Origin of the sequence: Roseibium aestuarii, assembly GCF_008477545.1 — a bacterium.
GTDB lineage: Bacteria > Pseudomonadota > Alphaproteobacteria > Rhizobiales > Stappiaceae > Roseibium > Roseibium aestuarii.
In genome coordinates this window covers 1-115343 of record NZ_VORA01000005.1, presented here as the reverse complement: position 1 = coordinate 115343, position 115343 = coordinate 1, and the positions used below count along the sequence as shown (strand labels likewise).

Below are 115343 nucleotides of genomic sequence, written 5' to 3'. Positions count from 1 at the left end.
CCATCCGTGCCGTCGTGACCCGCCGCCTGCTGCAGGGTCTGGAAATCTGCGAAGCGCTCGGGGCCACCCAGATGGTCATCCACAGCCCCTTCACCACCTGGGGCGCCCACAATGCCCCCTTCTTCGATCCGGGCAACGCCCGGGCGATCGCCCTTTGCCATGAGACCCTTGCCGATCCCGTGCGCCGCGCCAGCGACATCGGCTGCGAACTGGTGATCGAGAACATCGAGGACCGCAACCCGGGTGACCGGGTGGCACTCGCCGCAAGCTTCGACACCCCGGTGGTCGGCGTCTCCCTCGACACGGGTCACGCCCACTATGCCCATGGCGCCACGGGCGCTCCGCCGGTCGACGCCCATGTGCTGGCCGCCGGCAACCTGCTGCGCCACGTGCATCTTCAGGACGCCGACGGCTATGCGGACCGGCACTGGTCCCTCGGTCTGGGCACGGTCAATTTCCCGGCGATCTTCGCCGCCCTCACCCGCCTGACGAGCCAGCCGCGCCTGATCCTCGAACTGCGCGACCAGAACGACGTCCCCCGCTCCATCCGCCACCTCGAGAACCTCGGCCTCGCCCAGTAACGCTCAAGGCCCGGAACGTCGCGCGCCACCACGCCCCCTTCTCCCCGGCCCCTCCGGCGCCCCCTCTCGATCGTCGTCCTCGGGCTCGTCCCGAGGATCCAGAACCCGGGCCCGACAACACCCTCTCCTCCGTCATCCCCATACCCCTCTCCTCCGTCATCCCCGCGAAGGCGGGGATCCAGTACTCACCACCCTCAGAGACCGGAAAAGACCATCAGCGCAGCCGGTTACCGGATCCCTGCCTGCGCAGGGATGACAAGAGAAGGGCCCTGGAACACGTCAAGGAACGGAGCGACGCGAGCCCCTCTCCTCAGTTCAGAAAATCGGTGATCACCGCCGTGCCGGGAGGGGTGGGGCCGTTCATCGCCTTGAGTTCGGCACTGGCGCCGGAAAGTCCGATCTCCCGCGAGACCATGGGCGACAGGTCCACCTCGCCGCGCTCGATCAGCTCCAGCAGCGAGGGATATTTCCAGCTCGGCATGCCGCGCGAGCCGAAGAGCGCCAGGTTCTTCATGTAGACCGCGTTCATGTTGAGTTCCATGCGCGCCGTCTTGCCCACCGGCATGCCCACCTGAATGTGCCGCCCGAGCTGGCCCAGACATTCGATCGAGGCATTGGCGGTGGCCGTGACCCCGAGCGCTTCCATGGACACCTGCGCCCCGCCGCCGGTGATCTCGCGGATCGCTTCGGCCGCGTTGACCTCTGACGCGTTGACGGCAGCCTCCGCCCCGAGCTTCAGGGCCAGTTCCAGCTTCTCGGCCACGATGTCGACGGCGATGACCCGCGCGCCCAAAGCCTTGCCCAGCACCACGGCGGCCAGACCGATGCCGCCGGTGCCATGCACCGCCAGCCACTCGCCCGGGCGCAGCGCCGCCCGGTCGGTCAGCGCATGCCAGGAGGTGGTCACCCGGCACCCGAGCCCGGCGGCGAGCCGGGGCGACAGGCTGTCGGGCAGGCGCACCAGATTGTGATCAAAGGGCACGGCCACATATTCCGCGTAGGCGCCCTGACAGGTGAAGCCCGGCGCCACCTGGTCCGGGCAGGTCTGGGAGACGCCCATCTTGCAGGCCTGGCAGCGGCCGCAGGCAAGAATGAAGGGCGCGATCAGCTTGTCGCCCACCTTGTAGCTGGCCAGCCGTCCGGCCTCGACCACCTCGCCGCAATATTCATGACCGAGGATCGCCCCCGGCTTCACCCGGGGATGTTCCCCCGACCAGCCGTGATGGTCCGACCGGCAGACCCCGCAGGCCGAAACTTTCAGCACCACGCCCGTATCCGGGCAGGCCGGATCGGCAACGGTTTCCAGAGACAGATCTTCGTTGAAAGCGCGAATGACCGCAGCACGCATGTGGTTCCTCCCTTGCACCCTTCTCCTCAAAAGGGCTTTGGAAACAACATGAAGGCTGAAGAGCGCGCTGCATAGGGGGCCAACGCGCAAACTGTCTCAACGTCAGGCACCGGCAAGGGCCGCTCACACCTTGGGAAACACCGTCGAGCGCTTCACCGTGCCATAGGCAAAGCTGGTGTCGATGGCCGCCACCCCTTCGATATTGTGCAGCTGGTTGCGCACGAACTGCTCGTAGTCCTTCAGGCTCTTCACCAGAACCCGCAGCAGATAGTCCGCCTCGCCGGTCATCACGTAGCAGTCCTGAATCGCATCCAGGGTTCGCACCTTCTGCTCGAAGGCCGAGACGCTAGCCTTGGAATGCCGCTCCAGCCGGATGCGCACGAAGGCGGTGATCGGCAGACCATAGGCTTCCTCGTCGACGATGGCCGTATAGCCCCGGATCACCCCGCTGTCTTCCAGCAGCCGCACCCGCCGCAAGCAGGGCGAGGGCGACAGGGACACCCGCTCGGAAAGATCCTGATTGGAGAGCCGCCCCTCTTCCTGCAGGGCCCAGATGATCTGCCGGTCCTTCGCATCCATGTCGCGCACTCCCTTTGACGAGCCCCGGAACGGACTTCGCAAACCTGCCCCAAAAATCCGAAAAATTGGCAGAACCTGCCAATATGTCATTCAATTGTGGCAGAGATAGCAAGAACTGGCTTGAAGGAGAAGGATAATCTGCCGCCTCGCCCGCCCCTTGCATGGCGGCGTTTCAGGAAGGCAGAACCATGTCCCACGCGACCCTCGACACCCCGCTCGTCACCTCCCTGGCCACCAGCCTGGACACCGGCCTGGACAGCTCGGCACACCGTGTCCGGTGGCACGAGACCCCGGCGGCGGGCTATGCGGTTCTCAGCGTGGTCGTGCTCATCTGGGCTGCCTTCGCCCTCACCATGCGCGCCATCGGCGCCTCGGCGCTCACCACCGCCGATGTGGCCCTGATCCGCTTTGCCGTGCCGGTCATCTGCCTGGCGCCGCTGCTGCCGCGTGCGGTCACGGCCTTCCGCCGCATCCGCCTGCGCGACGCAGCCATGGTGCTGCTGGGCGGCGTGCCCTTCTTCTTCGTCGCCTCGGCGGGCGCCGCCGCCACCTCGGCTGCCCATGTGGGCGCGCTGGTGGCCGGCACCTCGCCCCTGTCGGTCGCCCTCATCGGCCTGCTGGTGGAACGGCGCGCCATCACCCGGGCGCAAGCCCGCGGACTGGCGCTGATCGCCCTCGGCGTGCTGGGTCTCGTGCTTGGTCAGGGCCTCACCCTGTCGGGCGCAAGCCTCGGTGGCATGGGCCTGCTGCTCGCCGCCAGCCTGATCTGGGGCGTCTACACCACCGGCCTGCGCCGCACCGGCTTGGACCCGGTGTCCAATGGCCTGCTGGTGGCCGTGGGGTCGCTTCTGGTCCAGATCCCGCTGATGCTGAGCGGCCTTGTCGACAGCCACCTCTCCACCATCACCTTCCACAGCGCCCTGCCCTTCCTGCTGATCCAGGGCCTCGGCGTCGGCGTCATCTCCACCATCGGCTATGCCTTCGCGATCTCCCGCCTGGGTGCCGCCCGCAGCGCCACGGTGGGCTCGCTCGCCCCGGCCCTGGCCGCCCTCCTCGCGGTGCCCCTGCTGGGCGAAAGCCTGGGCCTCGCCACCTTCGTCGCCATCCTCGTCATGTCCGCCGGCGTGGTTCTGGCCAACCGGAGCTGACGCCGCCAAGGCACCGCCCCGAACGGATCCGCCTGTCCGGGGCTGCGGCAGACACTTAGCTGACCATCAAAGTTTTTCTTGCGCCAGGAGCAGACCCGGTCAATACTTAGCAACATGTCTAAGCATGATCCCGATCTCTCCCTGCTCTTCCATGCCCTGGCCGACCCGACCCGGCGCGCCATGCTGTCCCGGCTGGCCGAGCGCCCGTGCCCGGTCACCGAACTGGCAGCACCCACGGGGCTCAGCCTGCCGACGGTCATGCGCCATCTCGGCGTGCTGGAAGACGCCGGCCTGATCACATCCGCCAAGGACGGACGGGTGCGCACCTGCGCCCTCGTGCCGGAGGCCCTGACCCCAGCGAGAACCTGGCTCGACGAGCAGCGCGCCCTGTGGAGCGCCCGACTTGACCGGTTCGAGGCACTGGTGAACCAGACCATGAAGGAGCAAGAGGAATGACGCAGCAGTCCGCCGCCGTGGAGGCTCTCTCCTCCGAACGCTTCGCTACCCTGACCCTCGAACGGGACTTCGCCGCCCCGGCCTCCGTGGTCTGGCAGATCTGGACCTCCCCGGCTGCCCGGCTGCTCTGGGCGCCACCCTATCCTGCTGTCACCGTGGACTTTCTGGAGGCCGACACCCGTGTTGGCGGGCGCGAAGTGTCGCGCTGCTCGGCCGAGGGCCATCCGGACATGCTCTGCGACGTCCGCTGGCTCGATCTCGCCCCGGAGCTCCGCAGCATCAGCTCCGAAGTCATGACCTGCGACGGGGTGATCCAGTCTGCGGCCCTGATTACAGCGGATCTCCAGGCCCGGGATACGGGCACCCGTCTGACCCTGACCATCCAGATCTCCGCCCTCGACAGCGAGATGACCGGCGGCTACCGGGCCGGCTATGGTGCTTGCCTCGGCAACATGGCAAGCATGGCCGATCGCACCATGATCCTCCAGCGGCGGATCCCGGCACCACGGGACATCGTCTGGGGCACCTGGGTCAATCCGGACACCCTGCCCCAATGGTGGGGCCCGGACGGGTTTTCCTGCCGCACCACCCGGATCGACCTGAGCACCGGCGGAGAATGGCTCTTCGACATGATCGGCCCGGACGGCACGGTCTACCCCAATCATCATCTCTACACGCTTGTCAGCGCCCCGGACCTGCTGAGCTACACGCTGCTCTGGGGGGAAAACGGCCCGAAACACGCCGACGCCTGGGCATCCTTCGAGGCCCAGCCCGACGGCTCGACACGCGTCACCCTGGGCATGATCTTCACCACCGAGGCCGAGTATCAGACGGCCAGGGGCTTCGGCGCGGTCGAACTGGGGCACCAGACCCTCGCCAAGCTGGAAGCATTCATTGCTGCCACTTGAGCCTCGGCGCCGAAGCCGGGCGACCGCCGGGGCCGCTCCACCGTCACGCCGAACGAGAGCACGTTTCGTTTCAACCCCATGATGAGCCACCACACAGCAAAAAAGGCCGGGCGATGCCCGGCCTTTCGCGTGGTCGACGACCGATGATGCGGATCAGACCGTGTTCATCGCCCAGGGGCCGTGGTAGCCCTTGCCGTCCTTGTCCGTCCGCTCGAAGCCATGGGCGCCGAAGAAGTCGCGCTGGCCCTGCAACATGTTGGCGGTGGAGCGTTCGGTGCGCATGATGTCGAAATAGGACAGCGCGGCGGAGAGGGCCGGAACGGCCAGGCCGTTGAGCGCGCCCAGCGCCACCACCTTGCGCAGCGCGCCGTGGGTTTCCTTCAGCTTCTCCGCGAAGAACGGCGCCAGCATCAGGTTGCGCTCCGGGTCTTCGCCCAGCGCTTCCGACATGTCGTTCAGCATGGCCGAGCGGATGATGCAGCCCTGACGCCAGATCCTTGCGATCTCCGGCAGGGGCATGGACCAGCCATACTGCCTGGCGGCTTCCAGGATCAGGCCGAAGCCCTGCGCGTAGCAGATGATCTTGCCCGCCACCAGCGCGGCTTCCAGATCCTTCGCCGAGACCGCATCGCCCAGCACCTTGCCCGGTGCCGCGCCGAAGGCCGCCTGGCCTGCCTTGCGCTCGCCCAGACGCGCCGACATGTTGCGCGCCGCCACTGCAGCCTCGATGGCCGACGCCGGTGTGCCCAGCATCAGCGCCTCGATGGCGGTCCAGCGGCCCGTGCCCTTCTGGCCGGCCGTATCGAGAATGATGTCGAGCATCGGCTTGCCGGTGTCCGGGTCTGCCGTGCCGGCTACCTTGTGGGAGATCTCGATCAGATAGGACTGGAGGATGCCCTCGTTCCACGCGCCAAAGACCTTGGAAATCTCGGAAGCATCGAGGCCCAGCCCGTCACGCATCACGCCATAGACTTCGGCGATCATCTGCATGTCGGCATATTCGATGCCATTGTGGACGGTCTTGACCAGATGGCCCGCACCGGCCTCGCCCAGGTGGGCAGCACAGGGCGTGCCCTCGTGCTTGGCGGAGATGGCTTCAAGAATGTGACCGACCTGCTCCCAGGCGCTCTTCGGGCCGCCGGCCATGATGGAGGGGCCGAATCGTGCCCCTTCCTCGCCACCGGACACGCCGATCCCCATGAAGCGCGGGCTGTCGGCGGTTACTGCCGCATCGCGCCGGTTGGTCTCGTGGTAATTGGCGTTGCCCGCGTCAATGATCAGGTCATCCGCGTCGAGCAGGGGCTTCAGCGCCTCGATCTGCGCATCGACCGCCTCGCCCGCCGGAACCATCAGGATGATCGCACGGGGCTTGGCGATGGCCTGGACGAACTCTTCCAGGGTCTTGGTCGGCACCAGATTGGCGGCCAGATCACCGGCCTTGGCGTGGAAGGTCTCGGTCTTTTCGACGGTGCGGTTCCAGACCGCGATGCGGAAGCCGTTCTCGGCAATGTTGAGAGCCAGATTGCCCCCCATGGTGCCAAGTCCGATCAAGCCGATCTCGGCCGTCTTCGTCACTGCCTCGGACACGTGCTGCCTCCTGTTCGGGAATTTCAATGGATTTGATGGGGTCTGATAGCCCAAAGCCCCGGCGTCGGCCAGTGCAAAATCGACCCGTCACCTGCCGTCCGCCCGCGTGCTGGCAAAGCTTGCAAGCGGCCTTCGCGCCCGGCTTGCAAAAACTGTCATGAAAGCCTGCTAGGTCCACCCACAGCCGCACGTCCCCGGCGGCGCAAGGATCACAAGGACCTTACGAGATGAAGAAGCTTCTGATTGCGGCCACGCTCCTCGCCGCCACCGCAGGCCAGACCCTCGCCGCCGATGGCAAGCTGGTGCTCTATACCTCCCAGCCCAACGCCGACGCCCAGGCAACCGTTGATGCCTTCAAGGCCGCCAACCCGGGCGTGGACGTGGAATGGGTGCGCGACGGCACCACCAAGATCATGGCCAAGCTGCGCGCCGAATTCGAAGCCGGCAGCCCCCAGCCGGACGTGCTTCTCATCGCCGACACGGTCACCATGGAAAGCCTGAAGGCCGAAGGCCGTCTGATGGCGCACGAGGCAGCCGACGTCTCCGCCTATGATCCGGCGCTGATGGACAAGGACAAGACCTACTTCTCCACCAAGCTGATCACGACCGGCATCATGTACAACACCAGCGCGCCCATGAAGCCGACCTCCTACAAGGATCTGCTCAAGCCGGAAGCAAAGGACAAGATCGTGATGGCCTCGCCGCTCACCTCCGGCGCCGCCACCATCCACATGACCGCCCTCACCGGCCGCGATGATCTGGGCTGGGCCTATTATGAAGGCCTCGCCGATCAGGGGGCCATTGCCCAGGGCGGCAATGGCGGCGTCTACAAGGCGATTGCCGGTGGCGAGAAGCTCTATGGCTTCGTCGTCGACTTCCTGCCCATCCGCGAGAAGCTGAACGGTGCACCGGTCGAGTTCGTCTTCCCCGAGGAAGGCGTCTCCGCCGTCAGCGAGCCGGTCGCGATCCTCTCCACCGCGAAGAACCCGGACGCGGCCAAGGCCTTCGTCGACTTCCTGATCTCCACCGAAGGCCAGAAGCTCGCCGCCACCATGGGTTACCTGCCCGCCGACCCGAGCGTTCCGGCGCCGGACGGCTTCCCCGCCCGCGACAAGATCAAGCTGCTCGACTTCGACCCGAAGGCCGCCCTTGAAAACGACGCGGCCGACAAGATGAAGTTCACCGAGATCTTCGGCGGCTGAGACCGGTCCTGATCCCGATCGACGGCACGGGCACGCCCCGTGCCGTCGGTCTTTCTGCGCCGTTCCGGAGATCTCCCTCTCCCGCGTCATCCGGGGCTCCTCCTCACTCGTCATCCCGCGCCCCTTATCGTTCGTCATCCCGCGCCCCTCCTCCCTCGTCATCCCGGCCTTGAGCCGGGAACGGAGAGCCCGAGTGGTCAGCCGGATCGAAAAGCACAACGCTCCCTTGTCCAGACATTGGCTCCGCTCATGCTCGCCGTCCTCCGCAACGCCATCTTTCGTGCCGACCGCCTGACCCTGGTCTTGCTCGTGCTGGCCCTGACGGCGCTCTGCGGTCTGCCGCTGGCGCTGCTCTTCCGGCTGGGGATCGCGCCTGATGGCGTTCCGGACATCACGCCCCTGATCGAGGCCCTGGGCAGCCGCTCGGTGCAAAAGGCCCTGTGGAACTCGCTGGAAACCAGCGCCCTTGCCAGTCTTCTGGCGGTGCTGACAGGCACGGCCCTGGCGCTGGTCATCGGCCTGACGGATGTGCGCGCCAAGGGCGTGCTTGTCTTCCTCGTGCTGCTGCCCATGATGATCCCGCCCCATGTGACGGCGATTGCCTGGATCCAGGCTCTGGGCCCCGCAAGCCCGGTGCTGCGCGCGCTCGGTCTGGCGCCGGAGATCGGTGCCACCCATCCGCTCTATTCCCGCGCCGGCCTCGTCCTGCTGCTCGGCCTTCAGGCCGCCCCGCTGGTCTTTCTTCTGGTGCGCGCCGCCTTGCGGGCCTTCCCGCGCGAGCTCTCCGACGCGGCGCGGGTCTCCGGCGCCAGCGCCACCCGCATGCTCCTGCGCATCACCCTGCCGCTTCTCGCCCCCGCCCTGCTCGGCAGCCTTGCGCTCGCCTTCGTCGCCTCGCTCGGCAACTTCGGCATCAATGCCCTCATCGGCGTTCCGGCCCGCATCCCCACCCTGCCGCTGCTCATCTGGCAGCGTCTGGCGAGCTTCGGCCCGGATGTCCTGCCCAATGTGGCGGTTCTGTCGGTGATCCTCGGCCTCGTCACCCTGGTCGCCCTCTGGGCGCAAAGCCTCCTGCAGGGCCGCATGCGCAGCCAGCTGATCGGCCTGCCCCAGGCCCCGCTGGCCATTGCGCTGGGGCGCCGCCGCCTCGCCGTGGAAGGGCTGCTCTGGGCCTTCATCGCCTGCATTCTGGTGCTCCCCGCCGCCTCGCTTCTGGCCACGGCGCTGGTGCGCACCTACGGCGTGGCGCTTGGACCGAGCAGCCTCACCTGGGACAATTTCGCCGAGGTGCTGTGGCGCCAGTCCGTCACCCTGCGCGCCTTCGGCAATTCCACCCTGCTTGGGGCGCTGGCTGCGGCGGGCATCGCGGCGCTCTCGCTGCCGCTCGCCTATTTCCTCACCGCCCGCAGCGCCTTCGCCCGGCGGCTTGCGGCCCTTGGCGCCTGGCAGGCAGAAATCGCCTATGCGGTGCCGGGCCTCGTCATGTCGGTTGCCTTCATCCTCGCCCTGATTCGTCCTCTTCCCGTGTTGAACGTCTCGCTCTACGGCACGCTCTGGATCATCCTGCTGGCCTATGTCGCCTGTTTCATGGCGGTGGGGCTGAAGCCGGTCATCGCCGCCTTCCTGCAGATGGATCGCTCGCTGGAAGATGCCGCCCGCGTCTCGGGCGCGGGTTTCGGACGCCGGCTGCGCAAGGTCTTCGCGCCCCTCGTGGCGCCGTCTGCCGCCTCGGGCGCCATTCTGGTCTTCCTCACCGCCTATAACGAGGTGACCGTCTCCGCCCTGCTCTGGTCCACCGGCACGGAAACCATCGGCACCACCATCTTCAACTACGAGGATGGCGGCTACACCACGCTCGCCGCTGCCATGTCGGTCGTCGTCGTGCTGGCCACGGTGGTGATCATGATCGCCATGAACGGTCTGGCCCGAAAGGTCCCCGCCGGAACCATCCCCTGGCGGGATTGAAGCGCGGCGTCGTTGGACGACCTCACCGCGGCAGAAGCCAGCCGCCAGTGACCTTAAGGGCCAGCGTGTCTCCGATCCGGGCCCGTTGCGGCAGGTTGACGAGCAGCGGCGCATCAAGCCCCTCCACACGGACCAGCGCTTCGAAGACACCGCCGCGATAGGTGACACGGGCCACGCGCCCCGCGAGATCCGACGCCTCGCCCGCCACGGCCAGATGCTCCGGCCGCAGCATCAGTCGCGCCGGACCGGCCGCAACCTCCGCCCCGCAGGCCACCTCGACCTGACGCTTGCCCAGCAGCACCAGCGCCCTTGGCCCGCGAACCGCCTGCACGGTCACGTTCAACCGGCTGCTGCGGCCGATGAAGCCGGCCACCCGCTCGTCGCAGGGGCGGTCATAAAGCTCCTCCGGCGTGCCCGCCTGCAGCACCCGCCCCGCCCACATCACCGCCATCCGGTCGGCAAGCGCCATGGCCTCGCGCTGGTCATGAGTGATGAACAGGGTCGTCGCCCCGCTGCGCTGGTGGAAGGCGGCAAGTTCCTCTTCCATCGCGGCCCGCAGATGCGGATCGAGATTGGCGAGCGGCTCGTCCATCAGCACCGTCCGCGCCCCCTGCGCCAGACAGCGCGCAAGCGCCACCCGCTGGCGCTGCCCGCCCGACAGATCCGCCGGCTTGCGCCCGGCATGGGCGGAAAGCTCCACCGTCTCCAGACAGGTCGCGACCCGTCCCTCGACCATAGACCGCGACGCACCGGCGCTTTCCAGCGGAAAGGCGACGTTCTGCGCCACGCTCATGTGCGGCCACAGGGCATAGGACTGGAAGACCACGCCCACGTTGCGCCGCTCCGGCGGCACATGCAGGCCGGGCCCCGCCACCTGCTCGCCGCCCAGCGAAATCGCCCCCTCATCCAGCGGCTCCAGCCCCGCGATGGCGCGCAGCAAGGTCGACTTGCCGCAGCCAGAGGGGCCAAGCACCACGAAGAATTCCCCCTCCGCGACGGAGAGACTGACATCGTCAAGGGCGGGATGAGACCCGAAGAGCTTTCGGGCGGCAGAGACCAGAATGGACATGCCGCTCCCTTACCCGGCTTCTGTGACAGGCACATGATGGATCAGGGCGCAACGGCAAGGCGTGCAGGATCGCCAGGAGGGGAAGCAAGCACAGATCAGGAAAGCGTGGCACTCTCAGCCTGGCGCTGGCGAAGCATCTCGATCCCGCGCATGACCCGTGCGAGTACGAAGTCGTAGGATCTTTTCGTGGCATAGGCGAGCACGATGGACCCGAGCGCCACGCAAATGAAAGCCACGCCATCTGAGACAGGTGGCAACTTCCGAACGACAAGCGAGATCGCAATCGGGTGACAGAGATAGATGTACAGCGCGAGGCTTCCGATCCAGGTCAGAACCTGAAACAGGGCTCGTGGAACCGGCATCCGCACGCGCCAGAGCACCGCCTGAAGACCGAGCATGCAGAACATCACGGGCCCCACCGGCAGGTCGCGCCACTCCAAGATCCAGATCAGGATCATGAGACCGGTGACCAGAAGCCTTTGTGCCCATGTCCTCGCAAACCAGGCACACCAACCGAACGTCACCAACTCGAATGCGCCGGCCGGATGCCTGAAGCGATCCGTGAAACTCGCCTGATCCAACCCGAGAAGAAAGACAACCGATGCGGCAACTCCGATTGCAACCACGCCTGCTAAAAACGGCCTTGCGAAGATGAAATTTCTCGCTGGCCGAACTGAAAAGATGATCGCGACAAGCAATATGACCTGCACATACGCGCTGACGAACCAGTATGGCTCCGGATCCGCCAGATCATGTCCGAAATTCGCGGTCAGCAGGAACATCTCAGGAGGCAAGGGACGGCGCAGAAGCGCAGTTCCTGTAATGAGTATATAATAGATGGTGAGGATCGGAAGCAGCATCGTCACCAGCATTCGCATGATCTTGCCTCGCGACAGGGGCGCAAACTGAAACCGTGCCAGAGAATATCCGATGAGCACCGTCAGGAGATAGGCACCACCGCCAGAAGGCCACTCGGTCGCGTGGAGCGCGATCACGGCCAACGCGGCAAAGACGCGCATGAGGACATCTGCATTGAGCTGGACGAGTACAAGATGCCACGCAAGCCCCCTGGCTTGCGACGGTGCAGACATTTCGAGCGCAACGATGTCGGAAAGAGGAACGTCTTCCCAGCCGTCAGGCAACTGAACACCGGACTCGGAAAAATGCAGTTGAACGGTCAGGAATCCCAGACTGTCTCCCCCGCTCTCGCGGAAGCTGAGTGACAGGTCCGGGTAGCGATCCCTGAGGATCTGCCGCAAGAGGGAAAGGGTATCCTGCTGCACGGGCCGCGGCGCCTTGCTCGCCCGTTTTGCAAGCGCCTGATAATCGACCTTCCCGGACGCAAGCACCGGCACCGTCTCAAGCGCCAGTCCGTTGACGAGCATCTGAGGAAGCCCATACCGCTGCGACACCTCCCGTGCCAGCGCCTCGGCAGCTCCTTGTGACCGGTCAAGCAGAAAAAGCGTCAAACCGGACTGGTCAGTGCCAACGGCATACGCCTTGTGACCGGCATCTCGAAGGCTCGCTTCAACCTCATCCAGGCCGATACGCAGCCCATGCAGTTTGAGAAAACGGGCGGAACGCCCGAGAATGCGGAAATACCCACTTTCCAGACGTTCGGCGATATCCCCGGTCATGAGCTGGGGTGGGCCGGCAGGCTCGCGCAGCTCATCCCGTGACCTGGCATAGCCCAGCATTACGCCGGGGCCTTCGAAAACCAGCTCACCAGCGCAGCCTATCTCCTCGATGTCCCGACCGTCCTGATCGATCAGCTTGAACTGCCCTCCAGGGATCGCCCGGCCAATGCACCCAGCATGATCGAGGGCGTCCTCCGGTGGCAGATAAGCCATACGTGGCCCAGCCTCCGTCTGGCCATACATGATGAAAAGCCGCCACCCCTCCTGCTTCGCCTGAGCCGCAAACTTGCGCACAAGTTGAAGATCCAGCCGTCCACCGGCCTGGGTCACATATCGGAGGCCGGGAACCGCCGAAGCGGACCACTTTGCAGCATCGAGCATTTCAAACTGGGTTGGAACCATCGCAACGGAGGTCGCCCGGGCCTCGGCGGCCAGGCTCCAGAAAACCGGCTCGGTCACAGAAGCCTCTGTCAGCACGAGCGAACCGCCGCACAAGGCCTGTACGTTCAGAACCGACATTCCATAGGAATAATGAAAGGGCAATGCGGTGATCGCGCGGTCGTCACCTTTCACGCCCAGATACTCGGCGATCGCAGTCGCATTGCTCCGCAAATTCTCACGCGACAGCCGCACAAGCTTGGCCGCACCCGTGGTTCCGGAGGTCGACAGCATCACCGCCAGATCCGGATGCATCTCCACGGGTTCGGGATCACTGGCTCGGAGGCACCAGCGCCCCGAAGTCACCGTGACGATAAGATTCGGTCGATAGGTTCTGACAATATCGCCGTCTACATCAGCTTGCCCGCGAGCCACCAGTATGATTGGCCAACCGGCCCTGAGTGCAGCAAGATAGGCAACAACGGCGCCAACCTCATTGCTCGCCTCCAGGAGAATCAGCGGCCGGAAGGAGAAAAGCTCATCCACTTCGGCGCTGAAGCGGTCCATTTCCCCAATCACATCGCCCCAAGAAAACTCGTGACCCTGGGTCACGAGAGCCGGAGCGCGAAGCGGCTCCACCGATGGTGCTTGAAAAACTGGAAACATGAGGACCGGTCAAAGCTCACGAAATGAACGAGCGAAACGAAAGCAACGAAATTGGTTCAGGCTCAAAACGCGCTCAGAACCATGTAAAATCGAATATTTGATAGTTTTATCAAGGCGGACTGCTCTTGTATAGAAGAACGACGGTGCCCTTTGCGGATTGGTTAAGTCCACAGAGGGCACTATGCCAGGTCAAATGGTTGGCCTTCGCACTTGATACCGAAAGGCCATTCCGTGTCCTCCATGCCCTCGTCTGCAAAAGCCTCTCTCGCCCTTTATCTCCTCGGATTTGCCGCGCTTGCCACGGTGCTTGTCGCGGCGGTGGATTATTTCCAGATCCAGAGCAACGCGGGGCTGAGCATCGCCCAGCTCTTTCTGGAAGGCGGTTTCTGCATGATGGCCCTGACGCTGCTCGGCGATCGCAAGGCCGTGCTGAAGAGCGATCCGAAGAGCGGCCAGCGCATCATCATGCGCTACGTCTTCCTGATCGGGTTTCCGGCCGTCATCGCTCCGGTGATCGTTCTGGTCCTGCTGCTTGTGCTGGGAGCGGGCCATCTGCTGCAATTGCAGATCTCGGCCCTGGCGCTGAGCGTGCTCGCCGGGCTCGTCTATTTCGCCATGATGGTGCTGGCGGGCCTCTGCCTGCCCGGCGCCCTGCAGCAGCCGGCGGACAGCCTGCGCACCGGCTTCGCCCGCAGCCGTCGCCAGATCGGCGCGACCCTGCCGCGCCTGCTCTTCTTCATGGCCCCCTTCGCGGTTGCCGCCTTCGCGCTCTCCGTGCTGCTGGTGGTCACCGGCGTGATCGGCTCGGCCCCGGCCGGCGATCTCTACCGCGCTGCGGGCGAACTGGGCGGCATCTTCGTGGTCAAGTTGCTCTCCGGCCTCTCCATCCTCGGCTTCTGCGCCACGGTGCTCGCCGCCCACGACAAGGATCTCGAGGAGGGCCACCCGGCCTGAACGGCGCAGCCGCCTCCATTGCGGCGGGTCACCGGCGTCACCTTCGAGAGGCTGTCCCCCTCCTGCACTGTCCCTCCACCGTCATTCCGGACGAAGGCTGCAAGCCGGAGATCCGGGATCGGTGAGCCCAAGGCCTCTCTGTGGCTCACCGGTCCCGGCTCAAGGCCGGGATGACGGTGGTGAGGGTACTATCGCGAGCTTCCCCCCGCGCTCCGCGCCGTCCCGGACTGATCCGGGACCAACCCTTCTCGCGAAGATTCATGTGCGCGTTGCTTGCGAGGTCCCGGATCTCCGCTCCCGCTGCGTCCGGGACGGCGGAGCGGTCGCTGCGGAAGCGTTCATTGGCTCTTCCGCGTCCTCAACTCTGTTTTTGGGCCTTCACCCGGAGACGCTGTCCTCTCTGGCAATGTCCCTCCACCGTCATCCCCGGCTCGACCGGGGAGCCTGTGTCCCCATCGGCACGGCGAGACCTAGGGGAATGGGGTGAGGCGGGCGCCTGATCAGGCACCTGAGGCTCCGCAAGCGAGTAGATCCCCGGCTCGACCGGGGATGACGGGTGGTGTGTCTGGCGCTGGCGCGACACCCTGCGGCCGGCAGGGGCCGGGAGAGCCCCCCAATCATAACAGCAACCAGAACGAACACCCCGGACGAGAGCAAGGCCCGAAGATCAGGGGCCAATGAGCTCGCTCGCGCGGGATGACCCGCGCAAGGCTTTATGCTTCCATCACAATCAAGAAAGGCCGGGCATCCGTGATGCCCGGCCTTCGTGTTGTGTCGGTTCGAAGAGGTTTACTTCTTGCCCCGGTTCATGGCTGCGGCGAGGGCAGCCGCCATGGCGCTGTTGCCGCCGCCCGAGCTGTCGCCACCGGACCGGTTGCCGCCATCGCGCCCGCCTCCATCGCGCCCGCCCCCACGCGGACCATTGCCGCCAGGGCCCCGGCCATTGCCGGGACCACGTCCTCCCGGGCCGCGATCATCGCGGCGGGTCTCGGCGGCGCGTTCCCGCTGGCCCTGATAGTCGACGGCCGATTTCATGGTCATGGAGATGCGCTTGCGCTTCACGTCCACTTCCAGAACCGTCACCTTCACGATGTCGCCGGCCTTCACCACCTTGTGCGGATCGTCGACGAACTTGTCGGACAGCTGCGACACGTGCACCAGCCCGTCCTGATGCACGCCCACATCCACGAAGGCGCCGAAATTGGTCACGTTGGTGACCGTGCCTTCCAGCTTCATACCGGGCTTCAGGTCGGAAATCTCTTCCACCCCGTCCTGCAGGGCGGCGGTCTTGAACTCGGGGCGCGGATCCCGGCCGGGCTTTTCCAGCTCCTTGAAGATGTCCTTCACCGTCGGCAGGCCGAAGGTCTCGTCGGTGAATTCCTTCGGGTCCAGCGCATTGAGCACGGAGGCCTCACCCATGATCTGGCGCAGGTCGCGGCCACAGGCCTTCACGATGCGCTTGGCCACCGGATAGGCCTCCGGGTGCACGGAGGAGGCATCGAGCGGCTCGTCCCCGTCGGCGATGCGCAGGAAGCCGGCGCAGAGCTCGAAGGCCTTGGCGCCCAGACGCGGCACGTCCTTGAGCTGACGGCGGTTGGTGAAGCGGCCGATGCTTTCCCGGTGTTCCACCACGGCGCGCGCCAGACTGTCCGACAAGCCGGAGATCCGCGACAGCAGCGCCTGGGACGCCGTGTTGAGATCGACGCCCACCGCGTTCACCGCATCTTCCACGACCGCATCCAGAGCACGGGCCAGCTTCGTCTGGTTGACGTCATGCTGATACTGGCCGACGCCGATGGACTTGGGCTCGATCTTCACCAGCTCCGCCAGCGGATCCTGCAGGCGCCGGGCGATGGAGGCCGCCCCGCGTAAGGAAACGTCCACATCCGGCATTTCCTTGGCCGCCAGTTCAGACGCCGAATAGACCGAGGCCCCGGCCTCGTTGACGATCACCTTGATCGGGCGGCTGGCCGGCGGGATCTCGGCCAGCACGTCGGCGGCCAGACGGTCCGTCTCGCGGCTCGCCGTGCCGTTGCCGATGGCGATCAGCCCCACCTTGTGCCGGGCGATCAGCGCCAGCAGCGCCATGCGCGCCCCGGCCACGTCATTGCGCGGCTGGAAGGGATAGACGGTCGCCGTGTCGATCAGCTTGCCCGTCTCGTCCACCACCGCCACCTTGACCCCGGTGCGGATGCCCGGGTCGAGGCCCAGCGTCGCCTTGGAGCCGGCGGGCGCTGCCAGAAGCAGGTCCTTCAGGTTCCTGGCGAACACGTCGATGGCGGCCTCTTCCGCCTTGTCGCGCAAGCCGCCCATCAGGTCCAGTTCCAGATGCAGCGCCAGCTTCACCTTCCAGGCCCAGCGCGCCACATCCATCAGCCACTTGTCGCCCGGCCGCCCCTTGTCGGCGATGCCATAGGTGTCGGCGACCATCTTTTCCGCAGGCTTCACCGGCGAGACGTCATCCGCATCCACGGTCAGGTCGACGGAAATGACCCCTTCGTTGCGGCCGCGGAACAGGGCCAGCGCCCGGTGACTGGGGATCTTCGACAGGGGTTCAGAATAGTCGAAATAATCGGCGAATTTCGCGCCCTTCTCGGCCTGCCCGTCGATGAGCTTCGCCTGAACGACGCCCTTCTCGGCCACATGGGACCGCAGGCGCCCCACAAGCGCGGCGTTTTCCGCAAAGCGTTCCATCAGGATCTGCCGCGCCCCATCGAGGGCTGCCTTCGTGTCCTCGACGCCCTTGTCGGCGGCGATGAAGGCGCCCGCCTCCGCTTCCGGATCCTTCATCGGATCGGACAGAAGCAGATCGGCCAGCGGCTCCAGCCCGGCTTCGCGGGCAATCTGCGCCTTGGTGCGGCGCTTCTTCTTGTAAGGGAGATAGAGATCTTCCAGCACCGCCTTGGTGTCGGCCAGCGCGATGGCCTTGGCCAGCTCGTCCGTCAGCTTGCCCTGTTCATCGATGGACTTGACGATTGCGCCGCGCCGGTCCTCCAGCTCGCGCAGATAGATCAGCCGCTCTTCCAGCTTGCGCAGCTGGGTGTCATCCAGTCCGCCGGTCGCTTCCTTGCGGTAGCGGGCGATGAAGGGAACGGTCGAGCCCTCGTCCAGCAGGGCGACGGTGGCACTCACCTGCGCGGGCTGGCACCCGATCTCGTCGGCAATGCGCCGGGCGATGCGGATGGCCACATCCGTCGGCAAGGCGGAGGCTTTCGTGGCGGAAGAGGTTCCGGAGGCGGCAGACAGGATCTCGGACATGGGGCTGTTTCCATCGGACTATATCGGGTCGCGACGATAGTGCCGCAAGACGAGGCGATAAAGCGTCAAACCTCCGAGATCCACGGGGAAAGCCGAGACACCTCTCCTGAAATTGCCGTTTCGTGCCACGTCGCTCAGAGATAGAGGGTGACGCCCTGATAGACAGCAAGGCCGATGATCAGGCATCCGACAAGCCCGCCAAGCAGACGCCGCGGGACGATGCGAACGATATAGCCGGCGAAGGGCGCGGCCAGAACACCGCCGAGCACAAGCCCGGCAACAGCGGACCCAAGGTGAGCCAGACCCGAGATTTCATCGGTCGCGCCCAAGACCACGCTCAAGATGAAGGTGGCAGAGATCGCCACTGTCACGAAGAACTCGGCCAGGTTCACGGTCCCGACCACGTAGCGCGGCTCGCCGCCTGCCCCGAGCAGGCTGCTGGACACAACCGGCCCCCAGCCGCCACCCCCAACCGCATCGACGAAGCCACCGGTGAGCCCAACGGGCGCGACCAGTCGGCCCGGCAGCGGCCTGGGTTCGGGAAAGCGGAAGACACGTGACAACACCACCAGCCCCATGACACCCAGATAGGCGATCACATAGGGCCGGATCGCTTCACCATCGACCGACACCAGCAGAAACGCGCCCAGCACACCGCCCAGCAGGCCCGCAGGCACCAGCGTCAGCAGCGCCGTGGTCGAAGTCAGCCCATAGGCCATGCCCAGCGCTCCGTCGACCATTTGGGCGAGAAAGCCAATGCCGGTGAAGATCAGAAATTCCCAGATGTCGACCATGACAGAGCTCCAGAGAGGGTGGCTGGAGTCTATGCCTTTTCCCGCAGGTCCCGCAGGGACGTTTCATCTCCGCCATGCAAGGCCGGAGAAATAGATTTTCGAAGATTGTCGATTGCCTGCTCGAATTTGGCGAGTGTCTGAAAGCCGCGTTCCCGGATCCCCCCGGCGCCTCTCGCCGCCCGGGGCGTTCCCTTCCGGAAACGCCCCGAACCAATGCCAGGTCTTCAAGCCTTGAACGGCTCGTCAGGCTGGCAGATAGGCCTGACCGACGGCCTGAGCCGTCGCGGAGGGATCCGCCTGAAACTGGCCATGGAGCTGCGAAGAGGCCACGTCCGGAAAGACCGAGTCCTCTCCCTGTTCGAGGGCGTCGAGGATCGCCTTCACCACCGCCTCCGGCGAGGTCTTGTCCGTATCAAAACCCGCAGCCATGTCCGTGTCCACCGGTCCGGGGTAGACGCCGAGCACCTGCGTCGCCTGACCTGCCAATTGCGCCCGCAGGCCCTGGGTCAGCGAATGAACCGCCGCCTTGGAAGCGCTGTAGGTTCCGAGCACGGGAAAATTCACGTAGGACGCGATCGACCCGAGATTGATGATAGCCCCGCCCCCGTTGGCCTTGAGAACCGGGGCAAAGGCACGCGACAGGCGCAGCGGGCCGATATAGTTCGTCTCCATTTCCTCCCGTGCGCTTTCCACGGCGTCCTCTGCGGTGAAGCTGGAGAACGCAGCGGTTCCCGCATTGTTGATCAGAAGGGAGATATCGCCGGCGCGTGCCACCGCATCGGCCACATCCTGCTCGCGTGTCACATCCAGCGTCAGGGGAACCACCCGGTCGCCGTGGTCGGCCACCAGAGGGGCCAGGCTATGTGTATTGCGGGCCGCCGCATAGACCTTGACCGCACCCCGCGCCAGCAGCCCAGTCACGAAGGCCTTGCCGATCCCCCGGTTAGCGCCAGTGACCAGTGCCGTACTTCCTTTAATTACACCCATGTTCTTGCTCCTCTGGGATGAGTGAAACTATTTAAGTACCGATTGGTATTTTAATAGCGAGCTTGAAACCATCCTTCAAGCGAATAAAATACCGGTAAGTACGAAAACCATCACATTCCCGTCAGGAGACCCCATGCCCAGAGGGCGACCGCGCAAGATCGAACCGGAAGACGCCCTGAAAGCGGCCATGCGCTGCTTCTGGTCCAAGGGCTATGAAGCCACATCCATGTCCGATCTCGTTGCGGCCACCGGCATGGCAAAACCCGGGATCTACGCGAATTTCGGCGACAAGGAGCAGCTCTATCAAAGAGCCCTCGGCCATTATGTGGAGGAGCTGTACCATCCGATTGTAGAAGAGCTCGCCACACCCGGCACGTCCCTGCGCCAGGATCTCAGGCAGGCGCTCGAAAAGATCCTCCACTCCATCAAGGGCAGCGGACTGCCGATGGGCTGCTTTGTGCTGAACAGTACCTTTGAATGCCGGGAGGGAGCACCCGCGATCGGTCAGCGGCTGCAAGAGCTGAACATGGAGCGCAGGGATGCCTTTCTCAGGCGGTTACTGCGGGCGCGGGATGAAGGAGACCTTCCTGCGAGCGCCGATCCGGAGCCTCTGGCGAATTATTTCGCCGGGCAGTCCGCAGCGCTCAGCGTCATGGCCCAGTCCGGCCTTCCGCTGAAAGATCTCGAAGCCATGATCGAGGTCTCGCTTACCGTCCTTCCCGCAGGATCCGGAGAGACAGGCAACCCCTGAGCGCGCCAGCCAGAGACCAGGCGGCCTTTTTCAGCCACGGCTGATCGGGTCACGCCACCCGGCTGGCGGCCAGAAGCTGATAGAAATTATGCGCCGGAACCGGCCGGTGCCAGAGATAGCCCTGACCGTAGTCGCAGTCGAGCTCGCTCAAAAGGGCAGCGGCGGCCGCATCCTCCACGCCCTCGGCCACCGTCTTCAGCCCAAGCCCCTGGGCCATGGCGAGGATGGCCCGCACCAGAATCTGCTTTTCCGGATCCTGCGCCATGTCGCGCACGAAGGACTGGTCGATCTTCAGGCACTTGATCGGGAAGCGAGACAGATAGCTCATGGCGGAATAACCCGTGCCGAAGTCGTCGATGGTGATCATCAGCCCCATCTCCGCCAGGGCCTCCAGCAGCTCGACCGTTTCCTCCAGATCCGCAAGCAGCAGGCTTTCGGTGATCTCCAGTTCCAACCATTGCGCCCGGCAGCCGCTGTCTTCCAACACACGTCGCACGTCGCACAGGAAGCCACCATGCAGCAGCTGCTTGGGCGAGACGTTGACGGCGACGACAAAGCGCGGCCGGCCGGGACCATTGCAACGCACCGCCATGTCGCAGGCCTGCGCCAGCATCTGGTTGCCGATCTGCAGGATCAGCCCCGTTTCCTCCGCCACGGGAATGAAGTCGGCAGGGCTGATCATCCCCTTGTCCGGGTGCATCCAGCGGCACAGGGCTTCCGCCCCCGCAATGCGTCCTGTCTTCAGGTCCCGCTTGGCCTGAAAATACGCATGGAACTGGCCTTCCGCGAGCCCCATCTTCATCATCGCTTCCATGGCAAAGCGATTGTCCACCCGTTCGCTCAGTTCCGGCTTGTAGACGTGAAGCGCGCCGCCGCCCGATGTCTTGGCCTCGTAGAGCGCCATGTCGGCAAAGCGGTAGAGTGCCGCCTCGGACTCCGTGTCCCCGGGGCCATAGGCCATGCCGCAGCTGGCCAGCAGCTGGAACGTCCGCCCCTCGATGGTCATCGGCGTACTCACGTTACGCAAGCAGGCCCGCACGAAAGCCTCCGTCTCCGCTCCGCCCGGCTGATCGGTCAGGATGACGAAGAACTCGTCGCCACTCAGGCGACCGACGGAATGGCTGTCACCCACGGCGCTCTCCAGCCGTCTGGCGAATTCCATCAGAACCATGTCGCCCGCCAGATGCCCGAGGCTGTCGTTGACGGTCTTGAACCGGTCCAGATCGAAGATCAGCAGGGCACATTGCCGGCCATCATCCAGCGCCCTGTCGATGGCCGCCCGCAGCAGCTCCACAAAGCGCGCCCGGTTGGCCAGCCCCGTCAGGCTGTCCGTGTAGGCCAGCATGCTCAGCTGGGCGCGCAGCTCGTGGCGCTGGCGCTCATGTTCCTGGAAGGTCTGCATGGCCTGGGCCATGCGGCCGAGCTCGTCCCGCCGGGTCTGGCCCTGAATGGTGAACTCCACATTGCCGCGGGCGAGCTGGCGCATGTTGGCAGTCAGCTGGCTGAGCGGCCGGGTCATGTTCTGGATGATCGCATGGGCGACCAGCATCACCACGGAGCCACTGAGGGTCAGGTAGAAGACGAACTTGATCAGGCTGTTCCAGTAGGCCGCCTCCACGTCGTCCAGATAGACAGCCGAGCCGATCACCCATCCCCAGGGGGCATAATGCTGCGACCAGGACGCCTTGGGAACGCCCCGGGTGACGACCCCGTTCAGCTCGCGCGCGCCCTTGTAGTAAGTGACCCCGCCACCGGCCAGCGCCAGACGGATCATGGACTTGGTCTGGGCAGACTCCCAGGCGCTCGATCCTTCGGCAAAGAGCTGGCTGCTGACGACGCGAATGCCCTGCTCGGTAAAGACGAAGACCCGCGCCCCATTGTCGAAGACCATGGAACGGATCGCATCCCGGGCGCGGATCTGGGCCTCTTCAAGCGTGAGGCTTCCCTCCTCCGCCTTCATCCGGTTGACTTCGGCAATCGACCAGGCACTCTCCACCTGGGCCCGCACCTTGTCCAGATGGCCCTGTTTCAGGGTGTCATTGAGAACGTTGACCCCATAGATCCCCACTCCCAGCAGGAACGTCAGGACGATCCAGATCGGCAGATAGATCTTCAGTTTGACCGGCAGGTCATCGAGCATGGATCAGTCGTTTTGGTCTTGGGTCATGCGGGCACGTTCCTCATCGGCACATTGCCGGAGGGGACTTAACGTAAGGTTGCACGACTCATCAGGGAAACTGCGTAGGGGGCGTAATAGCCTCTGCAAAATTTTTATGCCCCCGCTGAAACTTTCCCCGAACCCCTCCCGTAACTGCCCGTGATTGCCCCGGACCGCACCGGACGGCGGCATCTGTCCACCGGCCCTTATGGCCCGGGCATCATCGAACCCAAGAGGAGAAGACCATGACCATTTCCGTGAAGTCCATCGTTCGCGCCACCGTCGCCGCCTCCGCGCTGACCCTGGCCGCCGCTGCCTATGCCGAAACGACCAAGGAAGTGGGCGGCGCGCCCATGTATCCCTCCAAGAACATCGTCGAGAACGCCGTGAACTCGGCCGACCACACCACCCTGGTCGCCGCCGTGAAGGCCGCAGGCCTTGTCGACACCCTCGCCGGCGAAGGCCCCTTCACCGTCTTCGCGCCGACCAATGACGCCTTCGCCGCCCTGCCCGCCGGCACGGTCGAAACCCTGCTGAAGCCGGAAAACAAGGACCAGCTCACCGAGATCCTGACCTGCCACGTGGTGGCGGCCGACGTGATGTCCGAAGCCCTGGTGAAGATGATTGCCGATGACGGCGGCGCCCACCCGGTCAAGACCGTCGGCGGCTGCACCTTCACCGCCAAGCTGATGGATGGCAAGGTCGTGATCGAGGACGGCAAGGGCCAGACCGCGACCGTCACCATCGCCGACGTGGACCAGTCCAACGGCGTCATTCATGTCATCGACACGGTTCTTCTCCCGGCGTCCTGAGGCCGCTGACCCGCTCCCGCCGGCCTCCCGCTGAGGCCGGCCTCGGGCGCGCGGCTCTCCGCCCCCCAACCGCGCGCCCGCCCCACACCCCGACATGACAATAGCCCCGCCGGATCGCTCCGGCGGGGCTTTCTTGTGAGAATGGACTGTCGTCTCGGCCCTTACGCCAACGGCCCCAATTCCAAAGACCCTCACTCCACCGGAATGAGCTTGCCGGAATAGACCAGCGGTCCCGTGGGACCTGGCACCGGCGACCCGCCGAGGGGCTCGAGGGTGATGGCGATCAGCGGATTGGCGCCGGTCAGAACCTCGCCGGACCGGGCCACCAGCCGGGTCACGTCCAGACCCGCCTCGACGATGCCGAGCGACAGGGGCTGCGGCTGGCCATCCTCGATGTACCAGACCTCCAGGCTCTTGTCGGGCGGGGTCTCGGCCGCAACGCTGCGCACCTCCACCACCCCGGCCACCGGATCCACATTCACCAGCAGGGCCGGCAGGTCGCCGTCCCGGTTGACGACGGCCACATAGCGCTGTGGTGCTGGCGCGGAAATTCCGAGCCGTTCCAGCAGGAACGGCGGCGGTGCGCTGGCCACGAGCGCGGCAAGACAGGCCGCCAGCGCCCCGGCGGACACGGTGGCCCGCCGCCAGAACCGGGCGCGCCGCTGCCAGGCTTCGAGGGAAATCAGTCTTGCGGTCTCGCCCATCCCGGCACCGTCCCCGGAGCTGCGCCCGGAGCTCCGGTTTGAAACCCCTTGCGGCCCCAGGGCGTCCAGCGTGTTCACATGGGCCTCGATCCGGCGCCAGATCTCGTCGGGCACAGGCTCGGGCGGCACCGCCTCGTCCAGCGGCAGAAACCGTTCGCGCCAGTCATTGACCTGCTTGCGGAAGGCGGCGTCGGTGAGCATCAGGCGCTCGGCCCGGGCCTGCTCCTCCGCCGTCAGGGTTCCCAGAACATATTCTCCGGCCAGAGCCTCGCGGTCCTGGCCGCGGATTTCTGCATCGCTCATGCGCGCTGTCCATTCGTCATCCGTCCGGGGAGCCTCGCCCTGTGGAAGGGTCGGGGCCTCTCCCCTCGCCGCCCCTAGAGGCCGCGTTCCATGCAGGCCTTCAGCCGCTGCAAGCCGCGCCGCAGCCAGGTCTTCACCGTCGCCTCCGGACGCCCGGTCGCCTGCCCCAGCTCCGCCCGGGAATATCCGTCGCAATAGGCCAGGATGACACAGCGGCGCTGCACGTCATCCAGTTCCTTCAGGCAGCCGCGCAGGGTCTGCCGGTCCGCCGGGTCCAGCCGCGAGACCAGAGGATCGGCGATCTGTTCCAGCGCGTCTTCATCCTCCACCACCAGACGGGACGGCGCCCGGCGGCGCAGCGCGTCGATGGCGGTGTTGCGGGCGACAGCCACCAGCCAGGTCACCGGCCGGCTCTGGCCCGCGTCATAGGTCCCCGCATTCTGCCAGACCTTGATGTAGGTCTCCTGCAAGGCGTCGCTCGCCAGATCCCTGTCCTTGAGGATACGCAGGATGATGCCGAAAAGTTTCGCGCTCGTCGCGCTGTAGAGAGACTTGAACGCATGCCGGTCCTGCGCCGCCACCTGGCGCAGCAATCCGCCGAGATCGGCAAGTTCCATCGTGTGGGACAAGGGCCTATCCTCCCGCTGCCGCCGCCGTCCCGGAAGGGTCTTCCGGTCGCGGCGATCACAAGTACGGGTTGATACGCACCGTCTCCCCAGGCGGATCAGCGCACCACGGTGATGCGCTCCGCCGCGCGGGTCACGGCGGTATAGAGCCAGCGCTCGCGATGTTCGCGGAAGGCATAGCTCTCGTCGAAGAGCACGATGTCGTTCCACTGCGAGCCCTGGGACTTGTGCACGGTCAGCGCATAGCCATAGTCGAACTCGTCCGCCTTGCGCCGGATGGCATAGGGGATCTGTTCCGCCCCGTCCTCGAACATGGCCGGCAGCACCTTCACCTTCACCAGCGTCTTGGCGCCCAGATCCTCTTCCGGCACCACGTCGAAGCGCAGGGTGTTGCCGCGCGGCTGGCGCAGGCGCTTCACCGACCACAGCCCGCCGTTCAGCAGGCCCTTGGTCTTGTCGTTGCGCAGGCAGACCAGCTTGTCGCCCACCGCCGGCATGGGCGTGGTGAAGCCCTTCAGCTCGCGGATCCGGCCGTTGTAGAGCCGCCGCGTGCGGTTGGTGCCCACCAGCACCTGATCGCTCGACAGGATCTGGTCCTTGTCGATCTCGTTGCGGCGGATCACCTTGCTCTCGCCATAGGTGCCATAGGTCAGGCTGCCGCCCTCGCGAATGTCCATGGAAAGCCGGACGATCGGATTGTCCTGGGCCTGGCGGTGCACTTCCGTCAGCATCACGTCGGGCTCGGCTTCGGTGAAATAGCCGCCGCCCTTCACCGGCGGCAGCTGTGCCGGATCGCCCAGCACCAGCACCGGCGTGCCGAAGGACAGGAGATCGCGCCCCAGCTCTTCATCCACCATGGAACATTCGTCGATGATGATGAGCTTGGCCGTCGCCGCATCGCTGTCGCGCTTGATGGCGAACTGCGGGCCGCTGTCATCCTCGTCGTCGTCCAGATCTTCCTCTTCCTTGGCCGAGCGCGGACGATAGATCAGGGAATGGATGGTGCCGGCATTCTCGCAGCCCTTCTGCCGCAGCACATGGGCCGCCTTGCCGGTAAACGCGCCGAAACACACGTCCCCGTCGATGCCTTCGGCCAGATGGCGGGCGAGCGTCGTCTTGCCCGTGCCCGCATAACCGAACAGCCGGAAGACCTGCTTGTCCCCCCGCTTGAACCAGGCGGAAACGTCCGAAAGCGCCTTGTCCTGTTCCGGCGACCAGCTCATGCAATGATTCCCGTTTCGTTCTATTCCCCGGCTTCATACCGGGTTTTGCCGCCCGAGGCTACGCCTGCGGGCAAGAGCTTGCACCGCCCCTTGCAGCATTTCCCATCTGATCGCGCAAAATGTCTGGCAGGCGCGCACCGTGACGCTAAGATCCGGCAACGACGCGGAGACATGGTCATGGCCCTGAAGATCCTGCCCGGCACGGCTGCGGGCGACATCCTTGCCTGCGAGCAGGGCCTGAGCTTCTGGGGCGGGGTGGATCCCGGCACCGGGCGGGTGATCGATGCGCATCACCCCCTGCACGGCCAGTGCCTGACCGGGCGGATCCTCATGCTGCCCACCTCGCGCGGATCCTGCACCGGCTCCGGCGTTCTGCTGCAGCTCCTGCGCGCCGGGCTCGGCCCCGCCGCCCTGATTTTCCGCGAGCCGGAAGACGTGCTCACCCTCGGCGCGCTGGTCGGGCGGCATGTCTTCGGCCTCACCCTGCCCGTCCTGCGCCTCGACGCATCCAGCTTTGATCGTCTGGCCCGCGCCACCCGCGCCGAAATCGGCGAGACCATGCTCCGGGCCGATGGCCATGAAACCACGGCTCTCGACCTCCCGCTTGTTCCGCTCGACGCAACGCGGCTCCAGCTTTCCCCCGCGGACGAGGCGCGGCTAGCCGGAGAGAGCGGGGAGGCCGCCGCCCTCGCCCAGCGCATCCTGCGCGACATGGCCCTCATCCAGGGCGCCGAGACGCTTCTGGACATCACCCGCGTCCACATCGACGGCTGCCTTCTGGCCAGCGAAGCCCTGCTCGACGTGGCCGAGGTCTTCGCTGGTCTGGGCGCCAGGGTCACCGTGCCCACCACCATGAATTCCATTTCCGTCGATCACGACAACTGGCGCAGTCAGGGCACGCCGGAAGACTTCGGCCGCAAGGCCGCCCGCCTTGCCGATGCCTATCTGCGCATGGGCGCAGCCGGCAGCTTCACCTGCGCCCCCTATCTGCTCGAAAGCGTGCCGGAGTTCGGCGAGCCGATCGCCTGGGCGGAATCCAACGCGGTCATCTATGCCAACAGCGTGCTCGGCGCCCGCACGCCCAAGCACCCGGACTTTCTCGATCTCAGCATGGCGCTGACCGGCCGGGCGCCGGCCGCCGGGGTCTATCTGGACGGCAACCGCGCCGCCCGCCGCCTCCTGCGGGTGGAGCTGCCCGCCACGGGTGCAGCCGGGGTGCCCGTGGTCGATGATGCCTTCTGGCCTCTGCTCGGCTATGTGACCGGCCTCAAGGCCCCGGACCGCATCCCCCTGCTCACCGGGCTCGAGCGGCTCGCCCCCTCCGCCGACGACCTCAAGGCGTTGTGTGCGGCCTTCGGCACCACCTCCGCCGCCCCCATGCTGCATGTGGCAGGTCACACGCCCGAGTCCGATCAGATCGATCCGCAAGCCGATAGCGAGGAGATCACCCTCGCGGATCTTCTGGCCGCATGGACCGGCTTCAATCCCGCCGGAGCGCCGGTTCCGGTCGATCTGGTCGCCTTCGGCAGCCCGCATTTCTCGCTGGAAGAATGCCGCAATCTGGCCCGTCTCATGGACGGCCGCACATGTCATCCCGGCATCACCGCGCTTGTCACCCTCGGCCGTGGCACCCTGGCGCAGGCGCAGGCCGAAGGGCTGGTGGAGCGCCTGAGCGCGGCCGGTGTCACCCTGGTGCAGGACCTGTGCTGGTGCTCGATTTCCGAGCCGGTCTTCCCGCCCGCCGCGCGCACCGTCATGACCAATTCCGGCAAATATGCCCATTACGGCCCCGGCCTCTCCGGCCGCGACCTGCGCTTCGGATCCCTTTCCGCCTGCGCCGACGCCGCCGTGACCGGCCAGACCCCGGGCGCCCCGCCCTTCTGGCTTGACCCCGCCCGCTGATCCGCAGATCCGGCGTCAGGTCAAGGACAGGAAGGCGATGCGCCCGAGATCCGTTGACCGGAGGCCGGTCAGTGCTCCAGCATTTCCGACACGATCTCCGCGCCGCTCAGCGCGGAGGGGTAATAGGTCGGCCAGTTGGTGACTTCCTCCAGCAGCGCGGCCCGGTCATCGCCCCAGTAGAGGTGATAATGATCCGCCGCACTCGGCGAGATCTTGTGATCGCTGAACTGGACGAAGCCCGGTGCCCCGGCATCGCCCTCCACCTTGCGGAAGATGTAGCGCACGCCCCGATTGCCCTTCTTGTAGGTCAGCACCTCGAACCCGTCCGCCGCATAGGTCGCGCTCAGCGCCATGGCCTTGCTGTGGAAGGTGAAGCGGTCTCCGTCGATCACGATCCGGTCCACGTCGGTGGCATAGCCCGTGTCGTAATAGGCCCGGTACTCGTCAGCACTCATGCTGCCGTGCTCGGCCTTGTGCGCCATCACCGGATCCAGCGTTCCGTCGAGCAGATAGGGATGGACGGACTGCCAGTCGCCCTGCCAGTCGGCAAGCGTGCGCGGCTGGATCTGGCTGTCCTCGAAATAACCCTTGTAGATCTGGCGTTCGCTGTCGCTCTGGCCGTGGCTGTGGCCCTGATGAGTGCCATGGGTGTGGGCGGCGTCCTTCGCCCCATCCGCAAGGGCGGGCGCGGTGAGGCCGGCAGCGAGGACAAGGGCGAGAAGGGAAGGAAGGGGGGAACGGTTCATGCGGTGCAATCCTGTACGAAGACCGTGAGGTCGGAGCGAATCGTAACGTTATTACATTACATTCTCTCCGTAACGCCTTCCCGCCCCTTTTGGGAAGCCCCTCCCGTAAACTTATCCCCGTCCGTCCGCTCTGCCTTACACTGGCGCCGTTCCTGCCATCACGGGGCCGAGACCGGACCGACCGTTCGCGGTGGCAGAAACCGGAAGCCGGATGCGCGTCCCCGCCTAACGGACCGGGAACACGCATCGGCGCAGATCGCGGATCGGCAGAGGTCGGGGACCATCTCCGGCAGCTTGCAGGGTCGCATGTCGGGAAGAGGTGACGGGGCAACGGGCTCCGTCCGCAAGGGTCCGCCCGCAGGCCACGGTTGCGCATGGCTCATGCCTGTCGCGTTCCCTGGCCGCCCTAGGGCCGTGCTGTGGCAGACCTTGCTCTCGTCCCGGACGATCGCGCGCCTGGGGAACGGCTTTCGGGCAGGCGCTCGCTCTTGCCACGCCTCCCCTCCTCCTGCTCACTCCCGGCAAGGTCCGGGCGCCTGCCATCCCGTGGCATGCTGCAAACCGAAAACGAAAAAACGCCGGAGGTTTCCCTCGCGGCGCTTGTCGTGCTGGCAGGTGGCCTTGCAGATGCTCTGGCCCCGCTCCGGCCTGTGCCCGGACTATTTTCCGGCTTCGCCCTTCACCCAATAGCCCGAAGGCTTGATCCAGGCCGGGTTGATGCCGCGCTCGTCCAGAACATGGGCCTTGAGCGCCTGGGCCACGGCGGCCTCCGCCGCAATCCAGATGAAGGTGCGCGGGCCGATCTCCAGCGCCCGCACCGCCTGGAGGAAGGGGGCAATCTCCGCCGCCTGATCTTCCGGGCGGTGGAGCCACTGGCACGTGACCTCCGCCGCGCTGTCGAACTGCTGCTCGTCTTCCGCGCCGGGCACACCGGCAATCACGGTGATGCGCGTGCCCGCCGGAGCTTCTTCCACCTTGCGACCGATGGCCGGCAGGGCGGTTTCGTCACCGATCAGCAGCCACTCGGAGATGTCGCCATGCACCACGCGCGAGCCGCGCGGACCGCCGACCACCAGCGTGTCGCCGACCTGCGCCTCCAGCGCCCAGGCCGTCGCCGGGCCCGCATCATGCAGGGCAAAGTCGAGCACCAGCTCGCGCGCCGCCACATCGAAACGCCGGGGCGTGTAGCTGCGCCGTTCCAGCACATCCTCTCCGTCCGGTCCCGGCACAGTGAGGAACAGCTTCACGTTGTCATCGAACCCGGGGCTCTGGAAGTCGCTGAGATCCTCGCCCGTCAGGGTGATCCGCAGCATGTGAGGCGTGAAGAGCTCGTGGGCGGAAACGGTCAGCTCCCGCCGCTTCAGCTCGATGGAAATCCGCTCGCTGCGCGGGAGAGACAGATCAACGTCAGGCGAAATTTCCGAGGCAGAGTGGGGCATGTCACGTCCTTGTTGAGCATCTGCATCAAATATGATGAAAAAACTCATGTTTCAAGGAAGGACTTGTAATCAGACGTCACAGACGAAAAGCGGAACCAAGGATTGGTCCCGCCTTCCAGTCATGCAGTGCAGATATCTGGCCTTGAACGACACACTGTCGACAGGCCTATTTGCAGGTCTTTGTTACTCGTGCAAGCTCAGACTTTGACTTGCTCAAGACATAGGGAATCTTGCCTTTGGAAAGGCGAAAGGGGTCGCCCTTGCAACTGCTGACGGTCATTTCCATGAAACCGGACATCGGCCGGCATTTCCAGGATCCCATCTTCTTACCAGTGGTCGGATCCGTCACCTTATCGGAGTACCAAAAACAGATCTTGTTACTACTCATCTTCCAGCTCCCAGTAACCGGCCGCCTGTTACCCGGGTACCAAAGATAAGACCGCCCGTCGGGGGCATAGTATTCAACCTGGGGCCCATGCGCCTTGTTGTAGACAACAATCGTCCTTCTGGACATGCTACCCGCAGCAGAGGCCTGCCCGGCAAAAAGAACCAGAATGGAAAGAATGAAGGGAGTAAGGATACGACTGAAATTCACCACAATCTCCGACAATATGAAAACCACAATTAATTTAAGTGCATTAGAATTAATTGCAATCAGAGATTAAGGCCGTGCGGTTGTGCAGAAACGCCCCGCCCCCCGCTCGCCACAGGGGCCTCGGCAGCATCATGCGCCATCCAGTCTCGCAGATCGTCATTGGCACAGCCGTGGAACTGGTCCGCTCTGATCCGCCGCTCAAGGCCGCGGATAGCGCTTCACGCCCGTGCCGGTCACCGAGAAGCCGGTCATGTAGGGATCGCGCTCATCCAGGGTGATGATGCTGGTTCCCGTCTTCACCGCCCAGCCCTTGATGGTGGGGATGATGCCGCGCTTCGTGCCCACCAGCACCTCTTCCTTCACCCCGCCCTCGAACAGCGATCCGATAACGCTTTCATGGGTGAAGCTGTCGCCCACCTTCAACAGGCCCTTGCCATGCAGCTGCGCCATGCGGGCCGAGGTGCCGGTGCCGCAGGGGCTGCGATCGATGGCCTTGTCGCCATAAAAGACCGCATTGCGTGCATCGGCTTCCGGCTGGGTCGCCGGTCCGGTCCACTGCAGATGGGTGATGCCCCGGATGCCCGGATTGACCGGATGCACCATCTCGTAGGCTTCGTTGAGCAGGGTCCTGAGCTTCGGGCTCACCTGCACCAGCGTGTCCACGTCCACGGTGCCAACCCCGGCGAAATTCTCCTGCGGCTCGAAGATCGCGTAGAAATTGCCGCCATAGGCCACGTCGAAGGTCAGCCGTCCGAAATGCGGGCAGTCGATCTCCAGACCCTCGGCCGCCAGGAAGGACGGCACGTTGGTCAGCTTGACGGAGGCGACATACTCCCCGTCCATCTCGTATTCGGCAAGCACCAGTCCTGCCGGTGTTTCCAGCCGCGCCACACCCGGCGTCTGCGGGGTCAGGAGCCCCTCCTCGATCGCCATGGTCACCGTGCCGATGGTGCCATGCCCGCACATGGGCAGGCAGCCGGAGGTCTCGATGTAGAGCACGCCCACATCATAGTCGTCCGACGACGGCGGATAGAGGATCGAGCCCGACATCATGTCGTGGCCGCGCGGCTCGAACATCAGCCCGGTGCGGATCCAGTCATAGGCGGCGATGAACTTCTGCCGCCGCTCGAACATGGAAGTCGCCTCGATGCGCGGTCCGCCCCCGGCCACCAGACGCACCGGATTGCCGCAAGTGTGACCATCGACGCAGAAGAACGTGTGGCGGGCCATGACAGGTAAACTCCGGGCTCTAGAAGCGGGTCGCGCTGAAGGGAGAAGGATCGACGGCGGGCGTCTCGTTGAAGATCATCGCGGTCAGCATTTCCGCGGTGGTGGCGGCTTCCGTCAGGCCGTGATGGGCATGGCCGAAACCATAGAGGATATGCGGGCTTGCCGAAGACGGCCCGATCACAGGCAGGCTGTCGGGCATGGAGGGGCGGAAGCCCATCCAGCGCTTGCCGGTGGACGCATCGAGCTTCGGATAGATGGTCTTCGCCTTGGCGATCATCGCATCCACCCGGCCCCAGTTGGGCGGCAGGTCCAGCCCGCCGAATTCCACCGCGCCGCCGATGCGCAGGCCGGTCTCCAGCGGCGACAGCACGAAGCCATGGCCCGGCAGCATGATGAAGTTGGTCACGCTCACCCCAGGCTGCGGCACGGTGATGTTGTAGCCCCGCTCCGTGTCGAGCGGCACCGCATCCCCCAGCTGCGCGGTCAGCTTCTTGGACCAGGCCCCGCAGGCAATGACGAGCTTCTCGACACCGCGCACGGTTCCATCGACCAGGCGAAGCTCCGCGCCGTTGGCCGTGGCCGAGACACCGGACACGCTGGCCACCTCGAAGGTCACCCCTTGCGCCGCCAGCCAGTCGGCCAGCGACAGGCACAGCTTCTTCGGGTCGTCCATCTGCGCCCAGCCGGGCAGGAAACCGCCGCCGACGATATTCGCCGTCAGGTCAGGCTCCATGTCGCGGATCTGATCGCCGGTCAGCTCGCGCACCTCGATGCCGTGGTCGCGCTGCTGGGCCCAGGTCGCCCGATAGGCCTCGAACTTGGCCCGGTTGTCGAAGATTTCCAGGCAGCCGTTGCGGCGCACCTGATTGTGGGTGCCGGTCAGCTTCCACACCCGCTCCCAGGCGGGCAGCGCGGAGCCGTTCAGCGCCGCCAGCGCCACGGTGCTGCGCGCCACCTGATCCTTGCCGGACGCCGCCAGGAAGCGGATCATCCAGGGCAGGATCTTCAGCGCATAGGCCGGGCGCACGGTCAGCGGCCCGAGCGGATCCATCAGCCACTTCAGCGCATCCTTCCAGATGCCCGGCGAGGCGAGAGGCGACACATCGGTCCAGGCGATGCCGCCCGCGTTGCCCTGACTGGCACCCGCGGCCGGACCTTCCCGATCGATGATCGTAACGCTTGCACCGCGGCTGACCAGAACGGAGGCGGTGGCGAGGCCGACAATGCCGGCCCCGACGATGGTGACGTTGGGCTTGCTCATGATCCTCAGAAGGACGGCAGTTCGGGCCGCTTGGCAAGAGCAGAGGTGATCACGGCCTCGACGCGGGCGCGCTCGGCACCCGACAGCGGCTGGCGTGGCGCACGGCAGCGGTCATTGGAACCGATGGCGTGGACTTCGGCCAGCTTGATGTTCTGCACCAGGTTGGTGGAGACATCGAGGTCGAGCAGCGGACGGAACCAGCGATAGATGTCCAGCGCCTCGGCCATGCGGCCCTGCTGCACCAGCTCATAGATCGCGACCGTTTCCCGCGGGAAGGCGACCACGAGACCGGCCACCCAGCCGATGGCACCCATGGCCAGGCTTTCCAGCGCCAGGTTGTCGACGCCGGTGAAGATGTCGAACCGGTCACCGAAGCGGTTGATCACATCGGTCACCCGGCGGATGTCGTCGGTGGATTCCTTCATGGCCACCACATGCTTCTCGCCGGCCAGCTCCTCGAACATGTCGAGAGAGATATCCACACCGTAGGCAACCGGGTTATTGTAGATCATCGACGGCAGACCAGCGGCATTCACCACGGTCTTCAGATGAGCGATGGTCTCGTGCGGCGCGGACTTGTAGGGCACGCCCGGCAGCACCATCAGGCCGGCGGCACCGGCAGCAGCCGCTGCTTCAGCGGCCTTGGCGGCGCGCCTGGTAGAGCTTTCGCAAACGGTCATCAGCACCGGCTTGTCGCCGGCCACGCTCTTGGCGAGCTTCAGCAGCTCGAGCTTCTCTTCCGGCTCCAGCGCCATGGCTTCGCCCAGCGAACCGCAGAGGATCATGCCGTGGCAGCCGGCCTCGAACTGCAGCGCGAAGCAGCGTTCGTTTTCGGCCAGATCCAGCGTGTCGGCTTCGGTGAACTTGGTGGTGACTGCGGGGAATACGCCCTTCCACATGACGGGAGACCTTCTTCTGACTGGTTTTGCAAGTGTCTGTCGCGGAGCCCGCACCGGAAACAGACCGGCCGCACCCCTTCAGGTGAGGCTCACGATGCGCTTCCGCCCATCACTTGTCAACACGTGATATATCAGACATATTCAAATGCGGATTTGCCCTGCGGCACGTCGCGGGCTATCGCTTGCGCGCCATCACCGGAGACCGCCCATGAGCGAAGATCAGAGTCTGGCGGAAAGCGCCTATCGCCGTCTGGAAGAGGACATCGTCACCCTGCGCCTGCAGCCCGGCGAGGCCCTGACAGAAGCGCGCCTGACGAAGGAACTCGACATGGGCCGCACCCCGATCCGCGAGGCGATCCAGCGCCTGAGCTGGGAGGGTCTGGTCACCATCCGCCCGCGCCTGGGCATCGTCATCTCCGAGCTCAACCCCGGCGACTACACCCGCGTGATGGACGCGCGCCATCCGCTGGAGGTGCTGCTGACCACCAGTGCGGCCCGGCTCGCCAGCCGGGAAGAGCGCCAGAAACTGCATGATTGTGCCGCCGCCATGCGCGATGCGGCCTCGGCCAACGATACCATCGGCTTCCTGCGTCTCGACAAGATCTTCGACGAGATCGTGGCGGTGGCCGCCTGCAATCCCTTCGCGGCCAAGGCGGTCGCGCCGCTGCAGACCCTCAGCCGCAGGTTCTGGTACCGCTACTGGGGCGAGAGCAACCTGATCGCCGCCGCCACCGGCCATCTGGAACTGATGCAGGCGATCGAGAGCGGAGACGAGACGGTCGCCCGCACCATGGCGGACGACCTCATGCGCTACATGCGCCGTCAGGCGGCGTCTCTTGTGGCCGAAGTGACCCCGCCGCGGCCTGTGTAGGATCGTCTCGGCCGGATCAGGCGAAGCGGTGCCGGGTACGGTTGGCGAAGGCCACGAGTGACAGCATCACCGGCACTTCCACCAGCACGCCGACGACGGTCGCCAGCGCCGCCCCCGAATTGAGGCCGAAGAGACTGATGGCCACGGCCACGGCCAGTTCGAAGAAATTCGAGGTGCCGATGAGGGCGGCCGGCGCGGCGGTTGCAAACGGCACCCGCCACACATAGCCCCACAGATAGGCGACGGCGAAAATGCCGTAGCTCTGCACCAGCAGGGGCACCGCGATCAGGCCGATCACCGCCGGATCCTCGACGATGGTCCCCGCCTGGAAGCCGAAGAGCAGCACGACGGTCGCCAGCAGCCCCATCACGGAGAAGGGCTTCACCTTGCCGGTGAAGGCGGCGATCCGCTCGTGATCCCCGTTCCGGTCCAGGGACTTGCGGGTGAAATAGCCGGCCGCCAGCGGAATGATGACATAAAGCAGCACCGAGAAGAGCAGCGTTTCCCAGGGCACGACGATATCCGTCACCCCCAGCAGGAAGGCCGCGATCGGCGCGAAGGCAAAGACCATGATGATGTCGTTGATGGAGACCTGCACCAGCGTGTAGTTCGCATCCCCGCGCACCAGCTGGCTCCAGACGAAGACCATCGCCGTGCAGGGCGCGACCCCGAGCAGGATCATGCCCGCGATATATTCCTTGGCGTCTTCCGGCGAGACAAGCCCGGCAAAGACATGCTCGAAGAACAGGATGCCGAGTGCGGCCATGGTGAAGGGCTTGATCAGCCAATTGATCACCAGCGTGATGCACAGGCCCTTCGGCTTGCGCCCCACATCCTTCAGGGAGGCGAAGTCCACATTGACCATCATCGGGTAGATCATCACCCAGATGAACACCGCCACCACCAGATTGACGTTGGCATATTCCATCGCGGCAATGGCGGAGAAGGCCCCCGGCACGAGGAGCCCCAGACCGACGCCAGCGCCGATGCACAGGGCAACCCAGACGGAAAGATAACGCTCGAACAGTCCGAGCGGGGAGGTATCAGCTGCGGTCACGGTCGGTCTCCGGCAGGCCTCCGCGCGGGAGGCATCAGGTCTTGAAACGGGTGATGGGCGGACGAGCGAAGGGAGCGAAAACGGATCAGCCGGCCTTGCTGCCGCAGGCGAACAGGTTGAGCAGCGGCCCGCACTGGTCCGGTCGGCCGCCACAGCAATCCTGCAGCAGATAGGCGACAAGCTCCTGCATGGTCGTCAGATCCGCGCGATAGATGATGGAGCGCCCGTCCCGTTCCGCCCGGATCAGGCCGGAGCGGGTGAGCACCCCCAGATGGGTCGACAGGGTATTGGCCCTGACACCCAGCCCCTCCGACACGGCTCCGGCGGTCAAGCCCTCCGGGCCCGCCTCCACCAGCAGGCGGAACACATCCAGCCGCGTTTCCTGCCCCAGCGCCGCCAGGGCCTCAAGTGCGTTTTCCTTTTGCATAATTCGAGAATAGTCGAATTATCGAAACAGGCAAGAGAAAACTGCCCCCGTCTCCACCCCCACCCTCGGACCCTCTTTCGTCCTCGTCCTCACCACCGTTATGTTCGCCCTCTCCTTCGCCCCCTCTCCTCCGTCCTCCTCCCCTCTCGGTCGTCATCCTCGGCCCTGTGCCGAGGATCCGGCAACCAGCGACGCGGGTTGCCGAAAAAGGAAGCAGCCTCAGCCGGTTACTGGATTCCTGCCTGCGCAGGGATGACGGCAGGAAAGGCAGCCCGAATGCCGAGGGCAGCATTCGACGGCGGCACCGCGCCTTACTCGCCACCGCCCGACCTGCGTTCCCGTGCCCCTCCCCTGAAACGAAAAAAGGCGGAGCCTTGCGGCTCCGCCTTCTCGTGATCTCGTTAAAGCCGGGCGCCTCAGGCGACCTTTTTCGCGAGCCGTGCCTTGATGCTGTCCACATCGGCGTTCGGCGTCGCGGCAAACAGCGTGCGCGTATACTCGTGCTTCGGATCGCCGAAGACCTCGTCGCGGGTGCCGTATTCCACCACTTCGCCGAAATACATCACCATCACCTTGTCCGCGAGATAGCGCACCACGGACAGATCGTGCGAGATGAAGATGTAGGTCAGGCCCATCTCGTCCTGCAGGTCCTTGAGCAGATTGAGGATCTGCGCCTGCACGGAAAGGTCGAGCGCCGAGACCGGCTCGTCGAGAACCAGCAGCTTCGGCTTCATCATGATGGCCCGGGCGATGGCGATGCGCTGTCGCTGACCACCGGAGAACATGTGCGGATAGCGGCCGTAATGCTCCGGCTGGAGACCTACCTTCGTGAGCATTTCCAGCGCCAGATCCCGCCGCTCGGCAGCCGGCATGCTGGTGTTGAGCAGCAGCGGCTCTTCCAGCACGTGGCCGATCTTCTGGCGCGGGTTCAGCGAGCCATAGGGGTTCTGGAAGACGATCTGCACCTTCTGGCGCATGTCCTTCGAGATCCCGGTCTTGGCGATGTCGATCGGCAAGCCGTCGATCTCGATGGAGCCGGAGGTCTGGGCATCGATCATCGTCAGCATGCGGGCAAGGGTGGACTTGCCGCAACCGGATTCCCCGACGATCGCCAGGGTCGAGCCCCGCTCCACGTCGAAGCTCACGCCCTTCACGGCGGTGAACTTGCCGGGCTTCTTGAACAGTCCGCCCTTGATGTCATAGGTGCGATAGAGATCGCGCACCTTCAGAATGGTGTCGCTCATCAGAAGCCTCCTGCGCCGACAAAGTCGCTGACCGTCGGCAGACGGTCGCCCGTGGCATTTTCCGGCAGGGCGGAAAGCAGCGCGCGGGTATAGGCGTGCTGCGGGTTTTCGAACAGGGAGAGGACATCCGCCTCTTCCATCTTGTTGCCCTTGTACTGCACGATCACCCGGTCGGCGGTCTCGGCCACGACACCCATGTCATGGGTGATCATGATGAGGCCCATGCCGCTGTCCTGCTGCAGCTTCACCAGCAGATCCAGGATCTGCTTCTGGATCGTCACGTCGAGCGCGGTGGTCGGCTCGTCGGCGATCAGCAGCTTCGGCGCACAGGCAATCGCCATGGCGATCATCACGCGCTGGCACTGGCCGCCCGACATCTGGTGCGGGAAGGCGCTGACGCGCTCTTCGGGCTTGGGCAGGCCCACGGCCTTCATCAGCTCGATGACCCGCGCCTTGCGCTCGCGGCGGCCCAGCGTGGTGTGGGCTTTCAGGGTTTCTTCCAGCTGGTGCCCGACCGTGAAGCACGGGTTCAGGCTGGCGATCGGCTCCTGGAAGATCATCGAGATGTCTTTGCCGATGACCTTGCGACGTTCCTTGGCCGACAGGGTTCGAAGGTCGCGACCCTCAAATTCCATCTTGTCGGCAGTGATCGTCGCCGTGTCCGGCAGAAGACCCATCACGGCGAGCATGGCCACGGACTTGCCCGAACCGGACTCGCCCACGATGGCCAGCACTTCGCCGGCTTCCACGGTATAGTCGACGCCATCGAGAGCCTTGAACGGACCCTTGGCGGTGGCAAACTCGACCTTCAGGTTGCGAATTTCAAGAAGCGGCATGGGCTTAGCTCCTCTTCAGCTTCGGATCGAGGGCATCGCGCAGACCGTCGCCCACCAAGTTGATCGCCAGCACGGTGATCAGGATGGCCAGGCCCGGGAAGGTCACGACCCACCAGGCGCGCAGGATGAACTCGCGGGCTTCCGCAAGCATCGTGCCCCATTCCGGAGTGGGCGGCTGGGCACCCATGCCCAGGAAGCCGAGGGCTGCCGCATCGAGAATGGCGTTGGAGAAGGACAGGGTTGCCTGAACGATCAGGGGCGCCAGACAGTTCGGCAGGATGGTCTTGAACATCAGGCGCAGGTGGCCGGCACCGGCCACGCGGGCGGCGACCACATAGTCCCGGTTCACTTCCGCCAGCACCGCCGCACGGGTCAGACGCACGAAATGCGGCTGCAGCACGATGGCAATGGCGATCATCGCATTCACCAGGCCCGGGCCGAGGATGGCGACGAGCACCAGCGCCAGCAGCAGGGACGGGAAGGCCAGGATGATGTCCATCACGCGCATGATCAGCGTGTCGACCCACCCGCGGGCGTAACCGGCCACCAGACCGATGACAATGCCGCCGACCAGAGCAATGGTCACGACAACCACGCCGATGAAGAGCGAGAAACGCGAACCGAAGATCAGGCGCGAAAGGATGTCGCGGCCGACCGCATCCGTTCCCAGCGGGAAGGCGAAGCTGCCGCCGTCCTGCCAGAAGGGCGGCTGCAGAAGGGCGTCGCGGTACTGGACGTCCGGGTCATGGGGCGCAACCAGCGGCGCGAGGAGCGCCACGGCGACGAGCACGGCAAAGACGACAAGGCCGATCACGGCCCCCTTGTTCTGGGAGAAGTAGTACCAGAACTCGGTCAGCATGGCCTTGGTGGCGTTGCGGCTCTCGCGCTCGAGCACGGTTTCCGTCGCCAGCTCCGTAGAAGTTGATTTTGTCATTCTTGTTCTTCCCCGCGTCAGTTGTGACGGATGCGCGGATTGATCAGACCATAGAGCAGGTCCACGATCAGGTTCACGACCATGATGATGCCGGCGATCAGCAGAAGTCCGCCCTGCACCACGAAATAGTCACGGCGCGAAATGCTGTCGACCAGCCACTTGCCGATGCCCGGCCAGGAGAAGATGGTCTCCGTGAGGATGGCCCCCGCCAGCAGCACCCCGACCTGCAGGCCGATGGTGGTGATGACCGGAATGAGCGCATTGCGCAGGGCATGCAGGCCGATGACGCGGGCCGGCGACAGGCCCTTGGCCCGCGCGGTGCGCACATAGTCTTCACCAAGCACCTCGAGCATGGCCGACCGGGTCTGGCGGGCAATCACCGCCAGCGGAATGGTCGCCAGAACGATCGAGGGCAGGATCAGGTGGCTGAGCGCCGAGGCGAAGGCACCCTTTTCCCCAGACAGCAGGCTGTCGATCAGCATGAAGCCGGTCACCTGCGGGAAGAAATACATCAGCGAGATGCGGCCCGAGACGGGCGTCCACTGCAGGATGCCGGAGAAGAGGATGATGAGCAGCAGGCCCCACCAGAAGATCGGCATGGAATACCCGACGAGCGCGGTGCCCATGATGGCCTGGTCGGCGGCCGAGCCACGCTTCACGGCGGCGAAGATGCCGGCCGGAATGCCCAGGCAGATGGCGATGATGATGGCGCAGAGCGACAGTTCGACCGTGGCCGGGAACAGCGTCAGGAACTCCACGAGCACCGGCTTCTTCGAAGCGAAGGACACCCCGAGGTCACCGTGGAAGATGTTGATGACATAGTCGAAGTACTGCTGCCACCAGGGTTTGTCGAAGCCCATCTGGGCCATGAGCTGAGCCTTGCGCTCGGGGTCCATGCCCCGTTCGCCGGCGAGAAGATCGAGCGGGTCGCCCGGCAGCAGCCGGATGAACCAGAACGCGACGAGCGTCACCCCAAAGAAGGTCGGGATCAGCAGGCCGAGACGGCCGATGAGAAAGCGAAACATTTTTGGGTTCCGGATACGAAGAACCAGCGAGACTCGTCAGATTTACCTAGAGTCTCAGCCGGCCGCAAAAGGAAGAACGCCGGCGAGGAAGCCTCGCCGGCGTCTGAGGTGGGAGCGCTTTTACTCCGCGATGTCCACGCCGTCAAACCAGTGGCCACCCAGCGGGTCCATGACATAGCCGGACACCTTGGAGGACATGGGCATGAAGACGGTGGAGTGAGCGATGGTCGCCCACGGAGCTTCCCGCTTGAAGACAACCTGAGCTTCTTCATAAAGCTTGGTGCGCTCTTCCTTGCTGGAAACGACCTTGGCCTTCTGGATCAGGGCTTCGAACTCGTCGTTGCACCACTGTGCACGGTTGGAACCGCCCACACCGTCGCAGCCGAGCAGAACGGCCAGGAAGTTGTCCGGGTCGCCGTTGTCACCGGTCCAGCCGAGCAGGACGGCGCCGTCGCGGTCTTCGGCCTTGGAACGGGACAGGTATTCACCCCATTCGTAGGACACGATTTCCACGTTCACGCCGATCTTGCCGAAATCGGCCTGCATGACTTCAGCCATACGACGGGCGTTCGGGTTGTACGGACGCTGAACCGGCATGGCCCAGATCTTCATGGACAGGTCGGTGACGCCGGCGTCGGCGAGCATCTTCTTGGCCAGTTCCGGATCGAAGGCATCGTCTTCGACAGCGTCGTTATAGGACCACATGGTGGGCGGGATCGGGTTCTTGGCGGCAACGCCCGAACCCTGGAACACGGCGTCCAGAATGGCCTGCTTGTTGATGGCGTGGTTCAGCGCCTTGCGGACTTCCGGCTTGTCGAACGGAGCCTGCTTGGTGTTGTAGGCCAGGTAGCCAACGTTCAGACCCTGCTGTTCCATCATGGTCAGCGAGCTGTCAGCCTGGATGTCGGCGATGTCGGCCGGTGCCGGGTACGGCATCACGTGGCATTCGCCAGCCTTCAGCTTCTGCAGGCGAACGGCTGCATCCGGGGTGATCGCGAAGATCAGGTTGTCGACCGGCTGCTTGCCACCCCAGTAGTCAGCGAAGGCTGCGTAGCGGATGACGGCGTCCTTCTGGTAGCCGACGAAGGAGAACGGACCGGTGCCGACCGGCTCCTGGTTCAGCATTTCCATCTTGCCGGCGGAAGCCAGGGCATCGGCATATTCGGCGGACATGATGGACGCGAAGTCCATGGCCAGGTTCGCCAGCATCGGAGCTTCCGGACGCTTCAGCACGAACTTGACGGTGTAATCGTCAACCTTGACCATGTCCTGGATGAGGTCCGGCATGGACATGCCGTTGAAGTATTCCCAGGAAGCGCCTGCGGTGTACTCGTACCAGGGGCTCGTTGCGTCCTGCTGACGCTTGAACGAGAAGATCACGTCATCGGCGTTGAAGTCGCGCGACGGCGTGAAGAAGCTGGTGGTGTGGAACTTGACGCCCTTGCGCAGGTTGAAGGTGTATTCCAGCCCGTCTTCGGAAACTTCCCAGCTCTCGGCGAGGCCCGGCTGCACTTCGGTGGTGCCGCGCTTGAATTCGACGAGACGGTTGTAGATCGGCTTGGAAGAAGCGTCGAAAGTGGTGCCGGCGGTGTAGAGCGCGGCATCAAAGCCTTCCGGAGACCCTTCGGAGCAATAGACCAGGGTCTTGGCGGATGCGCCGGAGGCGGCGATCACGGCAAGGCTGGCACCGAGAAGGGTGGCCTTCAGCGACTTAGTGATATTCATCAAACTGTTCTCCCCTTGATGAAGCTCCCCGGAGGCCGAATTCGGAAAAACGGCAGTTCTCTGCCCGGGGCATGCCAAACTAAGTCCGTTTTTTCGCCTAAATCAATAGGCGAAACATTCCTAAATTTACGGATTCAGGGAATTTTTATTATCAGGGAGAGCGTGATCGGGAAATTCGCTAAGGGGTTAATTTTGCGATTACGCAAAACCATTTCCAAGTTGAAGATATTTCAGAGACTGAAAAATACTTCACAGACCTTTCAGTCCGCCAATCTTGTCCAGGTTCCGGACAGGTCTTCCGGAACCTGGACCAAGTTGTTTCAACGATGTGGCCAGTCCGGTCAGACCAGCGCTCCACGGGTCCGGCGCACCGCATCCTGCCAGCCACCGAGAAGCCTTGTTCTCACATCTGTGCTCATCTCCGGAAGGAATCGGCGATCCAGACGCCAGTGGGCGGAGAATTCTTCCATGCCGGGCCAGACCCCGACATGCTGGCCCGCCAGCCAGGCGGCCCCCAGGGCGGTGGTCTCCAGAACCTTCGGCCGGTCGACCGGGGCATCCAGGATGTCGGCGAGGAACTGCATGGTCCAGTCGGACGCGGTCATGCCGCCGTCGACCCGCAGCACGGTTTCCCCGCTCGACGCCCAGTCCGACTGCATCGCCGAGATCAGGTCGCGGGTCTGATAGCCCACGCTTTCCAGCGCCGCCCTTGCGAAATCCGCCGGCCCGCTGTCACGGGTCAGGCCGAAGACCGCACCGCGCGCTTCCGGATCCCAGTAGGGCGCCCCCAGGCCGACGAAGGCCGGCACCAGATAGAGCCGGTCCCGCCCGGCGGCCTGTTCGGCCAGCGCCTGGGTCTCGCCGGCCTTGGAAATGATCCCGAGCCCGTCGCGCAGCCACTGCACCGCAGCGCCAGCCACGAAGATCGAGCCCTCGAGCGCATAGGTCGACTGGCCGTTGAGCCGGTAGGCCACGGTGGTGAGCAGGCGGTTCTGCGAGGCCACCGGCTGGGTGCCCGTATTGATCAGCGCAAAGCAGCCCGTACCATAGGTCGACTTGACCATGCCCGGCTTGAAGCAGGCCTGACCCACAGTCGCCGCCTGCTGGTCGCCGGCAACCCCTCGGATCGGAATTTCCGCGCCGAAGAGATCCGCCCGCGCCATGCCGAAGTCATCGGCGCTGTCCAGCACCTCGGGCAGCATCGCGACCGGAACATCGAGAAGACCGCAGAGCTCCGCGTCCCAGCGGTTCTCATGGATGTTGAAGAGCAGGGTGCGCGACGCATTCGTCGCATCGGTGACATGGCGCGCCCCGTCGGTGAGGTTCCAGATCAGCCAGCTGTCCACCGTGCCGAAGGCCAGTTCGCCGGCCTCGGCCCGGGCGCGGGCACCCTCCACATTGTCGAGGACCCAGGCGAGCTTCGTGCCGGAAAAATAGGGGTCAAGCAGCAGGCCGGTGCGGCTCGTGAACAGGGCCTCGTGACCAGCGGCCCGCAGGCTTTCGCACAGGGCCGCACTGCGCCGATCCTGCCAGACGATCGCCCGGTAGACGGGCTTGCCGGTCTTGCGGTCCCAGACGACCACCGTCTCGCGCTGATTGGTGATGCCGATCGCGGAAATGTCGGCCGCGCTCAGGCCGGCCTTGTCGAGCGCTGCGCGGCAGACCCGGACCGTGCTCTGCCACAGATCATCCGGCTCGTGTTCAACCCAGCCCGACTTCGGAAAATGCTGGGTGAACTCCTCCTGTCCGACCCCGCACACATCCATGTCCCGATCGAAGACGATCGCGCGGCTGGAGGTCGTGCCCTGGTCGATTGCCAGAATGTGCCCCGCCATGAATTCCTCCCCTGTCATGCACCGGATACCGGGCCCTTCCCGGCCCGGCTCCGCTCTTGTTGCTGGTTCAAGTTATGCGGCGTCCACCCGCGTGGCGGCAAGCCGCTCCTCCACATATTCCTGTAGCGCGCCGGCCTCCTCCACCGTGAGACGCAGGCCGAGCTTGGTCCGTCGCCACAGGATGTCCTCGGCGCTGCGCGCCCATTCCCGGTCCATCAGCCAGTGCACTTCGCGGGCATGCAGCGTCGCCCCGAAGTCCCGGCCCAGATCCGCCACGGCCCGCGCATCGCCCAGCACCCGCCAGGCGTCGAGCCCGTAGAGCCGGACCAGCCGCTCCGCATGGGCCTCGCCCAGGAACGGATAGGCCGCACGAAGGCCGTCTCCCAGATCGCCACGCGCGTCGACGGAGAAATCGCCTCCCGGCAGCGGCACGTCCCCGGTCCAGCTGCAATCCTCGACTGGGATCGCGGAGCCGAGACGCGCCATCGCCTCCTCGGCCAGCTTGCGATAGGTCGTGATCTTGCCGCCATAGACCGAGAGCAGCGGTGTCCGCCCCTTGTCGGTCTCCAGATCGAGCACGTAGTCGCGCGTCGCGGCCTTGGCGTCCTCGGCGCCATCATCCACCAGCGGGCGCACACCGGAGAAGCTGTGCACCACATCCTCCGGGCGCACCGGCCGGCGCAGATACTCGCTGACCGCCCGGCAGAGGTAATCGGTCTCGTCCTGCGAGATCCGCACCTGGCTCAGGTCTCCGCCGTGATCCACGTCGGTGGTGCCGACGAGGGTGAAGTCCTGCTCGTAGGGAATGGCAAAGACGATCCGGCCATCGCCATTCTGGAAGATGAAGCAACGGTCATGCGCAAACAGGCGCGGCACCACGATATGGCTCCCGCGCACCAGGCGAATGCCCTTGCCCGCACCGGTCGATGACATCTCGCCTGCCATGCGGTCGACCCAGGGTCCCGCCGCGTTGACCAGGGCCCGCGCCAGCACCTCGCGACGCTCTCCGGTCACGGCGTCTTCCAGGACGATCCGCCAGCGTTCCCCGTCCCGTTTCGCGCTCACGCAACGCGTCCGGGTGAGAATGCGCGCCCCGCGATCGGCCGCGTCCCGGGCGTTGAGCACCACAAGGCGCGCGTCATCGACCCAGCAGTCGGAATATTCGAACCCGAAACGAAACCCCGGCTTCAGTCCCCCCGCGAGCGTCCCCTTGTCGAGGCGCACCCTGCGGGTGGCCGGCAGCCGCTCGCGGCCGCCCAGATGGTCATAGAGGAAGAGCCCGAGACGCAGGAACCAGGCCGGCCGCAGGCCCTTGTGATGGGGAAGGACGAAACGCAGGGGCCATGCGATATGCGGCGCGATCTGCCAGAGAACCTCGCGTTCCTTCAGGGCTTTCCGCACCAGAGAGAACTCGTGATACTCGAGATAGCGCAGGCCGCCGTGGATCAGTTTGGTCGAGGCAGACGAGGTGGCGCCCGCCAGGTCGCCCATCTCCACGAGAAGGGTAGAAAGGCCACGGCCCGCCGCGTCGCGCGCAATCCCGGTTCCGTTGATGCCCCCGCCGATCACCACGAGATCGTATTCGGCTGTCATGACGTCTGAGCTCCTGAGCAAGGTGTGACCGGGGTCTTCCCGGCTCCTCCACCGGTCCGTTACCGGACCTGTCCCCCCTCGGGCCGGAGCCTATTACGAAAATATCCGAAATTCAAATCATGCGCAGCGAACAAAAACGAAAGGCGGCCACGGGGCCGCCTTTCCTGGGTTTTCGGATCTGATCAGAAGCGGATCAATCCTCGTCCTGATCCGGAATGTCGATGTCCGGCTTGTCCTGGGCCCCGGTCGGGCCCTCCGCGCCGTCATCGTCATCGGGCGTGGACGCCATCCGCGAGCCGCTCTGATCCACCACGGTGGACGGCGCCGAATGGTACATCACCTGCGGGAAAGGGATCTCAATGCCGCGCTCGTCAAAGACCTCCTTCACGAACTCGTTGTAAGCGCGACCGGTGGACCACTGGTCCCCCGGCAAGGTCTTGATCCGCACGCGCAGATTGACGGAACTGTCGGCAAAGGCTGTCACCCCGTGCATCTCCAGATCATCGAGGATCTTCGGCGCGAAGTCCGCCTCCGCACGCAGCCGGTCGAAGGCTTCCTGAAGCGCGGCCTTCGCCTTCTTGATGTCCGTGTCATAGGACACGCCGATCACCGCCACATGGTAGGCGAAGTCGCGCATGAAGTTGGACACCGTGTCGACCGAGGAGAACGGCACGATATGGGTCGTGCCATCGATGTCGCGCAGGCGCACCGACCGCACGGTCAGCCGCTCCACCACACCGGTGGTGCCGCCGACGGTGACCACATCGCCTTCGTTGATCGCATTCTCGATCTGGATGAAGGCCCCTGTGATGATGTCCTTCACCAGCGTCTGGGCACCGAAGGAGATGGCCAGACCGACGACCCCGGCACCGGCGATGAGCGGGCCGATGTCGACGCCGATCTCCGCCAGCGCCAGCAGGCTGGCCATCACCAGGATGACCACCGTGAAGGCATTGCGGAACAACTGGAACAGGGTGCGCACCCGCGCCGTGACCACATAGCCCGCGTGTTCGCGCAGGCGCAGGTCGATCCAGGCCATCACCGCCAGCCAGATGCAGAAGGAGACCACCACCACGAGGAAGGCGGAGAAATAGCGGCCGATGAAGAGCTGACCCGCGTCGCTGCTCACCCAGCTGACGAAGGGCACCGCACCCCAGACATCAAGCAGCAGCAGCACCGCCGTCACGAAGACGAGGAAGCGGAAGATCTTCAGGATCCGCGGCACGAAGGCATTGACCCGCCCCTGCAGGGCCGGAAGCTTGGTGCGCACCTCTTCCGGCAGGCGGATGCCGCCGGTGATCGCCCGGGTGACGATGGCGGAGAACAGGAAGCCCGCCCCGACGATCAGCACCGAAAGGAGCGTGGAGCGCATGGTGATGGTGAAGGCATCCAGCGGCCGGGACAGCCAGATGAAGAACACCACCAGCACATAGACCGAGGCCAGAAGGTCCCAGATGCGCGAGACGAAGAGCATCGCGCGGCTGCTCAGCTCGCCGGACAGGGTTTCCGCATAGGCGCGAATGCCACGGCGTACCGGCGCACGGTTGGCCCGGATGAGCAGCAGCAGATAGATGAAGACCGCGAAGACGATCAGGAACTTGACCGTGTTTCCAACCGCAAAGGAAATGCTCACGTTGGCGATCGGCACGGCCAGCATCACCCCGTAACCGAGCCAGAGCGTGACGCCGATCAATCGGCGGCACCAGTATTTTGCGGTCTCGTCGCTCACCGGCAGAAGGCGCAGGGCGCCGCGCACAGGGGCGAAGATCATCCGCAGGCCGATGGCAAAGAGATGGGTCAGGAAGAAGGCGTTGAGGGCGAAAGTCTGAAACTGGGTCAGGTGCTCGGAGAAGCCGAGCCCCTCATACAGCGCAACGGCGCCGGCAGCCAGCGCGCCCAGGACAAGTGTCAGACCGTCGAGAAGGAGGAACGGCACCACATATTTCAGGCGCCACAGGAAATGCCCCCGGCTGGAAGCCGGAGCCAGCCGACGGTACAGCAGACCGACCAGCCGCTGAAGCAACCAGAAGACCACCGTAGCCGTGGCGATGATCTCCACCACCTGCCACAGGGACTCGGTCAGGCGCGACCAGCGCAGGGACACATCCCCGTTGGCGATGACCTCAAAGCCGCGCAGGAAATGCCGCACACGCTCGACCACCACCATCGTCTCATCGACGAGGATGCCCGTATACTTGCCGAGCTGCACCGCCAGCGGAACGGAGGCCGCGGTCTCTTCCGCAGGCGTGTCGGCCGCCTCCCCTGCCGTGTCGCCGGACGCCGGAGCGGACGGATCGGTATTGGCCGGGGCCGCAGTCTCGGCCGAGGCCGGAGCCCCCGTCTCTCGTGCCTTCAGCGTCTCGATCAGCGCCGCACGGCCTGCCGGATCTTCCAGCAGGCGGATGAGCGCATCGGCCGCATCCGCAGAGCTGGCCGCATCCGTCGCCTCACCGGAGGCGGCACTGGAAGAGGTTGCCTCGACCTTGTCCTGCGACGCCTTGCTCGACGCGCTCGACATCAGGGCGTTCAGCGGAATCCCCTGGGCATGGAGAGCCTGAGGCGCGACGATCAAAAGGGTGAGAAGAAGGGTGGCAAGGGCGGGAAGCAGGCGCTTTCGCAACATCCGGAGGTCCTGGGCAAATTCATCGGCTTGGCGGCCTTGTTGCCGCCTCTGTCGCGCCCGTCGGGAGACAGGCGCAGTCGGGCAGATAGAGCAAGACCCTCGTGAGGCAACGTTCCAAGAACGCTCTCGGTTCCCCGCAACCAAAGCAGTTTTTGCAGCGAAAATGAAGAAGGCGGCCGAAGCCGCCTTCCGGAAGTCATGTGTTTTCCGCAGTCAGCGGCGGGTTCCGTTGTCCAGAACCGGGGTCGCCGCATCGTCCTTGAGCGCTGCCGGTAGCATCTCCTGCAGGAAGCCCTGATAGGCGACCGGTCGCAGGAAGCGCTCGATGGCCTTGGTGCCGACCGAGGTGGAGCGCACGTCAGTGGACGCCGGATAGGGACCGCCGTGCATCATCGCATGGCAGACCTCGACACCGGTCGGATAGGCGTTGCGGATCATCCGGCCGACCTTGCGCTCAACCACCGGAAGAAGCGGATGCACCGCCTCGAGATCGGCGTCCTCCATGATGAAGGTCGCGGTCAGCTGGCCTTCCAGCGCGGCGGCAACACGGGCGACTTCATCCGCATTGGCGCATTTCACGATCACCGCGGCCGGGCCGAAGACCTCGTCATGCAGATCCGGGTTTTCCAGCCAGACGGCAGCCGTCGTCTCGAAGACCACCGGAGCCACATCGCAGCCTGCGCCCTGGGTGCCGCTGACCTTCACCTCCACCACGCCGGAGGCCTGACGGGCCTCGATGGCAGAACGATAGGCCTTGGCAATGCCGGCGGTCAGCATGGTCTGGGCCGGAACGCCGCCCAGCGCGTCGCAGGCGCTGGCGGTGAAGGTGGCCAGATCCGGACCGTCGAGCGCGATCACCAGACCCGGGTTGGTGCAGAACTGGCCGACGCCCATGGTCAGGGACTGGGCCCAGCCCTTGCCGATCTCATCAGCCCGGGCGGCAAGGGCCGCCGGCATCAGGAAGGTCGGGTTGATCGACCCGAGCTCGCCATAGAAGGGGATCGGCTCGGGGCGGGACACCGCCAGATCGAAGAGGGCGCGACCGCCCCGCAGCGAGCCGGTGAAGCCGACGGCCTTGATCAGCGGATGCTTGACCAGTGCGGAACCGGACTCGATGCTGGCGCCCTGCACCAGACCGAAGGTACCCTTGGGCATGCCGGTCTTCTCGATGGCGGCGCGGATCGCTTCGGCGACGATTTCGGCGGTGCCCGCATGGGCCGGATGACCCTTCACCACGACCGGGCAGCCAGCCGCCAGAGCGGAGGCGGTGTCACCGCCGGCGGTGGAAAAGGCCAGCGGGAAGTTGGACGCGCCGAAGACGCCGACCGGGCCGATGGCCTTCAGCACCAGGCGGATGTCCGGGCGCGGCAGCGGCTGGCGGTCGGGCATGGCGCGATCGATGCGCGCGTCGAAGCAGGAACCGTCCTCGATCCAGTCGGCAAACAGCTTGAGCTGTCCGGTGGTGCGGCCGCGCTCGCCGTTGAGCCGCATGGCGGGAAGCGCGGTTTCCTTGCCCGCAACCTCGGTCAGCTGCTCGCCGCGGGCCTCGATCTCCTCGGCGATGGCGCGCAGAAACGCGGCGCGCTCGGCCGGCGTCGTGGCGCTGAAGGCCGGGAAGGCGCGCTCGGCGGCTTCTGCGGCAAGCGCGACGGTGGCGGCATCCGCGTCGCAGACCTGCGCCTGCAGAACCTCACCCGTGGCCGGAGCAACGGTCTGGAAGACCCCGCCGCCTGCAACCCATTCCCCGTCGATCAGATGCTTGCCGGTCAGCATGACGCAACCTCCATAGTCGATAACTGAAAGTAGACGGCTCCTCACCCCGACCAGAGGCAGGTCGCCAAATCCGAATGCTGCATAGGGAGTTTCATGTGCAGAGACGGATTGCAAGGTGCGTACCTCAAAATACTGACAGAATTACGGGTAACGTTCCCTTTAGTTTGAATGTCTAATTTGACGAGATTGAAGCGTTGGCGGGAACGCTCTCGGGGACAGGAATGCTGACATCGCTGAAGAAGCTCTCAAGGAGTGCTCCGCCGGAGGTCTGGGGAGAGATCCTTCTGGACGTTACCGGTCTGGTGATGCGCAGCAGCACGCCCATGTCCGAGCGCGAGCGCGTGCTCTTCGGCGAGATCATCCGCCTGCTCTATGACCGGTCCGAGCAGAAGGACAAGCTGCGCCTGTCCCGCAAGATCTCCCGCTATGCCGGCACACCGGCGCCCCTCGCCCGCCATCTCGCCGAGGAACCGATCATCATTGCCCAGCCCGTGCTGGAACATTGCCCGGTCTTTTCCCAGCGCGATCTCCTGGAAATGGCCCAGACCCTCGAGGATCCCTATCTTCAGTTCCTGGCCCGCCGCCGGGATCTGGGCGAGCCGGTCTCCGATGTGCTCGCCCATCGCGGCACCCGCACGGTTCAGCGGCTTCTGGCCGGGAACCGGCACATCCACCTGTCCCCCGCGACGCTGCGCTTTCTCGTGGAGCAGGCGGTCAGCGACGCGGTGCTGCGCGAGGACCTGACCCTGCGCCCGGACCTGACCCCCGGCGTCTGCAAGAAGCTGCTTCCCCAGGTCGACAAGGCCGGCAAGCAGCGCCTTCTCGCCATGATCGAGGGGGTGATGGGCAAGGACGAGCTGGAAGCGCTCGTCCGCCTGCGCGAGCTCCGCCGCAAGCACGGCAGCAAGCTGGACGTGCCGGACCCAAAGGCCCTCTGGCTCTATGCCCAGAAGGAGGACATCCCCCTCGACGACCTGATCCAGCTGCTGCTCCAGGACAACCGGCTGCCGCTCACAACCGACCTGCTGGCCTATCTGGCACGGATGAACCAGTCGGATGTGCGCAACGGCATCTTCCGGGGCAACGCCCGCCTGATCATCGACATCGCCCACAGCCTGGACCTCAGCGAGCGTACCTTTGCCGCACTCGCCCGCAGCCGCTGCCAGGCCCTGAAGATCCCCCTCACCCAGGCGGTGGGATGGATCGAAGCCTATCGCGACCGGGAAAAGGATGCCGTCCCCCGCCATCCGCGCCGCGGCGATGGCAGCTTCTCGGCCCGTCGGCCAATCAAGCCGCGCCGCCGCCGCACCTTGCGCGCCTCGCCTCTCTGAGGTGCCGGATGACGCTAGCTCACTCCTTGCAGAGCTGCGCCGCAACCGCTGTCCCCAGCGCCGCGATCCCGTAGAACCAGAGCCCCGGCAGAACGCTGGCCGCCGCCAGTCCCGAGGTCTTGGCCGCAAAGACCACCAGCGCGACCACCATCACGTCCAGCATGGACCACTTGCTCAGGCCCGAGAGCAGGACAAGCGAGCGGCTTTGCCGCCCGGCGAGCAGAACCACATGCAGCAACAGGATCTTGCAGGCCGGCAGGAGCAGGGAGAACGTGCCCACCAGAAGGGCCAGCCCCATTTCCCCGTCGATCCACAGGCCATGCAGCATGCCGATCAGGGAGGGACGTTCCTGGAAGAAATACAGCCGGTCGAACCGCAGCAGAGGCAGGGTGATGCCCAGCGCGAAGGCGAAGGTGGAAACCGGCAGAAGAAGGGAAAGAAGCAATCGCATGAAGGGCCGTCGGCGCGCGGATCGGAAGGGATCCGGGACCCTAGCACAGATCTGCCGGGGAAGAAGCCGAGGCCGCAGACTGTGCCATTCGGAATGGCACTTCAGGCGCCATCAGCGCCTGAAGGAGGTCGGGTCTGCAAGGACCGGAAAGGGTCAGGAGAATTGAACGCGGGGAGCGTTACTTCAGGGCGTGGGCCCGGCCGGCGATCTCGTCCATCTGGTCCTGCTCGGCCAGTTCCTGAGCGGTGCGCTCGCGCTGCTGGTCACGTTCTTCCAGCTGCTCGAACTTCTTCAGCTCCTCGATCGCCTCGTTGAGCTCGTCACGCGCCCGCTCCAGCTGATCATTCAGCTCATGGGCGGAATTGCGAAGATTGTCCCGGCGGGTCGCAGCGGCCTTGGCGAAGGTCGGATAGGCGAAGTGGCTGACATCGGTGATCCCGACGCGCTCCTGTTCGCTCTTGATCTGGTCATCCAGTTCGTCGGCCATGCGGTTGAATTCCGCAATCATGCTTTCGATCTGGCTGAGCTGACGACGCTTGTCGTCGACCTGGAAACGCTTCAGCCGAATGAGACTCTCACGGGTTTTCATCACTCAATACTCCCCTTGCCGGATCACATTATCCCGGAGTCATTTCCAAAAGGTTGGCAAGACGCGAATAACCCTCTTCCAGGGAAGTGGCCTCGTCTTTCCATTGAGTGAGGAAGGTTTCGAGCGGCTCGTGCCGGCGGATTGCCTCGTCCACTGTCGGGTCCGAGCCCTTGCGATAGGCGCCCAGCCGGATCAGCTCCTCCATGTCGGAGAAGGTCGCCATCAGCTGCTTGGCCTTGCGCAGGACCGGCAGCTGCGCCTCGGGCACGCAGCGCGGCATGGTGCGCGAGACCGACTTCAGCACGTTGATGGCCGGATAGCGCCCCCGCTCGGCAATGGCGCGCTCCATCACGATATGGCCGTCCAGAATGCCACGCACCGCATCGGCCACCGGCTCGTTATGATTGTCGCCTTCCACCAGAACCGTGAAGAGCCCGGTGATCATGCCCTTGCCGACCTTGCCGGGCCCGGCCCGCTCCAGCAGGCGCGGCAGCTCGGTGAAGACGGTGGGTGTATAACCCTTGGAAGTGGGCGGCTCGCCGACGGACAGGCCGATCTCTCGCTGGGCCATGGCAAAGCGGGTAATGCTGTCCATCATGCACAGGACGCTCTGGCCATCGTCGCGGAAATGCTCGGCCACGGTCATGGCGAGATAGGCGGCCTGCCGGCGCATGAGCACGCTCTCATCGGAAGTGGCGACCACCACCACGGAACGGGCCAGCCCCTCCTCGCCCAGATCGTCCTCGATGAATTCCTGCACCTCGCGGCCACGTTCGCCGATCAGCCCGATCACGGAGACGTCGCAGTCGGTGTTGCGCGCCAGCATCGACATGAGCACGGACTTGCCCACGCCCGATCCGGCGAAAATGCCCATGCGTTGCCCCTCGCAACAGGTGACGAAGGTGTTGAGCGCGCGCACGCCCAGATCGATCGGCCCGCCAACCCGTGAACGCTCGGAAGCCGGCGGAGGGTTGGTTCTCAATTTGCGAGGCGAACCGCCACCGGGAAGATCTCCTTTACCATCGATCGGTTCCCCAAGGGCATTGATGACCCGCCCAAGCCATTGATTGGACGGATGAACCACGCTCTCACGTGCCGTGACCGTCGCCTTGCAACCCATCCGCACCCCCTCCAGGTTGGAAAAGGGCATGCACAGGGCATGGCCATCGCGGAAGCCGACCACCTCCGCGGGAACGGGAGGATTGCCCTCCCCGCTGTCGATCATGAGTCGCGAACCGACGCTCATTTCGTGCACGGGACCGGCAATTTCGACCAGGAGACCCTGCACGGCAGCCACCCGACCGTAGATTTCGGTCGCCATCAGCGAATCAATCTCGGCAAAAAGTGACTTCACCTAAAATTCTCCGCTCAGTTTCGCCACGTTGGTAACCGATCGTTTACATCTCTGCTTAATCTTAATGAAGGGATCGTTGACAGGCGAGAGCCTTTGAAGGGTCGACAACGGCTTTTTGAAAACGAATCTGAAAGGAGTCACTTAACGGGGCTTCTTAAAGTGGAGCCTTAACTCGCTAGATAGGCAGTTTTTGCCTATGTCTCAGTGGGTTAGTGCTTGTGCACAGATTCGTTAACAGAGAGCTTGCCGCTACGGATTAGATTTTGTTAACCATAACTCAATTAGCTTTGAGTCGGGGTTAAGGCAGTCCTTCGTAGCAGGCACCGACAACAGCCGTTGCGACTTGCCCAGGAAAGGCAACACAAGGGGATTGGCATGCGTGTATTGTTGATTGAGGATGACAGCGCTACAGCACAAAGCATTGAGCTGATGCTGAAGTCTGAGAATTTCAACGTCTACACGACAGATCTTGGCGAGGAAGGCATCGACCTCGGCAAGCTGTACGATTATGACATCATTATGCTGGACCTCAACCTGCCGGACATGTCCGGGTATGAGGTTCTGCGCACACTCCGAGTTTCCAAGGTCAAGACGCCGATCCTGATCCTCTCCGGCAACGCCGGCATCGAGGACAAGGTTCGCGGCCTGGGCTTCGGCGCCGACGACTACATGACCAAGCCGTTCCACAAGGACGAGCTGGTGGCCCGCATCCATGCGATCGTGCGCCGCTCCAAGGGTCATGCCCAGTCCGTCATCGTGACCGGAGACCTGAAGGTCAACCTGGACACCAAGACCGTCGAGGTCGGTGGCCAGCGCGTGCACCTGACCGGCAAGGAGTACCAGATGCTGGAGCTCCTTTCCCTGCGCAAGGGCACGACCCTGACGAAGGAAATGTTCCTGAACCACCTCTACGGTGGCATGGACGAGCCGGAACTGAAGATCATCGACGTGTTCATCTGCAAGCTGCGCAAGAAGCTGGCAGCCGCCACGTCGGGCAAGAACTACATCGAGACCGTCTGGGGCCGCGGCTACGTGCTGCGCGAACCGGAAATCGAAGCCGCGGCCTGAGCCGCGCCTCGAGACGTCTGCAGGACCCCCGCCGTTGTGCGGGGGTTTTTTGTTGCCCTCGGCACGAATAAATATGGGGCCGACGGCCGCAGCCGTCAGCCCCGCTTCCTTGTCCTGTCTGGCTCAGAGATCGAGCTGATAGGTCTCCGGAACATAGCGGAAGCCGCTGTCGCGGGCCTCGACGAAGCCCACCGCCGGGAACGGCATGTGATAGCCGATGAAGGGGATCCGGTCCGTGGCCAGCATGTCGAGCACCTTCCGGCGCGTCGCGGCAGCCGCCGCCTTGTCCATGTCGAACCGCACTTCCCAGTCCGGATAGCCGAGCGACCAGACATAGTGATTGGCGGTGTCAGCGGCGAGCAGAAGCTGCTGGCCATCGCTCTCGACCATATAGACCATGTGGCCGGGCGTGTGCCCGAAGGCGGCGATGGCGGTGATGCCGCTGACGACCGAGCCGCCGTCCTCCAAGAAGGTTATCTTGTCGGCCAGGGGCTTCACCTTGGTGGCAAAGGGCTTGGCGCCGCCGTTCTGCTCCGGATCCTGCGCCGACCAGGCGTCGAACTCCTTGGCGCCGGTCACGTAGCGCGCATTCGGGAAGGTCAGACCGCCCTCGCCGCTCAAGCCGTTCACGTGGTCGCCGTGCATGTGGGTCAGAACCACGGTCGTCACATCCCCGGCGGAATAGCCTGCGGCTTCGAGAGCCAGAACCAGATTGCCGCGGCCCGGACGGGCGGCTTCGCCGTTGCCGGTGTCGAAGAGGATCACCTCGGAGCCGGTGTTGATCACGGTCGGCGTGAAGAAGTTCTTGAACTTGTCGAGCGGCAGGAAATTCGCCGTCGTGACCTCGGTGAACTCCTCGGCCGGAACATTCATGGCGAAGGTCTTCTGCGGCTCTTCGAACACGGCCGCGCCGTCCAGCAGCGTCAGGACCTCAAAGGAGCCCACCTGATAGCGCGCGAAAGGCAGGGCAACTCCACCCGCCTCGGCAGCGCCCTCGGCGGCCTGTGCGCTTCGCAGACCACCCAGCGGCGACATCCCGGTGGCGGCCATCCCCCCACCCAGGGCCAGAGCGCCCAGGGCTGCACGGCGCGACATTTCGATCTTCACGGATCCCATCGTCATGCTCTCCTTGTTGTGCGGACCGGACGGACCTCTTCCGTCCGGATCGTCCCGGGAGAACATGGGGCAGCATCCCATCAGGAAAAGCCCTTAAGGAACCGGTTGCTGGCCATGGTTTTCACGATTTCGCGAGCCCTGCGTGATCGCGCGGAATGGCGGTGTCTCCCCTTCCTGCCATGCCTGCTCCGGACATGCGAAAGCCGGCCACGCAGGGCCGGCTTTGCGAGGGGATCAGAAGGCGCGCCGAGCTGTCAGCGCGTGCCGAGGCTCGAGGCGGCAAAGGCCGGACGGGACACCGTGGCGCTTGCCCCTGAGGGCTTGCGCTGAAACAGGCCGCGCTTTTCCGGCACCGGCTTGAAGGCATCGGTCAGCCCGACCACGGTCTCCGCCGCACCGAGCACCAGATACCCGTCTTCCGGGATCATCTTGGCCAGCCGGTTCAGGACCTCGATCTTGGTCGGCTGGTCGAAATAGATCAGCACGTTGCGGCAGAAGAGAATGTCGAACTCTCCCAGATGGTTGAAGTTCTCCAGCAGGTTCAGCTGACGCCACTCGACCATGGCGCGCAGCGCCGGCGAGATCTGCCACATATCGCCCTTCTGCTCGAAATACTTCAGCAGCATCTGGATCGGCAGGCCGCGCTGAACCTCGAACTGGCTGTAGAGACCGGCCTTGGCCTTCTCCAGCACTTCCTGGGACAGGTCGGTGCCGATGATCCGGGTCCGCCAGCCGCCGAGCTTTGCGGCCGCTTCCTTGATGCAGATCGCCAGCGAATAGGGCTCCTGCCCCGTCGAGGCGGCCGCACACCAGATCTTCAGCGTCCGCTGCGAGGCCCGGCTCTGCAGAAGAGCCGGCAGCATGGTTTCGTTGAAGTGCTCGAAGGGCGTCTTGTCGCGGAAAAAGAAGGATTCGTTCGTCGTCATGGCTTCGACGACATCCGTCTCCAGCTTCCGGTTGCCCGGCCGCTGCAAGGTCTGGATCAGGTTGCTCAACGTTTCGAGCTTGGCGTTGCGTGCAATCGGCAGCAGCCGGCTCTCGACCAGGTACTGCTTGTCATTCGACAGCACGAGCCCGGATCGTTCCTTGAGAAACTTCTTCAGGAACTCGAACTCACTGGCATTCATCGCGTGTTCCCCTTGAGCACCCGAACAATCTTGGGACCGATCTCGTCCAGCGGCAGGACATCGCTGCACATCCCGGTATTGGCCGCAGCACCCGGCATGCCCCACACCACGCTGGACGCTTCGTCCTGGGTGATGATGCTGCCGCCGCCTGCGGCGATGGTCTTCACCCCATCGGCGCCGTCATGACCCATGCCGGTCAGGATGAGGCCGAGGGTTGCCGAGCCGTAGATCTTGGCGACGCTGTCGAACAGCGGGTCGACCGCGGGCTTGCAGAAATTCACCGGCGCGCCATCCGTCAGACGGATCTTCACGGCGCCGCCGTCCTTCTCCAGGATCATGTGCTTGCCGCCCGGCGCCACATAGATCTCGCCCGGACGCAGCACGTCGCCATCAGCCCCTTCCTTGGAGGGGCGTAGGGCCGCCTTGCCCACATGCTCGGCCAGAATGGCCGTGAAGGTGGGGGGCATGTGCTGGGTGATGACCACCGGCACCTCATGCAGAGAGGATCCGATGTCCTTCATCACCTTCTGCAGGGCCTGGGGGCCACCGGTCGAGGATCCGATCGCCAGAATGCGCGGACGCACGCTGGAATAGGGACGCAGCTTGAAGGTCTTCCCTGCAGCAGGCGCAATGGCAGGCGTGCGCAGCGGCGCGGCAGCCAGACGCCCAACCGGCGCTTGGGAGCTGACCCGGCCTGCATTCGTCTCCGCACGCATGCTGCGGGCGGGGCCCCGCATGCGGCGGGCGCGCTGGCCGAGCGCCTTGACCTTCTCGATGAGTTCGCGACGGAAATCGACGGAGGTGGTGACCTCGGAATTGGACTCCGGCTTCGGCACATAGTCCGCCGCACCGAGCGACAGGGCCTTGAGGCTGATCTCCGCATTGCGGCGGGTCAGGGTCGAGGCCATGATCACCACGAGATCCCGCTTCTTGGCCAGCATGAGCGGCAGGGCCGTCATGCCGTCCATTTCCGGCATCTCGATGTCCAGGACCACGACGTCCGGATTGCTCTTCTCGATATCGTCGACCGCCAGCTTGCCGTTCCGGTGGGAACTGACAACCTGCAGGCTTTCATCCGCGTCGAGCCAACGGCTGAGCAGACCGCGGATCACCACCGCGTCATCGACGACCATAACCTTGATGGGGTCAGCGCTGGGTGTCGACCCAGTCGTATAGTTCGTTTGTGCAACAGCCATCAGCCGGATCCATATCTAATTCTTGACGGCATGAAGATTTCAGATGAGGCCAACTTCCTGGAACTTGGCTTCGACAATCTCCCGATCGAACGGCTTCATGATGTATTCGTTGGCGCCGGCGCGGATGGCGCGAGCGATATGGGCCACGTCGTTCTCGGTCGTGCAGAACACGACGACGGGACGTTCGCCGCCTTCCTCGTTGCGCAGGCTGGTCAGGAACTCAAGTCCGTCCATGACCGGCATGTTCCAGTCCAGCAGGATGGCGTCCGGCATGGACTTGCGGCAATGGTCGAGAGCCTGCTGCCCGTCTTCGGCTTCGGCGATCTCGAAGTTCATGTCTTCGAGAATGCGGCGGGCGACTTTACGGATGACGCTCGAGTCATCAACAACAAGACACTGTTTCATTTAGGTTTCTCCCCTTGAGACCTGATCAGGCTGCAGCCATCGGCTCGGTGAACATCGCACCCAGAAGACGTGCCACGTCCAGGATGACCATCAGTCGGCCGTCGAGGCGGTGCACGCCGCCGGAGATCTCGGCCCAGCGCTTGTCGAGGTTGGACGGGTTCGGTTCGGCAGAGCTGGCCGGAAGGTTCAGAACCTCTCCGACGCTGTCGATCATCAGGCCGTAGGATTCCTGCTTGTACTCGATGCCGACGGCCATCATCTGGCCTTCCTTCAGCGGCGGAAGGTGAAGGCGACGACGCATGTTGATGGCGGTGACGATCCGGCCGCGCAGGTTCAGGACACCGGCCACTTCCGGCGCGGAGAGCGGCACGCGAGTGACGCTTTCCGGCACGAAGACGTCATGCACCTGGGAGATCGGCAGACCGAAGAGCTGGCCGCCGATCAACACGGTGACATACTGGATGGTGTCACCGCTGGTGTTGGCCACGGATGTATCCAGCGAGGTCATGCAGCAACTCCCATTTCTCCGGAGAACACGTCTTTCAGGGCGGCAATCAGGCCCGGACGGTCAAACTTTGCGACATAGTCATCGAACCCGGCCTGACGGCCCCGCTCGATGGACGCCGGCGTCACCATGGCCGACAGGGCCAGAACCGGCAGGTTGCGGAAGCGCGGATCCCGGCGCAGGGCTTCGCAGAACTCGAAGCCGTTCATTTCCGGCATCTCGATGTCGCTGACCACGGCCTGGTACTTGCCGCCGTCTTCCAGCAGCTCGAGCGCGGCAGTCGCGGAGGAGCAGGTGGTGACGTCGTAACCGGCAGCCTTCAGGACCGGCGTCAGCATGTTGCGGAAGAACGAGCTGTCGTCGACGAAGAGGATCTTCTTCGTGAGCGCCTGGATGTCCATTTCCTTGCGCATGAACCAGTCTTCGAAGGCCTGCGGCAGGTAGTAGCCCAGATCCAGGATTTCGGTCGCACGGTCTTTGATGACCGCAGAACCGAGCACGCCCGGACGGTCGGAACCGACCTCGATGTTCATGTTGTCCTCGACGATGTCGACGATCTCGTCGACCACGAGGCCCATGGAGCGGCCGCTGTCGGAGAACACCAGCATCGGCTGGGTGCCTTCGATTTTGTGCTGGTCGCCGGCGTTGACATAGACCAGCGGCATCAGCGCACCGCGGTACTGCACCAGGTCGCGGCCGTTGGAGCGCTCGATCTTGGAAACCTCGAACTCTTCCAGACGGGTAACCAGCGACAGCGGCACCGCCTTGGGTTCCGGCGCACCGGCACGGAACAGCAGCAGCGAAATGGTCGAGTTGCTGGTCAGAGCCTTGCGGGCCTGATCGTCGTTCTCGTCTTCCAGCTGCTCTGCAACCGAGCTGGAGGCGTGGCTTGCCATGGCGCTCGCAACCCCGTTCGGGTCGATGATCATGATCACCGAGCCGTCACCCAGAATGGTGTTGCCGGAGAACATGGTCAGGTTGCGCAGCATGGTGGACATGGGCTTGACCACGATTTCTTCCGTATGGAAGACACCGTCGACCACGACGCCGAAGGTCTGGCTGCCGACCTGCATGACAACGATGAAGCCGTTGTCGTCGTCGATCGCCTTTTCCGCGTCCGCACCTTCATAGATGCCGAGCAGCTGGGACAGATGCACCAGCGGCAGCAGCTTGTTGCGCAGGCGCAGGACCGGCGTGTCCTTGATCCGCTCGATGCGGTGTTCGGAGTTGGTCTGCACGCGCACCAGCTCCACCACCGACAGCTGCGGGATCGCGAAGCGGTCGCCGCTGGCCTCGACGATCAGCGTCGAGACGATGGCCAGCGTCAGCGGGATCTTGATGATGAAGGACGTGCCCTTGCCCTGGGTAGAGCGCAGGTCGACCGTACCACCGATCAGCTCGATGTTGTTGCGCACCACGTCCATGCCGACACCGCGGCCGGAGACGCTGGTGACCTTGGCAGCCGTGGAGAAGCCCGCAGCGAAGATGTACTTGTGGATCTGCGCGTCCGACATCTTGTCGACTTCGGATTCGGACGCGAGACCGCGTTCGATCACCTTGGCCTTGATCTTGTCGACGTCCAGACCCTTACCGTCATCGCGCACTTCGATGATGATGTGGCCGCCTTCATGATAGGCAGCAAGGGTGATGGTGCCCTTGTCCGGCTTGCCGGCAGCGCGGCGGTCGGCGGGCATTTCCAGGCCGTGGTCGGCCGAATTGCGGACCATGTGGGTCAGCGGATCCTTGATCATCTCAAGGACCTGGCGATCCAGTTCGGTCTCGGCGCCGATCATTTCAAGTTCGATCGGCTTTTCCAGTTCCTGGCTCAGGTCACGCACGATGCGCGGCAGCTTCTGCCAGGCATTGCCGATCGGCTGCATGCGGGTGGCCATGACGCCTTCCTGCAGCTCGGCCGTCACGTTGGACAGGCGCTGCAGCGGAACCTTGAATTCGCTGTCTTCGTGGCGACGGACGATTTCCAGCAGCTGGTTGCGGGTCAGCACCAGCTCGGACACCATGGTCATCAGGTGTTCGAGAGTATCGACCGCCACGCGGATGGACTGGTTGGAAACCGACGGGCCCTTCTTCTCTTCCGACTTTTCCTGATCACCTGCTTCCAGGCGTTCAGTGCGGGAAGAGCGCGGCTTGGCAGCCGGCTTGGCTTCGGCGACAGGCGCCGGTTCGGCCTCTGCAACAGGCTCGGGAGCCGGTGCGGGGGCAGGGGCGGCAGCTTCGGCGGCGTCATCCACTTCGACGGCGGTTTCGCGGAAAGCCCGCTCCAGCTCGTCGAGAGACACTTCACCGGGACGCAGCGGGCGCTCGAGGGTCTGCTCGGCAGCGACTTCGACCACCGGCTCTTCCACGACCGGCGCCTTGGGCGCGTTCGGGTTGACGGCGCCGGCATCGGTCGACATGCGCTCGAGTTCGGAGATCAGGTCGCTGTCGTCGCCCTGCGGCTCTTCACCTTCGGCCTGTTCCAGGTCGGCGATGATTTCCTTGATCCGGTCGATCGACGACAGGATGAGCGACACCGCTTCCGGCGTGACGGGCACACCCTCGCGGAACTTGCCCATCAGCGTCTCGGCAGCGTGAGCAATACCCTCCAGACGGGGAAGACCGAGGAAGCCGCAGGTGCCCTTGATCGTGTGCACCAGACGGAAAATGTTGTCGAGGATCGTCGCGTTGTTCGGCTCTTGCTCGAACTTCACGAGCTCAACGTCTACGACATCGAGGCTTTCGTTCGTCTCGGTAATAAATTCCCTGAGGAGGTCGTCCATGGCCTGCTCTCACCCGACTGTTACTAAAAACTACCGTCCTTGCGGGCGGCTGGACTGTCGTCCATGGGGCAGAGTGGGCCGAAACAGTTAAGATACGCTGAAGCAGAAAGACCTTTGGGAAGTTGGATTTCACTCAGGCCGTGCGGCCGTAATCCTAACGATTTCCTCATCTTTTGAGATATTGAGGCGCATGCCGCATTCCCGCGCGAGTAGAACTGCGTAGATCGGCTGAACCGAGTGCGCATCAACACGCTCAGGCTCTTCGCCGGAAAGAATATCCGCCATACCAAGAGGAATACGCGGGTTGATGCCCTTGGACTCAAGCGTAAAGGTCGGCGACGCTGCTTCGCCGGTCATGCTCACGGTGATGGTGCCGCCGCGCGGGATGCACTGGTTGGCGATCAGGATCAGGTTGAGCAGAAGCTTGACCAGGTTCTTCGGCATGTAGGCGCGCTGCAGCTCCCACACGAGGTCCGACTTCTCGTTCTCCATGAAGCCCATCGCGACCGACTGGGCATCGCCGAGATCGATCTCCATGCCGGCCGATCCCGCAGCCCCGAAGGCCAGGCGCGCGAACTGCAGCTTGGCCGAGGCCTGACGGGCACTCTTGCGGATCAGGTCCATGGCGAATTCGCGCATATCCTCCGCCGGATCCTCGTCCAGGACTTCCAGACCGTTGGTAATGGCCCCGACCGGCGAGATGATGTCGTGACACACGCGGCTTGCGACCAGCGCGGACAGGTCCATGGCGGAAAGTTCTTTGAGTTCAGGCATGGCGCGTCAGGGCTCTTCTGGATGCGGGTCGTCTGGGACGATTCGGTTAACCATGTTCAGGGATACATTGACAAGAGCCCCCTGCCAAGCCGCGCAGCCCCCTCACCGTCCGGCCTGACACCCCACGCGCGCCGCATGTTCCTGCGCGGCGGCCATGTTGGCCTCCGGATTGGCGAGGAAGAGAAAACGGTTCACATCCGAATGGAAGAGCAGCAGCTGATTGCGATAGATCGCGAAGATCGTGGGATTTCCGGCTGACGCAAACCCCAAGGCCAGAGAATGGGCCGCACAGCCCGCAAAGGCAGGCGCATAAGTGGTTGGCGAGGCTTCAAAAGCCGCACGATTGCCCTGATTGACGAAGACCCAGCGCGCCCCCGCCCAATAGAGCTCGTACTGCCGCTTTCCCGCCCGCGGCCGCTTGTCGACGAAATAGGCCACCGGATCCCGCCCGCCCAGCGCATATCCGCTGATCGGATCGGGGACAAAAAGCTGGGGACGGGCCCGGGCCGAAGACCCTGCGTCGGCGAGGACCAGGGCAAGGGTCGCCAGCAGCCACAGGATTGTCTCAATTCTTGGCGACTTTTTCATTGCTTCGACCCGGTTGTCCTGATTCCCTGTAGGCGATTCGTCTGTCCTCTTGCACAGTCTACCAAATCGGACGGGGAAACAGATCGATCCGGTTGATGGTCATGTGGCACCGCCTGCGGACCGGACGTCCGGTCGATCGGAAGCCGTCCGGCTGTCCTTCCCTGTGCCCTGCTTCGAGTTTGCGTTCCGGAAACGTCCCTTTACAACAAAACGCGAGACCAACGATGCTCCGCACCCTCAAGGCCCTGGTTGCCGCCGCCGTGATCTCCCTCTCTGCCGCCATGTCTGCCGCCCTGGCGCCTGCGGCTCACGCCCAGAACGCCGGCTCCACGACCTATTCCTCCGACGAGATCATCAACACCGGCCACAAGTTCTTCGGCTCCGTGTCCGGCGGACTGGCCTCGGTGATCGAGAAGGCCTTTTCCCAATATGGTGAGCCCAACGGCTACATTCTCGGCGAGGAAGGCTCCGGAGCGATCGTGGCCGGCGCGCGCTATGGCGAAGGCAGCCTCTACACGCGCAACGCCGGCACCCACAAGATCTTCTGGCAGGGCCCGTCCCTGGGCTGGGACTTCGGCGGTGATGGCGCCCGCGTCATGATGCTCGTCTACAATCTGCCCTCGGTGAACGCGATCCACACCCGCTATGTCGGCGTGAATGGCTCGGCCTATCTGGTCGGCGGCGTGGGCATGACCGTTCTGGCCGCCAACAATGTGGTGGTCGTCCCGGTCCGCTCCGGTGTGGGCGCCCGTCTCGGCGTCAACGTGGGCTACCTCAAGTTCACGCCCAAGCCGACCTGGAACCCGTTCTGATCCGCCACGGGCGGGCCCGTTCCGCCCGCAGCCGCCGGTGCGGACCGGTTGCGTGCGGTCTTGGCCTCGGGCTCGGGCTCGGTTAATGATGGAAGGCAGAGAGTAGCCTTTCCGGACGACGGAGTTCGACCTTGATCGAAGCTGGAATGTTTGTAGCGCTCGGCTTTTGCGTCGCGGTCCTGCTCGGGCTGGCGATCATGCCTGCCTTCTACAAGCGCGCGGTGCGGCTGACCCGCGACGCCATTCTGGCCGTCAATCCGGCGTCCTACGCCGAAGTGCGCGCCGCTCAGGATTTCGAACGCGCCCAGCATGCCCTCGCCCTGCGCAAGGTGGAGCGGGCGCTGGACCACGAGCGGGAGGTTGCGACCCGTGAGCGCGCCGAGGCCGGCCGACTGAGGGCCTTGGCCGAGACCCTGTCGCGGGATCTGGAAGAGACGGGCAACAAGCTGAAAAAGCAGAAGAAGCGCAAGGGCGACGACACCGAAGCCGTTCCGGACACCGGGACCGCCGACCAGACCGCGCTGGCGGATCTCCGGCAGCGCCTCGACGAGACGGAAGAGGCCCTTGCCCGCACCCAGGCCGATCTCGATCTGGCACGCCTGCGCGACGGCGGCGACGATGCCGACTGGAAGCCGGCCACCGACACCATGACCCTGGCGACGATCACCGGACTGGAATCCCAGATCGCCACCCTGAAGGGGCGTCTGGCGGCCTATGAACAGGGCCAGACACCGGACGAGACGCATTCCATCGAGGATGTGGCGGAGCTGGCCGAGGCCCGCGCCTGGGCGAGCCGACTGGAAGCGGATCTGGTGGACGCGGAAGCCCGCTACATTTCCGCTCAGGCCGAAGTCACCCGCCTCGCCGTCCAGCTGGAACAGAGCACAGCCCCGGCAGACGAGCAGCAGCAGACCCTGCAGCGCGACCTCAAGTGGGCCGACAATGAGACCGCCCGCCTGACCGCCCTGGTGCGCGAGAGGGAGCGCGCCTTGAAGCGCACCACCTCCAAGCTGCAGCGCCTGCGCGCAGACCTCAAGCGCAGTCCGGAACTGGCGGGTCTCCGGGCCGATCTCCTGGCCCTCAGCCGCGGACTTCTGGAGCAGAAGACCGGGCCGCAGACCTCCTCTGCGCCCGAGCCGACACCCGTCGTCGAGGCCCCGGTGCTCGCCTCCGCCAGCTCCCTACTCGGCCGGATCGTCAAGGCCAGCATCGCCAATGCCCCGGATCAGGCAACCACCGCCTCCACCGAGACGGCAGAGAACGGTGCGGTGTCTGACATGGCAGCTAGCCCCGCAGCTCCCGAGAAGACCGGTGGCCGCTCGAAGGCCAAGAGCGTCGCCTGATCAGTCCTGCTTCAGGACCGGCACCTTGCCGTCAAGACCGGAAAACGGCCCCTTGCGCCCTGCCGCCTCATAGGCTGCCGCCAGCGCCAGCGTCTCACCGTCTGCCCGTGGGCGCCCGATGATCTGCACCCCCATGGGCAGCCCTTCGGCGGACAGACCTGCAGGAACGGCGGCGACCGGCAGCCCCACCAGGCTCGCCGCAATGACCACTTCCATCCAGCGGTGATAGGTATCCATGCGCCGTCCGGCGATCTCCTCCGGCCAGCGGGCGTGGACATCGAAGGGGAAGACCTGAGCACTGGGCAACACCAGGGCGTCGAACCGGTCGAACAGCCTCACGAGACACTCGAACCAGCGGCTGCGAATGTCCGTAGCCCGGGCCACGTCATCGAGCGTGATGCGACGGCGGTTCTCCAGCTCCCACAGGGCCTGCGGGCCAAGCATCGCGAGCTTCTCCGCATCCTCTGCCAGCGGCAGCAGACGGAAGCCGGTCGAGAAGGAGCGCAGCACCGTCCAGGAGAACCAGAGGTCCGCCATGTCGAACTCCGGCACCAGGTCCTCCACCTCGACGCCAGCGGCGGCGAAGATCGCCCGCCCCTGATCGCAAGTCTCCAGGATGCCCGGCTCCATCGGCAGATAGCCGCCCAGATCCCCCAGCCAGGCAACCCGCGCGCGTTGCCCTCCCGCCGCGCAGTCCTTCAGCGCCGCAAGGGGTCCATCAAGGCAGAGAGGATCGAACCGGTCGGCGCCGGACATGGTGTCGAGCAGGGCCGCCATGTCGGCAACCGTGCGCCCCATCGGCCCGGAGGTCGCGAGTTGCGAGAAATAGAGATCCTTCGCGCCCGGGTTCGGAATGCGCCCGTAGCTCGGACGGAAGCCATAGACCCCGTTGAACGCCGCCGGATTGCGCAAGGACCCCATCATGTCGCTGCCATCGGCGACGGGCAGGAGACCGAGGCTGAGCGCCACGGCTGCCCCGCCGCTCGACCCGCCCGCGCTGCGCGTCGTGTCGAAGGCATTGCGCGCCGGGCCGAAGACCCGGTTGGTGGTGTGGGAGCCGAAGCCCATCTCCGGCGTGTTGGTCTTGCCGATCAGGATCGCCCCTGCGGCGCGGATCCGCGCCACATGCAGCTCATCCCGGGTGGAGACATGATCCTTGTAGAGCAGCGAGCCCCAGGTGCAGGGCAAGCCCGCCGCCTCGGACAGGTCCTTGATGGCAAAGGGGAAGCCGTGAAGCCACCCGCGCGAGCGTCCGTCCGCCAGCTCCGCGTCGGCTCGGCCGGCCTCGGCAAGAAGCTCTTCCCGCGGACGCAGGCTGACGATGGCATTGTGAGCCGGATTGACGGCGTCGATCCGCTCGAGCGCGGCCTCCATGACCTGTGTGCAGGTCAGACGGCGCTCATGAAGGGCAGCGGACAGACCGAGGGCGGGCAGGTCGAGCGATTGCGAAGCTGAAATGGTCATGAGATCCCGGCAAGGCCAGAGGAAGGGGGCGTGGAGCCCCGAGCCTAGCCAATGCCGGAAGCCGGTTCAAGAAACCCGGCACGAGGGAAAGGGAGCGCGAGACAGGTCGCGCTCCCGCCTGTCTCACGGATTGCGGGCGGCAAGCTGGTTGCGGATGTCGATCAGCACGTCGAGCTCGGTCGGCGCGGCAGGCTTGGCGGGTGCTTCCGGCTCGGGCTTGGCTTCGACCTCGTCCCGGATCTTGTTCACGGCCTTCACCAGCATGAAGACCACGAAGGAGATGATGAGGAAGTTGATGCAGGCGGTCAGAAACGCGCCATAGGCGAAGATGGCAGCCCCGCTGTCCCGGGCAGCATCGAGCCCCGCACCCGCCGGCACGTCGCCCGACAGGACCACATACATGGAGGTGAAGTCGATGCCGCCGATGATCAGACCGATGATCGGATTGATCAGGTCGTTCACAAGGCTCTGGACAATGGCGGTGAAGGCCGCGCCGATGATGATCCCGACGGCGAGATCCATCACGTTGCCCTTGGCGATGAAATTGCGGAATTCCTTGAGCATGATGAAGGCCCCCTGATGCCGAGGCCGGATGTCGGCCCCTGATCCTCCTTCATGCCCTCCCTCCGCACGTTCCGCAACGTCGAATCCACCAGAATCTGCGCAAGACACGCAAGGGAACACCCGGCTGCAGAGCAAACGCGCGCATGCGATCAGCGATCGTAAAGGCAGGAAGACGAAGTGGGAAAGGAGGCCGAATGACAGGGCGCAGGCTTGATCGAGCCGCAGCTTTGCACCTGATCTTCGGGGGAGAAGAATGGTACGCCCAAGGGGAATCGAACCCCTGTTTTCGCCGTGAAAGGGCGACGTCCTAACCGCTAGACGATGGGCGCATCCGAGGTCGAGAACTTTGTCTCAACCCGATGAGCGGGGATATAAATTGCCTTCCCGGACCGCGCAACCCCAAAATCACGAAAAATCGAAACCGGCCTGTTCATAACTTTTTCGGGCGCGGAAATTCGCGGATTTTCGGGCCATGATGACAGCAGAAAAGTTATTCACAGGCGAGGTCAGACGATGAAATGCGAAGCCGTGATCCGCGACGGGATCGATGCCGGGCGCTGCGACTACACAGGTGCATGTCATTGCGGGGCCGTGCGTTTTCGCGTCAGGCTGAGCCAGGGCCTTGCCACCGCGCGCCGCTGCAACTGCTCCTATTGCCGGATGCGCGGCGCCGTGGCCGTCTCTGCAGCGCTTGCCGATTTCGAGATCCTGGAAGGGGCGGAGAAGCTCACGCTCTATCAGTTCAACACGGGCGCTGCGAAACACCATTTCTGCGCCGTCTGCGGGATCTACACACATCACCAGCGCCGGTCGGACCCGACCCAGTTCGGCATCAACGCCGCCTGTCTGGAGGGTCTCAGCCCCTTCGACTTTGCCGAGGTCCCCGTGACCGAGGGGGTCAATCACCCCAATGACGCGAAGGGCAAGGATCGCTCGCCCTTCGCCGGCATGCTGAGCTATCGCGATCTTTAACGGTTGAGGAACCGGGTCTTGCCGAGAACCTCGCCGCTCGACGGATCCGCATAGACGATCATCCGGCTGCCTTCGTCCTCGACGAGAAGCACCAGCCGTCCCTCGCTCAGGGAGACCTGAAGCACCTGGCCCGCACCGCCAAGGGAAATGGTGGATGCAATGGCATCGCGCGAGGCACTGTCGTCAGCGGCATTGATCTTGTAGAAGATTGCTGCGAAGACGGCGATGAAACCCGCGAACATCACCAGGGACGATCCGGCAAGCAGCCGTTTCAGCTTGGTCTGAATGCGCAGGGTCGCCGGATCAAGCGGCGCGTCGTCCGCCTGCTGGCCATTGAAATCAGGTTGTGTCATGAACGAGATGTCTCCAGAAGACCGCGGCGAGGAGCTGTCGGACTTCGCTTACAAGGTTGCTGCGGACGATGCCGGCAAGCGGCTCGATGCCGTTCTGGCCGGCCAGCTCGACACCATCAGCCGAAATCGGGTCCAGGCCCTGATCAAGGCCGGCGAAGTGACCGTGAATGGCGGCAAGATAGTTGAGGCCAAATACCGGGTCAACGAAGGGGACGAGCTGGTTCTCGTCCTGCCCGAGCCCGAGGACGCCGATCCCCAGCCCGAGGACATTCCGATCACCGTGGTCTACGAGGACGAGCATCTGATCGTCGTCGACAAGCCTGCCGGTCTCGTCGTCCATCCGGGCGCCGGCAACTGGACCGGCACCCTGGTCAACGCGCTGCTGCACCATTGCGGCGACAGCCTGGCCGGCATCGGCGGGGTCAAGCGCCCGGGCATCGTGCACCGCATCGACAAGGACACCAGCGGCCTGCTGGTGGTCGCCAAGACCGACCTCGCCCATCAGGGCCTTTCCGCCCAGTTCGCCGACCACGGCCGGACCGGCCCGCTGGAACGGGCTTATTCCGCCCTCGTCTGGGGTGCGCCGGCGAGCCTGAAGGGCACCATCGACGCCAACCTGGCCCGCTCCAATGCCAACCGTCTGAAGATCGCCGTCGTCAAGACCAGCGGCCGCCACGCCATCACCCACTGGCAGGTGAAGGAGCGTTACGGCCCTGAGGACGAACCGCCGCTGGCCTCCCTGATAGAATGCCGCCTGGAAACCGGACGCACCCACCAGATCCGCGTTCACATGGCCCATATCGGGCATCCGCTGATCGGCGACGACGATTATGGCGCGGGCTACAAGACCAAGGTCAACCGTCTGGATGAACCGCTGAAATCCACGGTCGCCGGCTTCTCCCGTCAGGCGCTCCATGCGGGGCTGCTCGCCTTCGAGCATCCGGCCACCGGTGAGACCATGCGCTTCGAGAGCGATTATCCCGCTGATTTCGCGGAACTTCTCGAGACATTACGAAAATTTTAGACCGCGTGATCGGCCCGAACCCCTGCAATTTGCGCTAGGGCACTTATATTAGGGGTTCGCGGGCCGTGAGGAACGGCCGCGAGTGTCTTGCGTTTGCCTCGCAAACCGGACGGGATCCGTGCCGACAGGGCGGATCTCTCCGACAAGGAGCAAACGAATTCATTCGGGTGAAAGGGGGCGCATTTCATGGCCCAGAACGTACCGACACTGGTAGCCGGCGAGGGTGGGCTCAGCCGCTATCTTGACGAGATCCGCAAGTTTCCCATGCTCCAGCCGCAGGAAGAGTACATGCTCGCCAAGCGCTACAAGGAGCATGACGATCCGGAAGCTGCCGAGAAGCTCGTGACTTCCCACCTCCGTCTCGTGGCGAAGATCGCCATGGGCTATCGCGGCTATGGCCTGCCCATCGGCGAGGTCGTGTCCGAAGGCAACGTCGGCCTGATGCAGGCCGTCAAGCGCTTCGAGCCCGACAAAGGCTTCCGCCTGGCAACCTATGCCATGTGGTGGATCAAGGCCGCCATTCAGGAATACATCCTGCGCTCGTGGTCCCTCGTGAAGATGGGCACCACCGCCAATCAGAAGCGCCTCTTCTTCAACCTGCGCCGCCTCAAGGGCAAGATTCAGGCGCTGGAAGAGGGCGATCTGAAGCCGGACCAGGTGCGGGAAATCGCCACCAAGCTCGGGGTGAGCGAAGAGGAAGTCATCTCGATGAACCGCCGTCTGGGCGGGGATGCGAGCCTCAACGCCCCGATCCGCGCCGAAGCGGATGCGGGCGAGTGGCAGGACTGGCTCGTCGACGAAAATGACAGCCAGGAAGAACTGCTCGCCAACCAGGAAGAGCTGGACATGCGCCGCCAGATGCTGGCCAGCGCCATGGATGTTCTGAACGAGCGCGAACGCCGCATCTTTGAGGCGCGCCGCCTCTCTGAAGACCCGATGACGCTTGAGGACCTCTCCGGCGAATTCGGCGTCAGCCGCGAGCGCGTGCGCCAGATCGAGGTCCGCGCCTTCGAGAAGGTGCAGAAGGCGGTTCAATCCAGCGCCCGCGAAATGGGCGCAAGCCCGGCCTGATCGCCGGGCGCGAACTTCCCAAAAAACGAGTCCTTGACGACCCCGCAGCACAACCCCGCTGCGGGGTCTTCTGTTTCCGTCTCCCCGTCCGGAAATCTGTCGCAATGGGAGCCGCCCCCTCGACAGCCCCGGCCTTGCAAGCCCGTCACCGGCCCCCTACCCTGTCGCCCGCATGGACGACGCGACCCGCGACGGGATGGAAGGGGCCTTGAAGGGCATGGCTGCGGTCTGGAAACACATCCTGTCGAAACGGGCGCTGATTGCCGTCACCTCGGTGACGCTCCTGACCGTCCTCACCCTGCTGCGCGCCGCCGATCCGGAATTCCTCGCCTCCGTTCGCGAGCTGACCTTCGACAGCTACCAGCGTCTCGCCCCGCGCGACTATGGCGATCCGCCGGTACGCATCGTCGACATCGACGAGGAAACCCTCAACGCCTTCGGCCAGTGGCCCTGGCCGCGCACGCGCCTGGCGGAAATGACGCGGATCCTCAACGAGCTGGGGGCGGCGGCCATCGCCTTTGACGTGATCTTCTCCGAGCCCGACCGCTCCTCGCCCCCCAATATCGCCAAGACCATTCAGTTCGAGAACAAGGTGCACGAGGAGTTCATCATCGGCACCCTCTCGTCGCTTGCCGACAATGATGCCGCCTTTGCAGAGGCCATCGCCGAAGCCCCGGTGGTGCTGGGCTTCGCCACCGTCGGCAAGGCGACGGGCCGCGCGCCGCAGCCCAAGGCCTCCTTCGCCCATGCGGGCACCGATCCGGTCACCTTCCTGAAGCCGGAGCCCGCCCTTCTCCCCGCCCTCGACATGCTGGAAGCCCGGGCCAGCGGCACCGGCAGTGTGTCCCTGTCTTCTGCCGACACGCGCGGCATCGTGCGGCGTATTCCGCTGATCCTTTCGGACGGGGAAAGGCTCTATCCGAGCCTCGCGGCCGAAACCCTGCGTGTGGCCCAGGGCGCGAGCAGCATCATCGTTCGCTCCACCGGGGCCTCGGGACAGGTGGACAGCGGCGCCGACGCCGTCACCGCCGTGAAGATCGGCGCCTATGAAGTGCCCACCACGGCGGATGGGGAGTTCTGGGTCCGCTACGACACGGACCGCCCGGAGCGCTATCTCTCCGCACGCCATCTCTTCGATCCTGCCTTGCGCGATCAGGTGCGCCCCTGGGTCGAGGGGCAAATCGTGCTGGTCGGAACCTCCGCGGTCGGTCTTCTCGACATTCGCGCCACGGCCCTCGGTCAGGTGGTTCCCGGCGTCTCGATCCATGCCCAGGCGCTGGAGCAGATCCTGCAAGAGGTCTACATCAGCCGCCCCGACTGGGCGGATGGGGCGGAAACCCTCGTCACCTTCGTCGTCGGGTCGCTGGTCATCTTCGCCTTTCCGGCCCTCGGCTCCATCGGCACCGCCCTGCTCGGCGCCGCCATCGCCACGCTCCTCATGGGCGGCTCGGCCCTGCTCTTCTTCGAGGAAGGGCTGCTGATCGACCCGGTCTATCCGAACATCGCCGCCTTCCTGGTCTTTGCCACGGCCACCGCCATTCTCTACGTGATCACCGAGCGGGAGAAACGCTTCGTCCGGCAGGCCTTCGGCCAGTATCTGTCGCCCCATCTGGTCAACCAGCTGGAGAGCTCGCCGGAGCAGCTGGTGCTGGGCGGCGACCTGCGCGACATGACCATCCTCTTCATGGACGTGCGCGGCTTCACGCCCATTTCCGAGCAGCTCACGCCGCAGGAACTGGTCAGCTTCCTCAACACCCTGCTCTCGCCCCTCTCGGACGTAATCCTGAGCAAGGACGGCACCATCGACAAGTATATCGGCGACAGCATCATGGCCTTCTGGAACGCGCCGCTGCTCCAGACCGATCATCCGCGTCTCGCCTGCCGCGCGGGTCTGGCCATGCTGGAACGGCTCGACGCCCTGAACCGGGACGACGGCTTCGGTTTCCGCGCCCGGGGTTTCAAGGTCCAGAGCGTGCAGATCGGCATCGGCATCAACACCGGCGAGGCCTGTGTCGGCAACATGGGCTCGGACCAGCGCTTCAACTATTCGGTCATCGGCGATGCGGTGAATGTGGCCTCGCGCATCGAATCCAGCTGCAAGGAGGCGGGCGCCGACCTGCTCGTCTCCGCCGCCACCCGAGACGCCGTGCCCGACTTCGCCTATCTGGAAGCCCGCGAGATCCCGCTGAAAGGCAAGAGCGAGCCCGTCCGCCTCTTCGCGCTGATCGGCGACGAGACCCTCGCCGCCCAGCCTCCCTTCCAGGAGTTGTCCCATACCCATCAGGCCATGATCGACGCCTGGCGCGAAGGCCGCGCCGAGGATGCCCGCGCGCATCTCGACACCTGCCGGACCCTGGCACCCGAGCGGCTGACGGGCTTCTACGGCCAGTTCGCCCGCGCCTTTGCCACGACCGACGTCGACCGATCCCCGGCGCTTGCCCCTCTCGCCGAAACCTGAAGACAAAAGAGGCGGGGCAACCCGTCCGGTCGCCCCGCCTCGAAAGTCCTGTCGCCTGGAATCGGTGAGCCGTCAGCGCAGCGTGGTCGCGTAGGTCTCGACCGGAACGGCGGTCTTGATCAGACCCGCTTCCAGCAGGAAATCGGCGAAGCGCTCGTAGCGGCCCTTGTCGAGTGCCGCCGGGCTCTTGGCAAAGCGCGGCAGCGTGTCGGCCCAGGCGCGCTCGTTGAGCTCGTCCTTGAGGTTCGGATAGGTCTCCACAAAGGCGTCCCAGGCCGCATCCGGATGATTGGTCAGATAGATGGTCGCTGCCTCGATGGCCGCCAGGAACTTCGGCAGGCGCGGATCGTCCAGCTTGTCCTTGTGGGCCAGATAGATCAGCTCGTCATAGACAGGCACGCCGTTTTCCTCCGGATAGAACGCAAGGCCCGCATGACCTTCCAGCTCGAGCTGGGTCAGTTCGAAATTGCGATAGCCGCCGATGACCGCATCCACCTGACCGGAGAGCAGCGCCGGCGACAGGGCGAAGTTGACGTTGATGAGCTCCACGTCATCCAGGGTCAATCCGGCCTTCTTCAGCATGGCGCCCAGCATGGCATCCTCGAAGCCGGAGACGGAGAAGCCGATCTTCTTGCCCTTCAGGTCGGGAAGTTCCTTCACCGGACCATCCTTCAGGACGATCAGGCTGTTGAGCGGCGTGGCGACCAGCGTGCCGATGCGCACGACCGGCAGACCTTCCTCGATCTGGGCATTGAGGGTCTGCTGATAGGACACGGCAATGTCGCCCTGTCCGGCGGCAAGCAGCTTCGGCGGCATGGCCGGATCGGCCGGCTCCACCAGCTCCACATCCAGCCCTTCGGCCGCGAAGAAGCCCTTGGCGACGGCGGTGACCAGCGGGGCATGGTCCGGGTTGACGAACCAGTCGAGCAGGACGGTCAGCTTTTCATTGGCCTGAGCCGTGCCGGCAAGCGGCAGTCCGGCCACCAGAAGCCCGGCCGCAAGGGTCAGGGATTTCAGAAGTTTCATGGGTTTCCTCCTAGGGACGTGGCAGGTCAGGTCTCCGCCTGCCAGTGAACGAGGCGGCGGGTCGAGCGGTCGACCACGGCGCGCAGGACAAGAACCATCAGGGCCAGCAGGATCAGGGCGGCGAACATCACGTCCGTCTGCATCCGCGCGTTGCTCTGAAGCATGATGAAGGCGAGCCCGCCCTTGGCGCCGACCCACTCGCCGACAATGGCGCCGATGGGGGCGAAGACGGCGGCAATCCGGATACCGGAAGCCAGCGCCGGCAGAGCGGCGGGCAGGCGGAACAGACGCAGCTCGGTGAAGCGGGAGACCCGATAGAGCCGGGCCAGATCGACCAGCCCCGCGTCCATGCGCGTCAACCCGTCATAAAAGGCCGAGGTCACGGCGAAGAAGATCACCAGCACGGCCATGACGATCTTGGAGGCAAGACCAAACCCCAGCCACAGCACGAGAATAGGGGCGATGGCGAAGACCGGCAGCGCCTGAGTGACAAGAATAGCAGGCAGAAGCCCCCGGCGCACCAGAGGCGAGACCCAGAGAAGCAGAGCCACGACGATCCCGGCTGCAACGCCGAAGACGAAGCCGAGCAGCGTCTCGCCCAGGGTCAGTGCCGCATGGTGCAGCAGGAAGTCCCACCGCTGCGCGAAGGCGCTCAGAACCCTTGCCGGTGACGGCAGCATGAAGGGCGGCAACGCGAAGAGACGCACGATGCCGTCCCAGAGCGCGACGAACAGCCCAAGCCCGAGGGCGAAACGACCAAGGCGGACAAGAAGATGCTTCATGTCGGCACCCCGTCGCGACGTCGCACGAGGGTCGAGCGCAAGAGCGCGGGCCGGCTGCGCCCCTGCGGGAGGCGGGCACAATGAAGGCAAGGCACGGCCACAGGCCGTCTGAACTGGCGAACCAGCATGAAAGGATCTCCCGTCCCCGCGGGCCGCAAGGCAACCGCTGGCTTTGACACTGGAGATCCGGGAAGAGGCTAAGGTTTCCGTCCCTTCGCCGGCATGACCCGGATCAGGTTCTAAGGGTTCGGCTTGCGCCATCTCAGCCCCGCCGCAGCGGAACACCCCTCGGACCGGGTCGGACATTGCCCGAGCGGAAGCCAAAAGGCAACCCCCGCCCGACCGCGCGACGCACTGCCCCCACGCCGTGACCGGGGCCGTGACCGGGGCCGTGACGGGACGCTCGAACGAAAAAGGGCGGCGCACACGGCACCGCCCCTTTCAAACTTCCGAATGCACCGGCTGGTCCGGCCTACTGCCCCGTCCAGGCGGAAATGGCCTGATTGACCGCATCGGTGCCCGCAGCCCCCTTCTCGAGGGTGAGGATGCCGCGCTTGCCGTTTTCATAGAGCATGGGAATGTCGATCCAGGCCCGTTCGCGCAGAAGGGCAAGGTTGCGATCCCGCTCGCTGTCGATGCTCGACAGGGCGATCCAGAAATAGCCCGGCGAGACCTTCACCGAGGCACCGACGAGCGCATCGCCACGCGCCTCTTCGGTCGGCTTCATCACAAGGCCCGGCACGTTGACCACGTCGCCCGCCGGGAAGTCCTTCGGGAACTCGTATTTCAGCTCGACCAGATGGCTGGCGGGAAGGGAACTGTCGTCATTCGGCTTGATGCGCATGGAGACGGTGACGTTCCGGTCGGGGATATCGACCTTCGCGGTCAGAACCTTGTAGGCCTTGCCTTCGAGGCTCGTGTCCGTGTCCAGCGCCCAGACCACATTGCCCTGGGAGGCCGTGCCCGCGCCATTGTTCACGTCACCCTCTTCATAGAGGATCGAGCGCTGGCTTTCTCCCGCAGTCTCCGTGGGCACCACGGAGGCGGCATTGCCCGGTTCCACGGGCTGCACCGGCGCGGTCTCCGCATCGGATGCGGTCGCAAGGGCGCCGAGATCATCGGGGGCCGCCTCATCCAGGGCCGCGCCGTCCTGTCCCTGCTCTTCCGTCAGGGGCAGGCTCGGAATGGTCGTGGACATGCTGGTGCCCTGGCCCGGAACGATGGGCTGGGTCGTCACGGACCTCGCATCGGCAGCAACCGCCGGCTGACCGCTCTCGTCCAGAAGACGATCCTCGATCTTGGCGCTGTCGGCGGCATCCGCCGGCGTCTCGTCGCTCGGCGCCTCCGGTTCGGCAGTGCCGGCAACCGGCGCCGTGTCGACAACGATCGGGCCGACCTCTTCGCCACCCCCGAACATCGCAGCCACCATGTCCTTCTGGGAATAGAGCACACCGCCCGCGCCGAGCACGATCAGGACCAGAAGCCCGATCAGACCGAAGGAGGCCCCGCCGGACTTGCCCCGGCCGCCGGACAGCCGGTCGGAAGCCCGCTCGCCACGCCGGTCGCGCTTGGACTTGCGCGGCGCGGCCACCGGTACCGCAGGGGCGGTGGTCTCGTAATCCGTATTGTCCTCGCCGTCCCAGTCAGTCTCGGGGCCGTCATCCAGACCGCTGTCCTGATCCAGGTCCTCGTCATCCTGTGCGGACGACCAGCTGGGCTCCGACCTTGCGGTCGAAACGGAGGGCGCGGCATCTGCGGCCGTGGGCCGTGCCCCCAGGTTCGGCTCCTGACGGCTGGCGCCGAAGGACGGTTCGCTGCGGGGTGTCTCGAGGGTGGACGCGCGGGTCGCGCGCGGGTCGGCCGGGGCGGCAGCCGGCTCGCTCGGCGGGGTCGTCAGACCGGCGGAGGCACTCGCCGGAGCGGCAGAAGCGGAAGGAGACGGCGCCGCAGCAGCAGGGGACGCAGCGGGCGCGGAAGGAGCGGGAGCAGCAGGCGCCGGGGTGGCAGACGCACCGGCCGACCCTGCGGGCGCGGGACGGGCGGAAAGGCCAAGGGTCGCACGGGCGGCTTCGGCTTCAACCTTGCGGATCGCCTCTTCCAGACGCAGCTGTTCAGCCGTGATCTCGGAGGGCGAGAGAGCCGGTTCGTAACTCTTGAGCTGGTTGACGATCGCATTGCGCGCACGGCTGTAGACGCTGCGTCGGGCAGCGCCCGTGTTCTCCGGCAGCGACTCGATCGTCCGTTTCAGAATGGAATAATAGTCAGCCATCTTCCCGCCCGTTGACTCAAGTCCGTCTGCTGCGCCGGATCAAGTCCTGTCATGTTCATCAAGGCTTATACCAAGTTAACTTCCAGGCGAACCCCTTGTTTGCACGAGGCCCTTTGAAACCTGTCCGCGACTGTGACGCCGGAACGGAAACCGGGAAAGCTTGGCATGAGTCGTGAGAACCCCGAAAGCGCCAATTCGTTGCCAGCAAGACGCAAACTGCCCTTGCGGCACAGACAAAAACGGCGGCCCCGCAGATCCGAAGCCGCCGAAAGAGCCGGGAGCCGACCGCCAAACGCGGCCAGATCCCGTTTTATTATAAGGAGTTAGTCCTGGAAGGGGTTCTGCACCAGGATGGTGTCTTCCCGTTCCGGGCTGGTGGAGAGCAGAGCCACCGGAGCCCCGATCAGTTCTTCCACCTGACGGACATACTTGATCGCCTGTGCCGGCAGATCGGCCCAGGAGCGTGCGCCCTCTGTGGATTCCTTCCAGCCGGGAAGGGTCTCGTAGATCGGCTTCACCCGCTCCTGCGCGCCTTGGGAGGCCGGCAGGTAATCGATTCGCTCGCCGTCCAGTTCATAGGCGACGCAGATCTTGATCTCGTCCAGGCCGTCGAGCACGTCCAGCTTGGTCAGGGCAATGCCGCTGATGCCCGAGGTGCAGACCGTCTGGCGCACCAGAACCGCATCGAACCAGCCGCAGCGGCGCTTGCGGCCCGTGACGGTGCCGAATTCGTGACCGCGGGTGCCGAGGAAGTCACCGACTTCATTCTGCTGCTCGGTCGGGAACGGACCTTCGCCCACGCGGGTGGTGTAGGCCTTGGTGATGCCGAGCACATAGTCGATGGCGGTCGGGCCGAGGCCGCTGCCCGAGGCGGCCTGACCGGCCACCGTGTTGGACGAGGTCACGAAGGGATAGGTGCCGTGGTCGATGTCCAGAAGCGCGCCCTGGGCGCCTTCGAACAGGATCCGCTTGCCATCCTTGCGCTCGCCGTCCAGCAGCTTCCACACGGAATCCATGAAGGGCAGAACCTGATCGGCGACGCTGGTCAGCTCTTCGTAGATCACGTCCGCAGAGACTTCTTCCTGATCGAGACCGCGACGCAGGGCGTTGTGGTGAGCCAGCAGGCGCTCCACCTTGCCGCGCAGGGTGTCCAGGTTCTTCAGGTCCATCAGGCGGATCGACCGGCGGCCGACCTTGTCTTCGTAAGCCGGGCCGATGCCACGCTTGGTGGTGCCGATCTTGGTGCCCGTGCTGGAGTTTTCGCGAAGCGCGTCCAGCTCACGGTGCAGCGACAGGATCAGGGTGACGTTCTCGGCAATGCGCAGGTTTTCCGGGGTCACGACGACGCCCTGAGCCTTCAGCTTCTCGACTTCGGCGACAAAGGCATGCGGGTCGAGGACCACGCCGTTGCCGATCACCGACATCTTGCCACGCACGACGCCCGACGGCAGCAGGGAGAGCTTGTAGCTCGTGCCGTCGATCACCAGCGTGTGACCGGCGTTGTGTCCGCCCTGGAAGCGAACGATGACATCGGCCTGTTCCGACAACCAGTCGACAATCTTGCCTTTGCCTTCATCCCCCCACTGAGACCCGACAACAACCACATTGGCCATGGACTTTATGCCCTCCTGAAACGGCAACCTGCGCCCCGGCATGACGAGGGGCGCGAATACAGACAGCCGCAGAGCCCGAAGACCCACGGCAAACGCGGCGGACTATAGCCACTCGCCCCCCAACATGCGAGCCCAAAACCGCGATTTTCCTGCGCCGGTTCCCCCCCCTTTTGCGCAGGGCTGCGGAACGAGCCTCCCGCGCAAGGCGGCGCATGGGCGGCACAGGGTCGGGGCCGGTTCGGCATGCCCCGCCGCGCACCCCTGACAGGACTGCCAAGTCCCCACGCGCGGCTCGTCTTTCGGGTGTCCTTGGGCCCCGCGTCCTGATAGAGCCTTTGCGTCGTCCGGCAAACCGTCCGACCACGACCTGCCTCATGTCCCCGGAGAGGACCCGGATGTCCCTGCTCAACTGGCTAATGCTTCTTTTCCTTGGCTCCATCTGGGGCGGCTCTTTCGTCGTCGCGAAGGTCGCCGTGGCGGAAATCCCGCCTCTGGTGCTTGTCTTCCTGCGCGTCCTGCTGGCCGGCGCCGTTCTCCATCTGGTGCTGCGCGCCCGGGGTCTGCGCTTTCCCACCGACCGCAGGACCCTGCGCGACTTTGCCGTGATGGGCCTGCTGAACAACGCCATCCCCTTCTCGCTCCTCTTCCTCGGTCAGACGGCGATCTCCGCCTCCCTCGCCTCGATCCTGAACGCCACGACCCCGATCTTCGCCTTTCTCGTCGCCGCGCTGTGGCTTGGGCACGAGCCGGTCCGCCTGCACCGAATCGCCGGCGTGCTCGTCGGGCTCGGGGGCATTGCCGTGCTGCTCTCCTCCAGCCTGACGGGTCTTGCCCATGATCCGGTCTGGGCGCAGCTGGCTTGTCTTGGAGCGGCCGTGTCCTATGGCCTCAGCGCCTCCTGGGGGCGCCGGTTCCGGGGCATGCCGCCTCTCGTCACCGCCACGGGACAGATGACGGCCTCGACCGTGATCATGGCACCGGTGGCGCTGATCAGCGGGCTGTCCTGGACGCCCCTGGAAACCTCCCTGACCGCCTGGGGCTGCGTGCTCGCCCTCGCCCTGATCGCAACCGCCTTCGCCTATCTGCTGTTCTTCCGGGTTCTGGCCAGCGCCGGCGCAACCAACGCCTCTGTCGTCACCATGATCGTTCCGGCCGTGGCCGTGATCCTGGGCGCGCTGTTGCTGGGCGAAAGCCTGACGCTCACGCAGACCGGCGGCCTCGGGCTGCTGTTGGCCGGACTGGTCGTCCTCGACGGCCGGCTCTTCACCCGGAAGACACCTGTCCCCACGTCCTTAGGTGCCTGAGGCCGCCTTGTCGCAGGGCGGAGCGTTTGCGGAGAGGTCACCACATGGATTGCAGCAGCAAGGGCTGCAAGGACGGAGGAGAGTGCGGTGGCGCACCGACGCAACACCCTTAGATCCTGGCACTGCTGATCGTCTCGTCACCCCTGCGAAGGCAGGGGTCCAGTAACCGGCTGAGGCGTCCAACTTTTCTGAAAACACAGGCCGGGGAGTACTGGATCCTCGGGTCAAGCCCGAGGACGACGAAGGAGAGAGGGCCCGTGCGGAGGGGCGGCACGAGGCCACCCCTTCCCGAGAAATCAACGTGTGTGCGGCGCCCTCAGAGACCGAGGCCGTTGCGCGCCTCCGCATAGGCCCAGTCGAGCCAGGGCATGAGGGCTTCCACATCGGCCGCCTGAACCGTGGCCCCGGTCCAGATCCGCAGACCCGCCGGCGCATCCCGGTAGCTGCCGATGTCATGGGCAACGCCTTCCTTGTCGAGGAGGGCGGCCATGCGCTTGGCAAAGCCTGCCTGGGCCTTCTCGTCGAGAGCCGTGATCGCCGGATCCACCACCCGCAGGCAGACCGAAGTGTTCGACCGGGTGGCCGGATCGACCGCCAGGAACTCGATCCAGTCGCGGCTGACGACCCAGTCGGAAATGATGGCGAGGTTAGCGTCTGCCCGGCCGCACAGGGCCTTGAGGCCACCGATCTCCTGCGCCCACTTCAGCGCATCGAGATAGTCCTCCACGCAGAGCATGGAGGGCGTGTTGATAGTTTCGCCCTCGAAGATGCCCTCGATCAGCTTGCCGCCCTTGGTCAGGCGGAAGATCTTCGGCATCGGCCAGGCCGGCTTGTAGCTCTCCAGACGCTCGACCGCACGCGGGCTCAGGATCAGCATGCCGTGAGCCGCCTCCCCGCCAAGCGCCTTCTGCCAGGAGAAGGTCACCACATCGAGCTTTTCGAAGGCGAGATCCTGCGCGAAGGCGGCAGAGGTCGCATCGCAGATGGTCAGGCCGTCCCGGTCCGCCGGGATCCAGTCGCCATTCGGCACGCGCACGCCCGAGGTCGTGCCGTTCCAGGTGAAGACCACGTCATGGGAGAAATCGATCTGGCCGAGATCCGGCAGCTCACCATAGGGAGCCTCGATCCGGCGGGTGCCATCCAGCCTCAGCTGGGACAGGACATCGGAAACCCAGGTCGCGCCGAAACTCTCCCAGGCGACCATGTCGACCGGGCGCGCGCCCAACAGCGACCACAGGGCCATCTCCACCGCGCCGGTGTCCGAAGCGGGCACGATGCCGATGCGATAATCGGACGGCACCTGAAGCACCTCACGGGTCCGGTTGATCGCCTCTTCCAGCTTCACCTTGCCGACCGGGGCCCGATGGGACCGGCCGAGCGGCGCATCCGCCAGCGCCTCCAGAGACCAGCCCGGACGCTTGGAGCAGGGGCCGGACGAGAAGTTCGGGTTGGCGGGACGAAGGGAAGGCTTGGTGCAAGCGGCGGTCATCGATTACCCCTTGAAGACGCAAAAAGGGTCCGTTGCCACGGACCCTGATCCCGATATTCCCCTCCCGTGCCGCCGTCAATGGCCGAACACCGCCAACCCGGCCACGAACACGGGAACATTGTCCCCCAGCACAAAAAAGGCCGGCGCAAGGCCGGCCTTCTTCGAGCATCTCCGCGGGGATGCGGATCAGAAATTGCTGCTGATCGCCTGCGGCGCGTAATAGACCGGCGCACCGCCGAAGTTGTAGCGCAGGCCGAGACGAACCTCGTGGGCCACCAGATCGTCCCACTTCGCGCGGGTTCCGCCGGTGCCGACGCCCGTGTGACGCACGGTCTTGGCCATGCCGAGATTGCGGTACTGATAGCCCGCGTCGATGGTCCAGTTCGGGTTGATGTCATAGGCCGCACCGGCCATGAGCGCCCAGGCCAGGTTCCACTCACCGTTGGTGCCGGAGTAGTTGACCGTGCCGGTGGAACCCGGGTTGATCGAATAGGCGTTGGAGGCACGCACATAGGAAGCACCGATACCGGCACCGACATAAGGCGTGATGTTGTACCAGGTGCCCAGATCGACGTAGCCGTTGAACATCACGGTCCAGACGTCGATATCCGCACCTTCGGTCGACAGGTTACCCGTGCAGAGCCCGCAGAAGGCATAACCCTTGGCGCTCGACGGGGTCTCGTAGTCAACCGTCAGATCGGAGCGGAAATACTCGTTGAAGCGGTAGCCGACACCGACGCCGATGTTCACCGCATCGTCCATGCTCTCGCGCACATAGCGCAGGTCACCGATGACCCCATCGCGGAAGCTGCCCGACGGATCACCATAGACCTTGTAGCCGATGTCGCCGCGCAGGTACCAGCCGCCCACGGCCGGGATCTGCGGAACATGTTCGATGACCGGCTCAGGCAGGTCGGCAGCAAATGCGGAGGTCGCGCAGGCAACGGCGACGACAGCCATCGACAGGCGCTTGAAGAATTGTCCCATGTCCTCGTCCCTAATGAAAAAGGCCCGCGCAAGACATCGCAGCCTCGATTGAGATGAGATCACCATGGTCAAAAATAATTAATCTCGACTTAACCGTATTTCTTAACCGAGATTTTTTACGTTAATGAAGAGTTAAAGGTAAATCCAAAATTAACAAAAAAGAACTCCCGCCTGTCATTTTGCAAGACGACAGGCGGGAGACTGAAATTTCCAAGAGGAAGGCGAGGATTTCACGCAGCGGAGCGTGCGACCACTTCGGCGATGTCGTTGACCACCTTGTGCACCAGGGTCTCATCGTCCCCTTCGGCCATGACGCGGATCAGCGGCTCCGTGCCCGACGCCCGGATGACCAGACGACCGGAGGTGCCCAGACGGTCCTCCCCTTCCCGGATCGCTTCCTTCACCGGCTGGGTTTCGAGCGGCGAACCGCCCGCGTAGCGCACGTTCTTCAGGAGCTGCGGCACCGGATCGAAGCGGCGGCAGACCTCGGACACCGGACGGTTCTGGTCCTTGACGCAAGCCAGCACCTGCAGGGCCGCGATCAGCCCGTCACCCGTGGTCGCGAAATCGGACAGGACGATGTGGCCGGACTGCTCGCCGCCCACGTTGAAGCCGTGGCTGCGCATGTGCTCGACCACATAGCGGTCGCCCACCTTGGTGCGGGCCAGCGACAGGCCGAGATCGCCAAGGTAGCGCTCGAGCCCGAGGTTCGACATGACGGTGGCGACGATGCCCGGCTGGGACAGGCGCCCGGCGGACTGCCAGGACTGGGCGACGACGGCCATGAGCTGGTCGCCATCAATCACCTGACCGTTCTCGTCGACGATGATGACCCGATCCGCATCCCCGTCCAGCGCGATGCCGATGTCGGCGCGCACTTCATGCACCTTGCGCGACAGGGCTTCCGGCGCGGTCGAACCGCAATCCTTGTTGATGTTGAACCCGTCCGGGGTGACGCCCATGGTCACCACATCGGCGCCGAGTTCCCACAGGGCCTCCGGCGCCACCTTGTAGGCCGCGCCATTGGCGCAATCGAGCACGACCCGCAGGCCTTCGAGGCTCATTTCGCGCGGCAGGGTGCGCTTGGCGAATTCGATGTAGCGCTGCTGAGCACCTTCGATGCGCTTGGCCCGACCCAGCTCCTGGGAGGCGGCAAGCCGCGGCGCGAGATCGCTTTCCAGCAGGCTCTCGATTTCCAGCTCGATCGCATCGCTGAGCTTGAACCCGTCCGGCCCGAAGAACTTGATGCCGTTGTCATAGAAGGGATTGTGGCTGGCGGAAATCATGACGCCGAGATCCGCCCGAAGCGAGCGGGTCAGCATGGCGACCGACGGCGTCGGCATCGGGCCGAGCAGGAAGACATCCATCCCCACCGAGGTGAACCCGGCGACCAGCGCATTTTCCAGCATGTAGCCGGACAGGCGCGTGTCCTTGCCGATCACCACCCGGTGACGGTGACCGCCATTCTTGAAGGACAGGCCGGCAGCCATGCCCACCTTGAGGGCCAGTTCGGCGGTCATGGGCGGGGTGTTGGCACGGCCTCTGATGCCGTCGGTTCCGAAGAACTTGCGCATGGGTGTTCGATGCTCTCGAAATCTGGTCGGATGATCTGCGTTCAGTGTCTTTTAACGCAAGTCTTGCCAGCAGAAGGTTCAAAAATTGTGATCAAGTGTTACGGAAAACTGCCGATGCGGAAAGGAGCAGCACGAAGCCCCGCTCTCCCATGAAAAAGGGGCGCCCGGAGGCGCCCCTTGATCGATCGGATCGGACCCTTGTTCCGTCAGGCCTGCGGCTGGGGCGACATGCCGCCGGGGGCCTCGTCGCCGCCGCGCTTGACGCCGGCAGAGGGAACGGCGGAGGAACGGCCTACCGGCTGGTCGTCGTCGCTGTCGCGCACCGGCGGCTTGCCTTCGAGCAGGTTCTTGATCTCGTCACCGGAGAGCGTCTCGTATTCCAGAAGCCCGCGGGCGATGACATGCAGCTCTTCCTCGTTCTCGGTCAGGATCTTCTTCGCGGTCTCATAGCCCTGATTGACGAAGGACTTGATCTCCGCGTCGACCATCTTCTGGGTTTCGTCCGAGACGTGCTGGTTCTTGGCAACCGAGTGACCGAGGAAGACCTCTTCCTGGTTCTCGCCATAGAGCAGCGGGCCGAGCTTGTCGGACATGCCGAACTGGGTCGCCATGGCACGCGCCAGCTTCGTGGCCATCTGGATGTCGCCAGTCGCGCCGGAGGTCACCTTCTCGTAGCCGAAGATCATTTCCTCGGCGACGCGGCCACCCATGGCCACCGCAAGGTCGGCCTTGCACTTGGCGCGGGTGAGAGACACCTGGTCCTTTTCCGGCAGGCGCATCACCATGCCCAGGGCGCGGCCGCGCGGGATGATGGTGGCCTTGTGGATCGGATCGGACGCAGCCTGATGCAGGGCGACCAGGGCATGGCCGGCCTCGTGATAGGCGGTGAGCTTCTTTTCCTCTTCGGACATGACGAGGGTGCGGCGCTCGGCGCCCATCATCACCTTGTCCTTGGCGTCCTCGAACTCCTGCATGGTGACCAGACGCTTGGAGCGGCGGGCGGCCAGAAGGGCAGCTTCGTTGACGAGGTTCATCAGGTCGGCGCCGGAGAAGCCCGGGGTGCCGCGGGCAAGGGTCTTCACGTTGACATCCGGTGCCAGCGGAACCTTGCGCATGTGAACCTTGAGGATCTTCTCGCGACCGGTGATGTCCGGGTTCGGCACCACGATCTGACGGTCGAAACGGCCCGGACGCAGAAGAGCCGGGTCCAGAACGTCAGGACGGTTGGTCGCCGCGATGATGATGATGCCTTCGTTCGGCTCGAACCCGTCCATCTCCACCAGCAGCTGGTTGAGGGTCTGTTCGCGCTCGTCGTTGCCACCGCCGAGACCGGCGCCACGATGGCGACCGACCGCGTCGATTTCATCGATGAAGATGATGCAGGGCGCGTTCTTCTTGGCCTGTTCGAACATGTCACGGACACGGGACGCACCCACACCGACGAACATTTCGACGAAATCGGAACCGGAGATGGTGAAGAAGGGAACGTTGGCTTCACCAGCCACGGCACGGGCCGTCAGCGTCTTGCCGGTACCCGGAGGGCCGACGAGAAGCACGCCGCGCGGAATGCGGCCGCCGAGGCGCTGGAACTTCTGCGGATCACGCAGGAATTCCACGATCTCCTGCAGGTCTTCCTTGGCTTCGTCGATGCCGGCCACGTCCTCGAAGGTCACGCGGCCATGCGCTTCGGTCAGAAGTTTGGCCTTGGACTTGCCGAAGCCCATGGCCTTGCCGCCGGAGCCCTGCATCTGGCGCATCACGAAGATCCAGATGCCGAGGATGATCAGCATCGGCAGCCAGGAGATCAGAGCGCCGACGAGGGAGAAATTGTCTGACGGCGGACGGGCGTTGACCACCACATCCTTCGTCCGCAGCGTTTCCACGAACTGGGCGTTGCCGGGAGCGTAGGACTGGAACGGACGACCACTGACATAGGCGCCGGTGATCTGCTGCCCCTGGATGGTGACTTCCTTGACCTCTCCCCGTTCAACCTGATCCATGAACTGGGAGAAGGGCACCTCATCGTTCGCGCTGCGCTGCCCCGGGCTCTGGAAGAGCTGGAAGAGAGCAAACAGCAGGAAGGCGATGATCACCCAGAGGGCGAAGTTGCGAAAATTAGCGTTCATTTCGTTCCCTTGACCGCCTCGTTACCTGAACCGTCCGGGACGGCTACTCGTGCGGATACTGACTTGGCCTCAAGATAGGTCGCAAAACCCCCTGTGCCAAGGCAGTGCGCCATTCTTGCGCATCCCGGCTGACTTTTTTCTTAAAGAGCTCTGTTCAGTCTTCGCTTTTCTGCCGAGGATTTGAGCAAATACACCCGCAACGCCCCGGCTCACCGGTCAAAGCGGCTCGAAGCCGCAAGCCCTGTGACCTTCGGCCACGTCCAGCCCCACAATCTGAACCACGCGATCCCCACGCCACACGGCGGGCGCGCGACCGAAAGCGGCCTTTCCGCCCCAGGCGCGCAGGTGATCTGCATCCGGCATCAGGCCACCATCCTTCGGCGCCAGATGCCAGGGCCCGAGGCACAGCGGCTCCGCACACGGATCGTCTCCGCTAGCCTCAGCCTCGATCCGGTAACGGTTGTCCCAGGTCACCCGTTCCAGGGCATCGAGACGGATCACCGGGGCCTGAGCGGCGTCGCGGCCGGGCTCCGGCCACAGGCGCAGAACCGCGCCATCCCGCCAGATCACGCAGCCTCCCAGGCTGGACCGGCAGCCGTCCTCGGCCCGCAGGCGCTCGTCCAGACCCTCAAGGCGGGACAGCCGCGCCGGGTGCGCCCTGCCCTGCGCCACCTGATGGCGACCCAGATCCCGCAGCAGGGTGCCCAGCAGCCGCAGCCGCACCTCTTCGGGCAGATCGGTAAAGACGGCCCAGGGAAGACGCATCGGTCCGCCCAGATGCCGTTCCACATGCGCCGCACGCAGATCCTGAACCCACCGGTCGAGGGCTTCGGCCGCGCGCCCCATGCGTCGGGCCGTCTGCAGGATGCGGGACGTGTCCAGCCCCTCGCACGCCAGCTCTTCCGCCAGCTGGCGCAGGCGCACCCGCTTGAAGGCCACGTTGCTGTTGCTCGGATCCTCGCGCCAGCCCTGTCCGCGCACCCGCAAGGTGGCAAGCAGACGGGACTTGGGTACACCGAGCAGCGGCCGCAGGACCGGCACCCGCACCAGACCGTCGGTTTCGACGCTCGCCATGCCGGCCAGACCATAGACCCCGCTGCCACGGGTCAGGCGATCGAGAAAGGTTTCCACCTGATCATCCCGGTGGTGGGCAAGAACCAGCCCCTCGAGCCCTTGAGCCCCGAGAGCGTGGTTCAGAAGTTCGTAGCGCGCCTGACGGGCAAGCGCCTGAAGATTGCCGGCGCCAGGGGCCGGCCGGCCGGTATCCCAGAGAAGGGTCTGATGCGGCAGACCGAGCCGCTCGCAGAGCCCGGCAACCTCGGCCGCTTCCACCGCGCTTTCCGGCCGCAGGCCATGATCCACGGTGAAGACCACCAGCCGCCCGGGCCAGCCCGTCGCCACGCGCCAGTCATCGACGAGCCGCAAGAGGGCAACGCTGTCCGGCCCGCCGGACACGCCGAGCGCCAGGGACGAGAAGGCGCTCAGAGGCGCCAGCAGCCCGTCCCGTTCACGGTCATTGATCGGAAGGTCATCCTGCGCGCCGCGCTCAGGAACACTGGGCACGCCGACGCTCGTCCTGAGCCTGCTGCAACACGGCCGGAGCCGCGCCGGGGAATTTGGTCAGGAGCTCGGAATAGGTCGCGCAGGCGGCTTCCCGCTCACCCAGACCGTTGAGGGACATGCCGAGCTTGAGCAGGCTGTCGGAGCGCTTGTCGCTCTGCGGATAATTCGTATAGGCCTGCAGGAAGGCGTCGGCCGCATCCCGGTAATTGCGCTGGGACAGGAGGCTTTCGCCCAGCCAGAACTGCGCATTGCCGGCCAGCGGATGATCCGGATAAAGGGCGACGAACGAGCGGAAGGCTTCGGCCGCCGCATCGTACTTGCCGGCCACGGCGAGCCCGTAGGCCTGATCATATTCGGCGCGCGGGTCGCCCGCAGTGGCCAGACCGGCAATCGCATCACCGCTGGCCGCCGTGCCCGGATCCTGCGGCAAGGCGAGCGGATCACCCGATCCGCCGGCAAGGGCGCCAAGATCGATCGGGCCGGTGCCCGGACCGGCAGCAGCACCGGGGGTGCCGTATCCGCCGGAGGCAGACCAGTCAGCATCGCCACCACCTGCCCCGTCCGGCAGGGTGCCGAGGGTCTGGGGAGGGGTCCCCAGAGCCGCGGTGTCGGAGGCTCCCCCATGGCTGTCCATGGGGGTTTCCAGGCTTGAACGGTTGGACGGCTGGGCAGCCCCTGCGGGCGCTCCGCCTTCCAGCTGCTGGAAGCGATACTCGTTGTCTTCCTGCATGCGGCGCAGCTGGTCCTGCAGCTCGCGCACCTGATAGGTCATCTGCTCGATCTGACCGTTGAGGGCACGGATCGTTTCCTCAAGCTGATCGATGCGCACGCTCGAATCGTCGTTCTTACGGCCGAAGAGCTGGGCTTCCGCCGAAACGCTCAGTCCACCCATCAGCAGACCGGCCACAAGGAGGACTGCAATCCTCCGCAAAGCTTTCATACTCACCCTCCTGGTCGTCGCCCGAGCGGAGAACATCTCCGCTTCGCCCCTTGCATGAAGCAGGGTTAGCACAGGGCGCGGCGACTTCGGCCAAATTTTGGCATCGACCTGCAATTTTGCCAAAACGGCCCGTTCCACGAAAAAGGACCGGGAAGCGACGCTCCCCGGCCCGGCAACCTGTGATCCTGAAACCGGATCGAACTCAGTTGGTGGCGTTGTCCAGCACGGTCACGCCGCGGCGGTTCTGGGACCAGCAGCTGTTGTCGTTGCAGACGGCGACCGGACGTTCCTTGCCGTAGGAAATCGTCTTCACCCGGTTCGCGGCCACGCCGCGGGACACCAGATAGTCGCGGGCAGCCTGGGCACGACGCGCGCCAAGCGCGATGTTGTACTGGCGGGTGCCACGTTCGTCCGCATGACCTTCCACGGTGATCGTGTACTGGGAATAGCGGTTCAGCCACTGGGCCTGCAGGTCGAGAACGCCCTGGGCCTGAGACGTGAGCGTGGACTGGTCTTCCTCGAAGAAGACGCGGTCGCCGACGTTCACGATGAAGTCCTGGCCGGAGCCAGGGGTGGCATTGTTCTGGCCGTTCAGGCCATCCGGCCCGGTCTGGGCGCAAGCGGCGACCAGCAGGACCAGGCCGAGCACGGCCAGGGCCTTCAGGCCACGCAGAGTATTCGCAACAAGTACCATTTTCGAAGTCTCCTAACCCCAGCACCTGTTCAAGGTGAACAGATCCTATAGGAAGCTGGTTAATGCCTGATTGGCAAACAGGGTTAACCGGAGCTTAAACGCCCCGGTTCCCTGCCTTGCCCGGATGTGTTAGTCGATGAGCGGCGACCAGGACGGGTCCGACGCGAAGGCCGGGGTCACGAGACGCTGTTCATTGTAGCCGGTGAGATCGACGGTCCAGACCTGCGGACCACCGTTGGCTCCCGGCGTATCACGGAAGAACACGAGGACGCGGCCGTTGGGCGACCAGGCCGGACCTTCGTTGTGATAGCCCTCGGTGAGGATGCGCTCGCCTTTCCCGTCCGGCTTCATCACCCCGATCATGAAGCGGCCCTGATGCTGCTTGGTGAAGGCGATCAGGTCACCGCGCGGCGACCACACCGGCGTGGAATAGCGGCCCGGGCCGAAGGAAATGCGCTGCTGGTTCGATCCGTCCGCATTCATCACATAGAGCTGCTGGGTGCCGCCACGGTCGGATTCGAACACGATCTGGCTACCGTCCGGAGAATAGGACGGGCTGGTGTCGATCGCGGCCGAGTTGGTCAGGCGCGTGGTGCTGCGGCTGCGCAGATCCATCGTGAAGATGTTGGCGTTGCCGCCCTGCTGCAGGCTCATCACCACCTGCTGGCCCGTGGGCGAGAAGCGCGGTGCAAAGGTCATGCCCGGGAAGTTGCCCACGATCTCGCGCTGGCCGGTCTCGATGTTGAGCAGATAGACGCTCGGCTCGGACCCGGCATAGGACATGTAGGTGATTTCCTGGGTCGTCGGCGAGAAGCGCGGCGTCAGCACCAGGTCATCGCCCCGAGTCAGGTAGCGCACGTTCGCACCGTCCTGGTCCATGATGGCCAGACGCTTCACGCGCTTGTCCTTCGGCCCGGTCTCGTCCACATAGACGATGCGCGTGTCGAAATAGCCCTTCTCACCGGTCAGACGCTCATAGATGGCGTCGGCGATGATGTGGGACAGGCGGCGCCAGTTTTCCGGCGTCGTGAAGAACTGCTGACCCAGAAGCTGCTCGGACGCGAACACGTCCCACAGGCGGAATTCGGCACGCAGGCGGCCGTCCGGCTGGGCGGTCACGGTGCCGGTCACCAAAGCCTGGGCCGAGATCACACGCCAGTCGCCAAAGCGCGGCGTGGTGTTCACACCCATGTTCTGCTGGATGAAGCTCGCCGGATCGAGGGGATTGAACAGGCCCGACCGCTTCAGGTCGGCGGCAATCACCTGGGTCATCTCCTGCGCCACGCGCGCGTCCCCGCCTTCGGCCGAGAAGGACGGCAGCGCGATCGGCAGAGGCTCGACATTGCCCCCGCGTACGTCGATTTCCACCAGGGCGTAAGCGGGCCGGAGGGCGAGAAGAAGCGTCCCCAGACCGAAAAGGAGATGTCGCAAATATCTGACCATCATCATGTCAAACCGATCTTTCCTGCGGGTATTGCGTGTCGAGGACCGGCAACACCCGGCCCGGCGCCAGGGCTTTCGCCGACGCCTGTTTTCTAACCATTCGGCGACAAAGTCGGCCGCATTGTGTTCCAACCGTTCGGACCATCATATTTCTCGGCCGGAAGGATGGAAAAGCCCCCTTCCGCCTCGACCCGATAGACCGCGCGCACCGCAGAGGACGCCAGCGCCTGGAAGCGCGGGTCCGAATGCGAGTTGCGCACCACCGGCGCGCCGGTCAGGCGGCCGTCCGGAGTGAGCGAGAACTCGAGCACCACCTTCAGGTCGTCCGGGTACTGGTCCGGCATGCGGTTCCACTTCTCCCGGATCATCTGGGCGATGATGTCCTTCTCGTTTGCCGTCAGGCCGGCATGATCCACCCCGGTACGCGATCCGGCGGAAGCCGGCTGCTGGGAGGTCGTGCTGTTGGCCAGCGCCTGCTCCACCTTGTCCAGAAGATCCGGACGCTCGGTCGGTTCCACCACTTCCTTCGGCTTTTCCGGTTGGCGCACGGGCGGCTTCGGCTTGGTCTTGGGCACCGCGTTGGTCGGCACCTTCGGCGCTTCGGGCTGCGGCGCCGGATCCGGCTGGGGTGCAGGCGCGGGCGTTTCTGCCGGTGCCGGTTCGGGCTCTGCCGCAGGGGCCGGTTCAGGCTCCGGTGCGGGCGCGGGCTCGGGGGCGGCTTCCGGCGCAGGCGCGGGTTCCGGCGTCGGTTCCGGTTCGGGAGCAGGCGGCGGCGTGGGCTCGGGCTGCGGCTCGGGCGGCAGCGGCTTTTCCGACACCTTCTCCGCCGGCTTGTCCACCGGCTGCGGCGCATCCACCGGCTTTTCCGTCGGCTTCGTGGCGGGAATCTCGCGGATTTCCGCGTCCTTCTCGCCCTTCTGCACGTTGGTCAGCTCGGAAACGGAAATCAGATCGAGGGGAATCGATTCAACCTGCGGCGCGTCAAAGCTGTCCACATCCGGAAAGGCGATAAGCCCCCAGAGCAGCAAGGCCAGATGGCCGGTGACGGACGCGATAAGACCTGCCCGCATGGCGGATCACTTGTCCCGTTCTTCCAGAGTGACGAGACCGAGCCGTTTGAACCCGGCCGCGTTGATCCGCCCCATGAGTTTCATCACGGTGCCATAATCCGCATCGCGGTCGCCGCGCACATAGATGCGTTCCTCGTAGCCGTTGGCCGCGATGGCCTGCAGCTTCGGGACCACCTCGTCAATGGCGATCTCGGTGTCCTGGATATAGATCTGGCCTTCCGCATTCACCGAAATGGTGATCGGCTCGTTGTCGCCCTCCAGCGCGCCCGCCTTGGTTTCGGGCAGCTCGATGGGAACACCGACCGTCAGAAGCGGTGCGGCGACCATGAAGATGATGAGCAGCACCAGCATCACGTCCACGAAGGGCGTGACGTTGATCTCGCTCATGGGCTGGACGCGCTTCCGGCGCCGCCCGCGACGGCCGCCTCCGGCCGCACCAGTTCCTGCACTCATGCCCATGGGATCAGCGCCTTTCGTCGATCTGGCGGGACAGGATTGCGGAGAATTCGTCGGCAAAGCCTTCCATCCGCGAGACCGTCTTGGCCACGTCGGCGGAGAGCTTGTTGTAGGCGATCACCGCCGGGATGGCCGCAAGCAGGCCGAGCGCGGTGGCAAAGAGCGCTTCCGCGATGCCCGGCGCAACGACCGCAAGGCTGGTGTTCTGGGAGGCCGCAATGGCCTGGAAGGCGGTCATGATGCCCCAGACCGTGCCGAACAGGCCGATGAAGGGACCGGCCGCGCCGACGGTGGCGAGGATCAGCAGCTTGCTTTCCAGCCGCTCGGATTCACGCGCCAGCGTGACGTCCATGACCTTGTCGATGCGCTGCTGCAGGCTGGCAATCGCCGGCCGAGCGCCCTCGTGGCTGCGCTTCCATTCCCGCATGGCCGCAACGAACACGGCAGCCATGCCCTGATTCGTCCGGTTCTGAAGGGTGCCATAGAGATCCTCCAGCGACTGGCCGGACCAGAAGACGGTCTCGAACCGGTTCATCTGCCGGGCGATCTTGTTGAAGAGCAGCGTCTTGTCGATGATGATGGCCCAGCACCAGATGGAGGCCATGATCAATCCCAGCATGACCAGCTTGACGACGATGTGCGCCTTCAGGAACAGGTCGAAAAAACTCACCGTATCAGCCATGAAACCGGGACCCCTTGGTCAATTCAAATCAGTCTTCGTCGCGAGCCGGATCCGTCACGCCCTGGCCGGGGCCAGACGGGTCTGGTCTCCAGTTCTGCGCCGTCGCCTGAACGAACGCACGTCTTCGCACTTGAGGAGATCTGTCTCCTTTGAAGGCTGAATTTGGCGAAACTGGGACCGTCGGCCGGGTTTGATCCGGCTTTCAAGAAAATCTATTAAGGTTAAGGACACATTAAGAATTTTGCGGCGCACCAGCTCAATTCAGAGCTGAATTCACCCCTGTCGCATCTGACGAGGGTCACCCAGGTCCAGGACCACGCGGCCGCCCGGGTCGATCAGCGAGGCAGCAGGGCGCTCAGCCGCTCGGCAAGACGCTGGGGCAGGCGCATCGGCCGCCCTTCGCCGGAGATCACCGCCACTTCCACATCCGCTGAGACCAACAGGTCCGCGCCCCGGTGGATTGTCTGGGCCAGGGTGATGCGCGCCCCCCGGAAGGCCGTCAGGCGCGTCTGCACCTCGAGCACGTCATCGATGGTGGCGGGCCGGACGAATTCTAGCCCCATCCGGCGCACGGCGAAGGCGATCCCGCCCGCGCCTTCCTTCAGCAGCTCGGCGTGATGGATGCCCGCAAGACGCAGGAAATCCGACCGGCCGCGCTCGAAGAACCGCACATAGGTGGCGTGATAGACGATGCCGGTGAAATCCGTGTCTTCGTAATAGACCCGGACACCCAGCCGGTGACACCCATCCTCCAGCCGTCCGGACAGGCCGGGCCAGGACATCTCGGGGACTTGCGTGTCGCTCATGAAGGTCTCCGGTCTCGTCGTCAGGCGCGTGCCTGCCCGATCGGTGCTGCCCAGTCAGTCTGGCACAGTCAGTCTGGCCCAGTCAGTCCTGTTCGGTGAAGAGCCCGGGCTGGGCGGAGGGCGCGCTGTTGGGCACGGCCAGTCCCAGATGGTCGAAGGCCAGCGGCGTCAGCACCCGTCCGCGCGGAGTGCGCTGCAGGAAGCCGTTCTGGATCAGATAGGGCTCGACGATTTCCTCGATCGCGTCCCGCGGCTCCGACAGGGCCGCTGCAATCGTCTCGATGCCCACTGGCCCGCCGCCAAAATTCACGGCGATCTGCTGCAGGTAGCGCCGGTCGAGACTGTCGAGCCCGGCCCCATCCACCTCAAGCTGGCTGAGCGCCCGGTCGGCAAGCGCCCGGTCCACCGTGTCCACGCCGGAGAAGACGGCGAAGTCCCGCACCCGCCGCAGCAGGCGCCCTGCGATGCGCGGCGTGCCGCGGGACCGCTTGGCGATCTCGCGCGCCCCGTCTTCGGCCATGCCGATGCCGAGAATGCGCGCCCCGCGGTTGACGATGTGTTCCAGTTCCGGAACTGTGTAGAATTGCAGCCGCACCGGAATGCCGAACCGGTCGCGCAGCGGCGTCGTCAGCAGGCCGAGACGGGTCGTCGCCGCAACCAGCGTGAACTTGGCCAGATCGATCTTCACCGAGCGAGCCGCCGGCCCCTCCCCGATGATCAGGTCGAGCTGGTAATCCTCCATCGCCGGATAGAGCACTTCCTCCACCGCCGGATTGAGCCGGTGGATTTCGTCGATGAAGAGAACGTCCCGCTCTTCCAGATTGGTGAGCAGCGCGGCCAGATCCCCGGCCTTGGCGATCACCGGGCCGGAGGTGGCACGGAAGTTCACGCCAAGCTCTCGGGCCATGATCTGGGCGAGCGTTGTCTTGCCGAGCCCCGGAGGGCCAACGAAGAGCACGTGATCAAGGGCTTCCTGCCGCGCCTTGGCCGCGCCGATGAAGACCTTGAGATTGGCGCGCGCCTGGGCTTGGCCGACGAAGTCGTCCAGCGCCTGGGGGCGCATGGTGGTGTCGATCTCGTCGCCCCGGATCTCCGGGCTCACGATGCGCGGCTCATCCGACATTGGACACCACCGCGATCAGCAGGCCGATCAGGCCGAAGCAATAGAAGACCTTGGCCAGCGAGAAGAGCCAGAACTGACGGCGAACGAAGGGATCGTCGCTTTCGATCTGGCGTCCCTTGATGGCAAACGGCCGGTCGCCGACCCGCTGGGAGAACCAGTGATCGAGCATGAAGATGCCGCCGAAGGCCAGAATGACAAAGACGACGCCGATGATGGCATAGGCAAGGGCGATCACTGTGCCAGCTCCTTGAGGCCGAGACGGATGAGGGTTTCGGTCGAGGCGTCCTCGCCGGCGGACTGGGCAGCGCGCGCCACGGCGGCCGCCGCCTGCGGCTGACCGTAGCCCAGATTGGTGAGGGCCGACACGGCTTCCGCCACCGGACGGCCCGCCACGTTGTCGGCCACCGACTGGGACACGGCGATCGTGCCCGCATCGATGCTGGCAAAGCCCGGAGCCTTGTCCTTCAGCTCGGCCAGAATGCGCTCCGCCACCCGCTTGCCGACACCCGGCGCCCGCGAGATCGTGGCCTTGTCGCCGAGCGCGATGGCATTGGCGATTTCCGAGGCCTTGAGGATGCCGAGCACCGCCAGCGCCACCTTGGCGCCAACCCCCTGCACCGTCATCAGCAGACGGAACCACTCGCGCTCCGCCTCGTCGGAGAAGCCGTAGAGCCGGATCATGTCCTCGCGCACCAGCGTCTCGATGCTGAGCACGGCAGCCTCTCCGGCCCGCGGCAGATGCTGCAGGATACGCGAGGGGCAATGCACCTGATAGCCGACCCCATGCACGTCGAGGATCACGTAGTCCTCGCCATAGCTGTCGATGGTGCCCTTGAGTTTTCCGATCATGCCTGCTGTCCGCTCACGCGGCCCCCAACTGGGCCAGACGGCCGCTGTTCGTGTTGCGATGATGCGCGTGACAGATGGCAATGGCCAGCGCGTCGGCGGCGTCGTCCGTGTCGAACACGGCCTTGGGCATCAGCACCTTCACCATGACGCGGATCTGTTCCTTCTCCGCATGCCCGGTGCCGACGACCGTCTTCTTCACCAGGTTCGGCGCATATTCCGAGACCGGCACCCGCGCAAGGGCCGGCACCAGCAGGGCAACCCCACGAGCCTGCCCCAGTTTCAGGGTCGCGCCCGCGTCCTTGTTGACGAAGGTCAGCTCCACGGCGGCCTCGGCCGGCTGGTGCAGCTCCACCACGCGGGTCAGGCCATCGTGAAGCTGGACCAGCCGCTCGGCCAGGCTCAACTTGTTGTCGGAGGTCACGGTCCCGGACGCCACGAAGCTCAGACGATTGCCCGTCACCTCGATCAGCCCCCATCCCGTCCGCCGCAAGCCCGGATCAATGCCGAGCACTCGAATCGGATGCATCATAGAACAAAGCGGTAACAAAACTTCCGCGTTGACGCCAGCACAAGCCCCGGCTACGCAGGAAACAACCTTCTCTTTTCCAGTGCGGACGCCCCGCGGACCCCATGTTCGACCTGTTTGCCACCACCTCTGCGGGAACCATGGCGTTCCTCTGCGCGGTCCTGTTCATCGCGGGCTGCGTGCGGGGATTCGCGGGCTTCGGGGCCGGCATGATCTACATGCCCGTGGCCACCGCCCTGCTCTATCCGCCCACTGCGGCCGCCGGCTTCCTGGTGCTCGACTTCGTGGTTGCCATGCCGCTCGTCATCAAGGCCCTGCGCCTCTGCGACTGGCGGACGATCATCCCGGCGGTCGTCGCCTCCATGATCTTCGTCCATGTGGGCACCTGGCTGATTGCCACCCTCGACGTGCTCATGCTGCGCTGGTTGATCTTTGCGATTGTCGCCGGTGTTCTGGTGCTGCTTGTCTCCGGCTGGCGCTATCACCGCCAGCCCTCGACACCCGTGTCCTTCGGCGTCGGCGCGGTTGCCGGCGTGCTGGGCGGGGTCAGCCAGGTCGCCGGCCCGCCAGTCGTCGCCTTCTGGCTGTCGAGCGCGAAGGAACCGGCGATCGTCCGCGCCAATCTCATCGTCTTCTTTGCCGTTTCCAGCATCGGCACCGTCTTCGCCTACTGGCTGCGCGACTTCTTCACCCTCGATGTGGCAAGGCTCTTGGTCACCGGCATTCCCGCCTATGGGCTGGGCCTTTTCCTCGGCTCCACCGGCTTCCGAACCGCCGACCCGAAATTCTACCGGGTCATCGCCTACAGCCTGATCGCCATCGCGGCGGTCACCTCCATGCCCGCGATGGACGGCCTCCTGCGCTAGGGTCCTCAGCGCTGGTCGAGCGTCTTCTGCCATTTGGCGACCTTGGTCGACACCAGCCGTTCCAGATCGCGCTTGAAGGCCTCTTCGCTCTCGCTCGCCTGGGCGAGCACCGCCAGCGCCACGATGATCACGTCGACCGCTTCCTCGCGCACATCGGCGAGATCGAGACCCTTGTAGGCCGATCCCGGCGCTCCGGTGGCCGACAGCACCGCCTGCGCCACCTCGCCCGCCTCCTCGCACAGCTTCAGCGCCCGCTCCTGCAGGGTCTTGGTGTCATTGGCGGTCAGCTCGAAGAGATTGTCGATCATGCGGGTCCTGCGGGGCTCGAAGGGCGGAGGGTCATCTCTGCCCCCACGGCGCCGCGAGCGCAAGCCTCCCGGTCCTCAAGGCGCTCCTCGCTGTCACCTTTGCCTCCCCCGCACGCCCGCCCCACAAACAAAAACCCCGGCACGATGGCCGGGGCTTTCAGAAGCGGACGAAACAGCCTCAGGCGAGGGCGGCTTCGTCGATGTCGCAGTTGGCGTAGACGTTCTGGACGTCGTCGTCTTCTTCCAGCATGTCCAGCAGCTTGATCATGCCGGGAGCCTTTTCGGCGTCGACCGGCGTCAGGTTCTGCGGCTTCCAGATGATCTTGACGGTCTCGGCTTCGCCGAAGCTGGCTTCCAGAGCCTTGGCAACCTCGTTCAGATCCTCGAAGGCGGTGTAGATGGTGTGACCGTCTTCGTCGCTCACCACATCTTCGGCACCTGCTTCGATGGCGGCTTCGAGCACCGCATCCGCGTCGCCAATCTGCGGCTTGTAGGTGACTTCGCCGACCCGGTCGAACATGAAGGACACGGAGCCGGTTTCACCCAGAGACCCGCCGCACTTGGTGAAATAGGAGCGGATGTTGGAAGCAGAGCGGTTGCGGTTGTCGGTCAGGGCCTCGACCACGACGGCAACGCCATTCGGGCCGTAACCCTCGTAGCGGACTTCCTCGTAGTTGTCGCCTTCACCAGCCTGCGACTTGTTGATCGCGCGCTGGATGTTGTCCTTCGGCATGGACTGGGCCTTCGCGTTCTGGATGGCCAGACGCAGGCGCGGGTTGGCATCGGCATCCGGGCCGCCGACCTTGGCTGCCACGGTGATTTCCTTGGACAGCTTGGAAAACATTTTCGAACGGATCGCATCCTGGCGACCCTTGCGATGCATGATGTTCTTGAACTGTGAATGTCCTGCCATGGCTCTTCTCGGCTCTTGCGCATAGGTGTCGGAAAGTTGCGATGCTTATAGGCAAAGCCGCGGACAAAATCCAGCGCCCCGCGCAAGCAACGGGAGGCGCGCCTGTCCGCGTCTGCCTTGCGGTCAGCTCCAGAACGGAGGCAGAACCGGATCGAGCCGTCCACCGATGCGAACCGGCGCCACCTTGAGCGCCAGGCCGGTGCGGTCGTCGGTCTCCACCGCCACGCCGCAGATCGTTGCGTCGCCGCCGGCCGGAGTGAAGCGCCCGCCGGGGATCTTGCGCAGGAAGCGGTTCACTGGCTCGTCCTTTTCCATGCCGAGCACGCTGTCATAGTCGCCGCACATGCCCGCATCGGACATATAGGCGGTGCCATGGGTCAGGATCTGGTGGTCGGCGGTTGGCACGTGGGTGTGGGTGCCGACCACGAGCGACACGCGGCCATCAAGGAAATGCCCCATGGCCTGCTTCTCGCTGGTGGCTTCTGCATGCATGTCGATGATGATCGCATCGGCCACCTGGCCGAGAGGGCAATCATTGACCACCCGGTCGATCACGGCAAACGGATCGTCGAGCGGGTCCATGTAGACCCGGCCCATCACATTGGCGACCATCACCTGGGCCCCATTGCGGGCGGTGAAGAGATGCGCTCCCCGGCCGGGCGTGCCCTTGGGATAGTTCACCGGTCGCAGCAGGCGGTCCTGCCGCTCGATATAGACGAGCGTGTCGCGCTGGTCCCAGGAGTGATTTCCGAGCGTCACCACATCGGCGCCCGCATCCAGAACATCCTGCAGGATCTGTTCGGTGATGCCGAAGCCGGAGGCGGAGTTCTCGCCATTGACCACGACGAAGTCGAGCTGATGATCCTCGATCAGCCCCGGAAGCTGGTCAATGACAGCGGTGCGACCGGTCCGTCCGACCAGATCGCCGAGAAAAAGAAGCTTCATGGGGCCTCGAGCAGTTTCAGAAACGGCGGAACCCGGCCTCGGTCAGGATGCCATCCAGCGGCCGGTCATGCGGCTCGGCCGGAACCCGGTCCACCTCCTGTGCCTCGAACGCAAGTCCGATGCAGGTCCGTCGGCGGTCCCTTTCCAGCGCGGCCAGCGCCTTGTCATAGTGGCCCTTACCATAGCCGATCCGGTTTCCAAAGCTGTCAAAGGCGGCAAGCGGCATGAGAAGCACGTCCGGCGTCACCTGCTCCGCGTCGGGACCGGGCGCCTGGGTGCCGAAGCCCGCGGGCTGCAGCGTCGCCCCCCGTTCCAGCACCCGGAACAGCAGGTGCGGCTCGGACACGACAGGCAGGCAGAGCCGGTGCCCCCGCTCGCGCAGCGCCGACATCAGGGGGCGGGGATCGATTTCATCACGGATGGGCCAGAAGCCCGCGACCATGCAGCCGGGCGCAAGCTCCAGCGCCGCCACGTGTTCGGCAAGGGTCAGCCCGGCCTCGATGCGCAGCAGCGGATCCATGGCGGCCCGCCGGAGAAGGGCATCCTGGCGGAGCCTGTCCTTCAGCGCAGCCAGCGTTTCCATGGAAAACCATCCGGACGAAAAGAAAGGGGAAAAGGAAGGACAGCCACCCGACCGTTGGAAGATGCAATCCCGGAGAACCTACTGTGTAGGTGGGCGCCGTGTGCAACAGACCACGGTCCGAAGCGGGGACAGCTCCCGAAGGAATGCGTAAGGCCCCGGGGAATAAGTTTCCTGACGTATCGGGCAGCCGCAAGTCCCATATAATCCTCCTGCGCGGCCCTGACCAGCCCCCGCCGCATCGTGAGCTGCGGAAGGGCGCGGGAAAATTTTTCCCCGACACAAGAAAAAAGAGCCAGACACAAGGTGTCCGGCTCAAAGAGTCTATGGAAACCGGTGCGGGTACCAGCTTCCCGTCGGGCAACGGCAAAAACACCGTCAATGTCTAGCACTTCAAAATAAAATGACTCGATAGAAATATCTTGATCAAACAGTCAGGTTCTTGCCACGATCCTGACAGGTTCCACACCCCCCATTTGGGGAATGAACCGGAAGAGGATCCGCAGGTGTCACAATTATGCGACACCGTCTTGAACCAAACTCGGGAGACGCAGGGTGAAAGTGGGGTGCGGGGAAGAGGCGCTCGTGGAGGCCATGTTCGAGGCCGCGATCCACCCGGAGCTCTGGCCGGACATCCTGACGGCCGTCTCCGACCACGTAGCCGGCGGCCCATTCAACGTCCTGTGCCTAGGCAATGCGGATGAGCGCCCTCTCTTCGACTGCTTTGTCCGCGGCGACCGGCAAGGCTACGAGACCTATCTCTCCGATTACATCCTGATCGACCCGCGCATTCCCCGGCTGGAACAGGCGCCCGTCGGCAAGGTCCTGCTCGAGCATGATGTCCTCAGCGAGGCCGAACTGCGAACCGACGTCGCCTACAACGAATGCCTCTCCCGCTGGGGCATGCGCAATCTCGCCCAGGGCAACCTGTCGAGCGGCGACGTCTTCACCGGCTTCGCCCTGGCACCGCGCAACGACCGGAACCCCTTCACCTCCGAGCAGGTTGCCGCGATCTCCAGACTGATGACGCCCCTGCGCCAGGCCACGCGCGTCACCGTGGCGAGCCTGGAATTGCAGCAGCAGCGGCGGACCCTGGGCGACCTCTGGTCCCTCTCGGGCAAGGGCGTTCTCATTCTCGACCGCCACGGAGCCGTGCTCTTCGCCAACCGGCTGGCAGAAGAGCATATGCGCGGCGGCACCCTGCTGAGCCACACAGGTCATCTGAGCTTCGCCGATCCGGCCGCCCAGCGCCGCTGGCGCAAGCAGCTGGATCTTCTCGCCGGAGACAAGGCACCCCGTTTCTCGGAGTTTCTGACGCCCTGCTTCCAGCAGCCCTGTGATCTGGCGGTGCGCGTCATCATCGACCCGGCCCTACCCTCCCGGCTTGCTCCGGTGTCGCGCGGCCGGATCCTCTTGCTGATCACGCCCATGACCAACACGCTGGACCTCTCGGATCAGGAGGTCCGCCGGTTTGCACAGCTCTTCTCGATCTCCCCGGCCGAATGCCGTGCGATCGGGGCAATTGCCCGAGGCGAAACGCTTGATGATCTGGCCCGCTGCCATGGGGTGAGCGAGGATACGGTGCGCAAGCAGCTGAAATCCGCCATGGGCAAGTGCGGCGTCTCTTCCCAGAAGGCGTTGATCTCACGGCTAGAACGCTTCTGTTTCCTGAGCCGGGCCTTGTGAGGAAGGCGTGGTCGGGTCAGGTGGGCTTGAGGCTGCGCGAGACGCTCTGGGCGAGCCCCTCGATGCGGGCTGCGACCTGTTCCAGCGCCGCTGCTGTTTCCGCCTCGCGGGCGCGCAGCCCGTCTTTGCCCGACTGGGCATCGCGGCGCAGCTCGGCAAGCTCCCGCTCCAGGTTGGCGACGCGCTTTTCCATCTCCACCAGCTGGTCGGTGGCCATGATGCCGGCCATCACCGTGAGACGCTGGTCGCCGATCTCGCCGAAGGACCCCTTGAGGTCCGAGATCCATCCGTCGAAGCGGTCGGCAAGTGCATAGAGACGCTCCTCCTCCCCTGCATCGCAGGCCATGCGGAAGGAGCGGCCGTTGATCGTGACGTTGATCTGCACCATGAGCGGACCGTCAGCCTCCGTGCACGTTGAGAACGCCGCGGATGGTCTCCATGGCGGTCACCAGACGGCGGGACACGTCCCGGTTCGCATCGCTCAGGCGATCAGCGCGCGCCTGCACATGGTCGAGCCGGTTGGCCAGATCGGACCGGTCTTCGCTCAGGCGCTGCAGGTCTTCCTGGAGGGAGGACAGGGAATGGTCGGCCTTGAGGCGCCGATCAACAGCCCCCTCCAGACCGTCCACGGCCTTGATCAACCTGTCCAGGGCCGACTCGATCGAGAGCTCGGCTTGAAAACCCGTATCCGCCATATCCGTCCATGTTCCATCTGCGGGCCGCTTGCGCAGGTCGAATGCACAGGCATTGCAGGGGGGCCTCAGGCCGACGAGCCTACAGAAAAAAGCTCCCTGCGGGAAATTGTTCGGGCGACCGACATGCCTCGGTCCCCCGATCCTGAAAAGTTTTCAATCAAACGAGGGCTGTCGATCACTTGCCCGAAGGGCCGAGTGCCTCATTCCGCCGCGCCTCCGAAGATTAGGCAAGGGGTCTTCTTCCCGTCAATGGCGACCTGTCCAGAATCCTCAATTCCCTTTTTGACAAGGCTCAACGCGTGCCGCACCCGCGCGCGCTTTATTGACTCACACAAGGTTCCTGATATTTGTCGGGCGCCTTTCCGCCTTGAGGCCCCGTCTGGCCGCACCCAAGGCGAACCGACGTCCACGGCATCGCGCCGCACAAGCCACGGAACATACATGACCGATCTCGACAAACATCAGCGCATGGCAAATGCAATCCGCTTCCTTGCCATCGACGCGGTGGAAAAAGCCAAGTCCGGCCACCCGGGCCTGCCCATGGGTGCCGCGGACATTGCGACGGTCCTCTTCACCCAGTTCCTTAAGTTCGATCCGACCGCCCCGGACTGGGCGGACCGCGACCGCTTCGTGCTCTCCGCCGGCCACGGCTCCATGCTCCTCTACAGCCTGCTCTATCTCCTGGGCTACGAGGACTTCTCCCTGGACGAGCTGAAGAACTTCCGCCAGCTGGGCGCCCGCACCGCCGGTCACCCGGAATTCGGCCATGGCGCCGGCATCGAGACCACCACCGGCCCGCTCGGCCAGGGTCTTGGCACCGCCGTGGGCATGGCCATTGCCGAGAAGCTGCAGGAAAGCCGCTTCGGCAAGGACCTGGTGGATCACTTCACCTATGTGCTGGCCGGCGACGGCTGCCTGATGGAAGGCATCAGCCAGGAAGCCCTGTCCATGGCAGGCCACCTGAAGCTGAACAAGCTCATCGTCATCTGGGACGATAACGGCATCTCCATCGACGGCGCCGTGAGCCTGACCGACAGCACCGATCAGGTCGCACGCTTCGCCGCATCCGGCTGGAACACCCTGTCCGTCGACGGTCATGACCCGGCAGCCATCGCCGCCGCCCTGCGTCAGGCCCAGGCCAGCGACCGCCCGACCCTGATCGCCGCCAAGACCACCATCGGCTTCGGCGCACCGAAGAAGGCCGGCACCAACGGCGTTCACGGCTCTCCGCTGGGCGCGGACGAGATCGCCGGCACCCGTGCGGCCCTCAACTGGACCTACGAGCCCTTCGAGATCCCGAGCGACATTCTCGACGCCTGGCGCATTGCCGGCCTGCGCTCTGCCCATGCCCACAAGGACTGGCAGAAGCGCTTCGCGGCCGTCGACGCCGAAACCCGCGCCGAGTTCGAGCGCCGCAACCGCGGCGACCTGCCGGCCGGCTTCGAAAAGGCCGTGCTCGACTACAAGAAGCAGCTGGCCGAAGACCAGCCGAAGATGGCCACCCGCAAGGCCTCCGAAGCGGTCCTCACCGTGCTAAACGAAGTGGTGCCGGAAACCATCGGCGGCTCCGCCGACCTGACCGGCTCCAACAACACCAAGACCAAGCAGACCGCGCCGGTCACCCCGGACGATTTCTCCGGCCGCTACATCCACTACGGCATCCGTGAACATGGCATGGCCGCAGCCATGAACGGCATGGCGCTGCATGGCGGCGTGATCCCCTATGCCGGCGGCTTCCTGATCTTCTCCGATTACTGCCGTCCGTCCCTGCGCCTGGCCGCCCTGATGGGCCAGCGCGTCATCCACGTGATGACCCATGACAGCATCGGCCTCGGCGAAGATGGCCCGACCCACCAGCCAGTCGAGCACTATGCCGCCCTGCGCGCCATTCCGAACATGAACTTCTTCCGTCCGGCAGACATCACGGAAACCCTGGAATGCTGGCAGCTGGCCCTGGAAACCCAGGACAAGCCGTCCATCCTCGCCCTGACCCGCCAAGACCTGCCGTCCCAGCGCAAGTCCTTCGAGGAAGACAACCTCTGCGCCCGCGGCGCCTATGTGCTGGTCGACAGCGACGATGATGCGGCCGTGACGATCTTCGCCTCCGGTTCGGAAGTCGAGATCGCCGTGGAAGCCCATGGCGAACTGAAGGCAGCCGGCATCGCGGCCCGCGTCATCTCCGTGCCGAGCTTCGAGCTCTTCGAAGCCCAGTCGGACGACTACAAGGCCTCCATCCTGGGCAAGAGCCCGGTCAAGATCGCCGTGGAAGCCGGCATCCGCATGGGCTGGGACCGGTTCATCGGCTCCGACGGCATCTTCATCGGCATGACCGGCTTCGGCGCCAGCGCCCCCGCCAAGGTGCTCTACGAACACTTCGGCATCACGCCGAAGGCTGTGGTGGCCGCAGCCCGGGCCAAGCTCGGCGCGGATCCCAAGTAAAATTGATTTAAAAGGCACCGCCGCCCGGAATACCTTCCGGGCGGCGGTTTTCGAATGAACCCAAAAGGCGTATTCACTCGCAATCTCAATTCGCTGAGACAGGGCGCCACCGTCGGCGCCAAGACAACTTCGGGGAGTTAAACATGGTAACCAAGGTTGCAATCAACGGCTTCGGACGCATCGGCCGCAACGTGCTGCGCGCGATCGTCGAATCCGGCCGCACCGACATCGAAGTGGTCGGCATCAACGACCTCGGCCCGGTGGAAACCAACGCCCACCTGCTGCGCTATGACAGCGTGCACGGCCGCTTCCCGGCTGAAGTGACCGTCAGCGGCGACACCATCACCATCGACGGCGGCAAGCCGATCAAGGTGACCGCGATCCGCGACCCCAAGGACCTGCCGTGGGGCGACCTCGGTGTTGACGTTGCCATGGAATGCACCGGCATCTTCACCGCCAAGGACAAGGCCTCCGCACACCTGGCCGCTGGCGCCAAGCGCGTGCTGGTCTCCGCTCCGGCCGACGGCGCCGACAAGACCATCGTCTTCGGCGTGAACGACAAGTCCCTGACGAAGGACGACCTGGTCGTTTCCAACGCCTCCTGCACCACCAACTGCCTCTCTCCGGTCGCCTATGTGCTGAACAAGGCCGTCGGCATCGAGAAGGGCTTCATGACCACGATCCACTCCTACACGGGTGACCAGCCGACCCTGGACACCATGCACAAGGATCTGTATCGCGCCCGTGCAGCCGCCATGTCCATGATCCCGACCTCCACCGGCGCCGCCAAGGCCGTCGGTCTGGTGCTGCCGGAACTGAAGGGCAAGCTCGACGGCGTCGCCATCCGCGTTCCGACCCCGAACGTCTCCGTGGTAGACCTGAACTTCATCGCCTCCCGCGAGACCTCCGTGGAAGAGATCAACGCTGCCATCAAGGCTGCCGCTGACGGCGAACTGAAGGGCATCCTGGGCTACACCGAGGACCAGCTGGTTTCCGTGGACTTCAACCACAACAGCCACTCCTCGATCTTCCACATGGACCAGACCAAGGTCATGGAAGGCACCTTCGTCCGTATCCTGACCTGGTACGACAACGAGTGGGGCTTCTCCAACCGCATGTCCGACACCGCTGTCGCCATGGCCAAGCTCATCTGAGCATGATCGGGACCACCATCCTGACCTGATCCATCCGGGGCGGACACGGGAAACCGGATCCGCCCCGTTTCGTTTGTCCGGGCCGCGCTGCCCTGCCTTTTTGCGCCCGCCCGCCGAGCCCTCACGGAGATCCCATGACTTTCAAGACCCTCGACGATCTCGCCGACATCAAGGCCAAGCGCGTCCTGCTGCGCGTCGACCTCAACGTGCCCATGGATGACGCGGGCAAGGTGACCGATGCCACCCGCATCGAGCGCGTGCTGCCGACGATCCAGGAACTGTCCGCCAAGGGCGCCAAGGTGATCCTGCTGGCTCACTTCGGCCGTCCGAAGGGCGAGCGCGTCGCCTCCATGTCCCTGGAGCCGGTTGCCCAGGCGCTGGCCGACTATCTGCTCCAGCCGGTCGACTTCGCCGACGACTGCATCGGCACCTCCGCCGAAGAGGCCATCGAGGCCCTGTCCGAGGGCGACGTGCTGCTTCTGGAGAACACCCGCTTTCACAAGGGTGAGGAGAAGAACGACGCCGAGTTCGCCAAGGCCCTTGCCGCTCTGGGCGACATCTACGTGAATGACGCCTTCTCCGCCGCCCACCGCGCCCATGGCTCCACGGAAGGCGTCGCCCGCCTGCTGCCGTCCTATGCCGGCCGCACCATGCAGGCCGAGCTGGAAGCCCTCGCTGCTGCCCTCTCCACCCCGGTTCGCCCGGTGCTGGCCGTCGTGGGCGGCGCCAAGGTCTCCTCGAAGATCGACCTGCTGGAAAACCTCGTGTCCAAGGTCGACATGCTGGTGATCGGCGGCGGCATGGCCAACACCTTCCTGGCCGCCCAGGGTCTGGATGTGGGCAAGTCGCTCTGCGAGCATGACCTTGCCGACACCGCCCGCAAGATCACCGCTGCCGCCGAAAAGGCCGGCTGCAAGATCATCCTGCCGACCGACGCCGTGGTCGCCCGCGAGTTCAAGGCAAATGCCGCCAGCGAGACCGTCGCCGTCGACGCCGTGCCGGCCGACGCCATGATCCTCGACGCCGGTGCAGCTTCCGTCGACGCCGTGAAGGCGTCCATCGCCGACGCCGCGACCCTGGTCTGGAACGGTCCGCTGGGCGCTTTCGAGATCGCCCCCTTCGACATGGCGACCGTTGCCGCCGCCAGGTTTGCCGCAGAGCAGACCACGGCCGGCAAGCTGAAGTCCGTCGCAGGCGGAGGTGACACCGTCGCCGCCCTCAATCATGCGGGCGCGGCCGAAAGCTTTTCCTACGTTTCCACCGCAGGCGGAGCCTTCCTCGAATGGCTTGAGGGCAAGGAACTGCCCGGCGTGAAAGCTCTCGAGATTTAAAAAATTTAAAAGCCCGGCCCCGCGCCGGGCTTTTTGTTTCGGACTGGATTTATTTTCCCGTCCGAATTAAAGATATCCCGAATTTGGCGCAACTAATTGCAATTTAATTGATTTAGATCGCGGGCGCAGATCTTCCAAATGGCTAGTCTTTTGCTAGAACCATTGCGAAATTCGCGTCCTGCAACCGCGACGGGGCGTTTCCTGCGCTCCAACCTGATTTCGCCTCTGACCTACGGGAGACTGTCATGGCTCGCATCACCCTGCGCCAACTGCTCGATCACGCCGCCGAGCACGACTATGGCGTGCCGGCCTTCAACATCAACAACATGGAACAGGCGCTCGCCATCATGGCCGCTGCCGACCAGACCGATTCTCCCGTGATCATCCAGGCCTCGCGCGGCGCCCGTTCCTATGCCCACGACATCATGCTGAAGCACATGATGGACGCGGTCTGCGAGATCTATCCGCACATCCCGGTCTGCGTGCATCTGGACCACGGCAATGAGCCCGCCACCTGTATGACCGCCATCCAGGCCGGCTTTACCTCCGTCATGATGGACGGCTCCCTCGAGGCCGACGGCAAGACCCCGGGCAGCTGGGACTACAACGTCGGCGTGACGAAGACCGTGACCGACATGGCCCATCTGGGCGGCATCTCCGTGGAAGGCGAGCTCGGCGTGCTCGGTTCCCTGGAAACCGGCATGGGGGACAAGGAAGACGGCCATGGCGCGGAAGGCGTGCTCAGCCACGACCAGCTGCTGACCGACCCGGAAGAAGCGGTGAAATTCGTCCGCGAGACCAAGGTCGACGCGCTCGCCATCGCCATGGGCACCTCCCACGGCGCCTACAAGTTCACCCGCAAGCCGGACGGCGAGATCCTCGCCATGCACGTGATCGAGGAAATCCACCGCCGCCTGCCGGAAACCCATCTGGTCATGCACGGCTCGTCCTCCGTTCCGCAGGACCTGCAGGAAATCATCAACAAGTACGGCGGTGAAATGCCCCAGACCTGGGGCGTTCCGGTCGAGGAAATCCAGCGCGGCATCAAGAACGGCGTGCGCAAGATCAACATCGACACGGACAACCGCATGGCCATGACCGGCCAGATCCGCAAGATCCTGACCGAGAACCCGGGCGAGTTCGATCCGCGCAAGTACATGAAGCCGGCCCGCGATGCGATGCAGAAGCTCTGCGTCGAGCGTCTGGAAGCCTTCAACACCGCCGGCAAGGCCTCGAAGATCGGCCGCATCATCACGCTGGCCGAAATGGCCGCCCTCTACAAGAAGGGCAGCCTGGATCCGAAGATCGCCTGATCCGGCGCGTCTCGCCAGACCCAGACACCGAAAGGATCGGCCCCGTGCCGGTCCTTTTGCGTTTCAGGACTGGCACCAGCCTGCACCATGACGGGTCGTACAGACGGAACCACCCAGGCTCACCGATCCCGGATCTCCACTGCACTGCATCCGGGATGACGTCGGAGAGGCAAAAAACGCTTCCGCACCGGCCTTTCCGCCGTCCCGGACGCAGCGCAAGCGGAGATCCGGGACGGCGCGGAGCGCGGGGGGCTGCTCGCGAGAGTACCCTCCCCATCGTCATCCCGGCCTTGAGCCGGCAATCCAGACTGGATGCTCGACACGAGGCCGAGCAGGACGGCGGGCGGAGCGCGCGGGACACTGGCACGGTCTGCAGAGCACCGTCCCTGTGCAGAGAGTGGGAGCCCGTCCCCATGCGCGGATGAACCGATGCACCCTGCCCGAGCCCCATTCACCACTTCTGCAAAGAAGTCACTTGCGCCGCTCTTTCGCCCCGATTAGGGACAATAGATCCGAGCGCCCGCCCTCCGGCGGCAGCGCACCCGAGCCTATTTCAGTCTGGAAGATCCGCCCCGTGAACCGCCCTCGCCTCTTTCTCGTGACCCCGCCCGCCTTTGACCTGGACACCTTCGTGCCCAGCCTCGAGGCCGCCCTGAGCGGAGGCGACGTGGCCTGCGTGCTGATCTATCGCCCCGACACCGACGGCCGCACCCTGCAGACGATCGCGGAGCGCCTCGTGCCGATCATCCAAGGCGCCGGCGCGGCCGCCCTGATCTACAACGATACGCAGGTCGCAGGCCGCTGCGGCGCCGATGGCGCCCATGTGGACACCTCTCTTGAAGACCTGAAGCTGGCGGTCGAAAGCCTTCAGCCTGCCAAGATCGTTGGCGGTGGCGGCACCAAGCTGAAGCACGACGACATGGAATGGGCCGAGACCGGGATCGATTATCTCTTCATCGGCCGGCTCGACCTCGAAGAAAAGCCCGAGCCCCACGACAAGACCCTGTCCAAAGCCCAGTGGTGGGCGGAGCTCTTCGAGACCCCCTGCGTGGCGCTTGCCGGCTCCGACATCGAGAGCGTCGATGCGGCCGCCGCCACCGTCGCCGATTTCGTTGCGGTGAAGGACGCGGTCTGGACCCACGCGGACGGCCCGGCCGCAGCCGTGGCCCGCGCCAACGCGATCCTCGACAGCCACGAATTCCCGGACGCGGAATGACCATGTCGGCCGGCGGAGACAGGATGCTGCGTCGCGTCGCATCTTCGGGCAAATTGTCCGTCCTTGCGATGACGATGGCCTTCACCTGCCTGCCGGCTGTCGCGCAGGAACAGGCTGGCACCGGCGCGTCCACGCCCGACACGCCGTCGACGTCCATTGTCACCACCGCCGAAGCCCCGCCCAAGACCGCCCGCCCGCTGGCCGAAGGCGAACTTCCCAGCACGGTGATGGTGCCCCCGCCGCCGGGCGATCTCTCCGGCATCGATCCGCTGGACCTGGCCTATGGCGCCTTCCAGCGCGGCTGGTTCATGACCACGGCCGTGCGCGCCAAGCCCCTGGCCGATGGGGGCATCCCCCAGGCGCAGACGCTGATGGGCGTTCTCTATCAGGCAGGGTTGGGACTGAAGAAAGACATGACCAAGGCCGCCGCCTGGTACGCCAAGGCTGCCGAAGCCGAGGACATCACCGCCACCGAACAGCTCGCCCAGCTCTATCTGCTGGGCGAGGGCGTGCCGGCTGACAAGTCGAAGGCTGCCGACCTGTTCGAGAAGGTCGCGGCGACGGGCAACCCCGCCGCCATGTACAATCTCGCCCTGATCTATCAGGAGGGCGTCGGACGCCCGCAGGACGTGACGAAGGCCCTCACCCTTCTGCGCCAGGCCGCCGAAGGCAACCATCCGGACGCCCAGTACAATCTCGGCCTGTCCTATCTCCAGGCCGCCGAGGAGGACAAGTCCGACGCGGATGCGGAAACCCTGCGCCAGGGCGCCTTCTGGCTGGGCCGTGCCGCCCGGCGCGGTCACGTGGAGGCACAGGTCTATTACGGCATCCTGCGCTTCCAGGGCCGCGGGGTGGAGCCGGACGAGCGCGAGGCCGCCGACTGGTTCGAGCGCGCCGCCCAGTCCGGCAACGCGGTTGCCATGAACCGGCTCGCCCGGTGCTTTGCCGCAGGCCGCGGCCGCGACCCCGATCCGGTGGAGGCGGTGCGCTGGCACTTCCTCGCCAGGACCCTCGGCGTGAACGACGAAGCCCTGGACAAGCTGGCCGCCTCCCTCGACGAGGACACCCGCAAGGAGGCTGAACGCATGGCCCTGCAGTTTTCCGCGCCCGGCCAGAAGCTGCCGGAGACTGCGTCCCGCTAGGCACACGGGAAGAGCCTCTTCACCACAGCTGACGTGCGGGGACGGCGGTTTTTCTTTTTTGCTTGAAAGCTGCCAGCATTTGTGTAGGACAGGCCGCACACTGGTTTCGCGCGGCCGCTGTTTGCGTGTGCTGCCCGGCGCGTCTCCGAAAATCTGTCATTTTCTCTATCGCAATCGGTCGTTCCATGAAAATCAACGGTAACGAAATCAAGCCGGGTAACGTTCTGCAGCATCAGGACACCCTCTGGGCCGTCGTCAAGACCCAGCACGTGAAGCCGGGTAAGGGCGGCGCTTTCGCTCAGGTCGAGCTGAAGAACCTCCTCGACGGCCGCAAGCTGAACGAGCGTTTCCGCTCGGAAGACAAGGTCGAGCGCGTCCGCCTGGAGCAGAAGGACTTCCAGTACCTCTACACCCAGGAAGACCAGCTGGTGTTCATGGACACCGAGACCTACGAGCAGCTGGAACTCCAGGCCGATTTCGTCGGCGACCGCGCCGCCTTCCTGCAGGACGGCATGATGGTCACCGTGGAAATGCATGAAGAGCGTCCGATCGGCATCAGCCTGCCGCAGTTCGTGACCCTTCAGATCACCGAGGCCGATGCCGTGGTGAAGGGCCAGACCCAGTCTTCTTCCTACAAGCCGGCCGTTCTGGAAAATGGCGTGCGCGTTCTCGTTCCCCCGTTCATCACTTCGGGTGAAAAGATCGTCGTCGACACCGGCACCATCGAATACGTGAAGCGCGCCGACTGAGGCTGCCGCTTTTCCTGACTTCAACTTCCGGCCCGGCGCCCCTGAAAAGAGGCGTCGGGCCCAAGAATTTCGGCGAGAACAATGGCCCGTACAGCAATCCTCAATGTCATGGTTCAGGCCGCCACCAAGGCTGGCCGCAGCCTCATCCGTGATTTCGGTGAGGTCGAAAACCTTCAGGTGTCGCGCAAGGGGCCGGGGGACTTCGTCTCGGCGGCCGACCGTCGCGCCGAAGACATCATTCGCGCCGAACTGATCAAGGCCCGTCCGAACTTCGGTCTGGTCATGGAAGAAAGCGGCGTCATCGAAGGCACCGACGGTCAGCACCGCTGGCACGTTGACCCGCTCGACGGCACCACCAACTTCCTGCACGGCATTCCGATCTTCGCCAGCTCCATCGCGCTCGAGCGTCAGGGCCAGATCGTCGCCGCCGTGATCTTCAACCCGGTCATGGACGAGCTCTACACCGCCGAGAAGGGCCGTGGCGCCTTCCTGAACGACCGCCGCCTGCGCGTGGCCGGCCGCTCCGAGCTGCCGGAAATGGTCTTCGGCACCGGCCTGCCCTTCATCGGCAAGGGCGACCATGGCCGCGCCCTGAAGGAGCTGCGCCACTTCATGCCGGAAGTTGCCGGCATCCGCCGCTGCGGCGCGGCATCCCTGGACCTCGCCTGGACCGCCTCGGGTCGTCTCGACGGCTACTGGGAACACGACCTCAATTCCTGGGACATCGCGGCAGGCACCCTGCTGGTCAAGGAAGCCGGCGGCTGGGTCTCCGACCCGGACGGCAAGCAGGGCTTCCTGGAAAGCGGTTCCGTGGTCGCGGGCAACGAATATGCCCACCACCACATCCTGCGCCTGCTGAAGGAAGCGCGCGGCTGAGGGTTCTCACCCCTTTCGCAGCCCGATTGATGCCTTGCGACGCCCCGGATTTCCGGGGCGTTTTGCTGTCCGGCCCTGTGTGACATTTCAAACAGTTAACTTTAACGGTTCCCAAGCCTCCGAAAATCACGCTATCAATCTGTGACCGTTCCACGAGGCGATTGATTGGCGACCATGTCACGCGACTACGACCCCTACAGCCTGTCCAGCCCCCGGGCCTACCTGTCCTTCATGATCATCTTCCTGGTGATCGTGGCCTTCATAGCCTTCATCCTGAACCGGCAGATTTCCGAAGCCTTCATGAGCAATCCGGGCCTCAACGGCCTGATCGTGCTCGTCGCGGCCTTCGGCGTCCTGCTGCTTTTCGGCCGTGTCATCCGCCTGTTCCCGGAGATCTCGTGGGTCAACAGCTTCCGGCTGGGCGACCCGGCCTTCGAACGCCGCACCCCTGTCCTGCTCGCCCCCATGGCGACCCTTCTGGGCAACAAGGTCGGCGAGATGGCCCTGACCCCGACCACCGCCCGCTCGATCCTGGAATCGATCGGCATGCGCCTGGACGAAAGCCGCGAGATCTCGCGCTATCTCACCGGCCTGCTGGTCTTCCTCGGCCTGCTCGGCACCTTCTGGGGCCTGCTCCAGACGGTCAGCGCCGTAGGCGCCACCATCCAGAACCTCAACGTGGGATCGGGCGATGCCAACGTGATCTTCGAGGATCTCAAGGCCGGGCTCGAGGCGCCGCTGTCGGGCATGGGCACCGCCTTCTCGTCCTCGCTCTTCGGCCTCACCGGCTCGCTCATCCTCGGCTTCCTCGACCTTCAGGCCGGCCAGGCACAGAACCGCTTCTACACCGAGCTGGAAGACTGGCTCTCCACGGTGACCGACATCGAACCGGAGGATCCCTTCATCGATCCGGCCACCGCCTCCACCACCCAGCAGATCCAGGCCTCCATCGCCCTCTTGCAGAAATCTGTCGAGGAAGGTGGCAACCGGGCCTCCACCCAGGCCATGGCCAATCTGGCCGAGGGCATTCAGGGCCTCGTCAAGCATGTGCGCTCCGAGCAGCAGATGATGCGGGAATGGGCCGAGGGCCAGAGCGCCCAGCAGAAGCGGGTGGAAGACCTGCTCGCCTCCATCGCCGCCGCCTTCGACCGGGCCAAGGAGTAATCCATGGCCGGATACCGCCGCCGCCGGAGAGCCCAGGACACCGACTACTGGCCGGGCTTCGTGGATGCCATGGCGACGCTTCTGCTCGTCATCATCTTCCTGTTGTCGATCTTCATGCTGGCGCAGTTCTTCCTGTCCCAGCAGCTGTCCGGCCGCGACACGGTGCTGAACCGGCTGAATGCCCAAATCAGCGAACTGACCGAGCTCCTTGCCCTGGAACGGGCGAGCAATTCCGAGCTCGAGGACACCATCGCCGGGCTCCAGTCCAGCCTGTCGTCGGCGACCGACGAACGGGACCGGCTGCTCGGCCTGCTCGACACCCAGTCCGGTGCGGTGGACGCAGCCGGAGGACGGGCTGCCCAGCTTGAAAACCTGCTCGATGACGAGAAGCAGGTGTCCCGCCGAGCCCTTGCCCAGGTGGAGCTCCTGAACCAGCAGATCTCCGCCCTGCGCCGCCAGCTTGCCGCCGCCAATGCCGCGCTCGAGGCCTCCGAGGCCAAGGAGAGCGAGAGCCAGGCCAAGATCGCCAGCCTCGGCAAGCGCCTGAACGCCGCCCTCGTGCAGCGGGTGCAGGAACTCTCCCGCTACCGCTCCGATTTCTTCGGCCGCCTGCGGGAAATCCTGTCCCAGCGCTCCGACATCCGCGTGGTCGGCGACCGCTTCGTCTTCCAGTCCGAGGTTCTCTTCGACAGCGGGTCGGAGGAGATCAACCCGGCCGGTCAGGGCGAACTCGACAAGCTGGCCGAAGCGATCCTCGAACTCAGCCGGCAGATCCCGGAAGAGATCAACTGGGTGCTGCGCGTCGACGGCCACACGGACGCCCGCCCCCTCTCCGGCACCGGCCGCCTGCGCAACAACTGGGAACTCTCCGCCGCCCGCGCCATCTCCGTCGTGCGCTACCTGATCGACAAGGGCGTCGACCCAAAGCGCCTCGTCGCCGCCGGCTTCGGAGAATTCCAGCCGCTTGAAGACGGCGACACCCCGGAAACCAACGCCAAGAACCGCCGCATCGAACTGAAACTCACGGAGCGCTGATCGGCGACGCGTCATCCCTGCGCAGGCAGGGATCCAGTAACCGGCTGAGGCTGCTGCCTTTTTCGACAACGCGCGCCGATGGATACTGGATCCCGGGTCAAGCCCGGGATTGTTCGTTTTGGATGCTGTTATGATGGGGGTGCTCTCCCGGCTGTCTT

General features: G+C 64.8%; 100 protein-coding genes, 1 tRNA gene, 1 other RNA gene and 1 riboswitch (1 of these 103 running past the window's edge). Of the genes, 32 read left to right on the top strand and 70 right to left on the bottom strand.

The window, feature by feature from the left end; translation table 11 throughout:
* Positions 1-581 carry the 3' portion of a sugar phosphate isomerase/epimerase family protein gene (locus FR728_RS16010; RefSeq protein WP_149893747.1) on the top strand. 238 nt of this gene lie to the left of the window's left edge, so 581 of the gene's 819 nt are visible here — the last part of the coding sequence; the start codon falls outside the window, past its left edge; it ends in the stop codon at positions 579-581.
* A 310-nt stretch (positions 582-891) separates the two neighbouring features.
* On the opposite strand, the gene FR728_RS16005 is transcribed toward FR728_RS16010, so the two are convergent.
* Both FR728_RS16005 and FR728_RS16000 read right to left on the bottom strand, forming a co-directional pair.
* On the bottom strand, positions 892-1929 hold the full coding sequence (locus tag FR728_RS16005; protein WP_149893746.1) for a zinc-dependent alcohol dehydrogenase family protein: 1038 nt from the start codon (positions 1927-1929) through the stop codon (positions 892-894).
* Positions 1930-2052: 123 nt separating this feature from the next.
* Positions 2053-2508 (bottom strand): Lrp/AsnC family transcriptional regulator, encoded by a 456-nt coding sequence (locus tag FR728_RS16000; RefSeq protein ID WP_149893745.1) that lies wholly within the window; start codon positions 2506-2508, stop codon positions 2053-2055.
* Between the two features lie 188 nt (positions 2509-2696).
* On the opposite strand from FR728_RS16000, the gene FR728_RS15995 reads away from it, so the two are divergent.
* From FR728_RS15995 to FR728_RS15985, 3 genes are all read left to right on the top strand, one after another.
* Positions 2697-3656: a DMT family transporter gene (locus tag FR728_RS15995; protein WP_149893744.1), complete on the top strand. Its 960-nt coding sequence runs from the start codon at positions 2697-2699 to the stop codon at positions 3654-3656.
* Positions 3657-3770: 114 nt separating this feature from the next.
* Positions 3771-4112, top strand: coding sequence for an ArsR/SmtB family transcription factor (locus FR728_RS15990; protein WP_149893743.1), 342 nt, complete (start codon positions 3771-3773; stop codon positions 4110-4112).
* Positions 4109-5020 carry an SRPBCC domain-containing protein gene (locus tag FR728_RS15985; protein WP_149893742.1) on the top strand — a complete coding sequence of 304 codons (912 nt, stop codon included), beginning with the start codon at positions 4109-4111 and terminating at the stop codon, positions 5018-5020. Before FR728_RS15990 ends, FR728_RS15985 begins: the two co-directional genes overlap by 4 nt.
* Positions 5021-5173: 153 nt before the next feature.
* On the opposite strand, the gene gndA is transcribed toward FR728_RS15985, so the two are convergent.
* Entirely contained in the window at positions 5174-6607 is a 1434-nt protein-coding gene (gndA, locus tag FR728_RS15980; protein ID WP_280115352.1) for an NADP-dependent phosphogluconate dehydrogenase, read from the bottom strand.
* A 227-nt stretch (positions 6608-6834) separates the two neighbouring features.
* Between gndA and FR728_RS15975 the strand changes: the two genes are divergently transcribed.
* Together FR728_RS15975 and FR728_RS15970 are read left to right on the top strand one after the other, a co-directional pair.
* On the top strand, positions 6835-7809 hold the full coding sequence (locus FR728_RS15975) for an ABC transporter substrate-binding protein (RefSeq protein WP_149893741.1): 975 nt from the start codon (positions 6835-6837) through the stop codon (positions 7807-7809).
* A 249-nt stretch (positions 7810-8058) separates the two neighbouring features.
* A complete protein-coding gene (locus FR728_RS15970) occupies positions 8059-9774 on the top strand; it encodes an ABC transporter permease (RefSeq protein ID WP_149893740.1) in 1716 nt (571 codons plus the stop codon).
* Positions 9775-9796: 22 nt separating this feature from the next.
* Here FR728_RS15970 and FR728_RS15965 read toward each other — a convergent pair whose 3' ends face one another.
* Positions 9797-10843 (bottom strand): ABC transporter ATP-binding protein, encoded by a 1047-nt coding sequence (locus FR728_RS15965; protein ID WP_149893739.1) that lies wholly within the window; start codon positions 10841-10843, stop codon positions 9797-9799.
* A gap of 95 nt (positions 10844-10938) precedes the next feature.
* On the bottom strand, positions 10939-13425 hold the full coding sequence (locus FR728_RS15960; protein ID WP_188318931.1) for an AMP-binding protein: 2487 nt from the start codon (positions 13423-13425) through the stop codon (positions 10939-10941).
* Between the two features lie 330 nt (positions 13426-13755).
* Here FR728_RS15960 and FR728_RS15955 point away from each other — a divergent pair, with 330 nt between their 5' ends.
* The gene (locus FR728_RS15955; RefSeq protein ID WP_149893737.1) at positions 13756-14478 is read left to right on the top strand and encodes a hypothetical protein; all 723 of its coding nucleotides are present in this window, start codon (positions 13756-13758) and stop codon (positions 14476-14478) included.
* 789 nt (positions 14479-15267) lie between these two features.
* Here FR728_RS15955 and FR728_RS15950 read toward each other — a convergent pair.
* The 3 genes from FR728_RS15950 to FR728_RS15940 all read right to left on the bottom strand — a co-directional run bounded on the left by FR728_RS15950 (position 15268) and on the right by FR728_RS15940 (position 19517).
* Complete coding sequence (locus tag FR728_RS15950; RefSeq protein ID WP_149893736.1) at positions 15268-17736, bottom strand: Tex family protein; 2469 nt, start codon at positions 17734-17736, stop codon at positions 15268-15270.
* Between the two features lie 134 nt (positions 17737-17870).
* Positions 17871-18530, bottom strand: coding sequence for a TSUP family transporter (locus FR728_RS15945; RefSeq protein ID WP_341872940.1), 660 nt, complete (start codon positions 18528-18530; stop codon positions 17871-17873).
* Positions 18531-18773: 243 nt separating this feature from the next.
* On the bottom strand, positions 18774-19517 hold the full coding sequence (locus tag FR728_RS15940) for an SDR family oxidoreductase (protein ID WP_149893735.1): 744 nt from the start codon (positions 19515-19517) through the stop codon (positions 18774-18776).
* 133 nt (positions 19518-19650) lie between these two features.
* Between FR728_RS15940 and FR728_RS15935 the strand changes: the two genes are divergently transcribed.
* The gene (locus tag FR728_RS15935) at positions 19651-20268 is read left to right on the top strand and encodes a TetR family transcriptional regulator (RefSeq protein WP_149893734.1); all 618 of its coding nucleotides are present in this window, start codon (positions 19651-19653) and stop codon (positions 20266-20268) included.
* 49 nt (positions 20269-20317) lie between these two features.
* Here the strand turns inward: FR728_RS15935 and FR728_RS15930 are convergent, their stop codons facing one another.
* Entirely contained in the window at positions 20318-22408 is a 2091-nt protein-coding gene (locus FR728_RS15930) for a putative bifunctional diguanylate cyclase/phosphodiesterase (protein WP_149893733.1), read from the bottom strand.
* A 263-nt stretch (positions 22409-22671) separates the two neighbouring features.
* Between FR728_RS15930 and FR728_RS15925 the strand changes: the two genes are divergently transcribed.
* The gene (locus FR728_RS15925) at positions 22672-23238 is read left to right on the top strand and encodes a fasciclin domain-containing protein (RefSeq protein ID WP_149893732.1); all 567 of its coding nucleotides are present in this window, start codon (positions 22672-22674) and stop codon (positions 23236-23238) included.
* Between the two features lie 191 nt (positions 23239-23429).
* On the opposite strand, the gene FR728_RS15920 is transcribed toward FR728_RS15925, so the two are convergent.
* The 3 genes from FR728_RS15920 to FR728_RS15910 all read right to left on the bottom strand — a co-directional run bounded on the left by FR728_RS15920 (position 23430) and on the right by FR728_RS15910 (position 26094).
* The gene (locus tag FR728_RS15920) at positions 23430-24245 is read right to left on the bottom strand and encodes an anti-sigma factor (protein ID WP_149893731.1); all 816 of its coding nucleotides are present in this window, start codon (positions 24243-24245) and stop codon (positions 23430-23432) included.
* 74 nt (positions 24246-24319) lie between these two features.
* Complete coding sequence (locus tag FR728_RS15915; RefSeq protein ID WP_244304688.1) at positions 24320-24874, bottom strand: sigma-70 family RNA polymerase sigma factor; 555 nt, start codon at positions 24872-24874, stop codon at positions 24320-24322.
* Between the two features lie 95 nt (positions 24875-24969).
* Positions 24970-26094, bottom strand: a complete 1125-nt coding sequence (locus FR728_RS15910) for an ATP-dependent DNA helicase (protein ID WP_149893730.1) — start codon at positions 26092-26094, stop codon at positions 24970-24972.
* A gap of 177 nt (positions 26095-26271) precedes the next feature.
* Between FR728_RS15910 and lhpI the strand changes: the two genes are divergently transcribed.
* Positions 26272-27996 (top strand): cis-3-hydroxy-L-proline dehydratase, encoded by a 1725-nt coding sequence (gene lhpI, locus FR728_RS15905; protein WP_149893729.1) that lies wholly within the window; start codon positions 26272-26274, stop codon positions 27994-27996.
* Between the two features lie 68 nt (positions 27997-28064).
* On the opposite strand, the gene FR728_RS15900 is transcribed toward lhpI, so the two are convergent.
* From FR728_RS15900 to FR728_RS15880, 5 genes are all read right to left on the bottom strand, one after another.
* Positions 28065-28742 carry a ZinT family metal-binding protein gene (locus FR728_RS15900; protein WP_149893728.1) on the bottom strand — a complete coding sequence of 226 codons (678 nt, stop codon included), beginning with the start codon at positions 28740-28742 and terminating at the stop codon, positions 28065-28067.
* A 659-nt stretch (positions 28743-29401) separates the two neighbouring features.
* On the bottom strand, positions 29402-30181 hold the full coding sequence (locus FR728_RS15895; protein ID WP_149893727.1) for a siderophore-interacting protein: 780 nt from the start codon (positions 30179-30181) through the stop codon (positions 29402-29404).
* A 793-nt stretch (positions 30182-30974) separates the two neighbouring features.
* Entirely contained in the window at positions 30975-32006 is a 1032-nt protein-coding gene (locus FR728_RS15890) for a 4-hydroxyproline epimerase (protein WP_149893726.1), read from the bottom strand.
* Positions 32007-32025: 19 nt separating this feature from the next.
* The gene (locus tag FR728_RS15885; protein ID WP_149893725.1) at positions 32026-33267 is read right to left on the bottom strand and encodes an NAD(P)/FAD-dependent oxidoreductase; all 1242 of its coding nucleotides are present in this window, start codon (positions 33265-33267) and stop codon (positions 32026-32028) included.
* 5 nt (positions 33268-33272) lie between these two features.
* Positions 33273-34166, bottom strand: a complete 894-nt coding sequence (locus tag FR728_RS15880; RefSeq protein ID WP_149893724.1) for a dihydrodipicolinate synthase family protein — start codon at positions 34164-34166, stop codon at positions 33273-33275.
* A 208-nt stretch (positions 34167-34374) separates the two neighbouring features.
* Here FR728_RS15880 and FR728_RS15875 point away from each other — a divergent pair, with 208 nt between their 5' ends.
* Positions 34375-35037, top strand: coding sequence for a GntR family transcriptional regulator (locus FR728_RS15875; RefSeq protein ID WP_149893723.1), 663 nt, complete (start codon positions 34375-34377; stop codon positions 35035-35037).
* 16 nt (positions 35038-35053) lie between these two features.
* Here the strand turns inward: FR728_RS15875 and arsB are convergent, their stop codons facing one another.
* The 11 genes from arsB to FR728_RS15815 all read right to left on the bottom strand — a co-directional run bounded on the left by arsB (position 35054) and on the right by FR728_RS15815 (position 50109).
* A complete protein-coding gene (gene arsB / locus FR728_RS15870; RefSeq protein WP_149893722.1) occupies positions 35054-36094 on the bottom strand; it encodes an ACR3 family arsenite efflux transporter in 1041 nt (346 codons plus the stop codon).
* Positions 36095-36179: 85 nt separating this feature from the next.
* Positions 36180-36521, bottom strand: a complete 342-nt coding sequence (locus FR728_RS15865; RefSeq protein WP_149893721.1) for an ArsR/SmtB family transcription factor — start codon at positions 36519-36521, stop codon at positions 36180-36182.
* A gap of 416 nt (positions 36522-36937) precedes the next feature.
* A complete protein-coding gene (locus FR728_RS15855; RefSeq protein WP_149893719.1) occupies positions 36938-37765 on the bottom strand; it encodes a dipeptide ABC transporter ATP-binding protein in 828 nt (275 codons plus the stop codon).
* Positions 37765-38601: an ABC transporter ATP-binding protein gene (locus FR728_RS15850; RefSeq protein ID WP_149893718.1), complete on the bottom strand. Its 837-nt coding sequence runs from the start codon at positions 38599-38601 to the stop codon at positions 37765-37767. Before FR728_RS15850 ends, FR728_RS15855 begins: the two co-directional genes overlap by 1 nt.
* 4 nt (positions 38602-38605) lie before the next feature.
* Positions 38606-39460 (bottom strand): ABC transporter permease subunit, encoded by an 855-nt coding sequence (locus FR728_RS15845; RefSeq protein WP_244304699.1) that lies wholly within the window; start codon positions 39458-39460, stop codon positions 38606-38608.
* A 92-nt stretch (positions 39461-39552) separates the two neighbouring features.
* A complete protein-coding gene (locus FR728_RS15840; RefSeq protein ID WP_149893716.1) occupies positions 39553-40560 on the bottom strand; it encodes an ABC transporter permease subunit in 1008 nt (335 codons plus the stop codon).
* A gap of 120 nt (positions 40561-40680) precedes the next feature.
* Positions 40681-42285 (bottom strand): ABC transporter substrate-binding protein, encoded by a 1605-nt coding sequence (locus FR728_RS15835; protein WP_149893715.1) that lies wholly within the window; start codon positions 42283-42285, stop codon positions 40681-40683.
* A gap of 341 nt (positions 42286-42626) precedes the next feature.
* A complete protein-coding gene (gene glpK, locus FR728_RS15830; protein ID WP_149893714.1) occupies positions 42627-44120 on the bottom strand; it encodes a glycerol kinase GlpK in 1494 nt (497 codons plus the stop codon).
* Positions 44121-44192: 72 nt separating this feature from the next.
* The gene (gene glpD, locus FR728_RS15825; protein ID WP_149893713.1) at positions 44193-45713 is read right to left on the bottom strand and encodes a glycerol-3-phosphate dehydrogenase; all 1521 of its coding nucleotides are present in this window, start codon (positions 45711-45713) and stop codon (positions 44193-44195) included.
* 193 nt (positions 45714-45906) lie between these two features.
* Positions 45907-48336, bottom strand: a complete 2430-nt coding sequence (locus tag FR728_RS15820) for a mechanosensitive ion channel domain-containing protein (protein ID WP_149893712.1) — start codon at positions 48334-48336, stop codon at positions 45907-45909.
* Positions 48337-48549: 213 nt separating this feature from the next.
* Complete coding sequence (locus FR728_RS15815; RefSeq protein ID WP_149893711.1) at positions 48550-50109, bottom strand: aldehyde dehydrogenase (NADP(+)); 1560 nt, start codon at positions 50107-50109, stop codon at positions 48550-48552.
* A 221-nt stretch (positions 50110-50330) separates the two neighbouring features.
* Between FR728_RS15815 and FR728_RS15810 the strand changes: the two genes are divergently transcribed.
* Positions 50331-51440: a DUF2336 domain-containing protein gene (locus tag FR728_RS15810; RefSeq protein WP_149893710.1), complete on the top strand. Its 1110-nt coding sequence runs from the start codon at positions 50331-50333 to the stop codon at positions 51438-51440.
* Positions 51441-51459: 19 nt separating this feature from the next.
* On the opposite strand, the gene FR728_RS15805 is transcribed toward FR728_RS15810, so the two are convergent.
* The 3 genes from FR728_RS15805 to fliI form a co-directional block, all read right to left on the bottom strand.
* On the bottom strand, positions 51460-51891 hold the full coding sequence (locus FR728_RS15805) for a paraquat-inducible protein A (RefSeq protein WP_149893709.1): 432 nt from the start codon (positions 51889-51891) through the stop codon (positions 51460-51462).
* A 178-nt stretch (positions 51892-52069) separates the two neighbouring features.
* Positions 52070-52480, bottom strand: a complete 411-nt coding sequence (fliJ, locus tag FR728_RS15800) for a flagellar export protein FliJ (protein WP_149893708.1) — start codon at positions 52478-52480, stop codon at positions 52070-52072.
* Positions 52481-52508: 28 nt separating this feature from the next.
* Entirely contained in the window at positions 52509-53834 is a 1326-nt protein-coding gene (gene fliI, locus FR728_RS15795; RefSeq protein WP_149893707.1) for a flagellar protein export ATPase FliI, read from the bottom strand.
* Positions 53835-54209: 375 nt separating this feature from the next.
* Between fliI and ctrA the strand changes: the two genes are divergently transcribed.
* Complete coding sequence (gene ctrA / locus FR728_RS15790) at positions 54210-54902, top strand: response regulator transcription factor CtrA (protein WP_149893706.1); 693 nt, start codon at positions 54210-54212, stop codon at positions 54900-54902.
* A gap of 123 nt (positions 54903-55025) precedes the next feature.
* Here the strand turns inward: ctrA and FR728_RS15785 are convergent, their stop codons facing one another.
* The 8 genes from FR728_RS15785 to FR728_RS15750 all read right to left on the bottom strand — a co-directional run bounded on the left by FR728_RS15785 (position 55026) and on the right by FR728_RS15750 (position 63390).
* Positions 55026-56024, bottom strand: coding sequence for an MBL fold metallo-hydrolase (locus FR728_RS15785; RefSeq protein ID WP_377175378.1), 999 nt, complete (start codon positions 56022-56024; stop codon positions 55026-55028).
* A 248-nt stretch (positions 56025-56272) separates the two neighbouring features.
* Positions 56273-57145 (bottom strand): CheR family methyltransferase, encoded by an 873-nt coding sequence (locus tag FR728_RS15780; RefSeq protein ID WP_149893705.1) that lies wholly within the window; start codon positions 57143-57145, stop codon positions 56273-56275.
* Positions 57142-58341 (bottom strand): protein-glutamate methylesterase/protein-glutamine glutaminase, encoded by a 1200-nt coding sequence (locus tag FR728_RS15775; RefSeq protein WP_149893704.1) that lies wholly within the window; start codon positions 58339-58341, stop codon positions 57142-57144. The genes FR728_RS15780 and FR728_RS15775 overlap by 4 nt, the downstream gene beginning before the upstream one ends.
* 39 nt (positions 58342-58380) lie before the next feature.
* Positions 58381-58746, bottom strand: coding sequence for a response regulator (locus FR728_RS15770; protein ID WP_149893703.1), 366 nt, complete (start codon positions 58744-58746; stop codon positions 58381-58383).
* A 25-nt stretch (positions 58747-58771) separates the two neighbouring features.
* The gene (locus FR728_RS15765) at positions 58772-59254 is read right to left on the bottom strand and encodes a chemotaxis protein CheW (protein ID WP_149893702.1); all 483 of its coding nucleotides are present in this window, start codon (positions 59252-59254) and stop codon (positions 58772-58774) included.
* Complete coding sequence (locus FR728_RS15760) at positions 59251-62028, bottom strand: hybrid sensor histidine kinase/response regulator (protein ID WP_149893701.1); 2778 nt, start codon at positions 62026-62028, stop codon at positions 59251-59253. The genes FR728_RS15765 and FR728_RS15760 overlap by 4 nt, the downstream gene beginning before the upstream one ends.
* Positions 62029-62157: 129 nt before the next feature.
* Positions 62158-62802, bottom strand: coding sequence for a histidine phosphotransferase ChpT (gene chpT / locus FR728_RS15755; protein ID WP_149893700.1), 645 nt, complete (start codon positions 62800-62802; stop codon positions 62158-62160).
* Between the two features lie 102 nt (positions 62803-62904).
* Positions 62905-63390 carry a YHS domain-containing (seleno)protein gene (locus FR728_RS15750; RefSeq protein WP_208998866.1) on the bottom strand — a complete coding sequence of 162 codons (486 nt, stop codon included), beginning with the start codon at positions 63388-63390 and terminating at the stop codon, positions 62905-62907.
* A 224-nt stretch (positions 63391-63614) separates the two neighbouring features.
* On the opposite strand from FR728_RS15750, the gene FR728_RS15745 reads away from it, so the two are divergent.
* Together FR728_RS15745 and FR728_RS15740 are read left to right on the top strand one after the other, a co-directional pair.
* Positions 63615-64202, top strand: coding sequence for a DUF1134 domain-containing protein (locus FR728_RS15745; protein ID WP_149893699.1), 588 nt, complete (start codon positions 63615-63617; stop codon positions 64200-64202).
* Between the two features lie 146 nt (positions 64203-64348).
* Entirely contained in the window at positions 64349-65545 is a 1197-nt protein-coding gene (locus FR728_RS15740) for a hypothetical protein (protein WP_149893698.1), read from the top strand.
* Here the strand turns inward: FR728_RS15740 and FR728_RS15735 are convergent, their stop codons facing one another.
* The 3 genes from FR728_RS15735 to FR728_RS15725 form a co-directional block, all read right to left on the bottom strand.
* Positions 65546-67009 (bottom strand): amidase, encoded by a 1464-nt coding sequence (locus FR728_RS15735; RefSeq protein ID WP_149893697.1) that lies wholly within the window; start codon positions 67007-67009, stop codon positions 65546-65548.
* Between the two features lie 123 nt (positions 67010-67132).
* Positions 67133-67573, bottom strand: coding sequence for a large conductance mechanosensitive channel protein MscL (mscL, locus tag FR728_RS15730; RefSeq protein WP_149893696.1), 441 nt, complete (start codon positions 67571-67573; stop codon positions 67133-67135).
* 254 nt (positions 67574-67827) lie between these two features.
* A tRNA-Glu gene (locus FR728_RS15725) sits at positions 67828-67902 on the bottom strand.
* A 184-nt stretch (positions 67903-68086) separates the two neighbouring features.
* Between FR728_RS15725 and FR728_RS15720 the strand changes: the two genes are divergently transcribed.
* On the top strand, positions 68087-68545 hold the full coding sequence (locus tag FR728_RS15720; RefSeq protein ID WP_149893695.1) for a GFA family protein: 459 nt from the start codon (positions 68087-68089) through the stop codon (positions 68543-68545).
* On the opposite strand, the gene FR728_RS15715 is transcribed toward FR728_RS15720, so the two are convergent.
* The gene (locus FR728_RS15715; RefSeq protein WP_149893694.1) at positions 68542-68898 is read right to left on the bottom strand and encodes a hypothetical protein; all 357 of its coding nucleotides are present in this window, start codon (positions 68896-68898) and stop codon (positions 68542-68544) included. The genes FR728_RS15720 and FR728_RS15715 overlap by 4 nt on opposite strands.
* A 7-nt stretch (positions 68899-68905) precedes the next feature.
* On the opposite strand from FR728_RS15715, the gene FR728_RS15710 reads away from it, so the two are divergent.
* The 3 genes from FR728_RS15710 (at position 68906) to FR728_RS15700 (ending at position 73451) form a co-directional block, all read left to right on the top strand.
* Positions 68906-69922 carry an RluA family pseudouridine synthase gene (locus FR728_RS15710; RefSeq protein WP_208998875.1) on the top strand — a complete coding sequence of 339 codons (1017 nt, stop codon included), beginning with the start codon at positions 68906-68908 and terminating at the stop codon, positions 69920-69922.
* A gap of 186 nt (positions 69923-70108) precedes the next feature.
* Positions 70109-70993, top strand: coding sequence for an RNA polymerase sigma factor RpoH (gene rpoH / locus FR728_RS15705; RefSeq protein ID WP_149893692.1), 885 nt, complete (start codon positions 70109-70111; stop codon positions 70991-70993).
* Positions 70994-71165: 172 nt separating this feature from the next.
* Positions 71166-73451: a CHASE2 domain-containing protein gene (locus FR728_RS15700; RefSeq protein WP_244304686.1), complete on the top strand. Its 2286-nt coding sequence runs from the start codon at positions 71166-71168 to the stop codon at positions 73449-73451.
* A gap of 72 nt (positions 73452-73523) precedes the next feature.
* On the opposite strand, the gene FR728_RS15695 is transcribed toward FR728_RS15700, so the two are convergent.
* The 4 genes from FR728_RS15695 to FR728_RS15680 form a co-directional block, all read right to left on the bottom strand.
* Positions 73524-74477 carry an ABC transporter substrate-binding protein gene (locus FR728_RS15695; RefSeq protein WP_149893691.1) on the bottom strand — a complete coding sequence of 318 codons (954 nt, stop codon included), beginning with the start codon at positions 74475-74477 and terminating at the stop codon, positions 73524-73526.
* A 26-nt stretch (positions 74478-74503) separates the two neighbouring features.
* Positions 74504-75259 carry an ABC transporter permease gene (locus tag FR728_RS15690; protein WP_149893690.1) on the bottom strand — a complete coding sequence of 252 codons (756 nt, stop codon included), beginning with the start codon at positions 75257-75259 and terminating at the stop codon, positions 74504-74506.
* Positions 75260-75451: 192 nt separating this feature from the next.
* A riboswitch (TPP riboswitch) is annotated at positions 75452-75558 on the bottom strand.
* Between the two features lie 173 nt (positions 75559-75731).
* Positions 75732-77528, bottom strand: coding sequence for a hypothetical protein (locus tag FR728_RS15685; protein WP_149893689.1), 1797 nt, complete (start codon positions 77526-77528; stop codon positions 75732-75734).
* Between the two features lie 323 nt (positions 77529-77851).
* Positions 77852-79141 carry an adenylosuccinate synthase gene (locus FR728_RS15680; protein ID WP_149893688.1) on the bottom strand — a complete coding sequence of 430 codons (1290 nt, stop codon included), beginning with the start codon at positions 79139-79141 and terminating at the stop codon, positions 77852-77854.
* Positions 79142-79536: 395 nt separating this feature from the next.
* On the opposite strand from FR728_RS15680, the gene FR728_RS15675 reads away from it, so the two are divergent.
* Positions 79537-80445, top strand: coding sequence for a DMT family transporter (locus tag FR728_RS15675; protein WP_149893687.1), 909 nt, complete (start codon positions 79537-79539; stop codon positions 80443-80445).
* A 316-nt stretch (positions 80446-80761) separates the two neighbouring features.
* On the opposite strand, the gene FR728_RS15670 is transcribed toward FR728_RS15675, so the two are convergent.
* From FR728_RS15670 to ruvC, 16 genes are all read right to left on the bottom strand, one after another.
* The gene (locus FR728_RS15670; protein ID WP_149893686.1) at positions 80762-81934 is read right to left on the bottom strand and encodes a phosphoserine transaminase; all 1173 of its coding nucleotides are present in this window, start codon (positions 81932-81934) and stop codon (positions 80762-80764) included.
* Positions 81935-82120: 186 nt separating this feature from the next.
* Complete coding sequence (locus FR728_RS15665; protein ID WP_149893685.1) at positions 82121-82921, bottom strand: outer membrane protein; 801 nt, start codon at positions 82919-82921, stop codon at positions 82121-82123.
* Between the two features lie 230 nt (positions 82922-83151).
* Positions 83152-84495 (bottom strand): phosphoglucosamine mutase, encoded by a 1344-nt coding sequence (gene glmM / locus FR728_RS15660; protein ID WP_149893684.1) that lies wholly within the window; start codon positions 84493-84495, stop codon positions 83152-83154.
* A gap of 206 nt (positions 84496-84701) precedes the next feature.
* Positions 84702-86621 (bottom strand): ATP-dependent zinc metalloprotease FtsH, encoded by a 1920-nt coding sequence (ftsH, locus tag FR728_RS15655; protein ID WP_149893683.1) that lies wholly within the window; start codon positions 86619-86621, stop codon positions 84702-84704.
* 216 nt (positions 86622-86837) lie between these two features.
* Positions 86838-88184 carry a tRNA lysidine(34) synthetase TilS gene (gene tilS, locus FR728_RS15650; protein WP_149893682.1) on the bottom strand — a complete coding sequence of 449 codons (1347 nt, stop codon included), beginning with the start codon at positions 88182-88184 and terminating at the stop codon, positions 86838-86840.
* Positions 88168-89124, bottom strand: a complete 957-nt coding sequence (gene ybgF, locus FR728_RS15645; RefSeq protein WP_149893681.1) for a tol-pal system protein YbgF — start codon at positions 89122-89124, stop codon at positions 88168-88170. The genes tilS and ybgF overlap by 17 nt, the downstream gene beginning before the upstream one ends.
* Positions 89125-89326: 202 nt before the next feature.
* Positions 89327-89818, bottom strand: a complete 492-nt coding sequence (gene pal / locus FR728_RS15640; protein WP_149893680.1) for a peptidoglycan-associated lipoprotein Pal — start codon at positions 89816-89818, stop codon at positions 89327-89329.
* Positions 89819-89947: 129 nt separating this feature from the next.
* Positions 89948-91261, bottom strand: coding sequence for a Tol-Pal system beta propeller repeat protein TolB (tolB, locus tag FR728_RS15635; protein WP_244304695.1), 1314 nt, complete (start codon positions 91259-91261; stop codon positions 89948-89950).
* A 92-nt stretch (positions 91262-91353) separates the two neighbouring features.
* Positions 91354-92331, bottom strand: coding sequence for an energy transducer TonB (locus tag FR728_RS15630; protein WP_149893678.1), 978 nt, complete (start codon positions 92329-92331; stop codon positions 91354-91356).
* Positions 92332-92337: 6 nt separating this feature from the next.
* On the bottom strand, positions 92338-92790 hold the full coding sequence (gene tolR, locus FR728_RS15625; RefSeq protein ID WP_149893677.1) for a protein TolR: 453 nt from the start codon (positions 92788-92790) through the stop codon (positions 92338-92340).
* A 4-nt stretch (positions 92791-92794) separates the two neighbouring features.
* Positions 92795-93469: a protein TolQ gene (tolQ, locus tag FR728_RS15620; RefSeq protein WP_149893676.1), complete on the bottom strand. Its 675-nt coding sequence runs from the start codon at positions 93467-93469 to the stop codon at positions 92795-92797.
* Between the two features lie 335 nt (positions 93470-93804).
* Positions 93805-94275, bottom strand: coding sequence for a tol-pal system-associated acyl-CoA thioesterase (gene ybgC, locus FR728_RS15615; RefSeq protein WP_208998864.1), 471 nt, complete (start codon positions 94273-94275; stop codon positions 93805-93807).
* Positions 94276-94357: 82 nt separating this feature from the next.
* Positions 94358-95398, bottom strand: coding sequence for a Holliday junction branch migration DNA helicase RuvB (gene ruvB / locus FR728_RS15610; RefSeq protein WP_149893675.1), 1041 nt, complete (start codon positions 95396-95398; stop codon positions 94358-94360).
* Positions 95388-95633, bottom strand: coding sequence for an endonuclease (locus FR728_RS15605; RefSeq protein ID WP_149893674.1), 246 nt, complete (start codon positions 95631-95633; stop codon positions 95388-95390). Before FR728_RS15605 ends, ruvB begins: the two co-directional genes overlap by 11 nt.
* Positions 95630-96247: a Holliday junction branch migration protein RuvA gene (ruvA, locus tag FR728_RS15600; protein ID WP_149893673.1), complete on the bottom strand. Its 618-nt coding sequence runs from the start codon at positions 96245-96247 to the stop codon at positions 95630-95632. The genes FR728_RS15605 and ruvA overlap by 4 nt, the downstream gene beginning before the upstream one ends.
* Before the next feature lie 13 nt (positions 96248-96260).
* Entirely contained in the window at positions 96261-96776 is a 516-nt protein-coding gene (ruvC, locus tag FR728_RS15595; protein WP_149893672.1) for a crossover junction endodeoxyribonuclease RuvC, read from the bottom strand.
* A gap of 101 nt (positions 96777-96877) precedes the next feature.
* Here ruvC and FR728_RS15590 point away from each other — a divergent pair, with 101 nt between their 5' ends.
* Positions 96878-97639: a sulfite exporter TauE/SafE family protein gene (locus FR728_RS15590; protein WP_149893671.1), complete on the top strand. Its 762-nt coding sequence runs from the start codon at positions 96878-96880 to the stop codon at positions 97637-97639.
* 5 nt (positions 97640-97644) lie between these two features.
* Here FR728_RS15590 and FR728_RS15585 read toward each other — a convergent pair whose 3' ends face one another.
* The 5 genes from FR728_RS15585 to ssrS form a co-directional block, all read right to left on the bottom strand.
* The gene (locus FR728_RS15585) at positions 97645-97947 is read right to left on the bottom strand and encodes a MazG-like family protein (protein WP_208998863.1); all 303 of its coding nucleotides are present in this window, start codon (positions 97945-97947) and stop codon (positions 97645-97647) included.
* A gap of 178 nt (positions 97948-98125) precedes the next feature.
* Entirely contained in the window at positions 98126-98860 is a 735-nt protein-coding gene (locus tag FR728_RS15580; RefSeq protein WP_149893670.1) for a YebC/PmpR family DNA-binding transcriptional regulator, read from the bottom strand.
* A 123-nt stretch (positions 98861-98983) separates the two neighbouring features.
* Entirely contained in the window at positions 98984-99805 is an 822-nt protein-coding gene (locus tag FR728_RS15575; protein WP_149893669.1) for a TIGR00282 family metallophosphoesterase, read from the bottom strand.
* A 16-nt stretch (positions 99806-99821) separates the two neighbouring features.
* Positions 99822-100388, bottom strand: coding sequence for a 5-formyltetrahydrofolate cyclo-ligase (locus FR728_RS15570; protein WP_149893668.1), 567 nt, complete (start codon positions 100386-100388; stop codon positions 99822-99824).
* A 36-nt stretch (positions 100389-100424) separates the two neighbouring features.
* A non-coding RNA gene (ssrS, locus tag FR728_RS15565) (6S RNA) lies at positions 100425-100581 on the bottom strand.
* A gap of 359 nt (positions 100582-100940) precedes the next feature.
* On the opposite strand from ssrS, the gene FR728_RS15560 reads away from it, so the two are divergent.
* Entirely contained in the window at positions 100941-102071 is a 1131-nt protein-coding gene (locus FR728_RS15560; RefSeq protein ID WP_149893667.1) for a helix-turn-helix transcriptional regulator, read from the top strand.
* Positions 102072-102087: 16 nt separating this feature from the next.
* On the opposite strand, the gene FR728_RS15555 is transcribed toward FR728_RS15560, so the two are convergent.
* Positions 102088-102459, bottom strand: coding sequence for a cell division protein ZapA (locus FR728_RS15555; RefSeq protein WP_149893666.1), 372 nt, complete (start codon positions 102457-102459; stop codon positions 102088-102090).
* Between the two features lie 10 nt (positions 102460-102469).
* Entirely contained in the window at positions 102470-102766 is a 297-nt protein-coding gene (locus FR728_RS15550; protein WP_149893665.1) for a DUF4164 domain-containing protein, read from the bottom strand.
* 441 nt (positions 102767-103207) lie between these two features.
* Here FR728_RS15550 and tkt point away from each other — a divergent pair, with 441 nt between their 5' ends.
* From tkt to FR728_RS15500, 10 genes are all read left to right on the top strand, one after another.
* Complete coding sequence (gene tkt, locus FR728_RS15545) at positions 103208-105205, top strand: transketolase (protein WP_149893664.1); 1998 nt, start codon at positions 103208-103210, stop codon at positions 105203-105205.
* 143 nt (positions 105206-105348) lie between these two features.
* On the top strand, positions 105349-106359 hold the full coding sequence (gene gap / locus FR728_RS15540; RefSeq protein ID WP_149893663.1) for a type I glyceraldehyde-3-phosphate dehydrogenase: 1011 nt from the start codon (positions 105349-105351) through the stop codon (positions 106357-106359).
* 134 nt (positions 106360-106493) lie between these two features.
* Positions 106494-107690: a phosphoglycerate kinase gene (locus tag FR728_RS15535; RefSeq protein WP_149893662.1), complete on the top strand. Its 1197-nt coding sequence runs from the start codon at positions 106494-106496 to the stop codon at positions 107688-107690.
* Positions 107691-107935: 245 nt separating this feature from the next.
* Positions 107936-109003: a class II fructose-bisphosphate aldolase gene (fba, locus tag FR728_RS15530; RefSeq protein WP_149893661.1), complete on the top strand. Its 1068-nt coding sequence runs from the start codon at positions 107936-107938 to the stop codon at positions 109001-109003.
* Between the two features lie 574 nt (positions 109004-109577).
* Positions 109578-110219: a thiamine phosphate synthase gene (locus FR728_RS15525; RefSeq protein WP_208998862.1), complete on the top strand. Its 642-nt coding sequence runs from the start codon at positions 109578-109580 to the stop codon at positions 110217-110219.
* A gap of 23 nt (positions 110220-110242) precedes the next feature.
* Positions 110243-111361 carry a tetratricopeptide repeat protein gene (locus FR728_RS15520; protein WP_208998861.1) on the top strand — a complete coding sequence of 373 codons (1119 nt, stop codon included), beginning with the start codon at positions 110243-110245 and terminating at the stop codon, positions 111359-111361.
* Between the two features lie 185 nt (positions 111362-111546).
* Positions 111547-112110 carry an elongation factor P gene (gene efp / locus FR728_RS15515; protein ID WP_149893658.1) on the top strand — a complete coding sequence of 188 codons (564 nt, stop codon included), beginning with the start codon at positions 111547-111549 and terminating at the stop codon, positions 112108-112110.
* A gap of 81 nt (positions 112111-112191) precedes the next feature.
* Positions 112192-112986 (top strand): inositol monophosphatase family protein, encoded by a 795-nt coding sequence (locus tag FR728_RS15510; RefSeq protein WP_149893657.1) that lies wholly within the window; start codon positions 112192-112194, stop codon positions 112984-112986.
* Between the two features lie 174 nt (positions 112987-113160).
* Complete coding sequence (locus FR728_RS15505; protein ID WP_149893860.1) at positions 113161-114150, top strand: flagellar motor protein MotA; 990 nt, start codon at positions 113161-113163, stop codon at positions 114148-114150.
* A gap of 3 nt (positions 114151-114153) precedes the next feature.
* Positions 114154-115185, top strand: coding sequence for a peptidoglycan -binding protein (locus tag FR728_RS15500; protein ID WP_149893656.1), 1032 nt, complete (start codon positions 114154-114156; stop codon positions 115183-115185).
* Positions 115186-115343: the final 158 nt, after the last annotated feature.

Bases quoted from the DNA above. Each gene is read 5' to 3' on its own strand.
- FR728_RS15990 (WP_149893743.1), top strand. From the start codon at position 3,771: ATGTCTAAGCATGATCCCGATCTCTCCCTGCTCTTCCATGCCCTGGCC.
- FR728_RS15810 (WP_149893710.1), top strand. From the start codon at position 50,331: ATGCTGACATCGCTGAAGAAGCTCTCAAGGAGTGCTCCGCCGGAGGTC.
- FR728_RS15885 (WP_149893725.1), bottom strand. From the start codon at position 33,267: ATGAGCAAGCCCAACGTCACCATCGTCGGGGCCGGCATTGTCGGCCTC.
- fliJ (WP_149893708.1), bottom strand. From the start codon at position 52,480: ATGAAAACCCGTGAGAGTCTCATTCGGCTGAAGCGTTTCCAGGTCGAC.
- tkt (WP_149893664.1), top strand. From the start codon at position 103,208: ATGACCGATCTCGACAAACATCAGCGCATGGCAAATGCAATCCGCTTC.
- FR728_RS15505 (WP_149893860.1), top strand. From the start codon at position 113,161: ATGTCACGCGACTACGACCCCTACAGCCTGTCCAGCCCCCGGGCCTAC.
- FR728_RS15910 (WP_149893730.1), bottom strand. From the start codon at position 26,094: ATGAGCTGGTCGCCGGAACAGGACAAGGCGCTTTCGGACGTTTCCGCC.
- FR728_RS15925 (WP_149893732.1), top strand. From the start codon at position 22,672: ATGACCATTTCCGTGAAGTCCATCGTTCGCGCCACCGTCGCCGCCTCC.
- FR728_RS15820 (WP_149893712.1), bottom strand. From the start codon at position 48,336: ATGTTGCGAAAGCGCCTGCTTCCCGCCCTTGCCACCCTTCTTCTCACC.
- FR728_RS15690 (WP_149893690.1), bottom strand. From the start codon at position 75,259: ATGAAGCATCTTCTTGTCCGCCTTGGTCGTTTCGCCCTCGGGCTTGGG.
- FR728_RS15950 (WP_149893736.1), bottom strand. From the start codon at position 17,736: ATGTCCGAGATCCTGTCTGCCGCCTCCGGAACCTCTTCCGCCACGAAA.
- FR728_RS15850 (WP_149893718.1), bottom strand. From the start codon at position 38,601: ATGCCGCTTCTTGAAATTCGCAACCTGAAGGTCGAGTTTGCCACCGCC.
- rpoH (WP_149893692.1), top strand. From the start codon at position 70,109: ATGGCCCAGAACGTACCGACACTGGTAGCCGGCGAGGGTGGGCTCAGC.
- FR728_RS15785 (WP_377175378.1), bottom strand. From the start codon at position 56,024: ATGACGATGGGATCCGTGAAGATCGAAATGTCGCGCCGTGCAGCCCTG.
- ybgF (WP_149893681.1), bottom strand. From the start codon at position 89,124: ATGAAAGCTTTGCGGAGGATTGCAGTCCTCCTTGTGGCCGGTCTGCTG.
- FR728_RS15585 (WP_208998863.1), bottom strand. From the start codon at position 97,947: ATGATCGACAATCTCTTCGAGCTGACCGCCAATGACACCAAGACCCTG.
- ybgC (WP_208998864.1), bottom strand. From the start codon at position 94,275: ATGAGCGACACGCAAGTCCCCGAGATGTCCTGGCCCGGCCTGTCCGGA.
- FR728_RS15815 (WP_149893711.1), bottom strand. From the start codon at position 50,109: ATGCTGACCGGCAAGCATCTGATCGACGGGGAATGGGTTGCAGGCGGC.
- FR728_RS15580 (WP_149893670.1), bottom strand. From the start codon at position 98,860: ATGGCAGGACATTCACAGTTCAAGAACATCATGCATCGCAAGGGTCGC.
- FR728_RS15630 (WP_149893678.1), bottom strand. From the start codon at position 92,331: ATGCGGGCAGGTCTTATCGCGTCCGTCACCGGCCATCTGGCCTTGCTG.
- FR728_RS15805 (WP_149893709.1), bottom strand. From the start codon at position 51,891: ATGCGATTGCTTCTTTCCCTTCTTCTGCCGGTTTCCACCTTCGCCTTC.
- FR728_RS15500 (WP_149893656.1), top strand. From the start codon at position 114,154: ATGGCCGGATACCGCCGCCGCCGGAGAGCCCAGGACACCGACTACTGG.
- FR728_RS15865 (WP_149893721.1), bottom strand. From the start codon at position 36,521: ATGCAAAAGGAAAACGCACTTGAGGCCCTGGCGGCGCTGGGGCAGGAA.
- FR728_RS15775 (WP_149893704.1), bottom strand. From the start codon at position 58,341: ATGGCTGTTGCACAAACGAACTATACGACTGGGTCGACACCCAGCGCT.
- tolQ (WP_149893676.1), bottom strand. From the start codon at position 93,469: ATGGCTGATACGGTGAGTTTTTTCGACCTGTTCCTGAAGGCGCACATC.
- mscL (WP_149893696.1), bottom strand. From the start codon at position 67,573: ATGCTCAAGGAATTCCGCAATTTCATCGCCAAGGGCAACGTGATGGAT.
- FR728_RS15535 (WP_149893662.1), top strand. From the start codon at position 106,494: ATGACTTTCAAGACCCTCGACGATCTCGCCGACATCAAGGCCAAGCGC.
- FR728_RS15855 (WP_149893719.1), bottom strand. From the start codon at position 37,765: ATGAGCGACACCATTCTGAAGGTGCGCGATCTCTATCGCACCTATGAC.
- FR728_RS16005 (WP_149893746.1), bottom strand. From the start codon at position 1,929: ATGCGTGCTGCGGTCATTCGCGCTTTCAACGAAGATCTGTCTCTGGAA.
- gap (WP_149893663.1), top strand. From the start codon at position 105,349: ATGGTAACCAAGGTTGCAATCAACGGCTTCGGACGCATCGGCCGCAAC.
- FR728_RS15880 (WP_149893724.1), bottom strand. From the start codon at position 34,166: ATGTGGAAGGGCGTATTCCCCGCAGTCACCACCAAGTTCACCGAAGCC.
- FR728_RS15680 (WP_149893688.1), bottom strand. From the start codon at position 79,141: ATGGCCAATGTGGTTGTTGTCGGGTCTCAGTGGGGGGATGAAGGCAAA.
- FR728_RS15715 (WP_149893694.1), bottom strand. From the start codon at position 68,898: ATGACACAACCTGATTTCAATGGCCAGCAGGCGGACGACGCGCCGCTT.
- FR728_RS15960 (WP_188318931.1), bottom strand. From the start codon at position 13,425: ATGGACCGCTTCAGCGCCGAAGTGGATGAGCTTTTCTCCTTCCGGCCG.
- FR728_RS15740 (WP_149893698.1), top strand. From the start codon at position 64,349: ATGTTTGTAGCGCTCGGCTTTTGCGTCGCGGTCCTGCTCGGGCTGGCG.
- glmM (WP_149893684.1), bottom strand. From the start codon at position 84,495: ATGCGCAAGTTCTTCGGAACCGACGGCATCAGAGGCCGTGCCAACACC.
- FR728_RS16000 (WP_149893745.1), bottom strand. From the start codon at position 2,508: ATGGATGCGAAGGACCGGCAGATCATCTGGGCCCTGCAGGAAGAGGGG.
- FR728_RS15570 (WP_149893668.1), bottom strand. From the start codon at position 100,388: ATGGAAACGCTGGCTGCGCTGAAGGACAGGCTCCGCCAGGATGCCCTT.
- pal (WP_149893680.1), bottom strand. From the start codon at position 89,818: ATGGTACTTGTTGCGAATACTCTGCGTGGCCTGAAGGCCCTGGCCGTG.
- FR728_RS15675 (WP_149893687.1), top strand. From the start codon at position 79,537: ATGTCCCTGCTCAACTGGCTAATGCTTCTTTTCCTTGGCTCCATCTGG.
- FR728_RS15695 (WP_149893691.1), bottom strand. From the start codon at position 74,477: ATGAAACTTCTGAAATCCCTGACCCTTGCGGCCGGGCTTCTGGTGGCC.
- FR728_RS15520 (WP_208998861.1), top strand. From the start codon at position 110,243: ATGCTGCGTCGCGTCGCATCTTCGGGCAAATTGTCCGTCCTTGCGATG.
- FR728_RS15965 (WP_149893739.1), bottom strand. From the start codon at position 10,843: ATGTCCATTCTGGTCTCTGCCGCCCGAAAGCTCTTCGGGTCTCATCCC.
- FR728_RS15735 (WP_149893697.1), bottom strand. From the start codon at position 67,009: ATGACCATTTCAGCTTCGCAATCGCTCGACCTGCCCGCCCTCGGTCTG.
- FR728_RS15975 (WP_149893741.1), top strand. From the start codon at position 6,835: ATGAAGAAGCTTCTGATTGCGGCCACGCTCCTCGCCGCCACCGCAGGC.
- glpD (WP_149893713.1), bottom strand. From the start codon at position 45,713: ATGACAGCCGAATACGATCTCGTGGTGATCGGCGGGGGCATCAACGGA.
- FR728_RS15780 (WP_149893705.1), bottom strand. From the start codon at position 57,145: ATGAATGCCAGTGAGTTCGAGTTCCTGAAGAAGTTTCTCAAGGAACGA.
- FR728_RS15700 (WP_244304686.1), top strand. From the start codon at position 71,166: ATGGACGACGCGACCCGCGACGGGATGGAAGGGGCCTTGAAGGGCATG.
- FR728_RS15670 (WP_149893686.1), bottom strand. From the start codon at position 81,934: ATGACCGCCGCTTGCACCAAGCCTTCCCTTCGTCCCGCCAACCCGAAC.
- FR728_RS15550 (WP_149893665.1), bottom strand. From the start codon at position 102,766: ATGGCGGATACGGGTTTTCAAGCCGAGCTCTCGATCGAGTCGGCCCTG.
- FR728_RS15875 (WP_149893723.1), top strand. From the start codon at position 34,375: ATGAGCGAAGATCAGAGTCTGGCGGAAAGCGCCTATCGCCGTCTGGAA.
- lhpI (WP_149893729.1), top strand. From the start codon at position 26,272: ATGGCCCTGAAGATCCTGCCCGGCACGGCTGCGGGCGACATCCTTGCC.
- FR728_RS15510 (WP_149893657.1), top strand. From the start codon at position 112,192: ATGGCCCGTACAGCAATCCTCAATGTCATGGTTCAGGCCGCCACCAAG.
- chpT (WP_149893700.1), bottom strand. From the start codon at position 62,802: ATGCCTGAACTCAAAGAACTTTCCGCCATGGACCTGTCCGCGCTGGTC.
- FR728_RS15985 (WP_149893742.1), top strand. From the start codon at position 4,109: ATGACGCAGCAGTCCGCCGCCGTGGAGGCTCTCTCCTCCGAACGCTTC.
- FR728_RS15770 (WP_149893703.1), bottom strand. From the start codon at position 58,746: ATGAAACAGTGTCTTGTTGTTGATGACTCGAGCGTCATCCGTAAAGTC.
- FR728_RS15840 (WP_149893716.1), bottom strand. From the start codon at position 40,560: ATGTTTCGCTTTCTCATCGGCCGTCTCGGCCTGCTGATCCCGACCTTC.
- FR728_RS15555 (WP_149893666.1), bottom strand. From the start codon at position 102,459: ATGGTGCAGATCAACGTCACGATCAACGGCCGCTCCTTCCGCATGGCC.
- FR728_RS15710 (WP_208998875.1), top strand. From the start codon at position 68,906: ATGTCTCCAGAAGACCGCGGCGAGGAGCTGTCGGACTTCGCTTACAAG.
- FR728_RS15895 (WP_149893727.1), bottom strand. From the start codon at position 30,181: ATGCCCCACTCTGCCTCGGAAATTTCGCCTGACGTTGATCTGTCTCTC.
- FR728_RS15720 (WP_149893695.1), top strand. From the start codon at position 68,087: ATGAAATGCGAAGCCGTGATCCGCGACGGGATCGATGCCGGGCGCTGC.
- ruvC (WP_149893672.1), bottom strand. From the start codon at position 96,776: ATGATGCATCCGATTCGAGTGCTCGGCATTGATCCGGGCTTGCGGCGG.
- efp (WP_149893658.1), top strand. From the start codon at position 111,547: ATGAAAATCAACGGTAACGAAATCAAGCCGGGTAACGTTCTGCAGCAT.
- FR728_RS15745 (WP_149893699.1), top strand. From the start codon at position 63,615: ATGCTCCGCACCCTCAAGGCCCTGGTTGCCGCCGCCGTGATCTCCCTC.
- ftsH (WP_149893683.1), bottom strand. From the start codon at position 86,621: ATGAACGCTAATTTTCGCAACTTCGCCCTCTGGGTGATCATCGCCTTC.
- fba (WP_149893661.1), top strand. From the start codon at position 107,936: ATGGCTCGCATCACCCTGCGCCAACTGCTCGATCACGCCGCCGAGCAC.
- FR728_RS15920 (WP_149893731.1), bottom strand. From the start codon at position 24,245: ATGAGCGATGCAGAAATCCGCGGCCAGGACCGCGAGGCTCTGGCCGGA.
- FR728_RS15930 (WP_149893733.1), bottom strand. From the start codon at position 22,408: ATGCTCGATGACCTGCCGGTCAAACTGAAGATCTATCTGCCGATCTGG.
- FR728_RS15995 (WP_149893744.1), top strand. From the start codon at position 2,697: ATGTCCCACGCGACCCTCGACACCCCGCTCGTCACCTCCCTGGCCACC.
- FR728_RS15575 (WP_149893669.1), bottom strand. From the start codon at position 99,805: ATGAAGCTTCTTTTTCTCGGCGATCTGGTCGGACGGACCGGTCGCACC.
- FR728_RS15590 (WP_149893671.1), top strand. From the start codon at position 96,878: ATGTTCGACCTGTTTGCCACCACCTCTGCGGGAACCATGGCGTTCCTC.
- FR728_RS15845 (WP_244304699.1), bottom strand. From the start codon at position 39,460: ATGCTGACCGAGTTCTGGTACTACTTCTCCCAGAACAAGGGGGCCGTG.
- FR728_RS15945 (WP_341872940.1), bottom strand. From the start codon at position 18,530: ATGGTCGACATCTGGGAATTTCTGATCTTCACCGGCATTGGCTTTCTC.
- ruvA (WP_149893673.1), bottom strand. From the start codon at position 96,247: ATGATCGGAAAACTCAAGGGCACCATCGACAGCTATGGCGAGGACTAC.
- ruvB (WP_149893675.1), bottom strand. From the start codon at position 95,398: ATGTCGGATGAGCCGCGCATCGTGAGCCCGGAGATCCGGGGCGACGAG.
- FR728_RS15665 (WP_149893685.1), bottom strand. From the start codon at position 82,921: ATGGGACAATTCTTCAAGCGCCTGTCGATGGCTGTCGTCGCCGTTGCC.
- FR728_RS15750 (WP_208998866.1), bottom strand. From the start codon at position 63,390: ATGAAAAAGTCGCCAAGAATTGAGACAATCCTGTGGCTGCTGGCGACC.
- tolR (WP_149893677.1), bottom strand. From the start codon at position 92,790: ATGGGCATGAGTGCAGGAACTGGTGCGGCCGGAGGCGGCCGTCGCGGG.
- FR728_RS15835 (WP_149893715.1), bottom strand. From the start codon at position 42,285: ATGAATATCACTAAGTCGCTGAAGGCCACCCTTCTCGGTGCCAGCCTT.
- FR728_RS15890 (WP_149893726.1), bottom strand. From the start codon at position 32,006: ATGGCCCGCCACACGTTCTTCTGCGTCGATGGTCACACTTGCGGCAAT.
- FR728_RS15970 (WP_149893740.1), top strand. From the start codon at position 8,059: ATGCTCGCCGTCCTCCGCAACGCCATCTTTCGTGCCGACCGCCTGACC.
- FR728_RS15900 (WP_149893728.1), bottom strand. From the start codon at position 28,742: ATGAACCGTTCCCCCCTTCCTTCCCTTCTCGCCCTTGTCCTCGCTGCC.
- FR728_RS15765 (WP_149893702.1), bottom strand. From the start codon at position 59,254: ATGACCTCGCTGGATACATCCGTGGCCAACACCAGCGGTGACACCATC.
- glpK (WP_149893714.1), bottom strand. From the start codon at position 44,120: ATGGCGGGGCACATTCTGGCAATCGACCAGGGCACGACCTCCAGCCGC.
- FR728_RS15935 (WP_149893734.1), top strand. From the start codon at position 19,651: ATGCCCAGAGGGCGACCGCGCAAGATCGAACCGGAAGACGCCCTGAAA.
- ctrA (WP_149893706.1), top strand. From the start codon at position 54,210: ATGCGTGTATTGTTGATTGAGGATGACAGCGCTACAGCACAAAGCATT.
- FR728_RS15685 (WP_149893689.1), bottom strand. From the start codon at position 77,528: ATGGCTGACTATTATTCCATTCTGAAACGGACGATCGAGTCGCTGCCG.
- FR728_RS15940 (WP_149893735.1), bottom strand. From the start codon at position 19,517: ATGGGTGTAATTAAAGGAAGTACGGCACTGGTCACTGGCGCTAACCGG.
- tolB (WP_244304695.1), bottom strand. From the start codon at position 91,261: ATGGTCAGATATTTGCGACATCTCCTTTTCGGTCTGGGGACGCTTCTT.
- FR728_RS15760 (WP_149893701.1), bottom strand. From the start codon at position 62,028: ATGGACGACCTCCTCAGGGAATTTATTACCGAGACGAACGAAAGCCTC.